Here is a 111,330-nt window from a genome sequence, read left to right as displayed (position 1 = left end):
ATGTTGCCTCGTTTGACGCCGATATCCCAGGCGTAGAAGGCGGCACCCACCGGCATCAACCCCAAACCAACCACCGCCAGCCACTGGCCGGGGCCATCGGGCAGCACCGTCTTTTCCAGCAGAAGATGGCAGATGAGGGACAGGGCTGCCGTGGCGGCGCAGAACCAGGTGACGATCGAGGTCGGCACCGCCGGAAAGCGCCGCGACAGCAGCGAATAGGACGACCACAGTAGCGCACAGACGGCCGCCATCGCATAGCCGAAGGTGTAGCGAGCATCGAAGGCGAGGCCGCCACCCTTGGTGACGATCAGCACGGTCCCGGCGAGCCCGAGCAGCGCGCCGACGACGTGGTTCCAGGCCAGCTTCTCGCCCGGCATCAGCGCTGATCCCAGCACGATCAGCAGCGGCCACAGATAGGCGATCAGGCTTGCCTCCACCGCCGGCGCGTTGCGCAGCGCGGTGAAATAGAAGAAATGGTAGCCGAACAGTCCGGCAATGCCGATCACCCAGACCTGGCGTGGGATCTTCAGGCTTTTATCGGTCGCCGGCATGAACAGCCGGGCAACCAGCCCGACCGCGGTGCCGATGGTGAAGGTGATGGCCGAGAGCAAGAATGGCGGCACGGCGCCCGACGCATCGGTGAGCAACGCCAGCAGCGCCCACATGGCGACCGCCGAGAAACCGATCAGTGTTGCGCGCCCCATGCCCGTCTCCGGCGACGCGCCCCATTCTATTCGGGTGGGCGCGTCTATTCAGTTGCTTCGAACCGCCCCGCGCTGACAGTCAAGGTGCCGATCTGCGTCCCGACCGTGGCGTGGATCGGCGCATATATGCCGGTTTGGCCGAGCGGTGCAAACGTCACCATCATCTGGCTCTTCTTCTTCAGGTAATTCAGCGCCTTGCGGCCCTTGCGGTAGCCTGCCACCGGCTCGAAGCTCATCTTGCAGGTAACGGTGTCGCCCTTGTAGCCCTTGACCGAGATCGATCCTTTCGAGGCGTAGGTCAGCGTCAGGTCGGCGCGCATCTCGCCGTCATAGAATTTCACCTTGCGCCCACAGACCTGGTCGAGGCTGTCGGCATGGATGACGGTAGCCGCCATCGGATCGAGCACCGATGCCAGATCGTTGCTGCCCAGCGGTATCCAGTTTTTGGGATTGCGCTTTTTCGGTTCGGGAATGACCTGGGTGGCGGTCACCGCGCCATTGGCAAAGCGGATATCGACCATGGAAGCCTTCTTGCCGGACTTATAATCCGCGCGAAATACCTGTGGCTGTATCTGCTTGCCCAGGATCTTGCCCTTTGACGAGATCGTGCCGCTCGTGTCGTCGAACAAGGTGGCGAGACCCGCGCTGGAGACGGTGCCGTCTATGGAATAGTTACCGCCTTCGTAGTGGCTGGAAAATGTCGCCTTGGCCACGGAAAGGCCGAGGAACGACACCGTGTATTCGCCCTTGAAGGACTGTGCGGTGGCTGCGGGCGCGGCAGCAAGGGTTGATGTCGGCAAGGCGGCGACAAGTATGGCGACAATGGCATGTGACGGGCGAAGCATGGCGGGCTCGGTCCTTGATTTTTTTTAACCGGAGGCGGGCGACTCCGGCTTGAGATGTCCCTGTCCGACCGCTTATAGGCTGAATTCCGGCCTTTATGTGAAACGCTCGTCACAGTCGTGGGTAAGCCGGAGCTTGACGCATTGGCGAAATGCAACTATGGAACGCCAACTTTTCCATAAGGCCGCCTGACTGAAACCGCGCGCCACCCGGCGCGGGCGAACAAGGTTTGGCAGGCTAGACAGAACTGAAGGTTAGAACCATGTCCCGCACCTGCGAACTCACTGCCAAGGCAGTCCAGACCGGCAACAATGTGAGCCACGCCAACAACAAGACCAAGCGCCGCTTCCTGCCGAACCTCGTCAATGTGACGCTGATTTCGGAAGCGCTGAACCAGAATGTGCGCCTGCGCATTTCGGCCAACGCGCTGCGTTCGGTCGAGCATCGCGGCGGCCTCGACGCCTTCCTAGCCAAGGCCGACGCCAAGGAATTGTCGCAGCGCGCGCGCCTGTTGAAGAAGCAGATCGCCAAGAAGCTGGCTGACCAGCCCGCCGCTTAACGATATCAAGGCGGGGGACGACCGCCCTGAGCATCGGAGCAATCCGATGCTCAAAACATTAAAGGCAGCAGCATCGGAGCAATCCGATGCTCAAAACTTGCAAGGCAGCGCGATCCGGATTTCGGCTAGCGCCTGGCTGGTTCCATTACCCAGAATAAAAAAATGACTTCCTTCTCGCGATATCTGCCCTTTGTGGCCGCCATGGCGCTTGTCGTCGTGGCATCGAACATCCTCGTGCAGTTCCCGATGCAGGGCCAGGCCGGCGGTCTGTCGCTGGGCGACATCTTGACCTGGGGCGCCTTCACCTATCCCTTCTCCTTCCTGGTCACCGACCTTGCCAACCGCCGCTACGGGCCGACCGTGGCGCGCCGCATCGTCCTTGTCGGCTTCATGACCGCTGTGGTCTGCTCGATCCTCGTCCCGCCCTTCCTGTTTCGCCACGGCCTGATCGAGTTCGAGACATCAGCCGACCGGCTGGTGCGCATCGCCGCAGCTTCCGGCGCGGCTTTCCTTTGCGCGCAATTGCTCGACGTCACCGTGTTCAACCGGTTGCGCCGGCAGAGCTGGTGGCGCGCGCCGATCGTCGGCACGCTGGTCGGCTCGGTGCTCGACACCCTGGTATTCTTCAGCATCGCCTTTTCGGCCGCCTTCGCTTTTGCCGGCCCGAACGACAGCTTTGCGCTGGAGACGGCGCCGCTGATGGGCGTGCTGCCGGTCGAGACCATGCGCTGGGTCTCCTGGGCGCTGGGCGACCTCTCGGTGAAGCTGATCATCGCTGTTGTGGCCCTGATCCCCTACCGGCTGCTCGCCGCCCACTGGAGCCAGCCGACCGTGGCTGTCTAGGCCGTGATCCCTTGGGTCCAGCTCGGCTCGGCCAAAACGCCTGACGGCGGACAGGAACTGCGCCTCAAGCAGCGCGGCAGCGAATTCTCGATCATGCTCGGCACCAATGAGCTGATGAACAGCCGCCTCAGCGGCTCCGAAGAAGCGCTGGCCAAGCTCTCCTGTGAAAAGATCGGCGGCCGCGCCCAACCGAAAATCCTGATCGGCGGCCTCGGCATGGGTTTTACGCTGCGCGCTGCGCTTGCCCAATTGGGCGCCGACGCAGGCATCACGGTTGCCGAGCTTGTCCCCGCCGTCATCGCCTGGGCGCGCGGCCCCATGGAGGCGGTCTTCGCCGGCTGTCTCGACGATCCCCGTGTGACGGTTCGCGAAGCCGACGTCGGGCACATCATAAGATCCGACAAGGCAGCCTGGGACGCCATCCTGCTCGATGTCGACAATGGCCCCGAAGGCATCGTCTACAGGGGCAACGACGCCCTCTATGGCGCTGCCGGCCTCGGCGCGGCGCGTGCAGCGCTCAGGCCCGGGGGCGTGCTGGCTGTTTGGTCGCAAGGCCCCGATGCCGGCTTCACACTTAGGCTCAAGCAGGCGGGCTTTGTCGTGGACGAGGTGAAGACGCGCGCCAATGGCAAGCGCGGCGCGCGCCACGTCATCTGGATCGCCACCAAGCCTTAGGGCTCTCAATCCTGGTGCAGGATGAATTCCAGATAGAGGTTGCGCTGCAGGATCGAGTGGTTGTCGTCCGAGATCAGCGACACCATCAGCGCTCCGTCATCGCGGGTCCAGACGTCGAGTCCTTCCATATTGTCGATCTGGTAGCCCATGTCGGCTTCCATCAGCACCGGCCCGTCGGCAACCGCGCCCTTCTCGACGCTTTCGCCATAGATGCACCTTAGCCGCATCCTGACACCGCCGGCCATCGAGAAACTGCGCTCCAAAAGCAGCAGGTCGCCATCCGGCAGGAAGGCGCCGTCAGTGATGTCGAAATCACCGTTGCGCTTGACCGTGAAGACGCCCTTGTGCGGCCCTTCGATGATGGCGGCATAGATGTTGCCAGCCTTGTCCAAGCTCTTTTCCGAGACCACGACGAGGCCGCCCTCGTGCTGGCCGCTAGGATTGGCGTGGGTGACCGTCTCGAAACCGCGGTTCTGTCGCAGTTCGCGGGCTGGAATCAGAAAGTTCAGTTGCTTGAAAGGCGCCGTCATGTTGCTGGGGTCGATCTTGAACTGGGCGACGCGGTGATCGCGCTCGAAGCCGACGGTGGCGATGCCGTCCTTGACTGCAAGGCCCTCGGCATCGACTTCCCATTTCCTGTCGATCGGCCGGCCCTTCTCATCGACCATCTGCTGCATGCGGAAATTCTGGATGCCGGACGGCCGCTTGTCGGCATCATGGGTGATCGAGCCGAAGAACCAGAAGCCCGTATCGGCGACGCCGATGAAATCGCTACCGGGTTTGACGAACCGAAATGCCGACAGCGCGCCGAAATCGCGCGTCGTCGAGTTCATCTCAAGACCGCCGACGAATTCCAGCGGCCCAAACTGCTTGTCGGCGCTGCCGATATGGAAGGTGGTGATCGGCCGCGCCGAGACTTCGACCGGCTCGACCGCGCTTGGGCCGGCGGCGATGGCCGGCGCAAACGCCATGCCGGACAAGGCAGTGACCGCGAAGAGCATCTGCCGAAACCCGCCGCACAAAAAAATCATCCGGCGCGCCGGTAGCCGCCGCGGCGTGTATCGCGCACGTTTTCCTCGGCGAACAGCGAGGCCAGCTGCTCGGTCATGGCGCCGGCCAGTTCCTCGGCATCGACGATGGTGACGGCGCGCCTGTAATAGCGGGTGACGTCGTGGCCGATGCCGATGGCCAGAAGCTCGACCGGCGAGCGCGTCTCGATCAGCTCGATGACGGCGCGCAGGTGGCGCTCGAGATAGTTGCCAGGATTGACCGACAGCGTCGAATCGTCAACCGGCGCGCCGTCCGAGATCATCATCAGGATCTTGCGCTGTTCGGGCCGGGCGATCAGCCGGTTGTGCGCCCATAACAACGCCTCGCCGTCGATGTTTTCCTTGAGCAGGCCCTCGCGCATCATCAGGCCGAGATTGCGCCGGGCGCGGCGCCACGGATGATCGGCGGATTTGTAGATGATGTGGCGCAGATCGTTGAGCCGGCCGGGGTTCGGCGGCTTGCCGTCCTTCAGCCATTTCTCGCGCGCCTGTCCGCCCTTCCACGCCCGCGTGGTGAAGCCGAGGATCTCGACCGAGACGCCGCAGCGCTCCAGCGTGCGCGCCAGAATGTCGGCACAGGTGGCGGCAACCGTGATCGGCCGGCCGCGCATCGAGCCCGAATTGTCGAGCACCAGCGTCACCACCGTGTCGCGGAATTTGGTGTCGCGCTCCTGCTTGAACGACAAGGGCTGCATCGGATCGATGACGACACGAACCAGGCGTGCCGGATCGAGATAACCCTCTTCGAGGTCGAAATCCCAGGAACGGTTCTGCTGCGCCATCAGGCGGCGCTGCAGCCGGTTGGCGAGCCGGCCGACGACGCCGGAGAGATTGGCCAACTGCTTGTCGAGGAAGGCGCGCAGCCGGTCGAGTTCTTCCTCCTCGCACAGCTCTTCCGCACCGACCGTCTCGTCGAAGGCGGTGGTGAAAACCTTGTAGTCGATCTCTTTCGGCAGATTGGTGAAGGGGTTGTCGTTGCGGCGGGCTTCGCCCGGCGTTTCGGCGTCCGCATCGTCATCGTCGGAAAGATCGTCGGCGGTGGCGTCGGACGCCTCCGTCTCGGACGACTGTTCGTCGTCGGCCGAGGCCTCGGCATCCTCGGACTGCGACTGCTCGGAGCCGGAATCCTCTTCGCCGCCCTCCTCGCTCTGCTCCTCGCCTTGCGGCTGGTTGTCGTCATTGTCCTCGGAGTCTTCGGTCTCCTGATCGTCGCCGAGTTCCTCGGCCATCTCCATGGACGCCAGCATCTCACGCACGACGCGGGCGAAGGCCTGCTGGTCGCCGAGCTTGGCCGACAGTCCGTCGAGATCGGCCTTGGCCTTCTCCTCGACCCAGGGTCGCCAGAGGTCGACCAGACGCTCGCCGCTCTTCGGGATCGGCCGCCCGGTCAGCTTCTCGCGCACCATCAGCGCCAGCGCTTCCTCGATCGGCGCGTCGGCCTTGTCCTTGACGTCGACAAGGTTGGCCTTGGCGTATTTGTCCTCCAGCATCGAGCCGATATTGTCGGCGACGCCTTGCATGGCGCGGCTGCCGATCGCCTCGACGCGGGCCTGTTCCACGGCGTCATAGATCGAGCGCGCCAGCTTGCCTTCCGGCGCCAGTTTGGTGTGGATGCGCTGATCGTGGCAGGCGCGCTTCAGCGCCATGGAATCGCCCAGGCCACGAGTAATCGCGATGTCTGTCTTGGACGCTTTCTTCGGCAGTTCGGGCAGTCGGGCGCGGCTGCCGGCGAGCGCCGGGCGGTCCTTGGCGAAACCGACTTCGAGCTCCTTGTCGCCGGCGATGGCGCGCATGCAGACGGTGACGGCACGCTTGAAGCTGTCGGCTTCAGACCCCGTCTTCGACTTGTTGCGCGTGTTGTCGCCCGGACCCGCCATCGAGGCTCAGCTTACCCCAGCACCACGTTGGCGGCGCTCTCGGGCAAATCCTCGCCGAAGGCGCGCTGGTAGAACTCGGCCACCACCGAACGCTCCAGCTCGTCGCACTTGTTGAGGAAGGTCAGCCGGAACGCCATGCCGATATTGCCGAAGATCTCGGCATTTTCGGCCCAGGTGATGACGGTACGCGGGCTCATCACGGTCGACAGATCGCCATTGATGAAGGCCGAGCGCGTCATGTCGGCGACGCGCACCATCTTGTTGACGATGTCCTTGCCCTTGCCGTCGCGATAGTGCTTGGCCTTGGCCAGCACGATGTTCACCTCATTGTCGTGCGGCAGGTAGTTCAGCGTGGTGACGATCGACCAGCGATCCATCTGCGCCTGGTTGATCTGCTGCGTGCCGTGATAGAGGCCGGTGGTGTCGCCGAGGCCGACCGTGTTGGCGGTCGAAAACAGCCGGAACGCCGGATGCGGGCGGATGACCCGGCTCTGGTCGAGCAGCGTCAGGCGGCCCGACGATTCCAGCACGCGCTGGATGACGAACATCACGTCCGGACGGCCGGCATCGTACTCGTCAAAGCAGAGCGCGACATTGTGCTGGTAGGCCCAGGGCAGGATGCCGTCGCGGAATTCGGTGATCTGCAGGCCATCCTTGACGACGATGGCGTCCTTGCCGACGAGGTCGATACGGCTGACATGGCTGTCGAGGTTGACGCGCACGCAGGGCCAGTTAAGGCGGGCGGCGACCTGTTCGATGTGCGTCGATTTGCCGGTGCCGTGATAGCCAGACACCATGACGCGGCGGTTGTAGGCAAAGCCGGCAAGGATCGCCAGCGTCGTCGCCTTGTCGAACAGATAATCCGGATCGATGTCCGGCACATGTTCCGAGGTTACCGAATAGGCCGGCACCACCATCTTGGACTCGAAGCCGAATTTGTCTTTCACCGACACCGTCGTGTCGGGCAAATTGGCGATGTCGCGATCGACCTTGTTCATCTCTATCCAAGTCTCCACGGGCGAAATGCCTGATTTCGCCGGCAATCGATTTTGTCCGGGGGCGGTCTTAGAGCCTTTTCCACCCTTATGAAAGTTGGAAAACGACACGAACCGTTAGGTTGCTCAGCACAAACCCGCCTGCTTGAGCACGCGATAGGCCTGCAGCACATCGCGGAACCGGTCTTCCGAACCTCTATCGCCGCCATTCGCATCCGGATGGTGGCGCTTCACAAGTTCCTTATAGCGCGCCTTGATGTCCTTGCCAGTCGCCTTTGTATCAAGGCCAAGCGTTTCCAGTGCCTTGGCCTCAAGCGGCTTGGCCTTGCGTTCGCGCGCCTCGCGCGGGTCCTTCGGCCCTTTGAACAGATCGAAGGGATCGCGCATGCGGTTGTAATAGCCGGCGCGACCGGAACGCTGCTGGGCGAAATCGGGCGAGGAGCGCGTCGAGGCGCCGGCGACGCCCATCTTCCATGTCGGCCGGTGGCCGGTCATCGCTTCCTTCTGGAAGCGGGCGATCTCGGTGTCCGGCACGCCGGAGAAGTAGTTGAAACCCTTGTTGTATTCGCGCACATGATCGAAGCAGAACTGAAAATACTCGCCTTCCTTCATGCGTCCGACCGGCGCCCGGTGAGTACCGGCCTCCTTGCAGCCGTCCCACTGGCAGATCGGCGAGTGCGACTTCAGCTCCGCATCCTTGTCGGGACGGACCCGAATTTTCTCGAAATATTTGGGGTACGGTTTCATCTCACCCATTTATGGGCTGTTCGCACGTGCGAAACAAGAATTGACATTTTCGCGATCATCGCCCTAACCGCTGAATCGCGGCATAAAGCAGGGCGAATGGCGATTTTTGAGGCGGCCCGGCGGGATCGATCCCGATTTCCCGATCACGCCTTGCAGATATGGTGAAGGGAGATGGCGATGTCCATACAGGCGACGATGGAAGACAAGCTGAACAAGGCGTTTTCGCCGGAGCGGCTGGCGATCGTCAATGAAAGCCATCTCCATGCCGGTCATCACCACCACGGCTCCGACCATCACGGTGCCTATGACGGCACTGGCGAGACGCATTTTCGCGTCCGCATCGTCTCATCCGTCTTTGCCGGCATGAGCCGCATCGACCGCCACCGCGCCGTCAACGAATTGCTAGCAGCGGAGTTGCAAGGCGGCGTCCATGCGCTGGCAATCGAACCGGCTGCACCCGGCGAAAAGACCCGCTGGTAAGTCTCTTCCGCCTCAGATCACCGCTTCGATGAGAAACGGTCCCGGACGCGACAGCGCACTGTCGAGCAGCGCGTCGAACCGTTCGCACGTGTCGGCGCGGGCCGCCTCGACGCCCATGCCTTTGGCCAGCGCAACCCAGTCCAGCGCAGGATGGTCGAGATCGAGCATGCGCTTGGCGTTCTCGCCGATTTCATTGACCCCGACATTCTTCATTTCGCCATGCAGGATGGCGTAGGTCCGGTTGGAAAAGATGATGGTCAGCACGTCAAGCTTTTCCCTGGCCTGGGTCCACAGTCCCTGCACCGTGTACATACCGCTGCCGTCGGCTTCGAGATTGATCACCTTGCGGTCCGGGCAGGCGATCGCCGCGCCGGTAGCCATGGGAATGCCGCCGCCGATCGATCCGCCCGTACCCATCATGTAGTCGTGCGGCGCCGCAAAGGCGGATAGCGTGAAGAACCGTCTCGCCGAGGTGACCGCTTCGTCGCAGACGATGGCATTGGCCGGAAGTTTGCGCGCCACCGACAGCGCGATGGCATCGCCCGTCAGGCTGCCGCTCAGCGTCGGTTCGTCTGGAAAGGCGGTTGCGGCGGCGAATTGCTGCGTCGGCTTGATGCCGAGCTCGTCGGCCAGCGCCTCCAGCGCCGCTTTCAGATCCTGGCCATGCGCCGCCAGCGAAAGCACCTTGCAATCGTCCCGAACCAGCCGCCCGGGCTTGCCGGGATAAGCGAAGAAGGCAACCGGCTCCTTGGCGCCGACCAGCACCAGCAAATCGATATCCCGGAGCGTGGCCGTCGCCGCATCTACCGGATAGGGAATGCGGGTCGGGGCGAACCGCCCGCGGCCGCGCTGCATGCGGGCGATCAGAACCTCACTGAACAGCCTGACATCGCTTCCCGATGAGATTCTGCCTGCGATTTCAAGTCCATCGGCGCGCGCCGCCTGCCCACGCACCATCATGCCGACACGGCCCGGCGCGGCGCGGATTGCTTCGGCGATCGTGCGCACAACAGCCATGTCGACGGCGGGCGGCGGCTCCAGCTCCACCTTGCCAGGTGAAATCGCAGCAACTTCGCCCCAGGCGGCATCCGCAGGCAGGATCAAGGTCGTGACGCCAGGCGGCGTGAGTGAGGCGCGGAAAGCCGCCTCTGCGGCCGGCACAATATCGGCCGGCCCCTTGACGCGGCCAACCCAGTTCGACATCGGCGACGCCAGGCCTTCTATGTCGCTGGTCAGCGGGGCATCGAGCGGCAGATGGTAAGAAGCATGGTCGCCGACAATGTTGATCATCGGGCTGCGCGCACGCCTTGCGTTGTGCATGTTGGCCAAACCGTTGGCGAGACCCGGTCCGGTATGCAGCAACGTTGCTGCCGGGCGGTCGGTCATGCGCGCATAGCCGTCGGCGGCGCCGGTCACCACGCCCTCGAACAGGCCGAGCACGCAACGCATCTGAGGTTTGCGGTCCAGTGCGGCAACGAAATGCATTTCGGATGTGCCAGGATTGGCGAAGCAGACCGTGACGTCATTGGCCAGGAGCACGTCGCACAGCAGATCGGCGCCATTCATGATTTTCTTTCCCAATCGACAATTCAGGAACAATTGCACCTGTAGGCGCCGGGTCGGCAATGTCCCGCCGGGGCTTTTGGTCTGATCCAGGACGCCTCGCGGGGATCCGGCGATCAACCGACGGTCCATTCAGGAAGGCCAGCATCGCGGCGGTCAACGCGTCGCCGTCCTCGCCGAAGTCGTGATTGATCGACATATGCGTGTAGGCGTTGCCGTCGAACAGCGTCACTTCAGTGCCGATGGCGCGCAGGCGTTTGGCAAAGCCTTCGATTGGTCGTCGCGGCCTTCGGCGCGCGAATAGGCGATGAAGGTCGGCGGATGCTTGTGTCCATCGAGATAGCTGGCCGGCGACAACGCCGCCCATCAGCGCCGCAGCACCGGGCAACCCGCCATTCCAGCCACTCCGAATGTTTCCTCCCAAGCCTTCTACCCGGATTGCAGCCACTCTCCTTCATGTGAAGGGAACCAACAATGCTTTCCGACAGTTGAAGGTGATGAGGCGATTGGAATCCAGATCGGCTCCGAGGGCAGAACATCATGCGTGCAACCCAATCCGACGTCTTCGATCTTTTTTCGGAAATTTATGCCAATGCGGCGGACGAAGAGGTCAGCATCCAACAGTATCTTCTTGCCTGTCGGGAAGACAAATCGATGTACGCTTCGGCGCCCGAAAGGATGGTCGACGCAATCGGCGAACCAAAACTGGTTGACACCAGCAAAGACGAGCGCCTCGGCCGCATTTTCGCGAATCGGACCCTCAAGATCTACCCTCATTTTTCTGACTTCTATGGAATGGAGGATACGATCGAGCGCATAGCTGGATATTTCCGCTATGCCTCGCAGGGGCTCGAAGAACGCAAGCAGATCCTCTATCTCCTCGGCCCGGTCGGCGGCGGCAAATCCTCTCTGGCCGAGCGCCTGAAGAAACTGATGGAGCAGCGCCCGATCTACACGCTGAAGGTCGGCAACCAGATCAGCCCGGTTTTCGAGTCGCCGCTTGGGCTGTTCCATCCCGATCACATGGGTGATCTGCTAGAGGATAAATACGGCATAGCCCGGCGCCGGCTGAACGGATTGATTTCGCCATGGGCGGCCAAGCGCCTCGACGAATTGTCTGGCGACATTTCCAAATTCAGCGTCGTCAAGCTGATGCCTTCGCGGCTGCGCCAGATCGGCATTGCCAAGACCGAACCTGGCGATGAGAACAATCAGGATGTCTCGGCCCTGGTCGGCAAGGTCGACATCAGGCAATTGGAAAATTTTAGCCAGTCCGACCCCGATGCCTATTCCTATAGCGGTGGCCTGAACCGAACCACGCAAGGTCTGCTTGAATTCGTCGAGATGTTCAAGGCACCCATCAAGGTTCTGCATCCGCTGCTGACCGCGACACAGGAAGGCAGCTACAACGGCACTGAAAATTTCGGCGCCTTTCCCTACCAGGGGATCATCGTCGCCCATTCCAACGAGTCGGAATGGCAACAGTTCAAGAGCAACAAGAACAACGAGGCGTTTCTCGATCGCATCCTGGTGGTCAAGGTACCCTATTGCCTGCGGATCACCGAAGAGAGGCAGATCTATGAGAAATTGCTGCGTGAGAGCGAGTTGGCCGCCAGCCCCTGTGCCCCTGAAGTTTTGGACATCCTCAGCCGCTTTGCAGTTTCGACGCGCTTGGCCGAGCACGACAACTCGCCGCTCTACACCAAGATGCGCGCCTATGACGGCGAAAATCTGAAGGAAGTCGATCCCAGGGCAAAGTCGGTCCAAGAATATCGCGACGCCGCCGGCGTCGATGAAGGCATGACGGGCGTCAGCACGCGCTTTGCCTTTAAGATCCTTTCGCAGACATTCAACTTCGATAATGAGGAGGTGGCCGCCGATCCTGTGCATCTGATGTACATTCTGGAGGAGGCGATCAAGCGGGAGCAGTTCCCGAAGGAAACGGAAGCGGCCTATCTTGAATTCATCAAGTCGGAGCTTGCGGCGCGCTACGCCGAGTTCATCGGCCACGAAATCCAGAAGGCCTATCTGGAGTCCTATAGCGAATACGGCCAGAACCTCTTCGACCGCTACATCGCCTATGCGGATGCCTGGATTGAGGACCAGGACTACAAGGACCCCGACACCGGCCAGATCCTCAACCGGGAGATCCTGGACAACGAACTTTCGCAGGTCGAGAAACCGGCAGGCATCGCCAATCCCAAGGACTTCCGTAACGAGGTGGTGAAGTTCACTCTGCGCGCTCGCGCAAGAAACCACGGCCGCAACCCGTCATGGACCAGCTATGAAAAACTGCGCGAGGTCATCGAGAAGCGGATGTTCGGACAGGTCGAGGACCTCTTGCCGGTGATCAGCTTCGGCTCCAAGCAAGACAGCGTTACGGAAAAGCGCCACAACGAATTCGTGCAGCGCATGATCGAGCGTGGCTACACAGAACGGCAGGTACGCCGGCTGGTGGACTGGTACATGCGGGTGAACAAGGCGGGTTGACAGAGCCGGATGGTTCCATGCCGATCTTCATCGACCGTCGCCTGAACCCCAAGGACAAGAGCCTTGGCAATCGACAGCGCTTCCTCAGGCGTGCTCGCGAGGAGTTGAAGCGGAGCATTCGCGATCAAATCCGCACTGGCAGGATCGCCGACGTGGATACCGAGCACGCCGTGCCCATGCCTGAAAGGAAAACGGCCGAGCCGAGCTTCAACGATGACAGGGCCAGCGGACGGCGCCGACACATCCTTCCGGGCAACAGGCATTTTTCCCCTGGAGACCTGCTCCCGAAGCCGCATGGGGGCGGCGCGGCGTCGTCGCCAGGAAACACGGCGTCGGAAGACGATTTTCGTTTCGTGCTGTCACGCGAGGAGGTGCTCGAACTCTTTTTTGAGGATCTCGAACTGCCCGACCTGGTTAAGCTCAATCTCAAGGAAATCCTTGCCTTCAAGCCGCGCCGGGCCGGCTTCGCGGCAACCGGTTCCCCGACCAACATCAATGCCGGCCGCACCATGCGCAACAGCCTAGGCCGGCGCATTGCGCTGAGGCGCCCCACGCAGCAGGAACTGGAGGCGATCCTCCGGGAAATCGTCACGCTTGAGTCGGCCCCGGCCGGCGCGGCGGTGCGCCAGCGCATCGCGGAATTACGCGACGAGCTTGACCGGCTGGAGCGACGGCGCAGGCGAATTGCCTTTGTCGATCCGGTCGATATCCGATTCAACCGCTTCGACGCCCGGCCGGTGCCGAATGCCAATGCCGTCATGTTCTGCCTTATGGACGTGTCCGGATCGATGGGCCAACGCGAAAAGGACTTGGCCAAACGCTTCTTCGTGCTGCTGCACCTGTTCTTGAAACGGCGCTACGAACGCACGGAGATCGTCTTCATCCGCCATACCCATGAGGCGCACGAAGTGGATGAGGACACGTTCTTCTACAACACGCAGAGCGGCGGTACGATCGTCTCCACCGCGCTCGACGAAATGCACCGCATTATCGACCAGCGCTATCCTGCCAGCGAGTGGAACATTTACGCCGCGCAGGCCTCTGACGGGGACAATTTCACCACCGATTCCGAGCGATGCATAGAGCTCATGAACGGCAAGCTCATGCGCCTGTGCCAGTATTTCGCCTATGTCGAGATCATCGACGAACGCGAGAGCCACATATTCGGTGCTACCGAAAACGGGACGTCGCTTTGGCGCGCCTACAGTACGATCGAGCTGAAATGGCCCAACTTCCAGATGAGCCGCATCGCTGCTCCCGCGGATATTTACCCGGTCTTCCACCGGCTCTTCGCCAGGCAGCCGGCGGCCATCAAGAGCGCTTGAGAGAGAGATGGTCAGGCGAGCCAACGAAACGAATTTGTTGTTTTCCGGTTCTGACTGGAATTTCGAGAAATTATCGCGGGCTTTTGAAGAGATCGAGGCGATCGCGGTCGACGAGTTGCATCTCGATACTTACCCGGTCCAGATGGAGATAATCTCCTCCCAGCAGATGCTCGACGCCTACTCATCTATCGGCATGCCACTGATGTATCGGCATTGGTCGTTCGGCAAACATTTCCTTCACCAGGAGCTTCTTTACCGTAAGGGTGGTCGGGGGCTGGCCTATGAACTGGTCATCAACTCCAATCCCTGCATCGTCTACCTCATGGAGGAAAACACCATGGCGTTGCAGGCCCTTGTGACGGCCCACGCGGCGCTTGGCCACAATCATTTCTTCAAGAACAATCATCTGTTTCAGCAATGGACCGACGCCGGGGCAATCCTGGGTTATCTGGACTTCGCCAAGGGCTACATCGCCCGGTGCGAGGAGCGGCACGGCCTTGCAGCAGTGGAGGCCATTCTCGATTCCGCCCATGCGCTGATGGAACAAGGGGTGTTCCGCTACCACCGGCCGCCAAAGCTCTCGTCGGAGCGACAGCGCGAAGGGCTTCGCGAGCGCCTCGAATACGAAGAGCGCTCCTACAACGATCTGTGGCGCACGCTGCCGCCGTCGCAGAACAAAAACAAGTCCGGCAATGAGGATCAAGGGATGGCGGAGCGCAAGAGATCGCTCAACCTGCCCGAGGAAAACCTCCTGTATTTCCTCGAGAAGAACAGCCTGATCCTGGAACCCTGGCAGCGCGAGATCATCAGGATCGTCCGCGTCATCGCGCAATATTTCTACCCGCAGCGACAGACTCAAGTGATGAATGAAGGGTGCGCCACCTTCGTGCATTATACGCTCATGAACATGCTATTCGATCGTGGCCGGATCGGCGAAGGTGCCATGCTCGAAATCCTGCGCAACCATTCGAACGTGATCTTCCAGCCGGCCTTTGACGATCCCCGGTTTTCAGGCATCAATCCCTATGCCCTCGGCCTCGACATGATGCAGGACATACAGCGCATTTCGACCGAGCCGACGGCGGAGGACCGCGACTGGTTCCCGGACATTGCAGGACATGGCAACTGGCGCGAGGTCCTGCTTGAGGCCTGGGCCAACCACCGCGACGAATCCTTTATCCGCCAGTACCTCAGCCCGAGCTTGATCCGAAAATGGCGGTTCTTCGTGCTTGGCGATGGAGCCGACAAACCGCATTTCGAAGTCGCGTCGATCCACAACGAACGTGGCTATCACAAGATACGCGCCCAGCTAGCCCACAGTTACGACCTTGGAGCGAATCGGCCGGACATCCAGGTGATTGATGTCGACCTGCTCGGCGACCGGCAGTTGCGGCTGCAACACAGGGTAAAGGATGGTGTTGTGCTCGAAGGGGCCAGCCGTGACGCGACGCTGCGCCATGTCCGCAGCCTCTGGGGCTACGAGGTCAGCCTGGTCGCAGTTGACGCTCAAACCGGTGCGACCATCCACGAACGGTCTACGAGCCAGATCGCGGCATAAGCTCGGCAAAGAGCGTCATGTGGCGGGCCTGCTCGGTACCTTTAAGATTCGCCCGCCGGCCTGATCCTGATTCTGGCGATCCGGTTTTTGTCGCGCTTCATCACCACGAAGCGCTTGCCGTGGAAGGTGAAAGCCTGCTTTTCCTCGGGGATCGACTGCGTCTCGTGGATGACCAGGCCGGCAATGGTGGTCGCTTCCTCGTCAGGCAGGTTCCAGTCGAGCGCCCGGTTGAGATCGCGGATCGGCACGGTGCCGTCGACGACCACGGAACCGTCCGCCTCCTGCTTGACGCCCTGAATGTCGGCATCGTGCTCGTCGGCGATCTCGCCAACGATCTCCTCGATAATGTCCTCCAGCGTCACCAGCCCTTCGACCTCGCCATATTCGTCGACGACGATAGCGAAATGCGCCTTGGCACGCAGGAAGGCGTTGAGCTGTTCCTGCAGCGTGGTGGTGTCGGGCACGAACCAAGGCTTCGACGCGATCTTCATCACGTCGATCCGGGAAAAGTCGTTGCCGACCTCGTTCAGCGCTCGCAGCAGGTCCTTGGCGTGCAGCACGCCGACAATGTTGTCGAGAGAGCCTTTCCACAACGGCATGCGGGTGTGCGGGCTCTGCAGGATCTCGCGCACCACGGCTTCCGGCCCATTGTCGGCATTGACCGAGCGCATATTGGTGCGGTGGACCATGATGTCGGAGACTTCGAGCTCGGCGAGATCGAACAGCCCGCCGACACGGTCGCGGTCCTCACGCACCATCTGGCCGTCGCGGCGGAAATCGTCGACCGCGCCGCGCAACTCGTCCTGGGTCGAGCGCTGCGGCTCGATGCGCGACAACTCATAGCCGAACATGGCAAGCAGGCGCGTGCGCACGGCCAGGACAAGCAGGATGAGGATGGCAAGGACGGCGACGACGGTCCAGCCGGGCTCGTTGATCATCGCGGCCGGCTTTCCTGGCCCGGGTGGTTTTCGCTGAGGAACGAAAGCACTTCCGACGCCGGTACATCCTTGGCAATAAAAGCCTGGCCAACGCCGCGCGTCAGGATGAAGGTCAGCGCGCCGCGCGACACTTTCTTGTCCTGGGTGATGAAGCCAAGAAGCGCCTCGGCATCGGGCAACTCACCAGGGATGTCGGCCATCCGCCAGGGTAGACCGACGGCGCGAAGATGCGCCTCGACCCGCGCCGCGTCGTCCGGGCTGGCCAGATTGAGCCTTGCGGAAAAGCGGTGCGCCAGCGCCATGCCGATGGCGACGCCTTCGCCATGGACGAGGCGGGCGCCGTCATACTGTGTGGCGCCTTCCAGCGCATGGCCGAATGTGTGGCCAAGATTGAGCAGTGCGCGGTCGCCGGTTTCGAACTCGTCGCGGGCGACGACATCGGCCTTGGCGCGGCACGCCTCGGCAATGGCCTCGGTCCGCTCCGGTCCGCCAGCGAACACCTTTTCCCAGTTCGCTTCCAGCCAGGCGAAAAACGCCGGTCGGTCGATCAACCCGTATTTGGCAAGCTCGGCATAGCCGGCGCGAAATTCGCGGATCGGCAGCGTGTCGAGCACTTCGGTGTCGGCCAGCACCAGTTTCGGCTGGTGGAAGACACCGACCAGATTCTTGCCGCGCGGACTGTTGATGCCGGTTTTCCCGCCGACCGAGGAATCGACCTGCGCCAGCAGCGAGGTTGGAATCTGGACGAAATTCATGCCGCGGCGCACGATGCCGGCGGCAAAGCCGGTGAGGTCGCCGATGACGCCACCGCCGAGCGCAATGACGACATCGCCGCGCTCCAGCTTGGCGGCGAGCACGCCGTCGACCACCTCTTCGAGATGGGCAAAGCTCTTGGTCTTTTCGCCGGCCGGCAAAGTGATGACGGCAGGCTGGATGCCGCCTGTTTCCAGACCGGCCTTCAGCGCGTCGAGATGTGCCGCCGCGACATTGTCGTCGGTGACCACCGCCGCTCTCGTGCCGGGCAGGCGGCGCGAAATCTCGGCGCCGGCGCGCGCCAAAAGGCCGGGGCCGATCAGGATGTCATAGGCACGCTCGCCAAGGCCGACCTCGACAGTGACCGGTTCGCTCACAGCCGCACCTCGCCCGGCGCAGTCGGAGCCGGAATGCCGAAATGCCCGCACAGCGCGTCGACAACCTCGGTCGCAATGACCTCCTTGCGGTCGTCGCGTGTCGGCACCGTGATGTTGGACGTGGCATAGACCGGGTAGCGCTCGCCCATCAGCCGCTCGAGCACGGCGCGCGGATCGGCGCTTTTGAGCAACGGCCGGTTCTGCTTCTTGGACACGCGTTCCATCAACAGGTCGATCTCGGCCTTCAGCCACACCGACACGCCATGCCCGGCGATCGCTTCCCGCGTCTGCGCATTCATGAACGCGCCGCCGCCGGTCGACAGCACCTGCGGCCCACTCTCCAGCACGCGCAGGATGACGCGCTGCTCCAATGCCCGGAATTCGGTCTCGCCATAACGTTCGAACAGTTCCGGCACCGTCATGCGCGACACGGTTTCGATCTCCTGGTCGCTGTCGACGAAGGGCAGCGACAGCATCGTCGCCACCTTGCGGCCGATCGCCGTCTTGCCGGCGCCCATCAGGCCGACAAAGACGATCGAGCGGCTGCCCAGCCTGTCGAGCAGCGCGGCATGGCTATCGCCGGGAGGATTTGCTGGTAACGCGTTCATGAGACCATGCTGTTTCTAAGCCGTCTTTGCCGGCGTATCGACATCAAAAGCCCGTTTGCGTCAAGCATAGCGCCTTTCGCACGCAGAGCCCTTCGTCCTTGAATTGACGGAATTAGCGTCCCATAAGGACACGGGCTTGGAATCGCAGAGCAAGAAGACGGGCGAAGATTGATGCCGACACTGTTCCGCTTTGTCGTGACGATGATGATTCTTGCCGGCATTGCCTATGGTACGATGGTGGCGCTGGCGATGTTCGTCGAGCCGAAAAAAGCCGAAATCACCGTGCGCATCCCACCGGAAAAGCTGAACCCCAAGAAAAACTGACCCAAACTGACCCCTGGAACATGAACAGCGCGGCTCGCATCGAAGCCTTTCTCGAGATGATGAGCGCCGAACGCGGTGCCGCTGCAAACACGCTGTCTTCCTACCGCCGTGATCTCGAAGACGCTTCGCAGCAGATTGCCGGCGGGCTTGCCGCTGCCGCCGCAGCCGACATCCGCGCCTATCTCGACGATATCGCGGCGCGCGGCTTTGCGTCGACGTCGCAGGCGCGCAAACTGTCGGCGATCCGCCAGTTCTTCAAGTTTCTCTACGCCGAGGGCTTGCGCGGCGACGACCCGACCGGCACGCTGGACAGTCCGAAAAAGGGCCGGCCGCTGCCCAAGACGATGAGCGAGGCCGATACCGGTCGGCTGCTCGACCGTGCGGCGCTTGAGACAGGCGATGGCGTCAATGGCGACCGGGTGGCGGCACTGCGCCTGCACGCTTTGGTCGAGGTGCTCTATGCCACCGGCCTGCGCGTCTCCGAACTTGTTGGCCTGCCGGTGACCGTCGCCCAGCGCGACGACCGCTTCTTCATGGTGCGCGGCAAGGGCGACAAGGAGCGCATGGTGCCGCTGTCGGCCAAGGCCCGCATGGCGATGCGGGCATGGCTCACGGCCCGGGCGTCGGTGCCGGCTTTCGCCGACAGCCCGTTTCTGTTCCCGGCCGCCGGCGACAGCGGCTTTCTCTCCCGGCAGGTCTTTGCCCGCGACCTCAAAGGCCTTGCCGCGCGGGCCGGCATATCGGCGGCCAAAATTTCGCCGCATGTGCTGCGCCATGCTTTTGCCAGCCATCTCCTGCAGAACGGCGCCGATCTCAGGGCAGTGCAGCAGCTGCTCGGCCACGCCGATATCTCGACCACGCAGATTTACACGCACGTGCTGGAAGAGCGGTTGGTGCGGCTGGTCAACGATCATCATCCGCTTGCCGACTAGGCCTCATATCGCTATGTGAGGGCAACGTGCCCGCGCGGAGCCTACATCTGCGCGATGTTTGCCTTCCGACGCATCGGTCCGCTCAAGAATGTACAATTACCTCGATTTCGAAAAGCCGGTGCAGGACCTTGAACTCAAGATCCTCGAGCTGAAGAAGCTTGCCGAGAATGGCGAGGCGGTCGACGTCGGCGACGAAATCAGCCGGCTCGAGAAGCGCGTGCGCGACGCGCTGCGCGACATCTACAAGGCGCTGACGCCGTGGCAGAAGGTGCAGGTCGCGCGCCACACCGACAGGCCGCATTGCCTCGACTACATCAAGGGTCTGTTCAGCGATTTCACGCCGCTCGCCGGCGACCGCAATTTCGGCGAGGACCAGGCGATCATCGGCGGCTTCGCCCGCTTCCGCGGCGAACCGGTGGCCGTCATCGGTCAGGAAAAGGGCTCCGACACGGCGAGCCGGCTCAAGCACAATTTCGGCTCGGTGCGCCCTGAAGGCTACCGCAAGGCCGTGCGGCTGATGGAACTTGCCGACCGTTTCCAGATCCCACTTCTGACGCTGGTTGACACCGCCGGCGCCTACCCCGGCGTTGGCGCCGAGGAACGCGGCCAGGCTGAAGCCATCGCCCGCTCAACCTCGGCCTGCCTCGGCCTCAAAGTGCCATCGATTTCGGTTGTAATCGGCGAAGGCGGTTCGGGCGGCGCCATTGCGATCGCCACCGCCAACCGCGTCTACATGCTGGAACACGCCATCTATTCGGTGATCTCGCCGGAAGGCGCTGCCTCGATCCTGTGGCGCGACACCACGCGCTCGAAAGATGCGGCGACCAACATGAAGATCACCGCCCAGGACCTTCTGGAAATGAAGATCATCGACGCCATCATTGCCGAGCCGCTCGGCGGCGCCCAGCGCGCGCCCGAAACGGTGATCGCCGCCACCGGCGACCTCATCGCCAAGACGATGAAGGATTTTGCCGGCGCCAACACCGATTTTCGCGAACAGCGCCGCGAAAAATATCTGGCGATGGGCCGCAGCCTCTGATTTTTGCCGGCAGCGCACCGCAATGTGGCGTCAAGGAGCAATTTCGCCACAAAAATGCCGCCGCATTCGGCTCAATAAAAAATCCGTGACACCGAGCGAATTGCCGTGGGGGGCGCCTTCCGATGCTTGCGGTAAGGAATTTTCAAGGTTAACGGGCTTAGGGTCCGTCGGTGTTCAGCATGCAGGCCCGGGCGCTATCCGGCCGTGACGCGAGAAAAAGACATAGCCGTATCCATGTTTACCAAGCTTGCCCGCACTGGACTTCTGATCGCCGCGCTTGGCGTTGCCGGCTGCAACGATTCCTCGATGAAGAATTTTGCGCCGGAAGCCAGCAAGCCGCTGCCGGACAAGATCCTGGCCGACATGAAGGCCAAGGGCATGATCCGCACCTCGTCGGTGATGGCCCGCATCTTCAAGGAAGAAGGCAAGCTCGAAATCTGGAAGGCCAAGACCACCGGCCGCTACGAGATGGTCGCCAGCTACGACATCTGCAAATGGTCGGGCAAGCTCGGCCCAAAATACACCGAGGGCGACCGCCAGGCGCCGGAAGGTTTCTATACGGTCCGCCCGTCGCAGATGAATCCGCGCTCGAACTATCATCTGTCCTTCAACATCGGCTATCCCAACGCCTATGACCGTGCCAATGGCCGCACCGGCGCCAATCTGATGGTGCACGGCGCCTGCTCGTCGTCGGGCTGTTATTCGATGACCGATCCGCAGATCGAGCAGATCTACGCTTTTGGTCGCGATGCCTTCCAGGGCGGCCAGACCGAGTTCCAGATCCAGGCCTTCCCGTTCCGCATGACCGCCGCCAACATGGCGCGCTACCGCAACGACCCGAACTATGAGTTCTGGAAGATGCTGAAGGTCGGTTACGACAATTTCGAGATCACCAAGGTGCCACCGAAGGTCGATGTCTGCGACAAGCGCTATGTCTTCAACCAGGTGGCCCCCGAGGGCACGACATTCGATCCGACCGGCGCCTGCCCGGCGACCACGCAGCCGGATTCGCTGAAGAGCGCACTCAACGCCTATCAAAGCAGCTATGACGCGGCCTTCACCGGCGCGGTCAAAGCCAGCGTGCCGGCGCCCAAGCCGACCATTGCCGGCATCAAGGAAGCCGCCATCGTTTCCGAATGGTCGAAGCGCCGCGCCCGGGGCGAGCGCGTGCCGATCGAACCGCCGTCGCTGAATTCCGACGGCACGCTGACCGAGACGGCGCGCATGGGCCGCATCGATTCGCCCGCCGGCCGCAAGATGGCGGCGCTGGACGCAGAGAAGGAAGCCAAGCGCAAGGCCGAGGAACAGCGGGTTGCTGCCATCGAGGCTGCGAAAGCCGCCAAGGCCCAGGCACTGGCTGAAAAGCAAGCCGCAAAGGCCCAAGCGCTGGCCGAAAAGGAAGCAGCCAAGCAGGCCCCCCAGCAGCCGGTCGCCACTGCGAGCGTCGAGGCGGTGCCTGCAGAACCGCCGGCGGACGAAAGCCGGATGTCGAAGATCAAGAACAAGCTGCTAGGCATGTTCGGCGGCTGAGGTTTTTCGCCTTGCCGATGCATGTCGCCCAAAAGTGCGCAGCGGTTTTGGGACAAAGACATGCATGAAGACAAACAAACAAATCACACCGCGATCTATGACCTCAAGGGCCTGAACTGCCCCCTGCCCGTTCTCAAGGCGAAAAAACGCTTGGCGGCAATGCAGCCGGGCAGCCGGCTTTGGCTGGAGACCACCGACCCGCTGGCGGTCATCGACATCCCCGCCTTTTGCGCCGACGCTGGCCACCAGCTTGTTGAAACATCAGCCGTCAGCGGCGGCCACCGCTTCCTGGTCGAACGCGGCGCATAGCGAGCCTGACAATCAGCCCCCGGCTATCGCCAGCGGATTGCTCTCCAACGCCGCGCGATCCGGCGTGTCGATCGACGGCCGGTTGGTGAAGGCGGAAAACAGCCGGCGCACATAATCTTCCGGCATATCGAGCGTGATCAGCACCAGCCTGGTGCCGCGTTGGCCGTCCGGCCAGGCCAGCAGCCGCGCCGGCGGATGCAGGATCTTCTGCACCCCGTGGACGACAAGCGGCCGCGACGGGTCCTCCGCAAGCTCGATGACGCCCTTCATCCGCAAAAGCTTGTCGCCATGCGCAGAACGCAGCAGGTCGAGGAACATCTCGATCGCCGAAAACGGCACCGGGCCGTCATGGACCAGCGAGTAGGAGCGCACGCGGGAATCGTGGCGGTGGTGGTGCTCATGCTCGCCGTGGTCATGATCATGATGATGGTGGTGCTCATGGGCGGCTTCTTCGCCGAGCCAGCGCCGGACATCGGCGGATTTGGTCGCCGGATTGTAGAGGCCGCAATCGAACAGCGCCGTGACGCCGGTTCGGCCGTCGCCGGCGTCCAGCACCACGGCGCCTGGATTGAGCTGATGGAGTCGCGTTCGCAAAGCATCGACGTCGCCGGGATCGCTGGCCAGATCGACCTTGGTCAGCACGATGCGATCGGCGACCGCCACCTGCTTGACCGCCTCGACATGGCCGTCGAGCGTCGCATTGCCGTTGACCGCGTCGACCAGCGTGATGACGCCATCAAGTCGGAAGGCCTGCACAAGGGCGGGATGCGCCATGATCGACTGCAGCACCGGCGCCGGATCGGCGAGCCCGGTGGTTTCGACAACGACGCGGGCAAGGCGGGCGATACGGCCGGTCTGCAGCCGGTCGACGAGGTCAGCCAGCGTATCGACCAGTTCGCCGCGCACCGTGCAGCACAGACAGCCGTCGGACAACTGGATGATGCCGTCCGAGGCCTGCTCGACCAGCAGGTGGTCGATCGCCACCTCACCGAATTCGTTGATGATGACGGCCGTGTCGACCAGTGCCGGATCTTTGAGCAGCCGGTTGAGCAATGTCGTCTTGCCGGCGCCGAGGAAGCCGGTGACCACCGTGACGGGTATCGGAAAGCCAACCATCGCCTAGTTCGCGGCTTTGACCAGCTGGTCGCCCTGCACCGCGGTTGCCTGACCCACCACGGCCGGTTCGGCGCCCTTTGGCGCCGGAATGTCTGGCCGCCAGCTCGGCAGCGGCACATCGGCGTATTCCTGGCCGCCCTGGTCGCGCATCGCCTTCGGCGCCGGCCCGGTGGCGCCGCCGAGGCCGACTGCAACCAGCGTCGGCACGTGGTCGAGCTTTTCCTGATAGGGCGATTTCGGCACGTCGGCGCCCTTCGCGGCCACCGGCGGAGCCGCCTCGGACTGCTCGTGCGGCGCCTTCTTCCTGCAGATCTCATCATGCATGTCGTTGGGTGACATTGTATCGCCATAGGAAGGCATGGCCGCGACCGTGAGCCAGTTCGGGTCGGGCATGGCAAAGCCCTGGTCAAGCAGCCTGGCGGCGGTCTCGGCACGGCTGATCGCCGATTTTTCGCCGAGCACGACCGCGACCAGCGTGCGGCCATTGCGTGTCGCCGAGCCGATCATGTTGAAGCCCGAGGGACAGACGAACCCGGTTTTCATGCCGTCGGCGCCTGGATAGCGCCCGATCAAGAGATTGTAGTTGGAGATCGCCTTCTTGCCGACGGCAAGGCCTTCGATCGAGAACCAGGGGGCGTATTGCGGGAATTCCTTGCGGATCGCCATCACCAGCAGGGCAAGATCGCGCGCCGTCGTGTACTGCTCCGGCGAAAACAGGCCGTTCGGATTGACGAAATGCGTTCCGGTCATGCCAAGCCGCGCCGCCTCCGCATTCATGCGAACGGCGAATCCGGCCTGCGAGCCGCCTATGTTTTCGCCGATGGCCATGGCGATATCGTTGGCCGATTTGACCAGCATCATCTTCAACGCATTGTCGAGCCGCATCACCGAGCCCGGCTTGAAGCCCATCTTGCTCGGCGGTTCGCCCGCCGAATGCTTGGTCACCTTGATCGGTGAATCGAGCTGGACCTCGCCGGCGGCAATCGCCCGGAAGGTGACATAGGCGGTCATCAGCTTGCTCAGCGAAGCGGGATACCAGCGCTTGAAGGCGTCCTGGTGCTGCAGAACCTTGCCGCTGTTGAGGTCGAACAGGATCACCGGATTGGCCAAAGCTGGCCCAGCCAGCATAGGTAGCGCCAAGCCGCCCGTTAGCAGTAATTTGAGGATATGGCTGTGCCGCATCATGGAATCCGAAATCGCCTCTTGCCGTAGTCGCCCCTGGCTCCGTAAGATTTCGTTACGCGATGGCCAGCATGACCTGATCCGGCCCTCAATTTCCGGATCACATTGTCTGGGGTGCTATTTACCCTATGTGACGCCAAGATGGCAAAGTGCCAAGATGGCAACAAGCATGGCAATCACAATTGCAATCAAGCAGGCCAGATCGTCTGCTCCAACAGCGAGATGGAACCATTATGCCGATTCTCAACCGCGCCGCCGAGATGCAGGATGAAGTTGCCGGCTGGCGACGCCATCTGCACCAGACGCCAGAACTGAATTTCGATGTCTTCAAGACCGCCGCCTTCGTCACCGAGAAGCTGAAGGAATTCGGCTGCGACGACGTGGTGACGGGCCTCGGCAAGACCGGCGTGGTCGGCATCATCCATGGCCGCAAGGGGCAAGGCGCGACCATCGGCTTGCGCGCCGACATGGACGCGCTGCCGATCAACGAGATCACCGGCAAGCCCTATGCCTCGACCGTTCCCGGCAAAATGCACGCCTGTGGCCATGACGGCCATACGGCGATGCTTTTGGGCGCCGCCAAATATCTGACCGAAACGCGCAATTTCGCCGGTTCGGTCGCGGTTATCTTCCAGCCGGCCGAAGAGGGCGGCGGCGGCGGCAACGAGATGGTCAAGGACGGCATGATGGAGCGTTTCGACATTTCGCGCGTCTTTGGCATGCACAACATGCCGGGCCTGCCGGTGGGCCAGTTCGCCATCCGGCCGGGTCCCATCATGGCGGCGACCGCCGAGTTCACCATCACGGTCAAGGGCCGCGGCGGCCATGCGGCGATGCCGCACGGCACGATCGACCCGATCGTCATCACCAGCCAGCTGGTCGGCGCCCTGCAGACGGTCGCTTCGCGCAGCACCGATCCGGTCGAGGCCGTGGTGGTTTCGGTGACGAAATTCCACGCCGGCGACGCCTACAACGTCATTCCCGAGACCGCCGAGATTGCCGGCACGGTGCGCACACTGAAGAAAGAGATCGCCAAGAAATCGGAAGAGCGCATCCGCACCATCTGCGAAGGAATAGCCACCGCCTTCGGCGCGACGATCACTGTCGACTATGACGCCAACTATCCCGTGACCTTCAATCATCCGGAAGAAACGGTCTTTGCCGGCGATGTCGCGGCAAATGTCGCCGGCGACACCCAGGTCCACCGCGCCATCCAGCCGGTGATGGGCGGCGAAGACTTCTCCTACATGCTGGAAGCCCGACCTGGCGCCTTCATCTTCATCGGCAATGGCGAGACCGCCGGCCTCCATCATCCGGCCTACGACTTCAACGACGAAGTCATACCGCACGGCATGAGCTACTGGGTGAAACTGGCCGAAACGGCGCTGGCAGCCTGACCTGCCCCGACGAAAGGCCGGCCGATTAGCCTTCGGCCGGCCTCTTCATTGCCTTCGGCGAGCCTCTTGGCGAAACGATCGGAAGCGGCTATGTGTCGGGCCGCGTGGTCCCGTAGCTCAGTAGGATAGAGCGGCAGATTCCTAATCTGTAGGTCACAGGTTCGATTCCTGTCGGGATCACCACTCAACGAAACCAATCAGTTCTGGTGATCATGTCGCTTCCATGTTGCAAGCGGCTACCGTTGATTTCCAAGGGTTTCCTGCGAAACTCGGCCATTCCACGCGACATGTGGTGCGACATCAGAAGAGTAGTATGTCAGCGCCGCCGAACTGGCCGCAGCAGAGAGCGTCGTTTTTCAGTGATCTCAACCTATCCTATCATCGATATTGAAGCCGAGGCTGAGATCCCGGAGAGCCTAGGCACGAAAGAGAAATTCTGGGTAGCCCACGGCGAGAAACTGTGCCTTGTGAAATTTGGACGCCCGGATACCGGCGAGGATTGGGCGGAAAAGGTGGTTTGCGAACTCGCAACGCTCTTGGGACTATCCCATGCGCACTACGATTTGGCGACATTTGAAGGCAGACGATGCGTCATCACACCATCCCTCGTAGAGGAAGGCGGTCGTCTAATCCTAGGGAACGAACTGATCAACCAATCCACAAAAAGCGGAGATGGAACCCGAGAATACCTGCAGCGCGAGCACACTGTCGGGCGCGTGCTTGCTGCGCTCGCCGTTAGTCTCCGGCCCTTTTTTCGCACCGCATGGCACAATTTCATTGGCTATCTGCTTCTTGATGCTTGGACAGGCAACACTGATCGCCATCACGAAAATTGGGGTGTTATTCGATCTAGCGATGGAACAGTTCGTCTCGCACCGACATTCGATCATGCCTCCAGCCTGGGCAGGGAGTTATCGGACAAAGAGAGAGGAAGGCGTCTTGCGACCAACGACACCCGATACACGGTCGAAGCTTTCGCAAACCGAGCTCGCTCCGCCTTATTCGCTGAGGTGACGGATCGACGACCGTTGAGCACGATTGATGCGTTCGCGCTGACTGCTAGAGCAAATCGGAGCAGTCGCAACTATTGGCTTAAAAAGCTCGAATCCATTTCTGAAGCCTCCGTCACCGAGATTCTCGACATGGTGCCATCGCTTGTCATAAGTGATGCTCAAAAAGTGTTCGGCCTTCGCCTATTGTCAGCTAACAAGCGTAGACTGCTCGAACTGCGGGAGCGTGCCGGTGAGTGACGTTTTCTTCATCAATTGGCAGGACCCGGTCACTCGGCGATGGTATCCGGTGGCTAAGCTTCAACGAGCTTACGGGCAGTACATTTTTGCCTACACATTCGGAGCGTTGCACTCCCCTAACTTTTCGCCGTTCGCGGGGCTGACCGACCGAAACGCGGTCTATATCTCGAGTGAGCTTTTCCCGATTTTTGCGAACCGTGTGATGAACGAGCGAAGGCCCGAATTTGGCCAATACGCGCGTTGGTCCGGAATTCATGTTGATCAGAGTGCTGACCCACTGTTGCTCATGGCACGGATGGGAGGAGAACGAGCCACAGACACGCTTGAGGTTCATCCCGTCCCGGAGTTGAGTCCCAAAGGACACTACGAAACTGTCTTTTTTTGTCATGGTATGCGGCACGTGCTTGAGCAAGCTCAAGCTCGCACGCTCGCGCTTCGCCCTGGCGAACATTTGTTCCCAATGCTCGACATGCAAAATCCGTTCGATCCTAATGCTATCGCACTCAGATCGAGCGACCCGGCCGCCATGATTGGCTACTGTCCCCGCTATCTCGTTGGTGATCTGAAGAAGCTCGCCGCTGCGACTCAGAACTCCGTAAGACTCTCGGTTCGGCAGGTGAATGCAGATGCACCGGTTCAATTTAGACTTTTGTGCGAGCTAGTGAGCTGGTGGCCGCCAGGCTTTACGCCATGCGACGACGAGGAACATCGAACCATCGCACGCTTCCAGATCGAAGATCTGGACCCCGACCTCCATAAGCGCCTTCGCAATTTCTAGGCTTTGACCGTAGCTCGGCCGAAACGACAATCACGGGTACACTGAAGGGGCGTCTGATCGGAATGGATTTTGATTGGCAAAGCATCAACGCTTCAGGTTCGTTTGCCGAGCGCGACTACGTGACGAACAAGCTTTCGACGTGGATGCCCATTCTTGAACCGCTGCGGGACACGCCCCTTTCGGTTCTGGAAATTGGCTCCATGGAAGGTCGCTCTGCGCTTTTCTTTGCCAGCTATTTGCGAAAGCCGTCATCACCTGCGTCGATCCTTTCCACAAACGGGAGAAAAGGTTCGACAACAATCTGAAGCGCTTCGCCGATCGGGTCACGAAGGTTCGGGACTTCTCGCTGCCCGCGCTGATCAGGCTGCGCCAGGTAGGAGCGGAATTCGACTTGGTTTATATCGATGGTTGCCACCAGCGCGAAAGCGTCTTGATGGACAGCGTCCTGGCATGGGGATGCTCGAGTTTGGCGGCATGCTCATTTGGGACGACTACACCGACTACAAGGACGACAAGGCAAATTGGGAGCGTCCCACGTCCGCCGTCGATGGCTACCTGGTTGCCTACAGCCAGGAGTTTCAAGAGATATCGCGCACCAAACAACTCATAGTAAGGAAGACCGCCGATACACCGCGCTGCCCGGTAAAGGGGAAAGATCGGCTCACGCCGCCTCAGGAACTTTGTGCAATCCTTCCGGGGCTGGCTTTGAGGGCCACACGCCCGAAACCAACCACTCCAGCCACGTTCAGTCCGTGAGGCGCCCACGAAACAACGTGGTGCCGTCGGTCAGCTGCGACCTGGAGATATCCCGGAATCCAGCCTCGGTCATCCACGCGCGATACTGACCTTCTGTGTACGATTCGCCTGCGCGATAGAGGTTCAGGAAGGTGAGATTGAGAAAGACACCCTCAGGCGGGCCGAGGCGGTCGTCATCGACGACACCCCACCCCGCAATTGCGATCTCGCCTCCTTGGGTGAGGCAACGCGCCGCGTTCAGGATCGAACTCCGCGCCTGGTCCGGCGGCAGGACCTGGACGACGGCCTTCAGGATTGCCAAGTCATGCCGGCCGGTCGATGGCGCGACCGTTATGTCGCCTTCTTCGACAACCACATCGCCGGCACCGTATTCCGACAGGATCGCTGGTGCGACCGCCGCGACCGTCGGGAGTTCCATCAAAGTCGCCGCAATATGCGGCCATCGCTCGCGAAGACCGACCAGAATGGTCCCGGCGCCGCCGCCGATGTCGATCACCGAACTGACCGCCGAGAAGTCCAGTTCACGGGCGAGATTTCGGCCGAAAATCACCCCTCCCGGTGCGAGCATGCGGCTGAAGGCCGCTGCGGATTCTGGCCCCGCTTCGGAAAAGTCGTGCAGCGCGGCCGGCCGGTTCTGCCGCAGCGACTCTGCGGTCAAAAGGTCGGCTCCCCAGAGTTCGCGCAGCAGCACATGATCGCCGCCGCGATAGGTCGGCTTGGACGCGTCAAGAAACTCCGACGCTTCGGCTCCGTTGCGAAACTGACCATCCTCGACCTCGAGGAGACCGATGCTGGCGAGCGCGTAGAGGAGCCGCGACAGACGAGCGGGCTCGACTTTGAGCGCTGCCCCAAGGCTGTCGGCAGTCGCAGCATCGCCGCCGAGCCAGGTGAAGATGCCAAGGTCCAGCCCGGCACGAAGCGCCAAGGCGGGGGGCACCCCTGCGATCAGCTTGTCGATCCGATCGGAATCCACCATGTCATATCCCGTTGTGCGATCCAGGATCGACTTTGAACAGCTCGGCCAACCTCGTCAAATCAGTTCGCCAGCGCGCCGCTCTCCGCGTCGAGCAGGTTCAGCTTGGCGGTATCGGGTTCGACGTAAAGGGTATCTCCGGGGCCAGCGCTGATCCTACCAGCGCCCGCGACCGTTGTGCGCCGGCCCGGCATACCTCAAAAATCCGGCTGTGATAATGGCTGGTCGCGCCTTCGGACGCTACGCAGGCAAGGCCAGCAGCGCCAGTCCGGCCAGCGCCGAGCCGGCCAATGTCGGCAGCATGCCGATCCTCAGTTTCAGCATCGCGACCATAGCGGCTGCCGCCAGCAGCGCGGCACGCCAATCCAGCGACGACAGCACCGGCACCTCCATGCCCAGGCCAACGCGGTGCACCGCGCCGAAGACGACATGCAGTGCGAACCACAGCGCAAGGTTCATCACCACGCCGACGACAGCCGCCGTGATCGCACTCAGCGCCGCCGACAGTGCCTTGTTGCCGCGCAGCGCCTCGATGTAGGGGGCACCGAGAAAGATCCAGAAGAAGCACGGCACGAACGTCACCCAGAGCGTCAGCAATGCGCCGAGCGATCCGGCCACAAGCGGTCCCATCGCACCGGCGTGACGATAGGCGGCGACGAAGCCGACGAATTGCAGCACCAGGATCAATGGTCCCGGCGTCGTCTCGGCCAGGCCAAGCCCATCGACCATTTCACCCGGCGCCAGCCAGCCGAACGAGGTCACCGCTGCCTGCGCGACATAGGAGAGTGCGGCGTAGGCGCCGCCGAATGTGACCACCGCCATCAGGCTGAAGAAGCCGCCAAGCTGTGCCCAAACACTGGCAGGGCCGGTCAGCGCCAGGATCAGTACGACCGGCCCGAGCCAGATCGGCAGCCAGATCGCGATGGTGCGCGGCGCGTGCCATTTCGTCGGCTTGGTGTGAGCGAGTTCGCCGCGTTCGAACATGACGTCGACGGCGCCCCTGACATCGGGCAAATTGTCCTTGCCACGTGCGGCTCCGGAAAAACGCGCCGGTGCCAAGCGGTTGCCGATCCAGCCGGTCAGCCCTGCAACCAGGATGATCAGCGGAAACGGCAGCCTTATGACATAAATGGCAAGGAACGCGGCCACCGCGATCGCCATCACCACCCGGTTCTTGAGCGCCCGTTTGCCGATGCGGAGGACCGCCTCGACGACGACGGCCAGCACCGCCGCCTTGATGCCGAAAAACAGCGCCTCGATGACGGGCGCATCATTGTAAAGCACGTAGAAGATGCTGAGGCCCAGCATGACAAACGCACCGGGCAGCACGAACAGGATGCCGGCAACGAGGCCGCCGGCGGTCCGGTGCAGCAGCCAGCCGATATAGATGGCGAGCTGCTGTGCCTCGGGGCCTGGCAGAAGCATGCAGTAGTTGAGCGCATGCAGGAACCGCTGCTCGCCGATCCAGCGGCGATCCTCGACCAATTCCTTGTGCATCAGCGCGATCTGTCCGGCCGGCCCGCCGAAGGAGAGCAGGCCGATCCTTGCCCACAGTTTCGCGGCTTGGCGGTAGGTCGGGACCATCGGAGCCTCGGTAGCCTGTGCATCGTCGTCCGCGGCGAGGGCGCTCATGGCGCTTTGCCCGCGCTGGGCCAATTGTGGGTTTCGTCAGTGGCATCGCGGCACCATCTGAAGAACGCATCGTAGAGCAGCATGCCGGCATCAAGCTGTTCGAGATCGTCGCGGAACATGCGCGACAGCCCGAGCGATGCAGCGAGGAACCCGGCCGCCTGCGGTACGAGATCGAGGCGCGCCGTATCGGCTGCACGCACGATCAGCGCAAGGCGATCGAGCGCTTCGGACCGCAACCCGAACTCTTCGATCATCGTGTCGAAGGTGCAGCGCTCGCCGCGATGGCTCCAGAACACGTCGTCGATGTCGAAGGCAACCGCCCCAAACCGATCGGCGGCCGCCAGCACTTCAGACGGCTCGACAAACAGGAACACCGCCGAGGGATCGACGAAGCGGCGGATCAGCCAGGGACAGGCAATGCGGTCGACCTTGGGGCGGGCACGCGTCACCCAGACCGTGCGGCCCTTGTCGTCGCGGGGCGGTATCTTGTCGGCCTTGACCAGAAGTCCCTTGGCCGCCTGCCACGCCTCGAAGCCGCCTTCAAGGGATTCGGCAGCAATGCCCTCATGGCGCAGCCATGCGGCAACGCCTTGCGAGAGCTTCAGCCCCTTCTGGCAGATGACGACAGCATGAGCCCCCGTGAACTCGGCCGCCCAGCTCGAAACAGACTTGAAGTCGCGCCGGCACGAGGCCGGAAGCAGCCGCGGATCGGCGTCGTAGTCTTCGTCGATGCGGACATCGACAAGAACAGGCGCGTCGGACAGACCGACAAGGCGGGAAAGCTGCGCTACGGTGATTGCGGTTGTTGACGGCATGGCGTCCACCTCCAGAGTGAGAGTTTGGACGCGATCATTGGGCTGACGCCTCACGGGGTCGTCGCGAAGGAACCCCTTGCCACAATGCTGGATTGATCCTTCGTCTTTGTCAAGGAAAGAGCGGCGCCGGGGGACCGCGCCTACTGCGCCGTCCAGCCGCCATCCATCGGCAAAGTCGTGCCGGTAATCTGCCTGGCCGAGTCCGAGCACAGAAACAGCGTCAGCGCGGCGAGCTCCTCGACGGTTACGAATTGCTTCGTCGGCTGTGCCGCCAGGAGCACGTCGCGCTTGACCTGTTCCTCGGTCATGCCGCGCGCCTTCATCGTGTCGGGGATCTGCTTTTCGACCAGTGACGTCCAGACATAGCCGGGCGCGATGGCGTTGACGGTGATGCCGTCCTGCGCGACTTCCAGCGCTACCGTCTTGGTCAGACCCGCTATGCCGTGCTTGGCCGAGACGTAAGCCGACTTGAACGGCGAGGCGACCAGTGCGTGCGCCGACGCGGTATTGATGATGCGGCCCCATTTGCGCGCCTTCATGCCGGGCACCACCGCCTTGATCGCGTAAAAGGCGGCCAGCAGATTGATGCGGATGATGGCTTCCCACTTGTCATCGGGAAACTCCTCGATTGGCGCGACATGCTGTATCCCGGCATTGTTGACCAGAATGTCGAGGCTGCCCAAGGCCTGCTCTGCTTCGTGCACCATGGCGGTCACCGCTGCGCCGTCCATCATGTTGGCGCCGGAGTAGCGGCACCGGACGCCGAAATCCTTCTCGATGCCGGCGCGCTCCTGTTCGATCGCCGCGGCTTCGCCAAGGCCGTTGATCGTGACGTTGGCGCCCTCGGCGGCAAGGGCGCGCGCAATGGCCACACCAATGCCGCTGGTCGATCCGGTGACGAGCGCATTCTTCGAAGACAGGGAACCCATGGAGATCTCGCGACTGTTGTGAGGACTACAAAGGCACATAGTTTGTGCGCCGCAACATGACAATGCCATAACCATATGTCGGCGCCATCACAGCCCTAAAACGCGCTTTGCCGGCCTCGCCGAGCGCCGTCTCAAGGCTGACACGGCAGTGTTATGGTGCGGCGCAACATAGTCGGCCGCGCATTCGCGCAGTCATTCCTGAACCATCAATCCAACGAATCAGGGGGCTGTAGCTTGAAATCGCCGATGTCGTGATGCGTGCCTATGCCATGCCGCTCACCAACCGTCCTTTCCGCCCGGCCCGTATCGCTTCTTCGACCCGACGCCTTGAGCTATCCCGCAATCTCCAGCAGGGCCGATACCAGCAAGCGGCGTTCGTCGGCGGAAAGCACGTCGGAATCGAAGAGGTTCATGCTGCGCAGCCCTTCGATGGCCAGAAAGCAGACCAGCAGCGTCTTCAGGTCCGGCGTCTCGCTCTTCAGCCGCTGCAGCAGCTGCGACTTGAAGGCTTTTATCGGCGTCAGGAAATCCGGATCCTCGGCGATCGCCGAGAATATCCACGAAGCCGTCGGCTTCGGCTCCTCGCAATCATCCGCCGAGAGCCGGATATAGGTGGCGAGCAGGTTCTCACCGCTGGCGCCGGCGACACGGCCCGATTCCAGCGCCAGCTCGAACGCGCGCAGGTAATTCTCCACCAGGCCCTGCATCAGTTTGGCCTTGGTCGGAAAGTTATATAACAGGCCGCCTTTTGACACGCCGGCGCGGCTGGCGACGGCGTCAAGCGACAGGCTGCCGGGACCGGCCTCACGTGCGACATCGGCGGCGGCGGCGAGTATCTTGTCGCGCGAATTTGCCCTTTGGGTCTTCATCGATCCCTTCCCCCGCACCAGCCTAGGCGGAATTGACAAGACCGTCCAGACGGTACAGTAAGTTCGCCGTCATTTGTAATCGGGACCTGGCGTCGATAAGTGTCCCGCTATTCGGCTATTTTGCCGGAAACCGGCCGAGGGGACAGTTCGTGAAGCGCTTCATCTCTATCACCGCAATTCTGCTTCTGCTCGCTCTGGTGTGCGTCGGCGTTGTCGGCTTCAACCTGTTCCGCGACAACGCTATCAAACAGTATTTCGCCACCATGAAGCCGCCGGCGACGACCGTATCGACGGTTGTCGTCAAGCCTTCCGACTGGACGCCGGGCGTCGAGGCGATCGGCACGGTACGCGCCGTGCGCGGTGTCGACCTTACCGTCGAGACCAGCGGCATCGTCAAGGACATCCTTTTCCACGCCAACCAGAAGGTGCCTGTCGATTCGGTCCTGCTGCAGCTCGACGATGCCGTCGAACGCGCGGATCTCGTCGCGGCCAAGGCGCAGTCCGTGTCCGACAAGACGGCGCTCGAACGCGCGCTGGAACTGCAGCGGCGCGGCGTCGGAACGGATGCCACGCTCGACACCGCTCAAGCCGCTGCATCGGCCTCCGCCGCGCAGGTCAACAAGCTGCAGGCCGTGCTTGATCAGAAGCAGCTGACGGCGCCTTTCGCCGGCACCGTGGGCATCCCCAAGATCGACCTCGGCCAATATCTCTCGCCCGGCAACGCAGTGGTGACCTTGCAGGATCTGGACACCATGCGGGTCGATTTCTCGGTACCCGAACAGCAGCTGCCGCTGCTCAAGATAGGCCAGGCCGTGCGGCTCGGCCTCGGCGGCACCGGCGGCGGCGCCGACATGCCGTTTGCCGGCTCCATTCGCGGCATCGATCCCAAGATCGACGCTTCAAGCCGCCTGGTGTCCGTGCGCGGCGAGGTCGCCAACCCCGACGGCAAGCTGACGCCCGGCCAGTTCGTCCAGGTTCGCGTCGAGCTGCCGCAGGAGAAAAACATTCTGTCCTTGCCGCAGACGGCATTGACGTCGAGCCTCTATGGCGACTTCGTCTTCGTCGTCGTTCCGGCGAAGCCGGCGGAAGGCGCCCCAGCCGCGAAACCCGAGGAAAAGCCTGCTGCAGGGGCCGACGCGGCAAAGCCGGCGGCAGATGCAAAGCCGGCCGGCGCGAAACCGGCTGCCGAAGACGCCGCGGCGAAGCCCGCGGACAAGCCGGCTGTCGACCCCGCGAAGCCCGCGGCAGAACCGGAAAAGCCGGCGCTCGTGCTGTCGCAGGTGTTCGTGAAGCCCGGCCGCCGCAACGACGGCATGGTCGAGATCATCGAGGGCATCAAGGCCGGGGACGAGGTCGTCACCGCCGGTCAGAACCGTCTCTTCAACGGCATGTCCGTCGCTGTCGACAACACCATTGATCCCAGCAAGTCGGCTAACCAGCAGGCTCAGCAATGAACTTTTCCGACATCTTCATTCGCCGGCCGGTCCTCTCCACCGTCCTCGCCTGCATGATCCTGCTCCTCGGGTTCCAGGGCATCTTCAACCTGTCGATCCGGCAGTATCCCAAGGTTGACGAGACGGCGATCACCATCACCACCGCCTATCCCGGCGCCAGCGCCGACCTGATCCAGGGCTTCATCTCCGCCCCGATCGCGCGGGCCGTCGCCTCGACCGAGAACATCGACTACGTCACCTCGTCCAGCCGGCCGTCTTCGAGCACTGTGGTCGTCCAGATGAAGCTCGGCTCCAATCCGGATGTCGCGCTGACCGAGGTCCTGTCGAAAGTGCAGGGCGTACGCGGCACCTTGCCGGATGCATCCAAGGACCCGGTCATCGTCAAGGGCACCGGCCAAGAGTTCGCGATGATGTACATCTCGATGCAGAATCCGAACATGAGCAAGGAGCAGCTCACCGAATATATCGAGCGTGTCGTGCGGCCCCGCATGTCGACGGTCGAAGGTGTCGCCGACGTGCAGATCTTCGGCGCCGAGGAATATTCGATGCGGGTCTGGATCGACCCGGTCAAGCTTGCTGCGCGTGGCGTCACCGCCGCCGAAGTGCTGGCGGCGATCAACAACTCCAACTTCCTGTCGGCGCCCGGCAACACCGAGAACGAATATGTCGTCTCCTCGATCACGGTTCGCTCGACGCTGCAGACGCCTGAGGCCTTTGCCGAGCTTCCGCTGCGCTCGACGGACGGCCAGGTGGTGCGCTTGCGCGACGTGGCGCGAGTCGAGCTTGCCGCCGAGAGCACCGACACGAGGGTGAGCTTCAATGGCAAGCCCGGCACCTTCCTCGCCATCTTCCCGACGCCGGCCGCCAACCCGCTGACAACGGCGGAGGCGATCCACAAGATCGTGCCTTTGATTCAAGAGACGCTGCCGAAAGGCATGACCATCGAAATCGTTTACGATTCCACCGAACAGATCAGCGCCTCGATCGATGAAGTGTTCAAGACCATCGCCGAAGCCGTCGCCATCGTCGTCGTGGTCATCCTGTTGTTCCTCGGCTCATTCCGCTCGGTGATGATGCCGATCGTGACCATCCCGCTGTCGCTGGTCGGCGTCTGCTTCCTTTTGTTTGCGGTCGGCTATTCGATCAACCTTCTGTCGCTGCTGGCCATGGTGCTGGCCATCGGCCTTGTCGTCGACGACGCTATCGTGGTGGTGGAGAACATTCATCGCCACATGGAGGAGGACCACATGTCGCCGATGCAGGCGGCCTTCAACGGCATGCGCGAGATTTTCTCCGCCATCGTGGCCATGACCATCACGCTCGCCGCCGTGTTCGCGCCGCTGGCCTTCACCGGCGGCCTGACCGGCGCGCTGTTCCGCGAGTTCGCGGTGACGCTCGCCGGTTCGGTGGTGCTGTCCGGCCTCATAGCCGTCACCATCACGCCGATGATGGCGGCGCGTCTGCTCAAGGCGGGATCGCACAGTCGCTTCCAGCGCGTCGTCGACGGAACCTTCAGCCGTGTCGAGCATGTCTATGAGCGGGCGGTAACCGCCTCCTTGAGAAATCGACCGGTGACGCTGCTGATGGTCGTGGCGCTGGTTGCGCTCACCGGCTTCATGTTCACCAAGACCTCGAGCGAACTGGCGCCGGAAGAGGACCAGGGCTTCCTGTTGTCGATCGTGACGGCACCGCGCTACGCGACCTCGGACTACACCGAGACCTACGTCAACCAGATCCTCGGCCTGGTGAAGGACATTCCCGAAACCAGGGCGCAATTCTCCGCCGTTGCCTTTGGCGGCGCCACCAACGGCGCCTTTGTCGGCTTCGCCTTCAAGGATTGGGCCGAGCGCCAGCGCAACTCAAAGGAGCTTCAAGCCGATATCCAGGGACGCCTCGGCAAGGTGGCCGGCGTCGAGGCCTTCGTCTTCGCGCCGCCGACGCTGCCGGGCTCCGGCGGCGGCCTGCCGATCTCCATGGTGGTGCGCTCGACCGGTGGTTCCGCCGAGGTCTACGAGGCGGCCGAGCAGATTAAGAACAAGGCGCAGGCCTCCGGCCGCTTCATCGTCGTGCAAAACTCGATGTCCTTTGACGCTCCGCAGGTGACGGTGACCATCGACCGCGACCGCGCGGCGGCTCTCAACCTGCCGATCGCCGACATCGGCCAGACGCTGACGCTGCTGGTCGGCGGCGCCGAAGTGGCTCAGTTCGACCGCGACTCCAACAGCTACGACATCATCCCGCAGGTGCCGAAGGAATTCCGCGACAATCCCGAGAAGCTCGGCGAATATTTCGTGCGTAGCGTGACCGGCGAAATGGTGCCGCTTTCAGCGGTGGTGAAGATTTCGACCAACGCCGCGCCGGCCGCGATCGAGCAGTTCAACCAGCTGAACTCGGCGACGATATCAGCGCTGCCGCTTCCCGGCGTCACCACGGGCGACGGGCTGCAGACCCTGGAGAACCTTGCCAAGGAGAGCCTGCCCGATACCTTCTTCATCGATTATTCCGGCCAGTCCCGGCAGGAGAAGGAGCAGGGCAACACGATCCTTATCGCGTTCGCAGCCGCCGTAATCGTCATCTATCTGGTGCTGGCGGCGCAGTTCGAAAGCTTCCGCGACCCGCTGATCATCATGATGGCGGTGCCACTGTCGATCTTTGGCGCCATCGTGCCGCTCAATCTGGGGCTTGGAACGCTCAATATCTACACGCAGGTCGGCCTGATCACACTGATAGGTCTGATCACCAAGCATGGCATTCTTCTGGTCGAGTTCGCCAACCAGCAGCGCGAGCTGCATGGCATGAGGCGGCGCGATGCGATCGTCGCCTCGGCCAAGGTGCGCTTGCGGCCGATCCTGATGACGACAGCGGCGATGGCGCTCGGCGTCGTGCCGCTGATCGTGTCCAGTGGTGCTGGTGCGGCGGCGCGCTATTCGATGGGCCTCGTGATCTTCACCGGCATCCTGGTCGGAACCATGTTCACCCTGTTCGTGGTGCCGATGTTCTACACCTTCATCGCCAGCAAGGACCTGCCGCACCACGCCGAAAAGCCAGACCCGAAGCTGATGCCGGTGCACGCGGACTGAGCTGCGAACGGCGTTAGCGAACAAACGAAAAGAGGCCGGAAATTTCCGGCCTCTTTTTTGACTGGATTGATTTACCGCGAAGCTCTGATGGAGCTTCAGGCGGGAACTTGCGGTGCGGCATGACCTGGCCGGCTGCGCTGCACCATCGCTCCAAACGCAGTCTGCTACTTGACGATGACGATGCTGGTGTTGGTCGGGCCGAAGGTTTCGACCAACTGGTAGAAGTCGGCGGCATTGTCGGGATGCAGCCGCACGCAGCCATGCGACGCCGGCCGTCCCAGCCGCTTGATGGCGTTGGTCGCATGCACGGCGTAGCCGCCGCTGAAGAAGACCGAGTGCGGCATCGGCGCGTTGTCGTATTTCTTCGAATGCCACATCTCGTGCATGCGGGTCGGCTTGAACGAGCCGGTCGGCGTGACATGCGCACTGTCGCCGGTCGAGACCTTCCAGGCGAAAGTCGGCCGGCCATCGACCAGCACTTCCATGGTCTGCTGCGACAGCGAAACACGCGCGACGATCTGGTTTGCCGCGGCATGGGCGGTGCTATTGGCAGCGCCAAGCAGAAGCGCGGCGCCGGCAGCGGCGGCGGCGACGTTGATGAGTTTGGCGGAAATGGCTTTGTACATGATGGCTCCCTTTGCCGGTCCTGCCGGCGTCAATTCGGTGGCCGCCTTATCCCTGCGCCATGTTTCAGACTGACTTCGCTGAGGCTCGTTTGTGTTTCGAATCTGTTTCCTCTGGTTAACAAGCAAGGTGGACAAGGAGCGTGCTCCCGTCTTCGCTGCGCACTCCCGATCACCCACCGCCCCCCAAACGAAAGTGCTGATGTCCTCATATGAAAGAAGATTGGCTTCGCTCGAAACCGACTTGCAACAAAGCGCGGCCTGGGCGGCATGATCTGGTTACAGGCTCGCGGCACAGTCATCCCAACGAGAACAGCCGGCGCCAACGAAAAATGAGCATCAAATCGACAACCCTGTCCTGGCTCTTCAGGATAAGCATCGCCGCATTTGTCGTCGGCGGCATCGGCACAGTAGCCGGCACCCCGATGACGAAACTGGCGGTGATGAATTCGGGTGAGATTTCGACGCTGCATGCCGCGCTGTTCATAGCCTTGGTCTGGATTGTCTCCAGTCTGCGCATCAACCGTCTCAGGGCCCTCTGGCGGGTCGGCCTCGGGTTGAAGTGGATGCGCGGCCCCTCCGGCAACTTGCTGCCGAGAGGACCGAAGGCCCGCGTCGCAACGGGGGGCTCCGTGGGCGACGCGGGCACTTCGGGTTTATCCTGAAGCACCCGCGGTTCTGATTTTTGGGGACACCGATGAAGACGAAATCTGCAGCCTCCGTGCTTTCGGTACTGCTCTATGCACAAGGCCTGCTCGGCTTTGCCGGTCTCGCCACGGTTCTCCTGAAGGACCGCGCGCATGCCGCCAGCGAAATCGTAGTCGCCAGCGAATTGCCGTCGGGACCATCGCTTCTGGTGGTGCGCTGACGCCTATGCATGGCGCCCGAGATTGCGCAGCTTTTTTGGGCGAGCCGAGGAACAATCCAGCCTCCCGACCCTCAGTCGGCGCGCTGCGTCGGCGGGTCGAACCGGTAGCCTGCGCCGCGTATAGTTGTGATGGTTTCGGTGTCGAGCTTGCGGCGCAGCCGCACGATGCGCGAATCGATCGAGCGGTCGAAGGCATCGGCATTTTCGGCGGGCGCCGCCGCAATGATGTCGTCGCGCGTCAGCACCTTGCGCGGGCTGGCCAGAAACAGCCTGAGCAGCGCCACCTGGCCCGGCGACAGCTGTTCTTCCGTACCCGAACGGTGCATGACGATGGCCGACCGCAAATCGACGGTGGCATTTTCCAGCACGATCAGTTCCTGGGCGGACCTGCCGCGCCGCGTCAGCAGGCCGCCGATGCGCGCGGCAAGCTCCCTGACATTGAGCGGACTTTCGACGACATCTGCGGCGCCAAGCTCGAGCGCCAGCACCTTGTCGACCAGATCGGCCGGCCGGCAGATCAGGATGAAATCCGGCCCCGCCTTCCCGTCCGCGCTCTGGCCGCCGCCATAACGCCTGAGCAGGTCCCGCCCTTCCGCCTGGCTGAGGCTGTCGCCGACGATGACGATATCGATGCCTCCGGCCGAAAGCAGGGATTCAGCTTCCCAGGGCTGCCGCGCCTCGCGCACGTCATGGCCGCGCCGGTCGAGATGATCGGCAAGATCGCCGGCCACCACATCGGCGACGGAAACCAGCGCGATGACGGATCGTGCAGCCATGTTTTTCTTCCCGTTCCCCCGCAACCGGATATGAGTGCTGGACATCATGTTTATACCCAATCTACTTTCCGCTGAAAGCGGGAGCGAGGCCATAGTGCGGGCACGGATTGTCATCGTCGAGGACGAGCCCGATCTCCGGGACGCGGTCGCCGAGTATCTCGGCGCCAACGGCTACGATGTGACCCAGGCCGGAAGCGCGGCCGAGGCGCGCGCCTTGCTGGAGACGGAATCGTTTCATTTGGCCATTCTCGACATCGCCATGCCGGGCGAGGACGGACTGTCGCTCGGCCGCTGGCTGCGCTCGAAAATACCGGTCGGCATCATCTATGCCACGGCTGCCGGCACCGCACTCGACCGCATTGTCGGGCTGGAGCTTGGCGCCGACGACTACATCGTCAAGCCCTACGAGTTGCGTGAGGTGCTGGCTCGTGTGCGCAGCGTGCTGCGCCGCGTTCCGCAGCCGAGCCCGCCCCAGGCGGCGAAGACACAAGCCGATGGCGGCCGCCGCCTGACCTTCGGCCCGTTCCAGGCCGACCTCGACGGCAGGCTTGTCACCGGCGCCAACGGCGCCGTCATCGACATGGCCAAGAGCGAGTTCGATGTGCTGGAGGTTTTCCTGACCCGCGCCAACCGGCTGTTGACGCGATCGGCGATCTCCGAGGCGATTGGTTTTGTCGAGGATCCTGAATCGTCGCGCGCCGTCGACATTCGCATCATGCGGCTGCGCAAGAAGATCGAAACCGATCCGGCCAATCCGAAATTTTTGCGCACAGTGCGCGGCGAAGGCTATATCTTCTCGCTGCCGACCGGTGACGGGCACTAGAGCAATTACAGGAAAAGTGTACGCGGTTTTTCCGCCCGGAATGGCGTAAAAACAAAGAGATAGAGCGCTTCTCCGTTTCCGTGAAACGGTGAAACGCTCTAGCAATTCCAGGAACAGTACGTAGCGATTTTCCGTTCGGGATTGCATTGAAACATGGAGCGTTTCACCTTTTTCGTGAAATGCTCCATAGCTGCCTAATCCGACGGCCCTTTACTGATGGCTGACATGACCGCTGAACCAGCACCACGCATGGACCCGCAAGGCGCTCGCCAGAGCGCCGCGATGACGGCTGTGCGAGTCGTCCGCCGGTTGCGCGATGCCGGCGACTGGCAGCGCGAGATGGAAACCATCCTCGAAACGCTCTGCAGCGCCATGAATTGCCAGCGCGGCATCCTGTTCAGGCTGCGCGAATTACCCGGCCAGGGCTTCGCCCAATCGGTCGCCGCCTACTGGATCGATCCTCGCTTCGGCGGCGAACTGGCTTCGCCGACGGTGATCATGCAGTCGATCGTCGATACCGATCCGCTGCTGGAGCGGATTGGAGAGGACGAGCGGCAAGGCAAGATCTTCGCCGGCCATACGCGCGATCTCGACGGGTTCCTCAGGGCCGATTTCGAAAAGCAGCACATCAAGTCGTTCCTGTCGGTATCGGTGTTCGCGCACGGTCATCTGTGGGGCACGTTCGCGGTCAACGACTGCCTAAACGAGCGCGAATGGACCGAAGAGGAAGAGGCGACGATGCACATCATCGCGCTCGCCATCGGCGACGCCATCGAGCACTCGCCGTCCGACGCCCATGCCAGCGAAGTCATCCGCCGCACCATGCTGCAGGCGTCGCTCGACGCCATCATCGTCATCGACGAGACCGGCTCGATCATCGAATTCAATCCGGCCGCCGAAAAGATGTTCGGCTATCAGCGCAGCGACATCCTCGGCAAGGACCTGCTCGATACCGTGGTGCCGGAATATTACCGCAAGGGCTATGTCTCGGGCGCCGAATACATGTCTGGCCGCGGCGCGCCGATGGTTGGCCAGCGGCTTGAGACCGTGACACAGAATGCGGCCGGCGAGGTGTTTCCCATCGAATTGACGGCGACCGAGATGCGGGTGGCCGACCGTCAGCTCATCTTCGGTTCGATCCGCGATCTGCGCGATAAGCTGCGCGCCGAAGAAGAGATCAACCGCCAGCGCGAAAAACTGCACCAGAACGAGAAGATGGCGGCGATGGGTTCGCTGCTGGCCGGTGTTTCGCACGAGCTCAACAATCCGCTCGCCGTGGTCGTTGCTCAGTCGACGCTGCTGCATGAATTCGCCACCGACCCGCAGACCAAGGTTCGCGCCGAGAAAGTGCGCGCCGCTGCCGAGCGCTGCGGCCGCATCGTCAAAAGCTTCCTGTCGATGGTGCGCCTGCATCCGGCGGCGCAGGCCGAGACCGATCTCAACCAGGTGATCCGCGCGGCACTCGAAGTGACCGCCTATGGCGCACGCTCGAGCGGCATCATCATCGACACCGATTTCGCGCCCGGCCCGCTGCTGGCGATGGCCGATGCCGACCACGTCACGCAGGTGGCCGCCAATTTCCTGATCAACAGCCAACACGCTCTGGCCGGTATCGGCGGCGACCGCCTGATCAAGGTGCGGACATTCCGCAGCGATCGCGGCAACCCCGGGTTTTCGGTCGAGGACAACGGACCGGGCATTCCCGAGGCGATCCGCAGCCGCATCTTCGAATCCTATTTCACCACCAAGCCGGTCGGCGTCGGCACCGGCATCGGCCTGTCGATCTCGAAATCGATCGTCGAGCGCCACAACGGCAATATCTGGTTCGAGGAGGTGCTGCCGCGCGGCGCGCGCTTCGTCGTCCAGCTGCCGGTAATCACCGGCGGCGCGGCAGCAGCCGGCGACAGCCCGGCTCGTTCCAGCGGCTTGCGCTATGCGCTGATCATCGACGACGAACCCGACGTCGCCGGCTCCCTCTCCGACATCCTGGAACTGATGGGTATCAAGTCGCGGGTTGTGCCGGCCTGGACGTCGGCGGCGGCGACCTTGACCGGCCACATGCCGCCAGACATCGTCTTTTCCGACTTGCGCATGCCCGGCACCAGCGGCATTGCCATCTACCGCGAATTGCTCGCCGACAACCTGGCGCTGGCCAAACGCTTCGTGCTGGTCACCGGCGACCTGATCGGCGCCAAGGCCGAGATCGAAGCCTTGCCGGCGCCGCAGCGCCCGCAAATCCTGGAAAAGCCGTTCTCGACGCTGGACGTCCGCGGCGTACTCTCGGCAATAGCCGACCAGGTCGCCGCCGCCGGCTAAGTTTTCGAAGCACCCACGTAGGGTCTATCGAGATTCGGGTCAGGCCGAGTCGAGAATGGTGGTTCCCGAGAACCGGAGCGGAGCGTACTTGAAGTACGCGAGCACCGGAAGCGCAGGGAACCTCCATGCGCAGGCCGGCCTCACCCGAATCTCGATAGACCCTAAAAAAGAGGCTCCCGACCGAGGGAAGCGGCGGGAGCCAAGAACGAGCGCGGGAGGAAGCGCTCGGGAGGTTCAGAAAACGTTGGGTGTCGTGGTCAGCGGCGCTGCGTTGGCGATCATGCGGACGGCACGCGCCTTGTGCACGCCGGACTGGGCGGCGATGACGCGCAGGCACTCCGCGCTCTCGGCGCCCCAGGCCTGGCCCTGGCAGGCAAAATCGATTTCCGGCTCCGGCAGCCGGGCGGTCTTGATGGTGGTCAGCGCGCCCTGGACGACATTGGCCGGCGGGTTGAGCGAAGCGAAGGCCGGACCGGAAGCCGGTGTCAGGAACATGACGGCCAGAGCGCAGGCGCCCAGCATGGAGAACATCGCAACCGGATGGTCGCTGGCGCGCTGACGCAGTGCCGGTTTGGCGCGCCGTTCGTTGCTGGTGATCTCGATTTTCGTATGCATTGCTGCTCCCCTTCGTTTTCTTATGAAACGAACCTAAGCGCGCCTGGTAACGGGCGAATGATGCGCTTGGCTTGCCCGCGTAACAGGTTTGAAACAAGAAATTCGGGCATATCCGGACAGATCCGGTCATGTGCCGACGGCAAGATGCATTTGCGAAGCTGTTTCATGCGCGCAATCAAATGTTGACGACAGGCGGGCCGCGAACGCACCAAGCCCGCTTCCTGTCGGCCGCACTATGAACAAGCTCACACTGCGGATCGAATTTGCGGACGCCAGGTATTTTTCGTCTCGGAGCGGGCCGTGTTTGCAAGCTCGGCACGGCCAAATCCGCATGCCGGACAGCTATTTCACGACCCCGGTTAACGCCCGGATATTCCGGGATTTTCTGGCTTTCAGCCGGCCCTGTTGTGCCGACTTGAAAAGTTGAGATTTCTACAAGCCATTGCATTTCAACGCAAAATATGGTTTTATTGAATGAGTATTCAATAAAAGAAGAGCTTTTTTATGAACCCGCATCTCCGTGACGTGGCGATCCCCAATGATTGGGACCGGCGGGGTCTGCCGGGCTGGAGTTATCACTCCGACGCGCTTCTCGAACTTGAGAAGGAATACGTCTTCCGCAACCATTGGCAGATCGCCGGCCATGTCTGCGACGTGCCGAATGCCGGCGACTATCTGACTATGGACGTGGTCGGCGAGCGGGCGCTCATCGTGCGCGGCAAGGACGGCGTCTTGCGCGCCTTCAACAACATGTGCCGGCATCGCGGCAGCCGCGTCGTCGCCGACAGCCAGGGCACCTGCAAGAACGCGCTAGTCTGCCCGTTCCATGGCTGGGTCTACAATCTCGACGGCACGCTGCGCGGCGCCGCCCGGCCGCGCTCCTTCCCCGAGCTCGACAAGACCGAATTCGGCCTGATGCCGCTCGACCTTGAGATATGGATGGGCTTCATCTTTGTCCGCTTTCGCAAGGGGGGCCCGCAGCCTTCGGTGGCCGAACTGTTGAAGCCGATCGAGGCCGAGATGGCCCACTACAATGCGGCCGAGATGGTGCCGTCCTGGGGCATCTGGACACAGAAAACGCCGGTCAACTGGAAGTCGGTGCGCGACGTCGACAATGAAGGCTACCACGTCGCCATGGCGCATCCGGCGCTGCAGGATCTCTACGGCTCGACCTATTTCGATGAGCCGTTCATCAACGGCGTGTCGCGCTCGTTTGCCACCTACAATCCGCATGCCGGCCGGCGCTGGAGCGTGCGCGAATACATCAAGCTCACGCCCGATGCCTCACACCTGCCGGAGCATCTGCGCAGGGCCTGGATCTATTACGGCATCTTCCCCAACAACGCGCTGTCGATCATGCCGGAATCGGTGCAGTTCTATCAGGAGTTCCCGCTGTCGACCGGCGAGACGCTGCTGCGCGGCGCCATCTACCGCTACCCCGACGAGACCCGGGAACAGGCGGCCGCCCGCTATCTCGCCTACCGCATCGACCGCGATACCATGAACGAGGACGTGCAGCTTTCCGTCTGGTCAAACGAGTCCATGATCTCGGAGGCCTTCGAGGGTTTTTATCTCTCCGACCTCGAATACGGTGTGCGCACCCACCACGACCATCTGCGCAAGCAGATCCCGGTGCTGGGCCTGGAGACGGCGCCGGAGGAGAAGGACATGTGGAACCTCAATGAGGCTATGCGCTCGCAGGTGTAGGGGCGGAACTGCCAGTCACCCCTGCCACACGCCCTCTTTGCGCAGATCGTCCATGGTCCGCGAAATGCCTTCGCGCAGGATCGCCACCATGTCGTCGATCTGCTCTCGCGTGATGATCAGCGGCGGCGACATCACGCACATGTTGATCAGCGGCCGGACCAGGAGGCCGAGTTCGTGGCAATGCGCGTCGATGCGCTTGCCGACATCCTTGTCGAGCTGCAGCGGATCCTTGCTTTCGCGGTCGGCTACGCACTCGACGCAGCCCATCAGGCCCATGCCGCGGACTTCGCCAACCAGCGGCAGTTCCTCCAGCGTCTTCAACTGCGCCTGGAAATAGGGCGCGACATCGCGCGTGTGGGCCAGCACGCTGTCTTCCAGGATATCGAGGTTCTTCAGCGCCACCGCGCAGCCGATGGGATGACTGGTATAGGTCAGGCCATGGCCGAACATCGCATCGGGATGGTTGGAACGGCGCATTTCCTGAAGCAGCCGCTCCGAGATGATGACGCCGCCAAGCGGGAAATAGCCTGATGTAACGCCCTTGGCGAAGGTGATCATGTCGGGGTCGATGCCGAAGCCATAGCCGGAGGCAAAGACATGGCCGAGCCGCCCGAAGCCGGTCACCACCTCATCGGAGATATAGAGGATATCGTTGTCCCTGCAGATTTCGCGAATGCGCTTGAGATAGCCATCCGGCGGCACGACGACGCCGCCGGATGCCTGCACCGGTTCGCCGACGAAAGCACCGATCTTCTCTGCGCCGACGCGGGCGACCGCATCGCGAAACTGATCGACCAGGAAATCGCAGAAGGCGGCGATGTCAATGCCTTTCGGCCGCCGGAACGGGTCTGGCGAGGACAGTTTGACGACCAGATCGTCGGCGCCGTCCATCCAGTCGCGGTCGCGCGGCCGGCCGTTGAGCGAGGCCGACAGATAGGTCGAGCCGTGATAGGCGCCGCCGCGGCTGAGGATCAGCTTCTTTTCCGGCCGCCCGCGCACATTGTTGTAGAACTGCATGAAGCGCAGTGCCGTCTCGACAGCCGACGATCCGCCGGTGGTGAAGAAGGTATGGCTGAGATCGCCCGGCGCATGATCGGCGAGGCGCTTGGCGAGCTCGGCCGACGGCGCATTCATCGTATACCAGGGCGTGTTGTAGGACAGCATCATCGCCTGGTCGTACATCACCCTGGCCAGCTCCTCGCGGCGGTGGCCGACATTGATGCACCACATGCCGGCCGGCCCGTCGATCAGTCGCTTGCCTGTTACATCGGTGATGTAGATGCCATCGCCCTCGCCAATCAGCGCACGCGCTTCATTGCCGACCGAGCCGGCATAAGGCCAGGGCTGGATGAGATGGCGCTTGGCCAGCTCGACCGCATCGCCACCGTCAGCTATTTCCATCGCTCTTAGGTCTCTTGCAGCCGCCATCATTGCCTCGCATCGTCTGAGCGTAATTTCACCGGACAGAAAGCGAAGCGCCAAGGGCAGGAAAGCCGGCATTCTTCACTTCATTTTGAATGTCCGTTCAATCAATATTACAGAAATAGCGCTTGATTTCAATGCACGGATGCGCTCATGATGAAAGAAAGCCGGCAAGCTTGGAGCGCGCAACCAGCAAAGCGCGCTCCGCAAAAATTGGGAACAGGCAGCCGGCCCGGTGAATGGGAGCATCATGGCGGAACAGTTCGAGCCAGCAACCGAGATCACGCCCGGGTCGCTGCAATGACGGTAGCTGCCGAAGGGGTGCCCACGCGACGCATGACGCGAGCAAGGCGAAACGCCCTTCTGCAGTCCGAATCCGTCCAGGGCCTTGCCCTGATCAGCCCGACCTTGGTCTACGCTTTGATCCTGCTGCTGGTGCCGATCCTGGTGGTCTTCGCCCACTCCTTCTGGACGCAGAACTACCTCACCATCGACCATACATTCACGCTGGAGAATTATCGCATCGCGCTGACCGAGCCGATCTACCGCGATCTTCTGTGGCGCTCGCTCTACATTTCCCTGACGGTGAGCTTTTTCACCGTCATCCTCGCCTATCCGATCGCCTATTTCATCTCGTTCCATGGCGGTCGCCACAAGAGCCTGTGGCTGTTCCTGATTACCATCCCGTTCTGGACCAGCTATCTCCTGCGCGTGATGTCATGGAAAGTCATCCTCGGCTATAATGGCGTGCTGAATTCCGGCCTGATGGGCCTCGGCATCATCGACGAACCATCGACCGCGCTACTCTACAATTCCAGCGCCGTCATCATCACGCTCACACACGCCTGGGCGGCCTTCGCCATCCTGCCGATCTTCGTTTCGCTCGAGAAGGTCGACCGCACCTTGGTCGAGGCTGCCACCGATCTCGGCGACGGCCCGCTGCGCTCCTTCCTGCGCGTGACGCTGCCGCTGTCGGCGCCGGGCGTCATCTCGGCCGCTCTCATCGTCATGATCCCCACCGTCGGCGACTACGTCACCCCAAGGCTGGTCGGCGGCAAGGATGGCGTGATGATCGCCAATGCCATCGAGTCGCAGTTCCATAAGGCCTCCAACTGGCCACTCGGCGCGGCACTGTCCGTGACCACCATGCTGGTCGTGACGCTGATGGCGGGCGCCACCGTGCTCATCATCCGCGCGCTGCAGAGGCTGGCGCGATGACAGCGAGGCGGCGCCTTTTTCCCGGCGGCTGGCTGTCCGCCTACGCCTTCCTCTACGTCGCCTTTCTCTATCTGCCGGTGATCTTCCTGCCGATCTTCTCGATCAACACCGCGCCGACGCCAAAATTTCCTCTCACCGGCTATACGCTGAAATGGTACCAAGACCTGCCGAAGACGCCAGCGCTGCTTGACGCCGCCTGGAACAGCCTGATCGTCGGTATCTCGGCATCGGTGCTGTCGACGCTGCTCGGCATCCTCGCCGCCCGCTCGATCACCCGCTACCGCTATCCCGGCCGCCGCACAATCAATGGCCTGATCATGGCGCCGCTGGTGCTGCCGGAAATCATCCTCGCCATCTCCATGCTGCTGGTCATGCTGCAGTTAGGCCTGAGCCTGTCGCTGTTCACCGTCGTGCTCGGCCATGTCCTGATCTGCATTCCCTATTCGATGACGGTGCTGACCGCCGGTTTCGAGGGCTTCGACCGCAGCCTCGAAGAAGCCTCCGCCGATCTCGGCGAGAGTGCCTTCGGCACCTTCCGGCGGGTGACGCTGCCGATGGTGGCGCCGGCGATCATTTCCAGCCTCCTGGTCTGCTTCACCATCTCGCTCGACGAGTTCGTCATCGCTTTCTTCCTCACCGGCACCGAGACGACGCTGCCGATCTATATCTGGGGCCAGTTGCGCTTTGCCGCCAAGCTGCCGGGTGTGTTGGCGCTGGGCACGCTGCTGCTGGTTGCCTCTTTCGTTTTGATGACCGTTGCCGAGATCCTGCGCCGCCATGCGGCCAGACGCACCCAGAGCGAGGGAGGCCTCTATGCCTGAGCAGTCCCGGGCCGAACGGCCTCAGGATGAGCCATCCAAGCAAGATAAGTCCGAGCGGGCCCAATCTGATCGACCCCAAACCGACCGAGCAATGATCGAAATCCGCAGCGTTACCCGCAGCTATGGGGCGTTCAAGGCGCTCGACGACGCCTCGCTGACCATCAAGGAGGGCGAGTTCTTTTCGCTGCTCGGCCCTTCCGGCTGCGGCAAGACCACGCTGCTGCGCATGATTGCCGGTTTCGACAACCCGACCAGCGGCTCGATCTCGGTCGGCGGCCAGTCGATGGAAGGCATCCCCGCAAACCGCCGGCCGACCAACATGGTATTCCAGAGCTACGCCATCTTCCCGCATCTCAATGTCGAGCAGAATGTCGCCTATGGGCTGAAGCGGCTCAGGCTGGGCGGACCGGAAGAAAAGCGCCGCGTCGAGGAAGCGCTGGCGCAGGTGTCGCTCACCGGCCTCGGCAAACGCCTCGCCACCGAGCTTTCCGGCGGCCAGCGCCAGCGCGTGGCGCTCGCCCGCGCCTTGGTGATGCGGCCCAAGGTGCTGCTGCTCGACGAGCCGCTGTCGGCTCTCGACAAGAAATTGCGCGAGCAGATGCAGGTCGAACTGCGCCGCCTGCAGCAGGCGGTCGGCATCACCTTCGTGCTGGTCACCCATGACCAGTATGAGGCGCTCGCTATGTCCGACCGCATCGCCGTAATGTTCGGCGGCAAGATCGCCCAGGTCGCCTCGCCCAAGGAAATCTACCAGCGGCCGGTCAACCGCCAAGTCGCCGATTTCCTCGGCGGCATGAATTTCGTAAAAGCGCAGATCGTCGAGGAGAGCAGCGCCTCGCTGGTCGTCGACACGCTGGGCTTCGGCCGGGTCAGGACCGACAAGCCGAAGGCCTTCGTGCGCAATGGCGGCGGCGCCACTCTGGGCATCAGGCCGGAGCGATTGCGCGTGCTGTGGGACAATGCGACGGCGAAATTCGAAGTGGCCGGCAAGGTGGTCGAACGCCACTATTTTGGCGAGATCACCCACCTGATCGTCGAGATACCCGGATTGGAAAAGCCACTGTCGGTCACCGAGACCAACGACTTCGGCGCCGACGATATCCCCGTCGGCACTTCGATCCGCCTCGGCTACGATCCCGAGGCCCTGGTGGCGATGGCGGACTGAGCATGATCCCGAAAAGTGGGAACCGGTTTTCGGAATAAGATCATGCTCCACTAACTAAGAATTTTAAGTTCCGTCGCGATCTGTTTGGCTGCGATCCGCCCCATCACGATGGCGCCTTCGACATAGCCCGGGAATGACGGCGACAGTTCCGACGAGGCGAAATGAACCGGGGCAGCGCCGGCACGGATCGTGCGCTCGGCATCCCGTGCCGTCACATCGACAATAAGGTCGCTGTAGGCGCCGCCGCTCCAGCGGTCATCGATCCAGTCGCGCTGGCTGAAATCGATAATATCGGCCGCCTCCGGGCCAAGGGCATCAACGAGCCTTGCCGTGACCTCCGCACGCAGCGCCGCGTCCGCGAGCGGACGCCAACGCAACGCCAGTGGTCCGCCGACGAAGACGACCAGCGCGGCATGTTGCGCATCCTTGCTGGCGTCACAGGCGAACAGGCCCGGCAGGTCGCGCCACATCACCATGCCGCACAGGTCGCGCTCGCGCCAGAACGGCGTGGGATAGCGCACCAGGATCTTGATCATCACACCGCTTTCCCAGACGCCGAGCGCCTTTGCGAGAGCCGGCGGCAGAGCGGGCGCGAAATCCAGCTTCGCGGCCGTCGCCGGCGGCAGCGCGACCAGCACTTTTCGCGCTTCGATGGAGCTGCCTGCCGAGACGGCACGAACCCCTTGCGGGCCGTGCTCGATGCGCGTAACCGGCTCGTTCAGCCAAACCCTGTCGCCGAGATCTCCGGCCATATCCTCGGCCAGCGACTGCATGGTTTCGAGCAGCGAATATTGCAGCTCAGGCACCTCGTTGGTGATGCGCCGGTCATTGTCGATGAGGTACCACAGCGGCACCTTGTCCATCGCCAGGCACCACAGGCCTTCGATCATCGAGCGGAAAGCCGTCTTGGCGTCAGTGGGATCATGCTGGCGTTCGAGCCAGGCGGCAGCGCTCATGCCGGCGATCGAGGGATCGTCCGGCTCGATCGCATTCATCCGCTCGCGGATTGCCATCGCGCCATGATAGGTCCGTTCGGCCTCTTCGACCGACAGCGATGGATGGGTGATGAAATCGCCATTCACATAAGTTTCGACGAAGGCCTTGCCACGGGACGCGGCCAGCGCCGTCACCTCCGGCATGTCTTCGCAGAAAAACTGGCCGCCGCTGTCGATGCGCTCGCCAAGCCCGTTGCGAATAGCCTCGACCCTGCCGCCGACGCGGTCGCGTGCTTCGAGCAGCACGACATTGATGCCGGCCTTTCTCAGCTCAAGCGCAGCCGACAGGCCGGTGAAACCGGCGCCGACGATAACGACATCGGTTCTTTCAGTCCTGTCGCTCAATAGCCGGCCTTGATCTTCTCGAATTCCGTGACCATGCGCTGCTTGAGCTCAGGCGGCACCGGCTGCTGGAACAGCGTCTTGTCCAAGAACTTGTCGAGATTGTCGAAGCCACGGTCGCTCAGCACCTGATGGTCGATCGCGGCCATCCCGGCGCTGTTGCCGTGGCCGTAGCCGAAGGTCTTGACCAAGTAATCGGACACGGCATGCGCGTTGACCGCACTGAGGAAATCATAGGCCTGATCGAGCTTGCCCGGCGCATCCTTCATCAGCACATAGCCGCACACCCAGGTGGATATGCCTTCCCTGGTGTCGCGGTTCATGGCGATCGGCATGCCTTGGCCCTTGAGCGTCACGAAGGTCTCATTCCAGCCCCAGACGAGGTCGACCTCATTGCCGGTAAAGGCCTGGTTGAGGTCGGTGTCGTCGGTCCGAAAAGCGGATGTTCTTGTGGACGTCACGCAGGAAGGCGGACGCCTCCTGGAACTGCGCGTCGGTCATCTTGGTCCAGTCCTTGAGGCCGATGACCAGGCTGGCCAGCGCATAGGCGTCATCGACATTGTCGCCGATGGTGACGCGGCCCTTGAATTTGGAATCGGCGAAAATCTTCAGCGACTGCGCTTCCTCCGCCGTGACCTTGTCGGTGCGGTAGAGCAGCGAAGTGTTGCCCCAGTCGAACGGCATGAACCAGGCCTTGCCGTCGGCGGTGACGGCGAGATCCTTCATCGCCATGATGCCGGGATTGAGATCCTTCCAGCCGGCGATCCGGGAGGTGTCGAGCGGTTGCAGAATGCCGGCCGCGCGCCACTTGGTCACGCTTTGCGAGCAGGGGTGGGCGATGTCGGCCTTGAAGCCGGCGCGCATCTTCTGGAACGCTTCCTCCTCGTCGCCGAAGAAAGCAAAGGTCGGCTCGGCGCCGTATTTGGCGGTGTAGTCGGGGTGCAGCAACGGATCTTCATAGCCTGACCAGTCGAACACGACGAGGTCGCCGCCGCCTTCGGCATAAGCAAGCACGGCGCCGGCGCCGACTGTAAGAGCAGCGGCAAGGGCGAGGCGGCGAAGCATGGAATTCATGGCGCGAAACTCCTCATCGCGAAAAGCGGCCGGGCGACGTTACGGAATTTCAGCGGCCTTGGCGAGACCGTCTGCCCGGCGCACTGACAGGCAGACGGAGGAGGCCGGACAGAGCTTTAGTAGCCTGCCTTGATCTTCTCGAATTCGGCGATCATCTTGAGCTTGAGCGACGACGGCACGGGCGATTGGAACAGGGTCTTGTCGACGAATTTCTGCACGTCGTCATAGCCCTTTTCTTTCAGGATCGCCGGGTCGACGCCGGCCATGCCCTTGGCGTTGGCCTGGCCATAACCCCAGTCCTTGACCAGCACCTTGGCGGTCTCGGGATCGTTGATCGCATTGAGGTAGTCATAGGCCTTGTCGACATTGCCGGGTGCGTCCTTGAACAGCACGTAGCCGCAGACCCAGGTCGAGATGCCTTCGTCCGTATCCTTCTTGGACTTGATCGGCACACCGGCAGCGACGGATTGTACCGTGGCATCGTTCCATGCCCAGGCGAGATCGACCTCGCCGCCGCTCAGCAACTGGACGACGTCCGTGGTGTCGGTCCAGTAGGAGCGGACATTCTTGTGCACTTGGCGCAGGAAATCGGACGCCTGCTTGAACTGGTCGTCCGTCATCTTGGTCCAGTCCTTGAGCCCGATGGCAAGGCTGGCCAGCGCATAGGCGTCGTCGACATTGTCGCCGATCGAGACCCGCCCCTTGAACTTGGGATCGGCGAAGGCCTTCAGCGACTGCACATCCTTCGCGTCGATCTTGTCGGAGTTGTAGGTGAGCTGGGTGTTGCCCCAGTCCCACGGCATGAACCAGGCCTTGCCGTCCGAAGTGGTGGCCAGATCCTTCATCGCCATGATGCCGGGATTGAGATCCTTCCAGCCGGTGATCTTCGAGGTGTCGAGCGGCTGCAGCAGCCCCGCCTCGCGCCACTTTGTCACGCTCTGCGAGCAGGGATGACCAAGATCGGCCTTGAAGCCGGAGCGCACTTTCTCGAAGGCTTCGTCCTCGTCGCCGAAGAAGGCGAAGGTCGGCGAGTCGCCGTTCTTCTCGACATATCTGGGGTGGAAGCTCGGGTCCTCATAGCCCGACCAGTCGAACACGATCAGGTCCTTGTCGGCGGCGACCGCAAGCGCAGCGGCCGAAGCCGCCAGCGTCGCCGTCAGCGCCAATGTCAGTGTCAGGCGTCGGGTTATTCTTTTCATGCTGTTCCATCCTCTTTGTTTTTGATTGTTCGCTCCGGCTTGGATCCGCCGGTTGTTGTCAACGTCCGCTGTCTGGCGGGTAGTGCTTCGGAAAGGCGGCCGACAGGAATTCGTTTGCCGCCTGCAGCGCGCTCTCACGGGTGACGTCCTCGGTCCCCATCATCAGCCGCAGCCACAAGCCCTCCAGCATGGCGCTGAGCGCCAGCGCCATGACCTGCGGCTCATAGGCATAACCACCGCCCTGCTTGAGCGTGGCACAGAGGTCGATGAAGATCTTCTGGTAGGCCGCGTCGCGCGCGCCGCACAGCGCCTGGTAGGTCGGCCGCGACTTGGCCTCGCCCCAGAACGCGCACCACGCCGCGAGCTTGCGCTTGTTGCAGATCGAACGGTCGAAATCGGCGGCGACCAGCGCCCGCAGCTGCCGGGCTGGATCCTCGCCGGCCTTGGTCAGCGCGACGCGCCAATGCGCCGCATATTCGTCGGCCATATAGGCAAGCGTGGCGACGAGCAGCTTCTCCTTGCTCTCGAAATGGAAGTTGACGATGCCGCGCGACAGGCCGGCGCCGTCAGCGACATCGGCCATCGTCGTTTCCGAATAACCGCGCTTGGCCAGCGAATCGATGGTCGCTTCGATCAGCTGCTGTTGCCTGACCTCCTTCGACGCCTTGCGGCCGCGTTTTTCCGGTTCGGTTTTTCCAGACGTGTCGGAGGATCGCTCTTCGCGCGCTGCAGCTTTCATCGGTGCCGTCATGCTCCACATTGCCGGCTATCCCACCACAGCCGGCTTCCACCCGCGAAGATGAGTGGGACGGTGCTCGCCACTGTCAAGCACCTTCTGCATGGCTTCCCAGGTCTTGATGTTCTTGTCGACATAGGCCGCTCCGACCGCGACTGCCGCCGTCTCGTAGAGCGGGCCTTTCAGCCTTTCCAGTTCGCCGCGCGCGACCTTGCGATACCAAGAATTGCGGTCTCTGACGGCGACATCGGCAAAGCCGGCGCTGCGCATCGCTTGCGCATAGCGTGCCGGCGAGGCCATGGCGAAGGACAGGCCTTCGGCCGCGACATAGGCCTTCATCTCAGATGACGGCTCGCCGTCATGGCCGATCAGCCAGTCGGAGGCGGCAAAGACGCCGTCCGGCTTCAGCACACGGAAGATTTCGGCAAACAGCGCGTCCTTGTCGGGCACGTGCACCAGCGCATCCTTGGAGAAGACGACATCGAACGAAGCGTCGGCAAAAGGCAGCGGCCCCGGCGGCGCCTGGACGAAGCTGGCGCGGTCTGAAAGCCCTCGTACAGCGGCACGCTTTCTGGCCGCCTCGATCACCGGCCGCTCGATATCGAAGCCGGTGGCATGAGCGGCACCGTGGCGCTCCACCAGATGCAGCGCGATGCCGCCGGAGCCGCAGCCGATGTCGAGGATCGTCTTGCCCCTGAGCGACAGCCCTTCGACCACCCGGTCGACCTCGTCTGGTCCGCCGGGCGACAGATAACCCTCGCCCCACAGCGCCTCGAGGAAGCGGATCGCGGCGTCGTCATATTCCGGCTCGCCATCTGCCGTTTCGATCATCAGACCTTAAGTCCCGTCAGCCGAATTGCGAGGTTCGAATGCCGGCAAAGCGTAGCGTATTAACAGGAAAACGCAATATCATTTGTTGAACATTCATTCAGAATGGCTGGACAGAATAGCCGCTGCCGTGCCAAATTCCGCGCATTCGGCGACAAATCACGCGAAAATGAAGGGTCGAGCACCATGAAGGCTGGGCGCGAATGAAAGCTTGGGATGCGATCGTCATCGGCGGCGGACACAACGGCCTGGTCAACGCCTGCTATTTGCAACGCGCCGGGCTCGACGTGCTGGTGGTGGAAAAGAACGACTGGGTCGGCGGCGCCGCCACCAGCCGCGAGCTGACGCCGGGCTTCCTCTACTCCAACTGCTCCTATGTCTGCTCGCTGTTTCGCCCCGAGATCATGCGCGACCTCGAACTGCCGCGTTTCGGCTTGCAGGTTATTTCCTATGAAGGCGGCGCCGTGTTCACCCGCGACGGCGACTACCTCGCCAACTACCGTGACCACGATGCGCACCGGCGCGAATTCGCCCGCTTCTCCAGGCGCGACGCGGAGGCCTATGACCGCTATTCGCGCGACGTGACGCGGCAGTGCCGTTTCATCCAGCCGCTGCTGATGCGCACCGCACCGGACCCGGCCAGTCTCAAGCCGCGCGACCTCGGAGAGCTTCTCTATCTCGGCAAGAAGTTCGTCGGCCTGTCATCAGAAGAAATGGCGCTGACGCTGCGCTTCTGGACCATGTCGATCTCGGAATTCCTCGACGAATATTTTGAGACCGATGTCATCAAGGCGAACTTCGCTTTGTCCGGCATTATCGGTACCGCGCTCGGGCCGATGTCGCCCGGCACAGCCTACGTGCTGCTGCACCATTATATGGGTGAGGTCGACGGCTCGGTCGGCGCCTGGGGCTATGCGCGCGGCGGCATGGGCGCCGTCACCAAGGCGCTCGCCGCTTCATTCAAGGCGTCCGGCGGCGCTATCCGCACCGGCGCCGAGGTCGACCATGTGCTGGTGAGCCGAGGCAAGGCCAAGGGCGTGGTGCTGGCCGGCGGCGAGGAGGTCTACGGCAAGCTCGTCGTCTCCAACGCCGACGTCAAACGCACATTCCTGAAACTGGTCGAGGAGAAGGAACTGCCCGACATTTTCCTGCGGCGGGTCAGGAACTTCAAGATCCGCGGCTCCTCCGGCAAGGTCAACATCGCGCTGGATTCTCTGCCGGAATTCCCGGCACTGCCGAAGGATTCACCCGTTTATCGCGGCGACATGCATTTCACCGATTCCATGGAGCGCATGGAGCGCGCCTATGACGACTGGAAGGCCGGTCGCTGGTCGGCCGACCCATTCCTCGACATGGTCATCCCAACGACGCTCGACCCGACCATGGCGCCGCCGGGCAAGCATTTCATGAGCTGCTTCGTGCAGTACGCACCGCCCAAGGTGAACGGCCGCGACTGGACCGATGCCGACCGCGACGGTTTCGCCGAAAGCGTAGTTGCGCAGATCGCCGAATACTCGCCAGGCTTCCGCGACCGCATCGTCCATATGGAGGTGCGCACGCCGCGCGAGATCGAAGCCGAGGTCGGCCTCACCGAAGGCAACATTTTCCAGGGCGAGCTGACCTTCGACCAGTTGCTGTTCAACCGGCCGGTGCCGGGCTACGCACAATACCGCTCGCCGGTCGGCGGGCTCTATATGTGCGGCTCCTCGACACATCCCGGCGGCGGCGTCATGGGCGCACCCGGCCGCAATGCGGCAGCCGAGATCCTGCGCGACCTCGCCAAATCGACCTCCCATATGAGCCCGGCCCATGACGTCATTTGATGCCATCATCATAGGCGGCGGCCATAACGGCCTTGTCGCTGCCGCCACTCTGGCGAAAGCCGGCCGCAAGGTGCTGGTGCTGGAAGCGGCCGGCGATGTCGGCGGCGCGGCGCGCACCGAAGAGTTTGCGCCAGGTTTTCGGGTCTCCTCGATCGCGCATGTGCTGAACCGCCTGCACCCCGACGTGGTGAAGACATTGGAGCTGGAGAAACACGGGCTGCAGGTCACCCGCGCAGACTTCATTCCGTCGGTCGCCTTGGCGAGGGACGGCCCGCCGCTTGTCCTGCATGGCGCCTATGGCGAAGTGCTGACCGGCTCCACTCCGTCCGAGCAGTCCGCCTGGAAGGAATTGCGCGCGCAACTCATGCGCTATGCCGGCATCCTGAAACCGTTCCTGTCGCGGCGCCCGCCCGATCTCGGTGGCATGTCGCTGCTTGAAACCGCAGCGCTCGGCCAGACGGCCGTGGCGCTGAAAAAGCTCGGCAAGGAAGACATGCGCGATTTCCTGCGGGTGCTCCTGTTGAACGTCGCCGACCTGCTCGACGAACAGCTTGCCGATCTCAGGCTGAAGGGCCTGCTTGCCTTCGACGCCACGCTTGGCAGCCACCTCGGCCCGCGTTCGCCGACCTCGCTGCTTGGCCTCTATTACCGGCTGGCCGGCGAGACTGACGGTGCGGCCGGGGCACAGATGCTGCCGAAAGGTGGTATGGGTGCGGTCGTTGCCGCCATTCGCGCGGCGGCGGAGAAAGCCGGCGTCACCATCCGCACGGCAGCGCCCGTGGCCAGAATAGTCGTCGAGAAAGGGCGCGCCCTCGGCGTGACCCTCGACGGCGGCGAGGTGCTGCACGCCAGAACGATCGTCTCCGCCATCAACCCGGCGACGACCATGCTCGATCTCGTCGGCCCGCGCGAGATCGACACGGGTTTCGTGCGCAAGGTAAAGAACATCCGCATGAGGGGCGACGCGGCGAAGCTCCATCTGGCGCTCGAACGGCAACCGCAATTTTCCGGCGTCGGCGCCGATAATCACAAGGGCCGTCTGGTCATCGCGCCCTCGGCCGACCATGTCGAGCGCGCCTTCAACCCGTCAAAATATGGCGAGTTCTCAGCCGAACCGGTGATGGAGATCACACTGCCGTCGCTCTCCGACCCGTCGCTCGCGCCAAGCGGCGCCTGCGTGCTGTCGGCGATCGTGCAATACGCGCCTTATGCGCTGAAAGAGGGTTGGGATGCCGGCAAGCCGAAATTCCTCAAGGCTGTTATGGCGCAGCTCGAAGCGTACGCCCCCGGTATCGGCAAGTCCGTGCTGCATGCCGAGCTTTTGACGCCAGCCGATATCGAAGCCAATTGCCGCATGCCGGGCGGCCATTGGCACCACGGCGAATTGCAGGCCGACCAGATGTTGATGTCGCGGCCCGTCTCCGGCTGGTCGGGCTACGACACGCCGATCGAGGGGCTGTTCCTGGCCGGCGCCGGTTCGCATCCGGGCGGCGGCGTTTCGGGTGCTCCCGGTTTGAATGCGGCGCGGCGCATCATCGCGATGAAGGGATGATCGGATGTTTCAGCCAGTCAACGCCGCACTTTACGGCGAAGGAATGCCGTCATGACGAGTCCGATCAACAACGCCGCCCGCACCACAGCGCAGTCGCATTTCCGCACACTGCGTCTCGGCACGCCGTTCCAGCCGCGCATCGATGCGCTGGCCAAAACTCAGGACTGGTACAATTGGGCCGGCTATCGCGCGCCGCGTTCGCTGTGGGACGAGGAACTCGAATATTTCGCCATCCGCAGCCAGGCGGCTTTGTTCGACATCTCGCCGATGACCAAATACCGCATCGAGGGGCCGGATGCCGAAGCCTTCCTCGATCGCGTCACGCTGCGCGATGTCACCAAGCTGAAACCGGGCCGCGTCCACTACACCGCATGGTGCGACGACGAAGGTTTTGTCCTCGATGACGGCACGCTGTTCCGGCTGTCGCCGACCCGCTTCCGCCTGTGTTCGCAGGAGCGGCACCTGCCCTGGCTGCTCGACAGCGCCATCGGTTTCGAAGTGACCGTCGAAGAAGAGACTGAAAGCGTCGCTGGTCTCGCTCTGCAAGGCCCAACCTCCTTCGCCGTGCTGCGCGAGGCCGGCTTTGCCGGCGTTGAAAAACTCAAAGTGTTCGATCTCGCCGAGTTCCCGCACGATGGCGGCACTATCACCATCTCGCGCACCGGCTTCACCGGCGATCTCGGCTACGAACTGTTCGTGCCGGCCGAAAAAGCGCTCAGCCTCTGGGACCGCCTGATGACGGCAGGCGAACTGCGCGGCATCCGCGCCATCGGCTACGCCGCCCTCAACCGCGCCCGGCTGGAAGCCGGCCTCATCGTCGCCAATGCCGACTTCACCACCGCCGAGCATGCCATTCGCGCCGACCGTCTGCGCATGCCGGACTAGATCGGTCTCGGCTTTATGGTCGATTTGGGAAAAGGCCATTTCAATGGCCGCCGCGCCATGCTCGAAGCGCGCGCCAAACGCAAGCTGCGCCATGTGCTGGTCGGGCTGGAGATCGAAGGCAACATCCCGGCCGAACACGCCATCGTCTACCACAAGAAGCATCAGGAGGTCGGGCTGGTCAGCGCCGCCATGTGGTCGCCGATGGCCAAGCGCAATATCGCCATCGCCTCGCTGACGCGTCCCTATGGTGATAGGATGGTCGAAGACCTCTGGGTCGAGATCTACGCAATGCGCGAGTTGCAGTACCAGAAGCTGATGAAGCGGGCCAAGGTGGTGGCCCGTCCTTTCATCAAGCTCGACCGCCGCACCGCCAATCCGCCAGCGGATTTCTGATCATGGCCGACGAACCGGATGATGAGACGGAAGCCGCCGAACAGTGGCAGCTGGTCAACACGCCGCTCGGCGAAAAATGGTCGGGTCGTACCCGCTATGCCGCCGCCATGTACTTCTACAAGCGCGGTGAAATGAGCGCCGAGACGCTCGAAGTCTACCGCATCTGCGCGCGGCTGGACTGGGAGAACCCGCTGCCGATGATCAGGGATCGCGGCGGCCAGGATTGGCTGAAGCGCATGGGCGCTTAAGCCTCAGCCTATGGTTCTTTCGAGAACGTTCAGCCAGTTGAGATAGGCGATCTTCTCGATCAGCGCGCGTCCGAAGCCGCGCGCGGCCAGCGCATCTACCAGCTTTGGCAGACCGGCAACGTCGCCGATGACCGCCGGGATCATGGCGCCGTCGAAATCGGAGCCGAGACCGACGCCGTCCTCGCCCAGCGCCTGCAGCAGCGAGTCGACATGGCGCACCATGATGTCGAGGCTGGTGTCCGAGTTCATCCGTCCGTCTTCACGCAGGAAGCCGGTTGCGAAGTTGAGCCCGACCATGCCGCCGGTCTCGCGGATAGCGCCGAGCTGCCAGTCCGTCAGGTTGCGCGAATGGGTGCACAGCGCATGCACGTTCGAATGGGTGGCGACCAGCGGCGCATCGCTGAGTGCGGCGACATCGCGAAAGCCCTTTTCGTTGAGATGCGACAGGTCGACCATGATCTTGAGCTGATTGCAGGCCTTGATCAGCGCCTTGCCGGCATCGGTCAGCCCCGGTCCGGTATCGGGCGACGACGGAAAGCGGAACGGGACGCCGTGGCCGAAGGCGTTGGGTCGGCTCCAGACAATGCCGAGCGAGCGCAGGCCGGCTTCGTAGAGCACGTCGAGCAAGGTAAGTTCGGGATCGATCGCCTCGACGCCTTCGATGTGAAACACCGCCGCGATGGAACCTTTCGCCATCGCCTCGCGAATGTCACCGGCACTGCGGCAGACGGTCAGAGCCCCCGCTCGCTCCAGCCGAAACAGGATCGAGGCCATGCCGATGGTGGAATTGAGCGCATCAGCGCGCGGCAGTTCCGGCGGCAACGGCTCATTGTCGCTCGGCGCCGGCGGCACCGCAGAGCGTTTGCTCTTCTCGACCGGCGGTGGAAAGATCGCGAACATGCCGCCGGCAAAGCCGCCCTTCTTGGCGCGCGGCAGATCTATATGACCGCCCTGCGTCCCCTCGATGAACAGCTTTTCGACGTCTGTGTCTTTCGACTGGTACAGTCGCAGCAGCGTGTCGTTGTGGCCGTCGAAGACGGGGACGAGATCGGGTTCGGTCATCAGGAAGCCATTCGGTCAATTGGCAGGAGCGGACGAACCGCGGCGAACTGTGTACTTAGGCAAGAAGGCCGAACTGCGCAAATGCCAGAGAGGCGTTCGCTCTTGTGGCTGAGCGACTCCGACCACCTGCCGGGTCCCCGCTGCTTCGCAGCGTCCCGGCGTTCGCCGGCCTTTCATCGTGCCACCGGCACGATGAATTCGCCTTCGGCGACCGGCAACTCACCCCACAAGGGGAGAAGGGAAAAAGGTCTATTGCTTCAGCACATCCGCCCATTCCGGATGGCGGCGGAACTGGGCGTTGGCGAAGGGGCAGAGCGGGATGATCTTCTTGCCCACTGCCCGCGCGTCCTCGACGGCGCGTGTGACGAGCCGAAGGCCGGCGCCCTGGCCGCGAAACACGTCCGGCACTTCGGTGTGATCGATGATGATCTGGTGCTCGCCGACCTTGGTGAAGGTCATCTCCGCCTCGGCGTCGCCGGGCCCGCGCAGGACATAACGTCCCTTCGAGCCGCGGTCCTCGAGTTCGATCTCAGGCAATTCGTCAGGCATCGCTTGCTCCTTCAACCGGCGCATCGGCAAAAAGCCGCCTCGCCGCTTCGATCTCGTTTGGCCGAATTTCGTGGCCGCCATCGTGCCACTCCACTGTGACATCGGCGCCATCGGCACGCAAATAGGCTTCCAGCCGCGACGTCAGGTTGGGCGGGCAGATCGGGTCGCGCTTGCCGGCGGTGACCAGGATGCGGCGTCCGGCAAGGCTGCCCTGCACCTGCGGTTCGAACGGGATCAGCGGGTGCATCAGCACCGCCGCATCGAACAGCTCGGGCGCGGCGAACATTACGGACGCCAGGATGTTGGCGCCGTTGGAATAGCCGAGACCCAAGACCGAAGATGGCCTTGCCGCTGCCACCTGCGCCTTGATGAAACCGGCCATCTTGCCGGTCGCCCGCGCGAGGTCGTCCATGTCGTAGACGCCCTCGCCGGTGCGGCGGAAGAAACGCGCCGCACCATGCTCGGAAACATCGCCGCGCGGCGATACGATCGTCGCCTGTGGCGCGAGGTCGCGCCCGAGCGACAGCAGCTGGCTCTCGTCCGCGCCGGTGCCGTGAAAGACGAAGAGCAGGGGGCCGCCGAGCGAACCCGGCAGCGCCTTATGGATGTAAGCTTCCTTGCTCATCGTCTCAGCCCTCCAGCTTCTGCAGATGCTCTTCAAGATAGGGCCGCAGATGCTGGTGCTGCGTCGGCAGCTTCAGCGCCTCGCCGAGATGGGCAGTGTCCTCGTCGCGGTCGAAACCCGGCTCATTGGTCGCAACTTCGAACAGCACGCCGCCCGGCGTGCGGAAGTAGATCGCCCAGAAATAGTCGCGGTCGATCACCGGCGTCACGCCATAACCCGTATCGATCAGCGCCTTGCGCACTTCGAGCTGCTGGGCGCGGTTCTCCACCGCGAAGGCGACATGGTGGACCGAGCCGGCGCCGAGATTGGCAAAGCCCGCGGTAGGCAGCGATTCGATGTCGACGACATCAGCGCCGTTGCCGTTCTTGACCGCCAGCCGGCTGACATTGCCGGACTTGTCCACTTGCTCATAGCCCATGAACTTCAACAGCTCTTCCGTGGCGCCACCATCCTTCAATCTGAGCGAGACCGAGTGGAAGCCGCGTATCGCCTCATCAGCGGGAATGCCGCCTTTCAACCACGGCGCGCGGCTGTCCGCTTTGTCTTCGACCAGCGCGAAACCGTCGCCGTCGGGACCGGCGAAGGCCAGCCGCTTCTCGCCGAACGTCTCTTCGCGGGAGACACCCGCAACGCCTTCATCGGCGAAGCGCTTTTCCCAATAGCCGAGCGTGCCGGCCGGCACCGAATAGGCCGTGGTACCGACCTCGCCGACGCCGTGGCGGCCCCTGGCAATGTCCGGGAACGGAAAATAGGTCATCACCGAGCCGGGCGTACCGTGCTCGTCACCATAATAGAGGTGATAGACATCTGGCGCGTCGAAGTTGACCGTCTTCTTGACCCGGCGCAGGCCGAGCTTGTGCGTGAAGAAATCATTGTTCTGCCGCGCATCGCCGGCCATCGACGTGACGTGATGCAGGCCCTTGATCTGGTCGAGCATTGTCTTGCTCCTTCCCTTGGGTTTGCGGCCGTTGCCGCTGTCCACGCCTATATGAGGGGCCGCCCGGCAATGGCAAAGGCGGCAAACTCAGAATGGACTGTATCCCAATAGTGAACAGCAGGAAATTTTCGTTCACCATTTAGGCAGGGCTGACAGGCTTGCGCTGCCGCCAAATTCCGGTTCATTGAACGTCTTCCCGACGTGACAGGATAGAGCATTGGCCGCGAAAAGCAGACGCCCAAACATCCTATTGATCTCCTGCGACCAATGGCGGGGCGATTGCCTGTCGGCTGCCGGCCATCCCGTGGTGAAGACGCCGAATGCCGATGCGCTCGCCGCCGAAGGCGTCCTTTTCAAGCGGCATTACGGCGGCGCGGCGCCCTGCTCGCCGGCCCGCGCGTGCCTCTACACCGGCCTTTACCAGATGAACAATCGCGTCTGCCGCAACGGCACGCCGCTCGACGCCCGCTACGGCAACATGGCGCTTTCGGCCCGCGCCCTCGGCTATGATCCGACTTTGTTCGGCTACACCGACGTCTCGCCCGATCCGCGCACGATGGCGCCGGGCGATCCCCGGCTGAAAAGCTATGAGGGCGTGCTGCCCGGCTTCAGCGTGCGCCAGTTCCTGCCTGAGCATCAGAAACCATGGCTGTCATGGCTGAAGGCACGTGGCGTCGACACCAGCGCGGGCTCTCCCGGCATTCACCGTCCCGTGGGCGGGGAAGCGGGCGACGCCGTGACCAACGCGCCGCCTGTCTATTCCAGGGACGAGACGCCGACCGCTTTTCTTGCCGGCGAATTCATTCGCTGGCTGGACGAACAGGATTCGCCATGGTTCGCGCATGTCTCCTTCATCAGCCCGCATCCGCCCTTTGTCGTACCGCAGCCCTACAACACTCTGTATGATCCGGCGGACGGACCGCCCTTCCGCCATGTCGAGACTTGGCAGGCCGAGGCGCAAAGGCATCCCTATCTGGCTTACGACCTTGGTCGCCAGAAGCGGAGAAGCTTCCGCCCCGGCACCGACGGCCACGTCCGCGACTGGGGCGGCGACAACATCCGGGCCATCCGCGCGATCTATTACGGCATGATCTCGGAGGTCGACGCGCAGCTTGGCCGCATCTGGCAAGCGATCAAGACGGCGAATGCATGGGATGACACCATCATCGTGCTGACTTCGGACCACGCCGAGATGATGGGCGACCATTTCATGCTGGGCAAAGGCGGCTTCTTCGACGGCAGCTATCACATCCCATTGATCGTGCGCGACCCACGACGCGGCAATGCAGCCGGCTCGATCGTCAACCACTTCACCGAGGCAGTCGACATCTTTCCGACTTTGCTCGATCTGCTTGACGCCGACGCCCAGCTGCATCTCGACGGCCGCTCGCTAAAACCGTTCCTGCAAGATGAACCGCCTAAGGATTGGCGCGACGCGGCGCATTGGGAGTTCGACTTCCGCTCGATTGCCAGCGGTGAGGCCGAACGGCATTTCGGCATCGGCTCGCGCCAGTGCAACCTCGCCGTCATCCGTACGGAAAAATTCAAATACGTGCATTTCGGCGGCGGCCTGCCGCCGCTGCTCTTCGACATGGAGAAGGATCCGGGCGAACTGGCCAACGTTGCCGCCGACCCGGCCTATCTCAGCGTGCGGCTTGAATTTGCCAAGCGGCTGCTTGCCTGGCGCGCCGAGCATCTCGACCAGTCGCTGGCGCTTGCAGAGCTGACGGACGAGGGGGTGGTGGGTAGGGCAGTAGGCGGTAGGCAGTAGGCGGTAGGCAGTAGGCAGTAGGCAGTAGAATGTTCCTGGCGGCCTGGTGCTTGATCGCCTAGTTTTCGCCTACTGCCTAATCCCTACCGCCTATTCCCTTACTGTACCATCATCCGCTGCTGGTCGCGCTTCTCGGCATAGCTGCCCTTGTCATAGGCGGCCTGCGCCTGCAGCTGCTCCTTGGTGAAGTTGGTGTAGAGATATTTGTTGCCGTCCTTGTCGGTCATGAACTTGAGCTTGTCCATGCCGACCGCGACCTCCTTGGCGCCGATGCCTAGAAAGCCGCCGACATCGATGATGACGGCATCCGGCTTGCTGTCGGGCGTGAGCACGACGTCGCCGATCTCGCCGACCTTGGCGTCGTTGGCGCCATAGACGGTGGTGCCCTTCAGGTCGTCGCCTCTGATGTTACCGACCGGCATTTCGGTCAATGTCGACTTGTCGATCGCTGCCGTTTGCGTCGGATCGGTAGCCTTTGTCGCGGCCGGAGCTTCCGCGGTCTTGTCCGCTGGCTGAGCATTGTCAGCCGGTGCAACGGCCGTCGGGGCGGCCGGAGCAGTCGGCTGCGTCGCGTCGGAGGTTGTCGTCACGGGCGCCGGATCATAGGGCTTGCGGTCGAAATCAGGCTGCGCCTGCAGTTCCTCCTTGGTCGTCTGCGCCACCAGCCAGCGATCGCCGTTCTTTTCGGCCCACCGCGCCTTGGCGAAATCATAGGTGACGTTCTTTTCACCCATGCCGAGGAAGCCGCCGACGCCGATCACCAGCGACTGCGCCTTGCCATCCTTGGTCAGCACGATGTCGTTGACGTCGCCGATATTCTGGGCATCGTCGCCAGTGCCATTGTAGACATTCTCGCCGATGATGTTGGTTGCGAGATTGCCGTCAGCGCGTTTCACCGCGGGTTCTGACGGCGCGGCGTTGAGATCAACCGGCTTCTGCGGGTCGTTCTGCGCCGTGGAAGCAGGCGCCGAGGCCGGATCGTAGGGCTTACGGTCGAAGTCGGGCAGCGCCGTCAACGCTTCTTTCGTCGTCTCGGCGACGAGCCAGCGGTCACCATTCCTCTCGACCCATTGCAACTTGCCGTAGTCGAAGGCGACGTTCTTGCTGCCTATGCCGAGGAAGCCGCCAACGCCGATAATGGCGGATTTCGCCTGGCCGTTTTCATCGAGGACGACGTCGCTGACGTCACCGATCTTCTGCGCATCGTCGCCAGTGCCATTGTAGACGGACTCGCCGATGATATTGGTCATCAGCGCGCCGTCGGCCTGTTGCGGCGCCGGCGCGATGGTAGCAGGGGCTTCAGCCGGCGCTGGGGTCGTCGCCGGGGCCGTCGTTGACTGCGCAAACGCACCGGTAGCGATCAGCGTTGCGAGTGCGGTCGTCGCGAACAGTGTGCGGATCATGATTAATTCTCCTCTTGCGTGATCTCGTGCGCGCCGCAATCGGCAAACCACTTGCCGGGAGACCGAAGGCGGCGCCTCCAATGGCATCACAACGTTGTGACAAGGCGCTTGTTCCGAAAAAACGGGAGCATCGAAACACCCCGGGCAAGTCCGTGGAATCGCCGGACTTTCCACCCGGCCGATGGAACCTTTCCCAAGCTTGCCCGTTTCAGCCTGCGGCTGGCATTCCGGCCACTAAAAAAGAACACGGAGCGGGGCATGCGATTTGCAGCGGTGCTGAACCGGGACGGCGGCACCTTGCGGACCACCGATCTTTCCGCGCTAACCGACCGCATGCGCCAGACGCTTGAGACGGCTGGTCACTCCATCGATATCGACATCGTCGCCGGCAAGGAGATTGTCGCGGCGCTCGACAAGGTCGCCGCGCGACGCGACATCGACGTCGTGCTGGCCGGTGGCGGCGACGGCACCATTTCGGCCGCCGCGGGGCGGCTGATGAATGGCAAGAAGGCGCTGGCCGTCCTGCCTGCAGGAACCATGAACCTGTTCGCCCGCGGCCTTGGAATTCCGCAGACCATCGATGGCGCGCTGAAGTCCTTTGCCGACGGCGAGATCATGGCGGTCGATATCGCGAGCGCGAATGGCCGGCCGTTCGTGCATCAGTTCTCGATCGGCCTGCACGCCAGGATGGTGAAGCTGCGCGACAATATGGAATTCGCCTCGCGCCTGGGAAAGATTCGCGCCTCGGCCAAGGCCGCTTGGACGACGATCAACAATCCTCCAGCCATGAAGGTGACATTGACGGTCGGCGAAGCCGAAATCGTGACCCGCATCAGCGGCATCGGCATTTCCAACAATCTGTTTGGCGAAGGCCATCTGCCTTATGCCGACAATCCTGCCGGCGGCGTGCTCGGCATCTATGTAACCGTGGCGCGGCAGCGTGGCGAGCTGGTCAGGGCGCTCTTCGACATGGCTCGAGGCAGGTGGCGCGACAGCGACCATGTCGAAACTCATCAGGCCGACAAGGCAATCGTGAAAATCCATACAGGGAGCAAGAAATTCGGCGCCGTCATCGACGGCGAACTGGTCAAGCTGGAGCGTGAAACGACAATCCAGACCCACCCTGGCGCGCTGAACGTCCTGGTTCCGGCGCAAGCCGCCCAGGCAAAGGCCGCCTGATGCGATTACGAATGACGAGGAAAACCCTAGCCGCCCGACTGCCCCTCGCCGGCTGGCGCACTCTGGTCGGCCGGCGCGGTCTGGCCGGTGGGCTGCCCCTGGCTTTCAGGGGTATCTGGATCGATCTTTTGGCCATAAATCTCGGCCGCTCCCCAAGCAATGAAAGCCAGGAGCAACGCGGCGACCAGTATGCGCAAGCCGTGCCAACCCCAGCGCCCCTGACGGGCTTTGTTTTCAGGGGCGATCTTGGTCATCGGCGGCGTTCCTATCGTGCAACCGGCATGGTGGATAAAACCATCGCTGGCGAAACATGGTGGGGTAACGATTGCTTGCTACAAAAGTTCCGGCGCGCGACGGCCGCGCAAGGTGCGCGCCACCGAGGGTGGGGCCTGCAAGCGAGGGGGCTTGGTGGATAGCAAGGTGACGAAGCAGGCTGGTTTGCCGGTTGAGGTCCGCCGCGCCGTGGCGGCGCCGGAGCGGCTTGCCGTACTGCACGGGCTTGACGCGATCGACACCGACTCCGATGCCGACTTCGATCGCATCACCGGCCTTGCCGCCGCCGTGATGCGGGCGCCGATCGCGCTCGTCACGCTGCTCGACACCGAACGACAGTGGTTCAAATCCTGTGTCGGCTTCAACGAGACCGAAACCGCGACCGACATATCGTTCTGCGCCCATACCATTGCCGCCGGCGACGAGCCGATGGTGGTGCCGGATGCCAGCATCGACCCTCGCTTCTCCCGCAACCCGCTGGTCACCGGCGAACACCATGTCCGCTTTTATGTCGGCGCGCCGATGGTGGTCGCCGGCGCGCGCGTCGGCACGCTGTGCGTACTCGACCGGGAGCCGCATGAATTTCCGTCCGCTGCCGCGCTCGATCATTTGAAATCGCTGGCCAGCCTCGCCGCCAGCCTGTTTACCCTCAAGGACGCCACCCGCAGCGGCGCCATTGCCACGGCTGCTTTGGCGCAGGAGGAAAAGCGCCGAGCCATAGCGCTCGATGCCGCCTCGCTCGCCAGTTGGGCCTGGGATATCCGCACCGACATGATCGAATGCGACGTGCGTTTGTCGGAGCTGTTCAACCTGCCGCGTTCGAACCGGCTGCGGGCGCGCGACATTCTGGCCGCCATCGACCCGCGCGACGTCTACCAGACCGAGACGCGCTTTCGCGATGCCCTGACCGGCAGCGACGACTATTTCGGCGAATACCGGGTCAAAGGCTTCGATCCGCCGCGCTGGATAGTCACCCGCGGCCGCGTCATCGAGCGCGACGGCGAAGGCAAGCCGACGCTGATCTTTGGCGTCAACTACGACATCTCGGAACGCAAGCTCGGCGAGGACCGGCAAAGGCTGCTGCTGCGCGAGCTCAACCATCGGGTCAAGAACACGCTGGCGACGGTGCAGGCGCTGGCGACGCAGACCGTTCGCCACGCTCGCCGCCCAAGCGAATTCCTGGAAGCCTTCGGCGCCAGGCTGCAGGCGCTGGGCGCTGCTCATAACCTGCTGTCGGATCGCGAATGGCGCGGCATCGGTATTCGCGAACTGATGCAGATCGAGGTCAAGCCGTTCGATTCGGCAGAACGGCCGCGCATCGTGATCTCCGGTCCGGATCTGCTGCTTTCGCCCGACCAGGCGGTGGGGCTCGGTTTGATCATGCACGAACTGGCCAGCAACGCGCTGCAATACGGATCGCTGTCGGTTGGCTCGGGGAAGGTCGATGTCGACTGGAAGGCGGCGGGCAAGAAAGGCGCGCGCCGCCTTGTGCTGACCTGGAGCGAAAGCGGTGGGCCGAAAGTCGACCCGCCGGAACGCCAGGGCTTCGGCTCTATCCTGATCCGCCGCAGCCTCGCCAAGGTTTTGTCGAGCGAAGTGACCCACGAATTCCGCAGCGAAGGCGTGTTCGCCGAAATATCGATGCCGCTTGAAGATCTGTCGGCTTAAAGCAATTTCAGAAGTGCGAAGCGGTTTTCCCGGGAACAGCGTATCAGCGCGACGCGCTTTAGTCGGCTTCGCTGTCTGGATCGCCCGGATCCGGTTTGACGTTCTCGCGGTAGATGGCATAGGCCGCGAGCGCGATCATCGGGCCGAGAATGACGCCCTTCCCGCCTTTCCCCTTGAGCAAGGCCGGCAGCACGGCAAGCGCCGCGGTGATACCGAGCGCCTTCAGGTCGGCATTGCGCCTTCGCGCACGTCGGCGTGCACGCGTTCCAGCCGCAAGTTGATGAATGAGCACGATAAGCCCGGCCAGTACCAGGAAACCAGCGGCGAAGCCAAGACAGGCGGCCATCGAGCCATAACGGTCAGCCGCCCAGATGTAGGCCGCCCCCAGGAGAAACCCGAGGCCGCACAGGGCAGCCACGGCGGCGAGCCCGTAGACGATTGCCGCCGTGCGCGCGCGGCGCATGGCGGCAATGGCTTCACCCGAGGCCAACGCCGAGATAAGCGGTGCCAGCATGCCCATCTCTGTCGAAACTAGCGCCGGGCAAGAAGCGCAAACAGGAAGCCGACGCCGGCCGCGATCGCCAGTGAAGTGACCGGCTTCTCGCGCACATTGGCCGTGATCTGGGCCTCAAGATCCTTGGCGTTGCCACGCAGGGTGTCGAAGACGGCTTCACCCTGCGCGCGCAACTGGTCGACGCCTTCGGCAGCAGCGCGCCGCGCCGTGCCGTAACCATGTTCGCCGGTCTTGGCCAATTGCTTGGTCAACTTTTCGATATCCGCCTTCAACTGCCGAATGTCGGCTTCGAGGTCGGCGTTCGTCTGACTTTCGTTGGCGGTTTTTCCTGCGGCAGTTGCCATTCTAAACTCCTTGCGTTTGCTTGGCTTCAAACGCCCGACACACGTCATGGTTCCGAAATCGGAGACCGTATCCATGAAAGGGTGTTTGCAAGTGCGAGTCCAGCCCCAGTTGGAGGCCTGCCTGTCAGATCAGCGGCCGACGGCCTTCACTTAGGCCCTCCCAACGCGCGAGATCCTTCAGCCCCTCCCTGTCTATCACTTCGCAACCGCCGTCGCGCCAGGCGATCAGCTTGCGATCGATGAGCTTGCGGATCGTCTTGTTGGTGTGGACCAGCGACAGGCCGAGCGTATCGGCGACATGCTGCTGGGTAATCGGGATTTGCACCGGCGCTTTGCCGTTGAGCCCGACTATCGCCGCGCGGCTGGCGATGAAGGCAATGAGATAGGCGGTGCGCTCGACCGCCGTGCGCCGACCGACGCTGAGCAGGTTCTCGTCCAGCATGCGCTCCTCGCGCGACGCCAGCCAGGTAATGTCGTAAGCAAGGCCCGGATGGTTGCGGTAGAGCTCGTGCAGGTTTTCACGCTCGAAGACGCACAACAGCATGGGCGACAGCGCCTCGACCGAGTGCTGCATTTCGCCCATCAGGCTGCCCTGCAGCCCGATAAGATCGCCGGGCATGGAGTAGTTCAGGATCTGGCGCCTGCCGTCCGACAATAGTTTGTAGCGGAAGGCCCAGCCCGAAAGCACGGTGTAGAGATGAGCACTTTGGCTGCCTTCGACCAGCACTGTGGCGCCCTTGTCGACGGCCAGTTCGCCCTTCTTGAACATGCTGACATAGGCAAGCTCCTGCTTCTCGAATTCCCGGAACACCGGCAATGGCCGAAGCGGGCAGATCTCGCATGGGTACTGACGGCTGGAAAACGAACGACCATTCTGGCCAGACATTTCGATCCCTCTTTCGAAAGTCTCTTGCCAGAGACTGAGTGCTACGCCTTTGCAAGGCCGCGGTTCCGCTGCCGATGGCATGTCTTTTTTAAATGACAGGATGGCAAATAGCGATCATGACTCGCTACACTCCACTGAGGCGAATTCGAAGCTCGCTTGTGGAGTAGAGCCGGTGGGCGAACTTTTCGGATTAAGGCCTGACCGATCCCCCAAGGTCCGCGATGCGGTTGACTGGAGTCACTGTACCCGATGCTGCAAGAATTGAGGAGAGATTGCCAAGTGCCGCCATTGCTTGAGGGATTGCGAATTCTTGTCTTGGAGGATGAATTCCTGATCGCCATGGATGTCGAGCAGCTTTGCCGCGACCATGGCGCGAACGACGTAGTGATTGCCCGCGCTCTGGCCGAGATCGATGAGCAGAAGGTCGTTGGCGAGTTCGACGCCGCTATCGTGGACCTCATGCTGGGCGGAACGTCCACACTCGATTTCGCCGCGCGGCTGCGCCAATTGGGCCTGCCGTTTGTCTTTGCCTCCGGCTATTCGGACCCGGATGAGATCAAAGTGTCTTTTCCCGGCATCCGCCTGGTCACCAAGCCTTATTCGGGGACCGATCTCGTCGAGGCTCTGGCGGCGGCCTGCGGACGCGCGCCAGTCTGAGATATCTTCGATGCGTATGTGTAGAGAGCCCGGGCCCGAGACGGGCCTCCGCTGTCAGGCAGCGTTTGAACCCGTCACCTGGGACGAGATTGCGTCCGGCCCGTATTCGTCTTCACCGGAGATTTTCAGGATCTCCTGCAACCGCGTGCGGGCCCGGCTGACCCGGCTTTTGATCGTTCCGACCGCACAGCCGCAGATTTCGGCGGCCTCTTCATAGGAAAAGCCTGAAGCGCCGATGAGGATGATGGCTTCGCGCTGGTCCTCGGGGAGTTGCTCGAGCGCGCCGCGGAAATCCTTGAGGTCAAGCTGGCCGTGCTGAGCCGGATGAACGGCAAGCCTGGCCGTCATGATGCCGTCGCTGTCCTGCACCTCGCGGCCGCGCTTGCGCATCTGGGAATAGAACTCGTTGCGCAGGATGGTGAACAGCCATGCCTTGAGATTGGTGCCGGGCTGAAAGCTCTCATGCTTGTCCCAAGCCTTGACCAGCGTCTCCTGCACCAGATCGTCGGCCTTGTCGGCATTCTGCGTCAGCGACACGGCAAAGGCCCGCAGGCTCGGGATCGAGCCGAGCAGGTCGGTCTTGAACCCTTGTGAGACAGCTGCCATGCCTCAGTCCTTCTTCTGTGCAGGTTCGGCCTTTTCCAGTTGGCTGAGCAACTGGGCAAAGCGATCCGGCACATTGTCCGAGACCAGCTCGTCATAATATTGTTTGAGTTTGCGGCCGATTTCCGAATTCGCCCCGAGCGGGTCGCCGGAATTGGCCCGGCGCCTGTCAGCGGCGCCAGCCAGCGTTTCTTTATTCATGTCCTTCATTTCGCCCTTAAATCCAGCGCCCCGAGCCGCCCCATTACACAACGCGAAGCGGCCCCCTCGTCTGGTTGCCCATCGCACCACAAACGTCGCCCGTGCAGTTTCGTTCCACAAGTCTCGGAACTTTTTCGCAAAACCCGCGTTTGGGTGTTGGGGCTTGCAATCAGCTTGACCTGCAATCTATGCAATCACGTCATCTGAGGGAGACGTCTACCATGAGCCTTTCCGCAACCATCGCTCCGCACCTGCCGTTCCTGCGCCGCTTTTCACGCGCCGTATCCGGATCGCAGGAGAGTGGCGATGCGCTGGTCGCCGCGATGCTCGAAGCCATCATCGCCGACGTCGACATCTTCCCCCAAGCGTCAAGCGACCGCATCGCGCTCTACAAGGTATTCGCCAAACTGTTCACCTCCATTGCCATCCGCGTTCCGCAGGAGCAGGCGCAATCGGCATGGGAGCAGCGCGCCGCCGCCAATCTGAACGCCATTGCGCCACGGCCACGCCAGGCTTTCCTGCTGGTCGCGGTCGAAGGCTTCGGTGAAGACGAGGCAGCTGAAATTCTCGATGTCGACGCCAAGGAATTCTCCGAACTGCTTGCCCAGGCGAGCAACGAGATCTCTCGCCAGGTGGCGACCGATGTGCTGATCATCGAGGACGAGCCGCTGATCGCCATGGACATCGAGGAAATGGTCGAGAGCCTCGGCCACCACGTGGTCGGAACCGCGCGCACCCATACCGAGGCGGTGGCGATGTTCGGCAAGACAAGGCCGAAGATGGTGCTGGCCGACATTCAGCTTGCCGATGGCAGCTCGGGTATCGATGCGGTCAACGAAATCCTGTCGTCGACTTCGGTGCCGGTAATCTTCATCACCGCCTTCCCCGAACGTCTGCTGACCGGCGAGCGGCCTGAACCGGCCTTCCTCGTCACCAAGCCGTTCAATCCCGACATGGTCAAGGCGCTGATCAGCCAAGCGCTGTTCTTCGACCGGCAGGCCAAGGCCGCCGCGTGAAGTAGGGCCTTCAATCTCCAACTTTTCGCCGCCTCGCAGCGTTGGCGGCACTGGCGATCGCCTAACCCGGCGATCGGCGGCTGCCCGTCGCGCCGTATGGCGCTCCCGCGCGCGAATCAATTCGCGTCCGGGCCTCTTCCAAAGACCTTCTTTTTCGGCAAATGGTGGAACAAACAGCAATCACTCACGTTCTTGATCCAGTATTGGAAGGAGACAGATCATGCTCTACTGGGCGCTCGTATTTCTCGTCGTGGCGATCATCGCCGGCGCGCTTGGTTTCGGCGGCATCGCCGGTACCTCGGCCGGTATCGCGCAAATATTGTTCTTCATCTTTCTCGCCTTCCTCGTCATCTCGCTTCTGGCCGGCCTGTTCAGACGGGCATCGTAGGAGCGGGCGAAGAACACTGGAAGCCGCACCCCTCAAACGGTTTCCAGCCACCGCCGGGCAATGTCCTCCAACGGGACATCGTCCGGCGGACCTTTTCTGGGGACCTACTCAGGAACTGAGTCCAAGTGAATCGTTCGGTCCTGATCAGGTGGACAGGTGATTGATGCGTTCCATTGGCGGAGGCGAGAGCGGACAGGGCGACGAGGTGATCGCACTGCACCCGGCTGAAAGCGGAATGCAGCTTGGCCGGGCCTTGCTTCACGCTCTGCACAATGCCGGCATTTCCGTCCTCTATCAGGATCGTGAATTGAAGACTGTATGGGCCCGCAACATGCGTGCGCCGTGGGTTTCCGACACAGCCGACAGCAACGGCGCGTTGCCACCGGCGCAAGCTGAGCAAATCGCCGCCGCCAAAAGCAATGTGATCGCTTCCGGCAATCCGGAACGCCTTGAACTGAGTGTTCCCACCGGTGATGGCATGCGCTGGTTCCAGGTATGGGTCGATGCCGATCGGGGCCATCGCGGCGACGTGCAGGGCGTCGTCACCACGATGGTGGAAACCACCGAGCAGAAACGCCGCGAACAGACGCTGAAGACGCTGTTGCGCGAAGTCAGCCACCGCTCCAAGAACCTGTTGGCCATCATCCAGAGTATTGCCACCCAGACCGGCCGCTATTCCGAGACACCCGACGATTTCCTGAAGCGCTTTCGCGGCCGCCTGCAGTCACTGGCTTCCTCCCAGGATCTGGTAACGTCGTCGAACTGGCGGGGTGCAGCACTTCGCGAGCTTATCCGCGGCCAGGTCGTTCGCTACGGCGCCGATCCCGCGCAGAGCCTGCGCTTCAATGGCGTCAACCCCTACCTCAATCCCAACGCGGCCATTCATATTGGACTGGCAATGCACGAACTCGCCGTCAATTCATTCAGCTACGGCGCCCTGGCGCGGCCGGACGGCTTTGTCGAGGTAACCGCCGATCTGTCGAACGTCGCAGAGGCCGCAGACAAGCCTGCTTTGTCGCTGACCTGGGTCGAGGCCATTGTCGCCAATGATAACAGGCGCACCGAGAAACGCTTCGGCAGCGTTGCCCTCGAACGTGTCGTGCCGGCATCGCTGAACGGCACGGCGACGCTGGAGATCACCAGTGACCGCCTCGAATATCGCCTCGTCGTTCCGCACGGCAATTTCGAAACCGAATGAGCGGCGGGATTCCTTAACCGGCTGTTCACCATAAAATCCGATGCTGTGGTTCCCAGAGATTGCTGGATCTTGACCGATTCAACCGATGTTTCGGCCGCAGCCTGCAACGCGAGTATGGGAGGAATGATCATGACGGTTGCCGATATAAACAGGCTGGAGCAGGCCGCCCGGGTGTCGATGAGCGGCTTTCAGGATCCTGACGCTTCAGCCTCGCCTTTGCAGCACGCCTGGCGTCCCTTGCTTCGCGTCGCCGCTGTCGCGCTCGTCGCCGCTGTTGTGCTGATCGTGGCGTCGCAATTGGTCTGAGCCAGATGCTCAGGTTCACGCTGCTCCCAAGCAGCCTGGCTCAGAAACTGTCCAGCTCGTAGCCGACCAATTATTAACGCCCCTTTCGGCACAGGAACTTTGACGGCTGTGGACCGTTCTTATGGCGAGAGGACGTGTCGCCGTGGAACACATCGCCGCTTTGCTTTTGGTAATTGGCTGTTCGAACAACATGACCGAATGCCGTGAACTGCCGGTGCCGGTCAGTGTTTTCGAAACCGCCGAAGCATGCACGGCAGAACGTCCATTCGCTGCCGGAGACGTGCAGGGTCAGGCCGAGCACGTCGTTGCCAAATGTCTTACGGTCGACCCCGCGCTGGAAGATGATTACGACCAGATCGTCTGGAACGTGCGCCCGGACGGCACCCTCGACGCGTCTTTGCAGATTTCCAGTGTCGTGGTCGCGTCGAACGACACGCGCCGCGAAAAAGACTCTCTTAGCCAACAATAAGATCGAGCGGGCAAAGGCTGCTGTTTCGTGCTAAATAGCGGCTGGAGCTTACTAAAGTGAGGACAAAAGTGAGGAGAGATTCTATGCGGAAATTGATTATTGCCATGGTTGCGGTGGTCGCCGTCAGCGGCTGCAGCACGACCGAGCAGGATGTCGGTGTCGGCGCCGGTGTCGGTGCTTTGGCCGGCGGACTGATCGGCGGCGGCAAGGGTGCGCTGATCGGCGCAGCCGTTGGCGCCGGTTCCGGCCTGCTGGTGCGCAACCTGCGCAACGGCTATTGCCAGTATCGCGACAATCGCGGCCGGCTCTACACCGCTCGCTGCTGATCCGCTTCAAAAGCGTCAGACAATCGCGACGGAGACCGGTCAGCCGGTCTCCGTTTGTTTGACTGCATCAGGCTGCGGGATCCTGATTTCCACCGTAAGCCCATCGGCGCGAAAATCTCGGGCAATCGTGCCGCGCAATTCGCGCGTGACATTGAGGTCGATCAGCTTGGTGCCGAAGCCGGTCTTCGCCGGCGCTTCGAGTTCCTTCTGCCCGGCCTCGCGCCAGTTCAGAACCAGCATCCGCTCGGACCCGCGCCCCTCGAACGACCAGTCGACCTTCAGCGCACCCACGGAATTGCCGGCCTCGCCATACTTCAGCGCATTCGTCGCCAGTTCGTGAAAGGTCAGGCCAAGCGCCTGCGTCGTCCTCTCGTCGAGCAGCACCTGAGGCCCTGACAATATCCCTTCCGGAAGCTCCTTGCCGAACACCTGGCCGAGCTCGATGCGCAGCAGGTCGCCAAGATCGGCCTTCTGCCAGCGCGAACGCGTCAGCATATCCTGGGAAGCCGCCATTGCCTGCAGGCGGGCTGAGAAGGAAGTTGAGAACTCCTTCACGTCGGTTGCTTGCGCTGCCGTCTGGCGCGCAATCGCCAGCACCCGCGTGATCGAATTCTTGATCCGATGCTTCATCTCCTGCAGCATCAAATCCTTTTCGAGCAGGCTTTTTTCCGTCGTTTCATGCAGCAGCGACTTGGCGTCGTAGGCGCGCTCCTGGTAGCGGGCCACCAACGCGATGGCGCCGGCCAGAAGCAGGCCGAACAGCCCGAGCATGACCGGAATGGCGCGCGAGGACGGTTGCGAAAATGCACTTGTCGGCCGAAACAGCACCGTCCACGGCCGACCGGCGACGATGATCTTGCGCGTCACCAACAGCCTGTCGCCAAAGCTCGCAACCGGCGGCGTTTCCGACTGGAACAGAAGATTGTCGGCGTCGGCCGTGCCGTCATAGACCGCGGTGTTGACCGGCAGCAAAGGCGTGCGGCTGAGCGCGGTCTGGAACAGGTCGCGGGCGCGGAAGGCCGCGTAGAGAAGGCCTGATGTCGATGATCTGGACGCATTGATACCATCCGGCGCGGTTTCGACATTGAGCCTGACGAAGACCAGGAAACCGGTAAAGGTCTGCGCCGCGCCAGTGTCCTGGCCGAGCTGGACCAGACCGCTTGCGTGCTGTGCGTCATCGGCCATCGCTTTTTCGATCGCCTCGCGCCGCACCGGCTCGGTGAACATGTCGTAGCCGATGGTGGATTCGTTGGCAGGGTCGAGCGGCTCGAACAGCACGACGGGCGTGCGCCATGGCTGTGTCGTGTCCGGATAGACCGTGTGGGCGGCGCCGCGGTCGCGCAACATGTCGCGCTCGACCGCCGCTTCGTCACCGGTCTTGGCCAGCCTGAGATAGCCGATGCCGCGCAGGCCGGCGAAATTGTTATCGACATCGAGGGCGCTGAAGAAGGCCTTGAATTCGCTACCTGAAATCTCGCCATTGCGGGCGTCGAACAGCGCCTGCGTCGAGCGCAGCAGTGACAGATGCAGATCGATACGGCTTTCGATGCGGTTGAGCGCGTCGTCGGCCGTCGCCTCGAACTTGATGCGCGCCGCTTCCTGGGTCGCGAAATAGGCGAAGCCCGCCATCGTCAGGCTGATCAGTGCAACGGCAATGAAGGCAAGGATCGGGAAAAACTTCTTCAACGCAGGCCCATGGACGGTTCGGGACCTTTATGGGCAAGTCGCCGCGGCAAGACAATGGCGCGGCCAAGCCATAATGACAGCTGGCATATCATGCATATTTAGCCGGCTTATCGATCTCGAGCATCAGTGAACATGACAGCTGACGATAGCGTGGTCTCAGGCCGCGATCTTCAGCGCACCCGGACCGGGAATGGCGCCGGGCGGGCACTTTCCCAGGATGATCATGCCGAGCACTTCGTCCTGCGTCACATCGGTGGTGAGCGCGGTGCCGACGACCTGGCCGTTCTTCATTACGCAGACCCGGTCGGCAAGCTCGAACACGTCGTGAATGTCGTGGCTGATCAGGAAAATGCCGATGCCGTCGGCCTTGAGCTGCTTTACCAGTTCGCCGACCTGCGCCGTCTCCTGCGGCCCAAGCGCGGCCGTCGGTTCGTCCATGATCAGGATGCGGGCGTTGAACAGGATGGCGCGTGCGATCGCCACCGACTGGCGCTGGCCGCCCGATAGCTTGATCACGGGCTCCTTGAAGCGCTGGAAGCGCGGATTGAGCCGGCCCATCACCTTGCGCGCCTCGGCCTCCATGGCGACATCGTCGAGTGTCCCCCACGCGGTCATCAGTTCGCGGCCGAGGAAGAGGTTGGCGGCAGCGTCGACATTGTCGGCCAGCGCAAGCGTCTGGTAGATCGTTTCGATGCCGTATTTCTTGGCGTCGCGCGGATTGGAGATCGAGGCCTCCTGGCCGTTGACCAAGATCTGGCCGGCATCGCGCTTGTAGGCGCCCGACAGGATCTTGATCAGCGTCGACTTACCGGCGCCGTTGTGGCCAAGCAGCGCCACCACTTCGCCCGGGAAAAGATCGATGGACGCATCGTCGACGGCGCGAATGCCACCGAACGCGATCGAGATGTTGCGCATGTCGATCAGTGGCGTACCGGTGGGAGCAGTTTTTTCCATAATCGTTCCTCCCTAGACGCGCTTGCGGTAGACGGTGTCGAGCCAGACGGCGATGACCAGGACAGCGCCAACGACAATGCTCTGCAGCGGCGAGTCGATGCCGAGCAGCACCATGCCGGATTGCAGCGACTGCATCAGTAGCGCGCCGAGCATGGCGCCCATCACCGTTCCGGCGCCGCCCGCGAGCGACGTGCCGCCGATGACAGCGGCCGCGATCACCAAAAGCTCGTCCAGTGTGCCCAGCGCATTGGTTGACGCATTGAGACGGGCCGACGAGATCGCCGCGCTGATTGCAGCCAGCACACCCATGATCATGAACACCTTCATGGTCACCCAGCGCGTGTTGATGCCGGCGAGTTCCGCTGCCTCCGGATTGCCCCCGATGGCGAAGACATAGCGGCCGAAACGCGTGCGCTTGGTGATGAACGTCATGATGATGCCGACAATCACCGCCATTAGCACCGGTATGGCGATGCCATGCGCGATGAACAGCCCGCCTTCGGGAACGGTGATGCCGTTCTGCTGTGCGTACTGGCGCACGATGCCGATCGGCCATGGATAGGAATTGGCGATCCACACGGCGCCGAGGATGGCCGCGCAAGTGACCACGCCAAGCAAGGTCTCGGCCCAGACGGGGCGCAGTGGAAAGCTGAAGCGCTTGCGCTGTGAGCGACCGTTGAGCAGCGCGAAGGCGACCGCCGCGCAGGCGACGATGCCGACGATCCAGCTGGCAGCGGCGCCAATCGAGCCGCGTGGTCCGCCGCCCATCAGCTGGAAGGTGGCGTCGAGTGGCGCGACCGTGCGCCCGCTGGTGATGAGCCATGCCATGCCACGCCAGACCAGCAGGCCACCAAGCGTCACGATGAAGGCCGGAACCTGCATATAGGCGATGATGAAGCCCTGGAACGCGCCGATCAGCAGACCAAGCACCACGCCGGCGGCAAGCGCGACGACCCAGAGCCAGGGGTTTCCAAGCTGGAAGCCGATGACGCGAATCAGGAATTCGGCCTGTGCCACGCCCATGATCATGCCGATCACGCCTTCGACGGAGCCCACCGAAAGGTCGATGTTGCGCATGACGATGACCAGTACCATGCCGGTCGCCATGATCGCGACCGAGGACGTCTGCACCGACAGGTTCCAAAGATTGCGCGGCGTCAGGAAAAGCCCACCCGACAGGATATGTATGCCGACCCAGATGACCAGCAGCGCGCCGACCATGCCGAGCATGCGCGTGTCGAGCTCGGTCGCTTTCAGGAACCGGGCGACCGCGCCGAGTTCAGACGCTCGTGCCGTATCGGCCTGCGGATTTGAGGTCGTGTCGGTCATGATGTCCTCCAGCGGCTTGCCGTCTGGCGCGGATGCCGGACCACAGCCTAGAAGTTTGCCGCCGATGGCGGAAACACACAATTCTCGTAGAGAAAACGCCGCGGCTTGACAGCCGCGGCGCCTCATTTATTCAAGTCGTCGAGATCAGTTGCAAGCCGCGACGCTGCCGGCGGCGACGCCTGTGCAGACTTCGTCCTTCTTGATCCAGCCGGCGTCGATGACGACGTTGAGGTTGTCCTTGGTGATCGCGACGGGGGTCAGGAACAGCGACTTGACGGTGTTGCCGCCAGGCGTGGTGAAGTCCTTGGCGCCGGCAATGTCGCCCGTCTTCTTGCCATCGGCAAGCTGCGAGGCGATCTCGGCGGCGTTCTTGCCGAGTTCGCGCGCGTCTTTCCACACCGACACCGTCTGCGTGCCGAGCGCGATGCGGTTCAGGGCGGCATGGTCGCCGTCCTGGCCCGAGACCGGAACCGTTCCGGCAAGGCCCTGCGCCGTCAGCGCGGCGACAACGCCGCCGGCGGTGCCGTCATTGGCCGCAACCACGGCATCGACCTTGTTGTCATTGGCGGTCAGGAACTGTTCCATGTTCTTCTGGGCGTTGGCCGGCAGCCAGCCATCGGTATAGGCCTCGCCGACATTCTTGATCTTGCCCGAGTCGATGGCTTCCTTGAGCACTTCCATCGAGCCCGAGAACAGGAAATCGGCATTCGGATCCGAGCCCGAGCCCTTGATGAAGACATAGTTGCCTTCGGGCTTCGCCTTGAACACTTCGCGGGCCTGCATGCGGCCGACTTCCTTGTTGTCGAAGGTCAGGTAGAAGACGTCCTTGTTCTCGATCAGGCGATCATAGCCGACGACCGGAATGCCTTCGTCCAGCGCCTTCTGCACCGCCGGGCCGATGGCCGAGGCGTCCTGCGCCAAGATGATCAGCGAGTTGGCGCCCTGCGAGATCAGGCTTTCGACGTCGGTCAGCTGCTTGCCGGGATTGGACTGCGCGTCGGCCGAAATGTACTTGTCGCCGGCAGCCTCGATCGCCGTTTTCATCGCCGCCTCGTCGGTCTTCCAGCGCTCTTCCTGGAAGTTCGACCACGACACGCCGATGACCTTGTCCTTCGCCTGCGCGACCGACATCAGCGCCAGCGACATGGCGACACCCGCCAGCATGGCGGCTGCAAATCTGTTCATCATAATCCTCCCTGCGCCGCGTGCGGCGCGACAAAACTGGCCCGAGGGCCGGCACACAGAGGCCCTATTTTTTCGAGCCTCGAAAAAATACTGGTTCAATGATAAGGCGCTGTCAACATCGATTCTGATGGATTCTGATGGCCTTGCCGAATTTTTTCGAGGTCCGCAATAAACAATGACAGGGCTGCCGGCGTCTGCCAATATTTGGCTGGTGCCGTCGAACGCCTTCACTATCATGAGGCGCGAGGAGGCCGGGAGGAAACAAATGTCGGTTGGAATCCGCCACGACGATCTGCGCCGTCGCAACCGTGCCATGGTGATTTCGGCCGTGCGCCGGGCCGGCCAGCCGTCGCGGACCGAGATTGCGGCGACCACCGGCCTCAGCCACTCGACCATATCGGCAATCTCGTCTGATCTGATTCAAGAAGGCGTCCTGATTGAAGGCAAACCTGGCGAGACAGGCGCACTGAAACGCGGCCGGCCGCAGGTCGGCCTTGGCCTCAACCCGGAAGCGGCGGCGGTGATGACCGTCGTGCTGTCGCTCAATTTCCTGTCCGTCACCGTCATCGACTATGCCGGCCACGTCGTCGCCGAGGAACAGCGCCGGCTGGACACGCTGACCAAGCCGCGCGACGAGCTGATTGGCGAATGCGTAGCAATCGTCCGGCGGCGGCTTGAGGATCCCGACCTCGATGTCCAGAGCATCGCCCGCATTGCCATGGGCATCCAGGGCATCACCGATTCGCAGGCGCGCGCCATGCTGTGGTCGCCAATCACGCCACTGACCGACATTGCCTTCGCCGACATGTTGGAAGTGGAATTCGGCATTCCGGCCACCATGGAGAACGACTGCAATATGATGGCGGTGGCGCTGCAATGGCGCCAGCCCGAGCGCTACCGCGACAACTTTATCGCCATCCTCTTGTCGCACGGCATCGGCATGGGACTGGTGCTGAAAGGCGAACTGTTCACCGGCACCCATTCCTCGGGCGGCGAGTTCGGCCACATGATCCACCGTCCGGGCGGCGCGCTCTGCCGCTGCGGGCGGCGCGGCTGCGTCGAGGCCTATGCCGGAAACTACGCCATCTGGCGCAGCGCCAAAATGATGGGCGAGGATGCCGAGCCGGTCGATATCGGCGACGCTGATATGCGCGCACTCGCCGCGCGCGCCCGCGAAACCGATGGCCCGGAGCGCGAAGCCTATCGCAGGGCCGGTGAGGCGCTCGGCTTCGGCCTCGGCAGCCTGTTTGCTCTGATCGATCCGGCACCCGTCGCCATGGTCGGCGTCAGCGCCGCCGCCTTCGACCTGATCGAACCGGCATTGCGCGAAGCGATCGCCCAGACCGCCGGCGGCCAGCACTCGAAATCGATCTCCTTCGACACCGAGCCCAACGAGCTGCCGCTGATCCGCGAAGGCTGCGCCATGCGCGCGCTCGGCTTCGTCGACCAGGAGATTTTCGCGCCGGGCATTCAGGCGAAATCCGGCAAGCATGTCGCCTGAATGGCCGGCAACGGCGCGACGCGCAGCATCCTAGTCTTCCCTAATAGCGTAGCCGGCGCCGCGAATGGTACGGATGACATCCGGCATGCGGCCGTTGTTGACGGCCTTGCGCAGCCGCCCGACATGCACGTCGACGGTTCGCTCGTCTATATAGATCGTCTCGCCCCAGACATTGTCGAGCAGTTGGCTGCGCGAGAACACGCGGCCGGGATGGCGCATCATGAATTCGAGCAGCCGGAACTCGGTCGGTCCGAGCCTGATCTCGCTCTTCTTGCGGTAGACCCGGTGCGATTCTCGATCGAGCACGATGTCGCCGACCTTGAGCACGCTCGACAGCACTTCCGGCTTGGCGCGGCGCAGCAGCGCTTTCACGCGCGCCATGAACTCCGGCGTCGAGAATGGCTTGACCAGATAGTCGTCGGCACCGGTGGACAGGCCGCGCACGCGGTCGCTTTCCTCACCGCGCGCGGTCAGCATGATGATCGGCAGCCGCTCGGTTTCGGGCCGCACTCTAAGCCGCCGGCAGAGCTCGATGCCGGAAACAGCCGGCACCATCCAGTCGAGCACCAGGAGATCGGGCACGTTTTCCTGCAGGCGGATCTCGGCCTCGTCGCCGCGTGTCACCACCTCGACCTGATAGCCTTCGGATTCGAGGTTGTAGCGGAGGAGCACGCCTAGTGGCTCCTCGTCCTCCACGACCATGATGCGTGGCGCGATCATAGGCAGTTCACCCTCATCAGGCCGGCGTGGCCATCGCCGTCTCGTCCTGCTTCGGACGATTGGCGGGCAATTGCTGGCCGGTCAGCACATAATACGCATTTTCGGCGATGTTGGTGACATGATCGCCGATGCGCTCAAGATTCTTGGCGCAGAACAAGAGATGCGTGCAGGCGGTGATGTTGCGAGGGTCTTCCATCATGTAGGTCAAGAGCTCACGAAACACGGACGTGTATTTGACGTCGATGCGCTCGTCGTCATTCCTGAGTTTTGCAAGAGCTGCCGCATCGGTGGCGGCATATTCCTCGACGACGCCTTGCACCTGGATCAGCACCAGTTGCGCCATGGCATCGATGGAGTGCGAGAGGTCGCGCGGCGTGACGCTCAAGCCCACGGTGCCGACGCGTTTGGCGATGTTCTTGGCGAGATCGCCGATGCGCTCGAGGTCGCCGGCCATGCGGATCGAGCCGACCACGGCGCGCAGATCGTTGGCCATCGGCTGGCGCTTGGCGATCAGCGTGATGGCGCGGTCGTCCAGTTCGCGCTGGCGCGCATCCATGATGGCGTCGTCGGAAACGACACGCTGTGCCAGCGCATTGTCCGAATTGAGCAGCGCCCTGGTCGAGCCGCTGACCATCGAGCCTGCCAGATCGCCCATGTCGCGGATCAGCTTGCTGATCTGCCCGAGCTCTTCATCGAAGGAGGCGACGGTATGCTCACCCATGATCTTGGTCCTCGTGCCTGAAATTCACCCGCCGGAAGGTTCAGCCGAAGCGGCCGGTAATGTAATCTTGGGTGCGCTTGTCGTCGGGGTTGGTGAACATCTTGTCGGTTGCGCCCTCCTCGACGAGATAGCCGAGATGGAACATCGCCGTGCGCTGCGACACGCGCGCCGCCTGCTGCATCGAATGGGTGACGATGACGATCGTGTAGTTCTGGCGCAGTTCGTCGATCAGCTCCTCGACACGGGCGGTGGCGATCGGATCAAGCGCCGAGCAGGGCTCATCCATCAGGATCACTTCCGGCGACACGGCGATGGCGCGCGCGATGCACAGGCGCTGCTGCTGGCCGCCGGACAGGCCGGTGCCGGGCTCCTGCAGGCGGTCCTTGACCTCGTTCCAGATCGCCGCCTTCTTCAGGCTCTGCTCGACGATCTGGTCCATGTCGGACTTGCGCTTGGCCAGCCCATGGATGCGCGGGCCGTAGGCGACGTTCTCGTAGATCGACTTCGGGAACGGATTGGGTTTCTGGAACACCATGCCGACGCGTGCGCGCAGTTCGACGACATCGATGTTCTTGTCGTAGATGTCGTCTTCATCGAGCGTGATCTTGCCGGTCACCCGCGCCGAATCGATGGTGTCGTTCATGCGGTTGAGGCAGCGCAGGAAGGTCGACTTGCCGCAGCCGGACGGGCCGATCAGCGCCGTCACCTGGTTCTGGCGGACGTCGAGATTGACGTCGAACAACGCCTGCTTCTCGCCGTAGAAGACGCCGACCTTGTCGCCGCGCATCTTGATGACTTCGTTCGACTTGGCGTTCATTTTGTCGCCCACTGCATTCTCAAGGGACTGTTCGGTCATGATGTTCATACCAAATTGCCTTTTTTCTACCAGCGCCGCTCAAAGCGGCGCCGGAGCACGATCGCGGTGATGTTCATGGCCATGAGGAAGACGAGCAGGATGATGATGGCGCCGGACATGCGCTCGACAAAAGCGCGCTCAGCCTCGTTTGCCCACATATAGATCTGAACCGGCAGCGCGGTCGCCGGATCGAAAGGCGTCGTCGGATAATCGGCGACGAAAGCGACCATGCCGATCAAGAGCAGCGGTGCTGTCTCGCCGAGCGCACGCGCCAGGCCGATGATGGTGCCGGTAAGGATTCCTGGGGCGGCAAGCGGCAGGATGTGATGGAACACCATCTGCATCTTGGAGGCGCCGAGACCTAGGGCCGCCGAGCGGATCGACGGCGGCACTGCGGCGAGGGCGGCGCGCGTGGCGATGATTATGGTCGGCAATGTCATCAAGGTCAGCACCAGGCCGCCGACGAAGGAAGCCGAGCGCGGCATGCCGAGGAAGTTGATGAACACGGCAAGGCCAAGCAGACCGAAGACGATCGACGGCACCGCCGCGAGATTGTTGATGTTGACTTCGATCAGGTCCGTAAAGCGGTTCTTCTTGGCGAACTCCTCCAGATAGATGGAGGCGGCGACGCCGATCGGCAGCGCCAGCAACAGCACGATCACCATCATGTAGAACGAGCCGATGATCGCTACGCCCATGCCCGACGTTTCGGGCCGGCTGGAGGCGCCATAGGTGAACAGGCCGGTGTTGAAATGCTCGGCCATCACACCGTCGGCTTTAAGCTTGTTCATCCAGTCGATCTGCTGGTTGGACACCTTGCGGCGCGCTTCATCGACGCCGAGGTCGATCTGGCCCTTGAAGGCCGAGTCGAGGTTCGCGGCAGCCAGGATGTCGACGTCACGCGTCCTGCCGATCACCGACGGATCGGCGGAGACGATGTCGCGCAGCTGGACGCGGGCGCCTTCCGACAGGAAGCCCTTGAGCTTCAGCATCATCGGCTTGTTGGCCGGATCGATGCCGAGCTTGGCCACCAGCGCGTTTTCGGCGAGCTTGGGATAGTTCGCCTTGATCAGCACGGTAGGGTCGGTGGCGCGCTTGCCGGAGGGATCGATCACCTTCTCGTCGAAGGTGACCGGCAGCGTCACCGTCGTCTGCCAGAAGGCGGTGTAGCCTTTCGAGACGATGGTGATCAACATGATGGCCAGGAACGCCAGGCCCACCGAGATCGCAATCACGCCATAGATGCGGAACCGGCGTTCGGCGGCATAGCGCGCCTTCAGCCCGATGTCGCGGCGCGGACGCGCGACGGCACCCGCCATCGTGTCCAGGGGGATGTCGGTCATTCGTACTGCTCCCGGTACTTGCGCACGATGTAGAGGGCGACGATGTTCATCACCAGCGTCAGCGCGAACAGCGTCAGGCCGAGCGCGAAGGCGACCAGCGTCTGCGGCGAGTTGAACTCGAGATCGCCGGTCAGCTGGTTGACAATCTTGACGGTGATGGTCGTCATCGCCTCGAACGGATTGGCCGTCAGATTGGCGGCGACGCCCGCCGCCAGCACGACGATCATCGTCTCGCCGATGGCGCGCGACGCCGTCAACAGGATGGCGCCGACGATGCCGGGCAGTGCCGCCGGCAGGATCACCCGCTTGATCGTCTCGGAGCGCGTGGCGCCGAGGCCGAGCGAGCCGTCACGCATTGCGCGCGGCACCGCGGTGATGATGTCGTCGGACAAAGAGGACACGACCGGGATCAGCATGACGCCCATCACCAGACCGGCGGTGAAGATGCTCTGGCCCTGGATGAAGGGCGAGCCGCCGGTGAGTGCCGCCGACAGGTCGCGCAAGAACGGTCCGAGCGTGACAACGGCGAAGATGCCGTAGACGATGGTCGGAATGCCGGCCAGCAGTTCCAACGCCGGCTTGACCACCGAGCGCACACCGCGCGAGGCATATTCGGACATGTAGACCGCCGACATCAGCCCGACCGGCACTGCCACCAGAAGGGCGACGGCGGCGATGTAGAGCGTGCCGGCAAGAAGCGGGATCAGGCCGAACTGACCCTGGCTGCCGCCGGAACCGGCGGCGGCGAAACGCGGATCCCACACCGTGCCGAAGAAGAAGCTCATCGGCGACACGCTCTCGAAGAAGGTGATGGTCTGGAACAGCATCGACAGCACGATGCCGACCGTGGTCAGGATGGCGATGGTCGAGGCCGCAAGCAGCCCCCACAGCATCAGCTTCTCGACGTTGTTGCGCGCCCTGGCGCGCGGCGCGATCTGCCTCAGCGCATAGAAGGCGCCGGCGACCGACAGCGCGAAGGTCAGCACGGCGCTGAACAGGCCGAGCCGGTCCTGGACCTGGTTCGCCTCGACCGCGATCGGGATCATATAGTCCTGGGTGTCGCTGGCCAGTGCCACGCCCTTGGCGGCGAGCAGCGGCTGCAATTCGGCGAAAGTAGCGGGAAGTGCGGTATCGCCATCGAGCCGGCGCAGGCCCTTGGCCAGGCTCTTCACCAGGCTGGCGTCGAGCGCTTCGCTGGCCACCTTTGTGTCGGCGGTGCGCTCGGGCAAAGCGGCATGGATATGCCGGTCGAGATAGAAGGAAGAGCCGATATCCCAGACGGCGAGCAAAAGGACGGCAGGCAGGACCGCGAGCAGAAAGGCCCACCAGCCATGATAATGCGCGCGCGAATGCGGCTTGACCTTGCCGGTATCCTGCGCCGCGGCGCGCTGGCGGCCGACCACAAAAGCGACCACGCCTATGGCGATGACTATGGCGAGTACGAGCAAGGACGACATAACCCACCCCAGGGAAAATTCAGATCGCCGCAGCCGTTGCGGCAAGCGGCGAAGTCAGGGCGCGGAGTTCATCCGCGCCCTGATCCGTCCGTTGATTACATTGTCTTTCCGGCGGCGAAGGCGTCGCGCTGGCCCTGACGTTCGGCGTCGGGAGCGGAAACCAGGCCGTACTGGGCGAGCGGGCTTTCCGGGCCGATCATCTGGTCATCAAGGAAGAACTCGACATATTCCTTGAGGCCGGGAACGACGCCCAGATGCGCCTTCTTGACGTAGAAGAACAACGGCCGCGACACGGGGTACGTGCCATCGGCGATGGTCTGCGTCGAAGGCACGATGCCTTCCACGGTAGCGACCTTCAGCTTGTCGGCATTGTTCTCGTAGAAGGCGAGGCCGAACACGCCAACGCCGGTCTTGTTGGAGTCGATGCGGGCCAGCGTCTCGGTGTAGTCGCCGTCAATGTCGACAGCCTTGCCGTCTTTGCGGATGGCGATGCAGGTCTTGCCGATTTCCTTGTCGTCGGCGATGCCGGCAGCCTTCAAAGCGGCCTTGTCGCAGCCGGCGTCGAGCAGCTTGGTCTCGAACACTTCACGGGTGCCGTGCTTCTCACCCGGGATATAGGCGGCGATATCCCAGTCGGGCAGCTTCGGATTGACCTGGTTCCACTTGGTGTTCGGGTTGTCGACCAGCTTGCCGTCGACGACCAGCTTGGCGGCGAGCGCCTTGTAGATGTCGGCGGGAACCAGCGCCCAGTCCGGACCCTTGATGTCGGTGGCAAAGACGATGCCGTCATAGCCGATGCGGACTTCCTGGACGTCCTTGACGCCGGCGTCGGCGCAGGACTTCAGCTCGTCCTTCTTGATCGGGCGCGAGGAGTTGGCGATGTCGATCGTGTCTTCGCCGACGCCCTTGCAGAACTCCTTGATACCGGCGCCACTGCCGCCGGACTCGACCACCGGGGTCTTGAAGCTGGTGAAGGTTTCGCCGAACTGCTCGGCGACGATCTTGGCGTAAGGCAGCACGGTCGACGAACCGGCGACCTGGATCTGGTCACGCGCAGCGGCGACACCGGACGATGCGGCGAACGCTACCGCCACGGCCGATGCCGTAACGAGGAATTTCTTCATGTGGCCTGCTCCTGTTCGGAAGATGGTCTCTCGGCGCCCTCATCAGAACCGGCGCCCGCTGAGGCCAATAGCCTTCGATTATTACAGTCGCATGACAGTTTCGTGTCAGCCCGGCAACGTCGCACAGACGTCTTGTGGGCCGCACCCTTTAAGCCGGTTTGTGGGAATGGAAGTTGCCGCTGGAATCAGACGCTTGCGCGATTCGTGCTGGCATCAAGTCCCGGCACATCGCAGGCCGCGATGCCGAGAAAGAAAAACCGGACGGGAGCGCGTTGCCCGTGGCCAGAGCGAATCTTGGCCGAGCCATCGCCAAAAACAGGTCCGTTGGGGTAGATTCGACGCTGTTTCTTGTCGGCGGTCGCTTGCTCCCGCCCGTAACTGAATGAGCGGTTTCGTTGCGACCATTGTCCTGACTGGGCGCCAGCTTTGATATGGTGCGATCGCACCATAGCCTTGGCTGTTGCGGCGCGGCCGAATCCCGGCGGCGCCGCAGGTTGCTATCCAGCGTCTCGTTGGGCTTCGCCTGATATGCCGACCCAGCGCTCGACCTTTTCGAGCAGCGCCCTGGGGCTGATCGGCTTGGGCAAATAGTCATCCATGCCGGCTTCCAGGCAGCGCTCGCGGTCGCCCTTCAAGGCATGCGCGGTGACGCCGACGATCGGGATATGCATACCCGTATGTTCTTCAAGCCGGCGAATTGCGGCGGTGGCCTCGAGCCCGTTCATCTCCGGCATCGAGACGTCCATCAGGATCATGCGCGGATTAAGCCGGCCGAAGGCATCGAGCGCCTTGCGCCCGTTGCCGACGATTTCGAAACTGTAGCCGGTTTCGCCGATTATCTGGGTGAACACCATCTGGTTTACTTCATTGTCCTCCGCAACGAGGATGTCGAGCCGGCGTTCATCCCCGGCGGCCCGGGCGCGGGCACGAACCGGCGGCGGTTGCAGTAGGGCCCGTTCCGAGGCAGCGAGCGGCGGCTTTGCCGGCGACGGTTCGTTCCTGCCGCCGCCGGAACCGCTGCTTGCCGCCGGCAGCACACGGCCGCCCGTGATATTGTGATGGTGGCGCTGGATGGTGGCGACCAGCGTTTCCAGAAGCACCGAGGAGCGCGCCGGCTTGATCAGCTGGGCGTCGATGCCGAGATCGCGATAGCTGGTGTTGCCGAGCGACTGGTCGACCGAAGTCAGCATGATGATCGGCGTGTCGGCCAGCCCTGCGGTGCTGCGCACGACCCGCGCCATTTCGGCGCCGCTCATCCCCGGCATCTGATAATCGAGCACGACGCAATCGACCGGCACGCCATAGGCAGCCGCGGCAACCAGCACCTTGAGCCCTTCGGGTCCGCTTTCGGCGGCGCAGGAATCGAAGGTCCATGACGCCATCTGCTCGCTCAGGATCGATCGGTTGACGGCATTGTCGTCGACGATCAGCACCCGTGAGCCGGTCACGTCGACCGGCATGATCCGCCGTCCGGTCTGTTCCTCGGCCCTGGGCAATGTCACGGTGAACCAGAAGGTCGAGCCCTTGCCTTCGGCGCTCTCGACACCGATCTCGCCGCCCATCAACTCGACCAGCCGCGAGGTGATGGCGAGCCCGAGCCCTGTGCCTTCGTGGCGTCTGGTCGACGAGGTGTCGGCCTGACTGAATTTTTCGAAGACGAGCTTCAGTTTCTGCTGCGGAATGCCGATGCCGGTGTCGGTGACCGAAACGGTAAGCTTTGTCCCCGTCGGCCCCCTTTGTCCGGTCACGTCGACCAGCACGTGGCCTTCGTCGGTAAACTTCACCGCGTTGCCGACCAGATTGGTGACGATCTGCCTGACGCGACCGACATCGCCGACGAACAGGCTTTCCAGGCCCGGCTCGACGCGCACGATGAGCTCGAGGTCCTTCTCCTTGGCGCGCGTCGATATCAGCGTCGCCACATCCTCGATCGCTTCGGGCAGGTTGAAGGGCGCAGGGTCGAGCACCAGCTGTCCGGCATCGATCTTGGAGAAGTCCAGTATGTCGTTGATGATGGTCAAGAGCGCGTTACCCGACTTGACGATGATATCGGTGAACGTCTTCTGCTTGGGATCGAGGTCGGATTTGGCCAGCAACTCGGCCATGCCGAGTACGCCGTTCATCGGCGTGCGGATCTCGTGGCTCATATTGGCCAGGAATTCCGACTTGGCGCGGTCGGCCAGCACGGCGCGCTGGCGCGCCTCGCGCAGTTCGGCCTCGCGCAGCTTCAGTTCGGTGATGTCGGTGGTCGACCCAATCAGATAGAGCGAACCGTCGGACGCGATCATCGCGCCCTTGCGGGCGAACTGGTGGCGCACGCTGCCGTCGGCAAGCGTCACCGTTTCCTCGATCTCCTGTGTATCGCCTGTGCGCAGCACGGCGAGATCGCTGTTGACGAAGGCTTCGCCGTCTTCGCCGAAAATCTCGATGTCCGTCTTGCCGATCGCGTCTTCCCTGCGGAGGCCGGTGAGGTCGCACCAGCCCTTGTTGACGTAGAACTGCCTGAGGTCGGAGCGCTTGGCGTAGATCGACACCGGCACGTTGTCGATGAGATTGCGGAACACCTCGTTCTCGCGCATGCTCTCTTCCAGCGCCTGCTCGCGCGCCTTGACGTCGGTGATGTCGGTGCTGGAGCCGACAAGGTGCACCGACCCATCGAGCGCCACCAGCCGGCTCTTGCGCGTCATCAATTGCCGCACCGTGCCGTCGCGATGGGTAACGGGCTCCTCGATCTCGCGGCCGCGGCCGGTGACGACGACCTCGGTGTCGTCATGGGTGTAGGTTTCGGCGTCGTCGATGCCGAAAAGCTGGAGATCGGTCCGGCCGATGACTTCCTCCTTGGGGATGCCGGTCAGCGCGCACCAGGCCTTGTTGACGAATTCCATGCTCAGATCCTGCGCCTTGATGAAGGCGGCGACCGGCAGTTCGTCCATGACGTGGCGGAACAGGTCGATCTGGCGCATGCTTTCCTGCAGCGCCTTTTCGCGGCTCTTGATCTCCGAGATGTCGACGCGCACGCCGATGAAGGTGCCGTCCTCGGTGCGCATATCGTAGACCTGATACCAGCGGCCGTCCGCATTGAGGCGCTCATAGGACGAGTTGGGCAGGCGATAGCGGGCGAGGATGGCATTGAGCCAGACATCGGGGTCGCCTTCATAGAGCCTATCGATTTCTCGATCGCCGCTCGATCGGAAATAGCCGACCGAATGTCCGAGTTCCAGGGCCTCGCGGAAGCTGCGGCCGGGCTGCCATGCCGGTTTCAGCTCCGGCAGCGTGTCCTGCAGCTTGCGGTTTGCAAAGACGAACTTGTCGTCGCGGTCATAGATGATGACGGCCGCCGGCAGCGACTCCAGCACCGTGGTGAGGTTCTTGCGGGCGTCCTCGGCTTCGGTCTCGCGGCGCTTCATGTCGGAGATGTCGAACAGGAAACCGGCGACATAGTTGCGGCCGCTGGGCATGCCGACGCGGTTCTTGCGCACGATGCGCGAGCGGCTGGCGCCCTCGGCGTCGAAAGTCTCCTCGACCTCGTAGGGCGTGCCGGTCGCCAGCACGGCGCGTTCGCTGTCTTCGAATTGCGCGGCGTCCTTTTGCTTGAGGAAGTCGCCGCCGGGCCTGCCCAGCATCGCTTGCGGGCTCTGTCCGAACAGTGCCGAAAACGCCTCATTGACGAAGACGAAACGCAGATTGTCGTCCTTGACGAAGATCGGGTCCTTGACGCCGTTGATCACCGCCTCGGCCAGCCGCGATTTCTCCAGCGCTTGGGCGAGTTCAGCCTCGCGATCCTTCATGTTGGTGACGTCGACATAGGAGATCAGCCTTTTGCCGCCGGCGAGCGGCGCCAGCGAGGCAATCAGCGTACGGCCGTCATTGCGTGGCAGTTGCCTGGAGCCAACCAGGCCGGCCGAGATTTCTGCTTCGCGCTCGGCGATGTGGCCCTGCCATTCGGCATCGTCAGCACCGTAAGGGTCCATATCGCGGCTGGCCTGCATCAGTTCGCGGAAGCCGCAGCCGATGCCGGCGCGTCGGGGATCGATTTCCCAGAAATCATAGAAGGCGCGGTTGATCACCTCCGCGCGCATCTCCGCATCGAGGACGAGCACGCCGATCGGCATCTGGTCGACCATCGTGCGAAGATTGGCGAAGGTCTCCGTAATTTTGGCGTTGGCACTCTCGATCTCGGCGTCGCGACGCTTGAGCTCGGAGACGTCGTAGTAGGTCAACAGCCGCTTGCCGCCGGACAACGCCGTCACGGAGAACATCATCGTCCTGCCATTGGCATGGAGAAATTCGCGTGGCGCAACCGAGCCGGCGCTGATCTCCTCGATGCGGGTGGCTAGGTAGTGCTGCCACTGCTGTTCATCGAGATCGCCGTAGATGCCGTTGCGGCGGTTGAGTTCCATCAACAGGCTGAACGGCGCGCCGACCGTGACGGCGCCGTCGGGAATCCTGGAGAGCTCGCGATAGGCCTTGTTGACGATGAGCGTGTCGAACTTCGCGTCAAGCACCACGACGCCCATATGCATGGCATCCATTGTCCGCTCGAGATCGGCGAGGTGCTGCGTAGCCTCGCCGGCCGGCGGATCGCTCTCGTCCTGCCGCAGTTCGTCCAGCGCACCGGCCAGTGCCGTGACGTTGCGGCCGATGCCGCGATAGCCGATGAATTCGCCTTCGCCGTCGAACCGCGGGGAACCGGTGATCGAAACCCAGCGGCAGCCGGGACGGCCGCCCTTCAACTCATAAACAAAGTCGCGAAACGGCCGATGCGCCTGCAGATCCTCCAGATGCGCGGCGGCGTGTCGATTGCCGTGCACCATCTGCTTGAGGAAATCGAAGCGGAAACGGCCAAGAATGCTGGCGGGATCGATGCCGGTGGCGGCCTGGTAGTTCTCCGAAAGCCAGGAAAAGCGCAGTTCGGCGTCGGTCTCCCAGACCCAGTCGGCGCCGGCCCCGACCAGTTCGCGCAGCGCTTCGGGCGAACCCCCGACGGACGTATCCTCGCCGTTCACCACCCCTTTTCGGGAACCGCGTCCGCCGCGTGTTCCAACAGTCCCGTCAGCCATCCCGTTCCCACCCCGAAAGCCAAGGCCGAACCCCCTCAGCGGTTCGCCGGCGGAATGTGCCCGAGAAGCATTAATGATCCGCTAACCATAACCAATCCAGACTGCGGCCAGAGCCACATTGCCCTGCGGTATTCCGCCGGTTGTCGGCGGAACCCCGGCCGGGCTATAAGTCGGCGGGGGTGTTGCTGATGACCGGTTGGATCGTGCCTTGTTTCCTGTGCCTGGCGCTGCTTGCGGGCAGCGGCTGCGCACGCAGCTATGACGGCACGGTGGTGATCCCGAAGCCGCTCGATATCAGGCGGGTCTGGGATCGCGATCCGTCGCAGACTGAGGCCAGCCGGAAGCAGGCGGCAGCCGGTGTGTTTCCGACGCCGCCGCCGCAGGAGCCCTACCGGCCCGCGGCACGCAGGCACACAACACAAATAGCTGCGCCAAGGCGGCACGTCAGGTCCAGCCCGCCCAGCATGGCTTCCGAACCGGCCAATCCGCTCACCTGCAAGAATGTCAGCGAACCCGGCAAACGCTACAGGATGGTTTGCGAATAGCTGGTACTAGAGCAATTCCAGGAAAAGTGTGAAACGGTTTTCCGTCCGGAATTGCGTAAAACAAAGACATAGAGCGGTTCGCCGTTTCGGTGAAACGCTCTAGGCGCAGGTTACTCCGCCGGGAAGAAAGCCGGCCCGACCACCCTGACCGGCCGCGAGCCGGCCAATGGCTCGACCGATTGTCGCTGGGCGGCGCCCCTGGCCTCTGCAGCGTCTGCGCCAGGCTGGGGAAGTTGCGCCACGGTGCCAAGATCCGGCTTCGCTGACGGCAAAGGAATGATCGCGTTGGCCATATTGGCTGGCGTCACCGTGCGCGCTCTCAGCTCGGCAACGCGCCGGTGATAGCGCTTGAGGTCGCAGGCCCTGAAGTTCGCATCATCGCAATATTTGAAGGCCGTCGGCAGGTCCTTGTAGGATGTGCGCGTATCGAGCGCGACCATCTCTTCGGTTTCAAGGCTTGGGTCACTGAGCATGTACAGGTCGACGCCGGCATCGTCGCAGACGTAGCGGCACTGATCGACCATCTCCTTGACATCGCCGCCTTGCACGAACTGCGATTTCGGCGCCGGGAAGAAATAGCCGTCGGAGAGACGAACGCAAAACAGCATCGAATTGCTGCCGATCATGGCGCCAGCCGGACGCTGTCTTTGTTGCCCGGCGGCGGGCCTGCAGCCGAGCGCGACGAGCCTGGCCTGCAGTCCGGACGCATCCCGGCGCGAAATCGCGGCGCCGGCGATCTGGCGTTGCACCTGTGTGCGGCTTTTGGCGAGGTCGGCGCAAGCATTGAAGAAGCCCCCCACCGCACTTTGCGCCGTGCACCGGCGTTGCCTCTCCAGCCCCTGGATCGCCGCAAGCTGGCGACGTAGCTGCGCAAGCTCGGAGCTGATCCCGCCGCTGCGGCCGGACGGTGCCAGCTGGCTCCTGAGCGCGGCGCATGGATCGGCAAGGGAAGCCGAAATGCCGAGGACGCTTGCCGCTACCGACACCAGTGCAAAGGTCACGACAAGCCACAAACGCATCATCGGCGACACCTGGTTCCTTGTACCCCTGTGGAGCCGATCGCCGCTCCAGCCGATTGAGCCTCAATGCGGGAGGTAAGTCTAATTCAAGAGACGCCAGCAACCGCCAGGTATTTTATGCCGAGTGTATTATGCCGGTTCCTGTAAATTCGCTATTACACTTTTGTTTCAAGATTGAGACGAGGCCAGGCTCGGGCGAGCCCGGGCCGCCGCAATCATCGATCCCGCGTTATCGGCCCTTGCGGATGAAACCTTTCTCCGGTGTCTCGCGTTGTGTCGGGCAAAGGAGACCGAAGATGTCTATTCACTTCACTGTCTCTGGCCTGACCAGGAACCTGTTCCACTCGCTGGGGCTGGACCATGAGCGGGCGCCGAGAGCGCTCGATCCCGAACAGAGCCTGTTGCTGGAATGCTATCTGGCCGGACAGATTCCGGAATCCGCCTGGGCCGACTACGTCTTCGAGACGCCGGAACTGCAGCGGCATGTCGATATCAGACGCCCGCACAACTGATCAGAGCAACTTCAGGAAAAGTGTGAGCCGTTTTTCCGGGAAAAGCGCGTAGCGCTTTCCCTTGGGAATTGCGTCAAGACAACGAGAGAGCGGGTCGCAGTTTCTGTGAAACGGTGAAACGCTCGCCCGCTCGCCTACTGCTTGGGCGAAGCGAATTGCACGGTGAAGACATTGCCCGCGACGCCTTGCGCCAGCGTCGGCGAAAAGCTCAACGGCAAGCACCTTTGCAGGGCAGTGGTTGCGGCGTCGACGAACGACTTCCTGGTATCCGCATCGCCATCGACCTTGATCGCCGTCGGCCGCGGCGGACCGATCAGCGTGCCGTCGCGCTTGAAGCTGAAGTTCAAGGTGACGCTGGCATTTCCAACACCCGCCGGCGGCGTCCAGCACGCCTGGATGGCATCGCCGACCTCCGCCATCGTGTCGAGCGGCGCGGCATTGCACGGGTAGCCTCCGACCAACACAACACCGGCAATCGCAAACACTCTCGCTACGCCCTTCATCGCAAAGCTCCTCGTGTGTCGTCCGCCGACCATGATGGTAGGGTCGAAGCAGACGATGGCAATATGCCTGATGTCAGACTTTACGGCATGAGACGGGCCTGATGGCGCATCGGCGAAAAGCAAAAGGCCGGCATTGCGCCGACCTTTCCCTTCACCCTTGCGCCAGTACATCCGTGGTCACGTGGTGCCTTCAATAGACAGCGTTTTGGTTAACGAATCCTTAGTTTTGCGCGCTGGCCTGCGACTTCACATAGGCGATGTAGCCGCGCACGTCGCCGGCCGGCTCGGCATAGGCCTGGCCGAGTTTCTTCTCCATCGCCGCGACATACTCCTTGGCCCATTTGGGCAGCGCATAGTCGATGACGGCCAGGAACTCCAGCGTCGATGCCAGGCGTATGTCGGCGATCGACGGGTGCTTGCCGCCGATGAACGGCTTGCCGTCCCTGAAGAAGGAGTGAAACACCTCCAGCGGCTCGGCAATTGCCGCCATGGCGGCCTTCTGCGCCTCGGACTTCTTCTCCGGATGGACGTCGCTATGGCCGACCTCGCCGGCATAGTGCGGGAAACCCAGCGCCGGATAGGTGGCGCGCGCCACATACGGGTAGAGCGTGCCGATCAGGTAGAACATGGCGCTGTCGACCATCGCCCGCTTGGCCGGCGCCTTGGGATAGAATTTCTCCAGCCCGTGCTTGTTGGCGAGATACTGCATGATGGCACAGCTCTCCCACAGCACGCCGCGCGGCAGCCCCTTGTCCTCGATCATCGGCGTCAGATGCGCCGGATTGCGCGCCATATATTCCGGCGACCGCGTGTGGCCCCAGGCGTCGGTCTCGGCGGCGTCGAACCCGGCCGCACGGGCAAACACCCGGACGGTCATGTTGTTGACGCTCGGCTTCAGCATCGAGAGCTTCAGCGCAGGTTTTTTCGCCGCCTTGGCCTTCGGCCCCGACATCTTAGTAGCCGGCTTTGTCGCGGCTTTCGCGGCCGGCTTCGCGGCTGCCTTCGGCGCGGCCTTTACGGCCGCCTTTGCCGCCGGCTTCGCTGCCGCTTTTGCTGCTGGCTTGGCCGCTGGTTTGCCAGCGCTCTTAACTGTCTTTGCCATTATGGTCCTCCCCTTTTGCTGGCCGTCAGTATGGATTCTTCGGCGTCCGGTCGTCCGACAAGGTCGCGCGCGACCACTCGACCAGCGTCTGGATCGCGTCGGCAAGGTGCACTTCGGCGATGTTGTAGTCGCCGCGCGCAACGCGCAGCTTGTGCGCCTGCATCAGCACGTCGGCGTGGGTGAAGCCGGCCGGCGGATCGAAGCGATACGACGCTAGCTCGATCAACAGGCCGAGCGGATCCTCGAAATAGATCGAATCCATGAAGCCGCGATCCTTGACACCGCTGTGCTTGATGGCGCGCTCGTCGAGCCGGGCGACCGCCTGCAGGAAGGTCACGCGCGACACCGAGAACGCAATATGATGGACGCAGCCCGGTTCGGTGGGCGTGCGCCGCTTGACCGGCGTGCGGCTCTCGTCGGTGAAGACGGTGATCAGCCTGCCGTCGCCGGGATCGAAATAAAGATGGCTTTCGCTTGGCTTGTCGAGGTTGGGCTGCTCGAAAATGAACGGCATGCCGAGCACGCCCTCCCAGAAATCGATCGAGGTCCGGCGGCCGGCGCCGACGAGCGTGATGTGATGGACGCCCTGCGACTGCAGTTTCTGCATCGGTCTCCTCCTCGCCGGCCCTCGCCTATGTTCCCCGGCGTCTTGCGCGCCGCAACGCCCTTTGGCGAGGCTTCGTACATGATGCTAGTGCAATTGGCCGCGCCGCGCCAGAAGCTCGCGGAAACTGCCGGCGCTGGATGGTGAACGGGGCTTGAGTTGCATGACCTGAGGCTATGCAACGGCTCTGAGCTCGGCTTCCGCCAGCGTGCCCAGGCCCGCGCATTCGGCACATGCCATCGTCTGCCCGGGACAGCCGGCCCGATGCGTACCTTGCGGGCAGCAATGCCCTTTCGACTCACGCCATTTCAAGCAATCGAAAACCTGCCCGCTGCCGAGACAGCGCGGGCATATCATTTTTGCCGAACTCATACTTGCTATGCCCAACCAAATCCGCGTTGCCGCAGATGCTATCCCCGCACCGCAAGTAACAGAGATTGCTACGCTTTCAAGCGTCGCGGCCTGACTTAAATTGGGTGTATCTGTGACGCGGATTTGCCGGGTTTTCACTGATGCCGCCGGCCCTCGCTGTCGCACGCGATCCGCGCGGCTGCTGCCCGAAATTTTCGATGATGCGGAAGGAAAGTCGTTGCTTGGTACGCCCAAGGGGAATCGAACCCCTGTTCCCGCCGTGAGAGGGCGGTGTCCTGACCGCTAGACGATGGGCGCGTTCAAGAACCGGCGATATAGGCTGACGGTTTGGAAAAAGCAACTGGGCTTCGAACGGCCGGACCGCTTCTGTGCAATCTCGGTTTGCGGACCTATCGTTTCGGCTCGATCAGATCCCACAGATTGCCGTAGAGATCGGCGAAAACCGCCACGGTACCGTAGGGCTCATGGCGTGGCGTTTCGTGGAAGTCGACGCCGTTTTCCAGCATGGTCGCATGGTCACTGTCAAAATCATCGGTTTCGAGAAACAAAACCACGCGGCCTCCGGTCTGGTCGCCGACGCGGCTCTTCTGCACATCGTCCAACGCTTCCGCCAGAAGCAGCCGGGGCCCTTGCCCCACCGCCGGCGTTACCGTCACCCAGCGCTTGCCGTCGCCGAGCTCGATGTCGTCGCAGAGGACAAAGCCAAGCTTGCCGACATACCAGGCGATCGCCTCGTCATAGTCGGCGACGACGAGCGTGATGGTTGCGATGCGGCGATGGTCGGCAAACCCGGTCATTGTTTCGGCCCGGCTATTTGTTGCGGATGGCGAAGCGGCCGATGATACGGCGCTCGGCGATGTCGTAGACGAAGATGGTGCGGCTGCCGTCGCTGAGCTCGGCGTCGATCGAAATGCGATTGCCCGACAGAGCCTGGCTGATCACCTTGGCTCCGACCGGGAGCACTATGTCGGCCGCGAGCGGCTCGCCGGGCGGAACTGGAATGTCGTTGGCGAGCGGCGGGTTCGCGGGCGGCGCTTTGCGCGATTTGTAGACAATGGCCGCGATCACCACCATAAGGGCCAGCAAAAGCAGGCCGAGATTGATGGCCATGAAACGGATGAGCCTGCCGCGCACCTTTTCGATCTCGGGATCGAGCGGCTTTTCTTCTTCATCGGCAGCGGGCCGGGCCATGGCAGAACTTCCGGAACTTTTTCGATGAGCGCTCATAACGAAGAGACCCGACAATTCATAGAGGCCGGCACCGATGCTGCCGGCCAGCGCCTCGACCAGTGGCTGGCGGGCGCCCTCGGGCCTGACATGTCGCGCAGCCGCGTGCAGATGCTGATCAAGCAGGGCGCGGTGTCCATCGACGGCAAGCCGGTCGACGAGACCAAGCGCAAGATGAGTGCTGGCGAGCGCGTATCGGTCGTCATGCCCGAGCCGGAACCGGCCGAACCGCAGGGCGAGGCCATCGCGCTCGACGTGCTTTATGAGGACGACGAGTTGATCGTCATCAACAAGCCGGCTGGCCTCGTCGTCCATCCCGGCGCCGGCAACTGGACCGGCACGCTGGTCAACGCCCTGATCCACCATTGCGGCGACAGTCTTTCGGGCATTGGCGGCGTCAGGCGGCCGGGCATCGTCCATCGCCTCGACAAGGAAACCAGCGGCGTCATGGTGGTGGCCAAGACCGACCGCGCCCACAAGGCGCTGTCGGAGGCCTTTGCCGACCACGGCCGCACCGGCGACCTCGAACGTGCCTATCTGGCGCTGGTCTGGGGAATCCCGTCGCGGCCGGCCGGAACGGTCGATGCGCCGCTTGGCCGTGCCGCCGACCGCGTGCGCCGCGCCGTCGTGCCGGAAGGCCGTGACGATGCCCGCCACGCCGTGACCCATTTCACCGTCAAGGAGCGTTTCGGCGAGGGCCAGCAGGCGTTCGCCACCGCCAGCCTGGTCGAATGCCGGCTGGAAACCGGCCGCACCCACCAGATCCGCGTCCACATGGCCCATATCGGCCATCCCGTCATCGGCGACCCCGATTACGGCCAGGCCTTCCGCACCAAGGCCAACCGGCTGCCCGAGCCGCTGAAGGGTCAGGTCAAGGCATTTTCCAGGCAAGCTTTGCATGCCTGGCTCCTTGCATTTCGGCACCCGGCTACCCATTTACCGATGAGGTTCGAGGCGCCGATACCGGGGGACATGGAGGAACTCGTCGGCGGCTTCCGCGGCTCTGAGCCAGCCAGCTAAAACCTGAGCGGCATTGTTCACTTCAGCGTGACACACTGTTTCGTGTTGAACAAATGCCTGTCTTTTCTGGTTTTGTTCCTATATAACTCAGTTGTCGCGGGCGAGCCTTTTGGTGCTCGCGTCACATGCCCGCCGCGTTTCGGGGGCATCACTCCAATAGAGAGGGGGCGCAATCATGGCCCAGTCACTACCCAGTATTGTTTCCGGCGAAGGCGGCCTCAGCCGCTACCTGGAAGAAATCCGCCGCTTTCCCATGCTTCAGCCGCAGGAAGAGTACATGCTCGCCAAGCGCTACGCCGAGCATGAAGACACCAGCGCTGCGCACAAGCTCGTCACCAGCCACCTTCGGCTCGTTGCCAAGATCGCCATGGGCTATCGCGGCTACGGCCTGCCGATCGGCGAAGTGATCTCGGAAGGCAATGTCGGCCTGATGCAGGCCGTCAAGAAATTCGAACCCGAGCGTGGCTTCCGCCTCGCGACCTACGCCATGTGGTGGATCAAGGCCTCGATCCAGGAGTACATCCTGCGCTCGTGGAGCCTGGTCAAGATGGGCACGACCGCCAATCAGAAGCGCCTGTTCTTCAACCTGCGCAAGGTGAAGGGCAAGATCCAGGCGCTGGACGATGGCGACCTCAAGCCCGACCAGATCACCGAGATCGCCACCAGGCTGAACGTGTCGGAAGCCGAAGTCGTGTCGATGAACCGCCGCCTATCGGGCGACGCGTCGCTGAACGCGCCGATCCGCGCCAGCGAGGGTGAATCCGGCGAATGGCAGGACTGGCTGGTCGATGACCACGAAAGCCAGGAAGACATGCTGATCGAGCAGGACGAGCTGGAAAACCGCCGCGGCATGCTGTCGGGCGCTCTGGCCGTGCTCAACGATCGTGAGCGGCGCATCTTCGAGGCCCGCCGCCTCGCCGAGGAGCCGCTGACGCTGGAAGAGCTGTCGTCCGAGTTCGACATCAGCCGCGAGCGCGTGCGCCAGATCGAGGTGCGCGCCTTCGAGAAGGTGCAGGACGCGGTCAAGGCCGCCGCCAAGCGCCAGATGCAGGCGCTGCGCACGATCGAGGCGCAGCCGGCGGCGTAAAGCTGGGTTCGGCTAAGGAACAGAAGGCGGCGTCGGGAAACCGGCGCCGCCTTTTTTTATGTCTTACGCTTACGCTGGCGATTGGCGAAAGCATTCTTGACATCCAATCTCCCCCTTGCGGGGGAGATGTCCGGCAGGACAGAGGGGGTGTGAAGGATCGCCAACTTCGGTTTTGGCTACCCTATCGGAATTGACGGCACAGCTACCCGACTGACAGGTCAGCGGGACAGCACCCCCCTCTGCCCTGCCGGGCATCTCCCCCGCAAGGGGGAGATCGGCAGCTTCGCCAACTGCCCTCTCAAAGCCCATCCAGCGGAAACTTGAGATACCTTCGGCCGTTGGCCTCCGGTTCCGGCAGCCGTCCACCATTCATGTTGACCTGCAGCGCATGCAGGATCAACCGCGGCATCGGCAGTATCTTGTCGCGCGCTTCGCGCAAGGCGACGAACTCGGCTTCGCTGCGCGCCGCAACGAGGTGGATATTCTTTGCCCTCTGCTCGGCGACCGTGCTCTCCCAGCACGGCTCGCGCCCGCCGGCCTGATAGTCGTGGCCGACAAACACCCGCGTTTCGTCCGGCAGCGCCAGAACGCCCTCAATCGAATGCCACAGCCGCGCGGCACTGCCGCCGGGAAAATCCGTCCTTGCCGAGCCGCTGTCGGGCATGAACAGCGTGTCGTGGACGAAGGCTGCGTCGCCAATGACATAGGTGATCGAGGCGAGCGTGTGGCCGGGCGAGAACAGCACCTTGACCGGCAGGTTGCCGATCATGAACGTTTCGCCTTCCCCAAACAGCCGGTCCCACTGCGAACCGTCTGCGGGGAAATCCGGCCAGTTGTAGATCGCCTTCCACAGCGCCTGGACTTCGACGATCCTGTCGCCGATCGCCGTCGGCGCGCCGGTCTTTTCCCGGAGATAGTGCGCCGCCGAGAAATGATCGGCATGCGGATGGGTGTCCAGGATCCACTCGAGCTCCAGCCCGTTTTCGCGGATAAAATCCAGCAAGGCGTCGGCATTCTTCGTCGCCGTCGCGCCGGATTTTTCGTCGAAGTCGAGGATCGGGTCGATGACGGCGCAGCGTCTCGTCACCGGGTCGGTGACGACATACTGGATGGCGCCGGTCGGCTTGTCGTAGAAGCCGGCGACCTCAGGTTTGGCCGAAGCGATGTCCAATGTCCGGCCCCCCTGCCCCTTGCCCGACAGGAACCGTTTTCTCCGTCGGGTTGAACAACAGCATGGTCATCTGGCAAAGCGCGCCGGTCAAGCACGCCTTGCCAGAAATAGGACTGAAGCCCGAAATAGCTCCGACGGAGAAAACCTAGGCTGACGGCTGCTTGGTCTTCCTGAGATAGGGCAGGATCGTCTCGAAAGCGCCAAAACGCTTGACCGCATCTTCGTTCGAAACCGCGGCGGTGATGATCACATCCTCGCCCTGCTTCCAGTTGGCCGGCGTCGCCACCTGGTGCTTGGCGGTCAGCTGCATGGAATCGACCGCGCGCAGGATCTCGTCGAAGTTGCGGCCCGTCGTCATCGGGTAGGTCAGCACCAGCTTGATCTTCTTGTCCGGCCCGATGACATAGACCGAGCGCACCGTGGCGTTGTCGGCCGGCGTGCGGCCTTCCGACGTCTCGCCGGCGCCCGCCGGCAGCATGTCATAAAGCTTGGCCACCTTGAGGTCCTTGTCGCCGATCAGCGGGTAATTCACCGTCTGGCCGGTCGCCGTCTTGATGTCGGCCTGCCACTTGTCGTGGCTCGCAACGGGATCGACGGAAATGCCGATGACCTTGACGTTGCGCTTCTTGAACTCGCCTTCGAGCCCCGCCATCGTGCCCAGCTCGGTGGTGCAGACCGGGGTGAAATTCTTCGGATGGCTGAACAGGATCGCCCAGCCGTCGCCGATCCAGTCATGAAACTTGATCGGCCCTTGCGTGGTCTCGGCGGTGAAGTCAGGCGCGATGTCGTTGATACGAAGGCTCATGGCATTATTTCCCCAGCAACAGATTTCGTCAGGAGCGGCCGTGGACGGCGTCAACGCTCCGGCATTCCCGCATCTTAGCGCAAAAATCGCGGCTGCAGGACAATAGGAAACTATTATTGGCGACGGAACGAGCACTTTCGTTCTACGGACCGACGTTGGGCCGACAATCTTTCGTTTGTGCGGGGAAGGCTCAGGCCTTGTTGACCGCCAGCGACGTGGCCAGGTCTTCCATGCGCTGGGCGAGCGCGCCGAGCGCGCTGGTCAGCACGGTGTCGTTCTTGTCGGCCTTGGTCAGCGCTTCGTCGCGCGTCTTGCGCAGCGTCTGCACTTCGGTCTCCATGCCCTTGACCCGCTTCTGCAGCTCCGAAAGCTCGTCCATCACCATGATGCCAGCCATCACCGTCAGCCGCTGGTCGCCGATCTCGCCGAACGAATCCTTCAGATGCGAGACATAACGGTCGAACCGCTCGGCGAGGTCGATCAGGTGCTCTTCCTGACCCTCGTCGCAAGCCATGCGATACTGCTTGCCGTCGATGGAAACCGTGACCTGTGCCATGGCCTGCAGCTCCTACCTGTCCAGCACCGCGCGGATGGTTTCCATGGCGGTCACCAAGCGGCGCGACACTTCCTTGTTGGCATCTTCCAGCCGTTCGGCGCGGGCTTCGGAATTGTCGAGTTCCTGCGCCAGCCGTGAACGGTCGGCGTTCATGCGCTGCACCTCAGCCTCGGCTTCGGAATAGTCGCGCTCGTGCTCGAGCTTGGCCGCGACGGCGTTTTCCAGCCCCTCGATGGCCTTGCCCAGCCTGTGGATGACTTCCTTGAGTGTGGTTTCGCCGGTCATGGCCTTCGTCCTGTGCCCTGCCCATCACCGAATCGCTTCGCGTTCAGAACGCGTTAACAAGGAAACATTAGGCACCGGGTGAAGGCAAGGTCAACAAAGCTCTCGCGACTGTCCCCCGCTAACGCTAATGTAGGTCGCCCCATAAGGTCTCAAAGCCTTCACAAGACCGGCAAATGTGCAGCCGATTTGTTGACTAAAAGCCCGTGGCTGCTATGTGTCGCGCACTCTTTCCTGGGCTCTGCCAAGCCCACAAATCCCCACCCCGGAGGTACCATGACGTCGCGTGAACAACATGACCGGATGGCCAATGCGATCCGTTTTCTCTCCATGGACGCCGTCGAGAAGTCCCAGTCCGGCCATCCCGGCCTGCCCATGGGCTGCGCCGACATCGCCACAGTGCTGTTCACCCGCTTTCTGAAATATGATCCGAAGAACCCCCATTGGCCGGACCGAGACCGCTTCATCCTGTCGGCCGGCCATGGTTCTATGCTGCTCTACTCGCTGCTGCATCTGACCGGTTACGAGGACATGACCCTCGACCAGATCAAGCATTTCCGCCAGCTGGGTTCCAAGACTGCCGGCCATCCCGAATACGGCCATGCCACCGGCATCGAGACGACGACCGGCCCGCTCGGCCAGGGTCTCGCCAATTCGGTCGGCTTCGCGCTCGGCGAGCGCATCATGAACGCCGCCTTCGGCAACGACCTCGTCGACCACTACACCTATGTGCTGGCCGGCGACGGCTGCCTGATGGAAGGTGTTTCCCAGGAAGCCATCGCGCTGGCCGGCCACCTCAAGCTCAACAAGCTGATCGTCTTCTGGGACAACAACAACATCTCGATCGACGGTCCGGTTTCGCTTGCAGACAACACCGACCAGGTCGCCCGCTTCCAGGCCTCGGGCTGGAACGCCAGCCACATTGACGGCACCGACCCCGAGGCGATCGCCTACGCCATCGAAGCCGCCCGCCATTCCGACAAGCCGACGATGATCGCCTGCAAGACGACCATCGGCTTCGGCGCCCCGACCAAGGCCGGCACCAACAAGGCGCACGGTTCGCCGCTCGGCGCCGACGAGATCGCAGGCGCGCGGAAATTCTTCAACTGGGACTCGCCGCCCTTCGAAATTCCGGCCGACATTCTCGACGCCTGGCGCACCGCCGGCGAGGCCGGCGTCAAGCCGCGCACCGACTGGGAAGGCCGCCTGGCCAAGGCCAAGCCTGAGTTGAAGGCCGAGTTCGAGCGCCGCCTCGCCGGCAAGCTGCCGTCGAATTTCGATGCCGTCATTGCCGACTACAAGAAGAAGCTGTCGGCCGACAAGCCGAAGGTCGCCACCCGCAAATCGTCGGAAATGGCGCTGGAAGTCATCAATGGCGCGGTGCCGGAAACCATCGGCGGCTCTGCCGACCTGACGGGCTCCAACAACACCAAGACCAGCCAGACCAAGAACATCACGCCGGACGATTACGGCCAGCGCTATGTCCACTACGGCATCCGCGAGCATGGCATGGCGGCCGCCCTCAACGGCCTGACGCTGCATGGCGGCCTCATCGCCTATGGTGGCACCTTCATGTGCTTCTCCGACTATGCCCGTCCGTCGATGCGGCTGGCGTCGCTGATGGGGATCCGCTCGATCTTCGTCATGACCCATGATTCGATCGGTCTGGGCGAAGACGGCCCGACCCACCAGCCGGTCGAGCACCTGGCGGCGCTCCGCGCCATCCCCAACCACAATGTCTTCCGCCCGGCCGACGCGGTGGAAACCGCCGAATGCTGGCAGATTGCCATTGAATCGGAAAAGACCCCGTCCACCCTGGCGCTGACTCGCCAGAACCTGCCGACGGTGCGCACCGAGCACTCGGCCAGGAACCTCAGCAGCCAGGGCGCCTATGAACTGGCCGCGGCGAGCGGCGAAGCGGCGGTGACGATCTTCGCCACCGGCTCCGAGGTCGAGATCGCGCTCGGCGCCCGTGATTTGCTTGAAAAGCATGGGCACCCGACCCGCGTCGTCTCGGTGCCTTGCTTCGAACTGTTCGACCAGCAGAGCGACGCCTACCGCAAGGAGACGATCGGCAACGCGCCGATCAAGATGGCGATCGAGGCCGGCATCCGCCAGGGCTGGGATCACCTGATCGGCTCCGACGGCATCTTCATCGGCATGACCGGCTTCGGCGCTTCCGGCACCATCGAGCAGCTCTACCCGCATTTCGGCATCACCGCCGAAGCCGCGGCCAAGGCGGCGGAAGCCCGCCTGCACGGCAAGTAAGATCAGGGTCAGTCCCGCGCACCTCCAAGGCGGATTCGCGGGGCTGGACCAACCTAATCGATTTAAATTCGGCCTTCTGCGGCTGGATTCTTGTGCCATCCGCCGCTATGAAGCTGCGGACCCATCTGCCGCCTCCAGCTCCCAGGGAGAGTAAAATGACCGTCAGAGTTGCCATCAACGGATTTGGCCGCATCGGCCGCAACATCCTGCGCGCCATCCATGAATCCGGCCGCAAGGACATCGACGTCGTCGCCGTCAACGACCTCGGCCCGGTCGAGACCAACGCGCATCTGCTGCGCTATGACAGCGTGCACGGCCGCTTCCCGCACGAAGTGTCGGTCTCGGGCGACCAGATCACCGTCGGCAAGGAGACCTTCAAGGTCACCGCGATCAAGGACCCGGCGCAGCTGCCGTGGAAGGAGCTCGGCATCGACATCGCGCTCGAATGCACCGGCATCTTCACCGCCCGAGACAAGGCTGCCGCGCATTTGACCGCCGGCGCCAAGCGCGTCGTCGTCTCCGCGCCTGCCGAAGGTGCTGACCTCACCGTCGTCTACGGCATCAACCACGACAAGCTGACCAAGGACCACATCGTCATTTCGAATGCGTCCTGCACCACCAACTGCCTGGCGCCGCTGGCCGCAGTGCTGCACGAGACCGTCGGCATCGAAAAGGGCATGATGACGACGATCCACTCCTACACCGGCGACCAGCCGACGCTGGACACCATGCACAAGGATCTCTACCGCGGCCGCGCGGCTGCCCTGTCGCAGATCCCGACCTCGACCGGTGCGGCCAAGGCGATCGGCCTGGTGCTGCCCGACCTCAAGGGCAAGCTCGACGGCATCTCGATCCGCGTGCCGACCCCCAACGTCTCGGTTGTCGACTTCAAGTTCATCGCCAAGCGCGCCACCACCGTGCAGGAGATCAACGAAGCGGTGATCGCCGCCTCCAACGGCAAGTTGAAGGGCATTCTCGGCGTCACCCATCACCCGAATGTGTCGATCGACTTCAACCACGATCCGCGCTCGTCGATCCTGGCGCTCGACCAGACCAAGGTCATGGACGGCAACTTCGTTTCGGTGCTGTCCTGGTACGACAATGAGTGGGGCTTCTCCAACCGCATGGCCGACACCTCGGTCGCCTTTGGCAAGACCATCGCCTGATCTGAAGGCATCGTCTCGCAGCTTCGAACGCCCGGCTGTGCCCGGGCGTTTTTCGTCAGCGCGCCGGGCAAGGCGCGCCGAGCCGCCAAACGCCGGAAAATCAGCGGCATAAGGCAAAAAGCCATCCTTGCGCCTTGCACCGGCCATTCCTTCGCCCCACTCTCCCGTGAATCGGGAGAAAGAGGAATTCGAGGGGCAAATCACGGATGGAGCATGCGATCTATCTCGTCACGCTGGTCGGCACAGCGCTAGTCGTCGCCGCAGCGTTCTCGAGCCTGATCGCCTTCCGCTTCGGCGCCCCGTTGCTGCTGCTCTTCCTCTGCATCGGCCTCGCCAGCGGCGTCGATGGTCTCGGCATCGAATTCGACAATGCGCGCGTGGCATATTTTGCCGGCTCACTGGCGCTGGCGGTCATCCTGTTCGATTCCGGTTTCGGCACGCCGCTCAACGCGCTGCGCCAGGCGGCCGGACCGGCGCTGTCGCTGGCGACCTTCGGCGTAATCCTGACCACTGGCCTGTTCGGCGCCGCCGCCTATTACCTGCTCGACCTCAGCTGGCTGGAATCCTTCCTGCTTGGAGCTGCCGTCGCCTCGACCGACGCGGCTGCGGTGTTCTTCCTGCTGCGCGCCGGCGAGATCAATCTGCGCGAGCGCGTGCGCGCGACACTGGAAGTCGAATCCGGCACCAACGACCCGATCGCCATCTTCCTGACCATCACGCTGGTCGAGATCATCGCTGCCCACGCCAATCCCGAGACCCATGTGCTGGTCACCGACCTGATCCTCGGCTTCCTGCTCAATATGGGGCTCGGCGCCGTCGTCGGCGTGCTTGGCGGGCTCGGCATCGTGCGCCTCGTCGACCGGCTCAACCTCGACCATGGCTTGCTGCCGATCTTCGTGCTGACCCTGTCGCTGATGGTGTTCGCCGCCGCCGGCGCCATTGGCGGCTCGGGCTTCCTGGCGGTCTATCTCGCCGGGCTGATTGCCGGCAACTCCGACATCCGCGCCGTCACCATCCTGAAGCGCTTCCAGGACGGCATGTCGTGGCTGGCACAGATCATCATGTTCCTGATCCTCGGCCTGTTCGCGACGCCCTCGCAGTTTCCGGCGATCATGGTGCCGGCGGTGCTGCTCGGCCTGTTCCTGATGTTTGTCGCGCGCCCGGTCGCCGTCTGGCTCTGCCTTATCCCGTTCCGCCTGCCACGTCCCGAGATCGCCTTCGTCTCCTGGGTCGGCCTGCGCGGCGCCGTGTCCATCCTGCTTGCCATCACCCCGCTGCTCGGCGGACTGGAGAACGGCCGCACCATCTTCAACGTCGCCTTCATCATCGTTCTGGTATCGCTGGTGGTGCAGGGCTGGTCGGTCGGTCCGCTGGCGCGCCGGCTCGGCCTGATCGTGCCGGCGAGACTCGGGCCGCTCGACAAGGTCGAACTCGAACTGCCGGGCTCCGCCCACCACGAACTGCTCGCCTACCGCGTCGCGCCCGGCAGCCCGGTGGCGCGCGGCGAGCGCATCCCGCGCTGGGCACGGCCCTCGCTGGTGCTGCGCGACGGCCGCTCGATGCGTTTCCAGGACATGGGCCGGCTCGCGGCCGGCGACCAGG

General features: G+C 62.7%; 106 protein-coding genes, 2 tRNA genes and 3 pseudogenes (2 of these 111 running past the window's edge). 51 read left to right on the top strand and 60 right to left on the bottom strand.

Features of this window, described 5'->3' with window-relative positions:
* Together yddG and NKJ57_RS16340 are read right to left on the bottom strand one after the other, a co-directional pair.
* Positions 1–704: the 5' portion of an aromatic amino acid exporter YddG gene (gene yddG / locus NKJ57_RS16345; RefSeq protein ID WP_352511826.1), read on the bottom strand. Its footprint begins 184 nt before the window's first position; the window shows 704 of its 888 coding nt (coding positions 1–704); its start codon is at positions 702–704; its stop codon lies beyond the left edge, outside the window.
* A 44-nt stretch (positions 705–748) separates the two neighbouring features.
* Positions 749–1,549 carry a DUF3108 domain-containing protein gene (locus NKJ57_RS16340; RefSeq protein WP_352511827.1) on the bottom strand — a complete coding sequence of 267 codons (801 nt, stop codon included), beginning with the start codon at positions 1,547–1,549 and terminating at the stop codon, positions 749–751.
* Between the two features lie 260 nt (positions 1,550–1,809).
* Here NKJ57_RS16340 and rpmB point away from each other — a divergent pair, with 260 nt between their 5' ends.
* From rpmB to NKJ57_RS16325, 3 genes are all read left to right on the top strand, one after another.
* Positions 1,810–2,106, top strand: a complete 297-nt coding sequence (gene rpmB / locus NKJ57_RS16335) for a 50S ribosomal protein L28 (protein ID WP_023670682.1) — start codon at positions 1,810–1,812, stop codon at positions 2,104–2,106.
* Positions 2,107–2,268: 162 nt separating this feature from the next.
* On the top strand, positions 2,269–2,949 hold the full coding sequence (locus NKJ57_RS16330) for a queuosine precursor transporter (protein WP_352511829.1): 681 nt from the start codon (positions 2,269–2,271) through the stop codon (positions 2,947–2,949).
* A 3-nt stretch (positions 2,950–2,952) separates the two neighbouring features.
* On the top strand, positions 2,953–3,624 hold the full coding sequence (locus tag NKJ57_RS16325; protein ID WP_023714983.1) for a polyamine aminopropyltransferase: 672 nt from the start codon (positions 2,953–2,955) through the stop codon (positions 3,622–3,624).
* 5 nt (positions 3,625–3,629) lie between these two features.
* On the opposite strand, the gene NKJ57_RS16320 is transcribed toward NKJ57_RS16325, so the two are convergent.
* The 4 genes from NKJ57_RS16320 to NKJ57_RS16305 all read right to left on the bottom strand — a co-directional run bounded on the left by NKJ57_RS16320 (position 3,630) and on the right by NKJ57_RS16305 (position 8,301).
* Positions 3,630–4,655: an esterase-like activity of phytase family protein gene (locus NKJ57_RS16320; protein ID WP_352511830.1), complete on the bottom strand. Its 1,026-nt coding sequence runs from the start codon at positions 4,653–4,655 to the stop codon at positions 3,630–3,632.
* Positions 4,652–6,550 carry a cobaltochelatase subunit CobT gene (gene cobT, locus NKJ57_RS16315; protein ID WP_023694051.1) on the bottom strand — a complete coding sequence of 633 codons (1,899 nt, stop codon included), beginning with the start codon at positions 6,548–6,550 and terminating at the stop codon, positions 4,652–4,654. Before cobT ends, NKJ57_RS16320 begins: the two co-directional genes overlap by 4 nt.
* Positions 6,551–6,561: 11 nt before the next feature.
* Positions 6,562–7,548, bottom strand: coding sequence for a cobaltochelatase subunit CobS (gene cobS / locus NKJ57_RS16310; RefSeq protein WP_023670677.1), 987 nt, complete (start codon positions 7,546–7,548; stop codon positions 6,562–6,564).
* Between the two features lie 123 nt (positions 7,549–7,671).
* Complete coding sequence (locus NKJ57_RS16305) at positions 7,672–8,301, bottom strand: J domain-containing protein (RefSeq protein WP_032887126.1); 630 nt, start codon at positions 8,299–8,301, stop codon at positions 7,672–7,674.
* A gap of 168 nt (positions 8,302–8,469) precedes the next feature.
* Here NKJ57_RS16305 and NKJ57_RS16300 point away from each other — a divergent pair, with 168 nt between their 5' ends.
* Positions 8,470–8,772: a BolA family protein gene (locus NKJ57_RS16300; RefSeq protein WP_023694052.1), complete on the top strand. Its 303-nt coding sequence runs from the start codon at positions 8,470–8,472 to the stop codon at positions 8,770–8,772.
* A 12-nt stretch (positions 8,773–8,784) separates the two neighbouring features.
* Here NKJ57_RS16300 and NKJ57_RS16295 read toward each other — a convergent pair whose 3' ends face one another.
* Together NKJ57_RS16295 and NKJ57_RS16290 are read right to left on the bottom strand one after the other, a co-directional pair.
* Positions 8,785–10,338 (bottom strand): acetolactate synthase large subunit, encoded by a 1,554-nt coding sequence (locus NKJ57_RS16295; RefSeq protein WP_352511831.1) that lies wholly within the window; start codon positions 10,336–10,338, stop codon positions 8,785–8,787.
* Positions 10,295–10,723: a hypothetical protein gene (locus tag NKJ57_RS16290; protein ID WP_245259876.1), complete on the bottom strand. Its 429-nt coding sequence runs from the start codon at positions 10,721–10,723 to the stop codon at positions 10,295–10,297. Before NKJ57_RS16290 ends, NKJ57_RS16295 begins: the two co-directional genes overlap by 44 nt.
* Before the next feature lie 152 nt (positions 10,724–10,875).
* Between NKJ57_RS16290 and NKJ57_RS16285 the strand changes: the two genes are divergently transcribed.
* From NKJ57_RS16285 to NKJ57_RS16275, 3 genes are read left to right on the top strand one after another with little or no spacing between them, the layout of a single operon-like run.
* Positions 10,876–12,825, top strand: coding sequence for a PrkA family serine protein kinase (locus NKJ57_RS16285; protein ID WP_023686732.1), 1,950 nt, complete (start codon positions 10,876–10,878; stop codon positions 12,823–12,825).
* Between the two features lie 17 nt (positions 12,826–12,842).
* Entirely contained in the window at positions 12,843–14,150 is a 1,308-nt protein-coding gene (locus NKJ57_RS16280; protein WP_352511833.1) for a YeaH/YhbH family protein, read from the top strand.
* 7 nt (positions 14,151–14,157) lie between these two features.
* A complete protein-coding gene (locus tag NKJ57_RS16275) occupies positions 14,158–15,708 on the top strand; it encodes a SpoVR family protein (RefSeq protein ID WP_023670670.1) in 1,551 nt (516 codons plus the stop codon).
* A 41-nt stretch (positions 15,709–15,749) separates the two neighbouring features.
* On the opposite strand, the gene NKJ57_RS16270 is transcribed toward NKJ57_RS16275, so the two are convergent.
* The 3 genes from NKJ57_RS16270 to NKJ57_RS16260 are packed head-to-tail and all read right to left on the bottom strand — an operon-like array spanning position 15,750 to position 18,384.
* Positions 15,750–16,646: an HlyC/CorC family transporter gene (locus NKJ57_RS16270; protein ID WP_352511834.1), complete on the bottom strand. Its 897-nt coding sequence runs from the start codon at positions 16,644–16,646 to the stop codon at positions 15,750–15,752.
* The gene (aroB, locus tag NKJ57_RS16265) at positions 16,643–17,776 is read right to left on the bottom strand and encodes a 3-dehydroquinate synthase (RefSeq protein WP_352511836.1); all 1,134 of its coding nucleotides are present in this window, start codon (positions 17,774–17,776) and stop codon (positions 16,643–16,645) included. Before aroB ends, NKJ57_RS16270 begins: the two co-directional genes overlap by 4 nt.
* On the bottom strand, positions 17,773–18,384 hold the full coding sequence (locus NKJ57_RS16260) for a shikimate kinase (protein WP_023670667.1): 612 nt from the start codon (positions 18,382–18,384) through the stop codon (positions 17,773–17,775). The genes aroB and NKJ57_RS16260 overlap by 4 nt, the downstream gene beginning before the upstream one ends.
* 171 nt (positions 18,385–18,555) lie before the next feature.
* On the opposite strand from NKJ57_RS16260, the gene NKJ57_RS16255 reads away from it, so the two are divergent.
* From NKJ57_RS16255 to NKJ57_RS16235, 5 genes are all read left to right on the top strand, one after another.
* Positions 18,556–18,708 (top strand): hypothetical protein, encoded by a 153-nt coding sequence (locus NKJ57_RS16255; RefSeq protein WP_023670666.1) that lies wholly within the window; start codon positions 18,556–18,558, stop codon positions 18,706–18,708.
* Between the two features lie 20 nt (positions 18,709–18,728).
* Positions 18,729–19,640, top strand: a complete 912-nt coding sequence (locus tag NKJ57_RS16250; RefSeq protein WP_286439652.1) for a site-specific tyrosine recombinase XerD — start codon at positions 18,729–18,731, stop codon at positions 19,638–19,640.
* Between the two features lie 88 nt (positions 19,641–19,728).
* A complete protein-coding gene (locus NKJ57_RS16245) occupies positions 19,729–20,679 on the top strand; it encodes an acetyl-CoA carboxylase carboxyltransferase subunit alpha (RefSeq protein ID WP_023685389.1) in 951 nt (316 codons plus the stop codon).
* Positions 20,680–20,913: 234 nt separating this feature from the next.
* Complete coding sequence (locus NKJ57_RS16240) at positions 20,914–22,209, top strand: L,D-transpeptidase family protein (protein ID WP_352498132.1); 1,296 nt, start codon at positions 20,914–20,916, stop codon at positions 22,207–22,209.
* A 60-nt stretch (positions 22,210–22,269) separates the two neighbouring features.
* Positions 22,270–22,518 (top strand): sulfurtransferase TusA family protein, encoded by a 249-nt coding sequence (locus NKJ57_RS16235; RefSeq protein WP_027050749.1) that lies wholly within the window; start codon positions 22,270–22,272, stop codon positions 22,516–22,518.
* Positions 22,519–22,530: 12 nt separating this feature from the next.
* On the opposite strand, the gene NKJ57_RS16230 is transcribed toward NKJ57_RS16235, so the two are convergent.
* Both NKJ57_RS16230 and NKJ57_RS16225 read right to left on the bottom strand, forming a co-directional pair.
* Positions 22,531–23,634, bottom strand: coding sequence for a CobW family GTP-binding protein (locus NKJ57_RS16230; RefSeq protein WP_352511838.1), 1,104 nt, complete (start codon positions 23,632–23,634; stop codon positions 22,531–22,533).
* A gap of 3 nt (positions 23,635–23,637) precedes the next feature.
* Complete coding sequence (locus NKJ57_RS16225) at positions 23,638–24,816, bottom strand: D-alanyl-D-alanine carboxypeptidase family protein (protein ID WP_352459792.1); 1,179 nt, start codon at positions 24,814–24,816, stop codon at positions 23,638–23,640.
* Positions 24,817–25,049: 233 nt separating this feature from the next.
* Here NKJ57_RS16225 and NKJ57_RS16220 point away from each other — a divergent pair, with 233 nt between their 5' ends.
* From NKJ57_RS16220 to NKJ57_RS16190, 7 genes and pseudogenes are all read left to right on the top strand, one after another.
* Positions 25,050–26,213, top strand: coding sequence for a M20 aminoacylase family protein (locus NKJ57_RS16220; RefSeq protein WP_023714991.1), 1,164 nt, complete (start codon positions 25,050–25,052; stop codon positions 26,211–26,213).
* Positions 26,214–26,319: 106 nt separating this feature from the next.
* Positions 26,320–26,396: transfer RNA gene (locus NKJ57_RS16215), tRNA-Arg, on the top strand.
* A 176-nt stretch (positions 26,397–26,572) separates the two neighbouring features.
* Entirely contained in the window at positions 26,573–27,463 is an 891-nt protein-coding gene (locus tag NKJ57_RS16210) for a HipA domain-containing protein (RefSeq protein WP_352511839.1), read from the top strand.
* Positions 27,456–28,241: an HIRAN domain-containing protein gene (locus NKJ57_RS16205; RefSeq protein WP_352511841.1), complete on the top strand. Its 786-nt coding sequence runs from the start codon at positions 27,456–27,458 to the stop codon at positions 28,239–28,241. The genes NKJ57_RS16210 and NKJ57_RS16205 overlap by 8 nt, the downstream gene beginning before the upstream one ends.
* Positions 28,242–28,303: 62 nt before the next feature.
* Positions 28,304–28,546, top strand: a complete 243-nt coding sequence (locus NKJ57_RS16200) for a hypothetical protein (protein WP_352511842.1) — start codon at positions 28,304–28,306, stop codon at positions 28,544–28,546.
* Positions 28,492–28,635: pseudogene (locus NKJ57_RS16195) on the top strand (hypothetical protein); the annotation flags it as partial. The gene NKJ57_RS16200 and the pseudogene NKJ57_RS16195, both read left to right, overlap by 55 nt.
* Positions 28,636–28,691: 56 nt before the next feature.
* Positions 28,692–28,997 carry a hypothetical protein gene (locus NKJ57_RS16190; protein WP_352511843.1) on the top strand — a complete coding sequence of 102 codons (306 nt, stop codon included), beginning with the start codon at positions 28,692–28,694 and terminating at the stop codon, positions 28,995–28,997.
* Here the strand turns inward: NKJ57_RS16190 and NKJ57_RS16185 are convergent.
* From NKJ57_RS16185 to NKJ57_RS16165, 5 genes are all read right to left on the bottom strand, one after another.
* Positions 28,987–29,973: a methyltransferase gene (locus NKJ57_RS16185; RefSeq protein ID WP_352511844.1), complete on the bottom strand. Its 987-nt coding sequence runs from the start codon at positions 29,971–29,973 to the stop codon at positions 28,987–28,989. The genes NKJ57_RS16190 and NKJ57_RS16185 overlap by 11 nt on opposite strands.
* A gap of 237 nt (positions 29,974–30,210) precedes the next feature.
* Positions 30,211–31,602: a chromate efflux transporter gene (gene chrA, locus NKJ57_RS16180; protein ID WP_352511846.1), complete on the bottom strand. Its 1,392-nt coding sequence runs from the start codon at positions 31,600–31,602 to the stop codon at positions 30,211–30,213.
* Positions 31,599–32,417 (bottom strand): chromate resistance protein ChrB domain-containing protein, encoded by an 819-nt coding sequence (locus NKJ57_RS16175; protein WP_023670055.1) that lies wholly within the window; start codon positions 32,415–32,417, stop codon positions 31,599–31,601. Before NKJ57_RS16175 ends, chrA begins: the two co-directional genes overlap by 4 nt.
* Before the next feature lie 140 nt (positions 32,418–32,557).
* Entirely contained in the window at positions 32,558–33,346 is a 789-nt protein-coding gene (locus NKJ57_RS16170; RefSeq protein ID WP_352511847.1) for a 3-hydroxybutyrate dehydrogenase, read from the bottom strand.
* Between the two features lie 332 nt (positions 33,347–33,678).
* Positions 33,679–34,215: a TetR/AcrR family transcriptional regulator gene (locus NKJ57_RS16165; RefSeq protein WP_023824982.1), complete on the bottom strand. Its 537-nt coding sequence runs from the start codon at positions 34,213–34,215 to the stop codon at positions 33,679–33,681.
* Positions 34,216–34,364: 149 nt separating this feature from the next.
* On the opposite strand from NKJ57_RS16165, the gene NKJ57_RS16160 reads away from it, so the two are divergent.
* Both NKJ57_RS16160 and NKJ57_RS16155 read left to right on the top strand, forming a co-directional pair.
* On the top strand, positions 34,365–35,669 hold the full coding sequence (locus tag NKJ57_RS16160) for an efflux RND transporter periplasmic adaptor subunit (RefSeq protein WP_023735209.1): 1,305 nt from the start codon (positions 34,365–34,367) through the stop codon (positions 35,667–35,669).
* A complete protein-coding gene (locus NKJ57_RS16155; RefSeq protein WP_023696405.1) occupies positions 35,666–38,749 on the top strand; it encodes an efflux RND transporter permease subunit in 3,084 nt (1,027 codons plus the stop codon). Before NKJ57_RS16160 ends, NKJ57_RS16155 begins: the two co-directional genes overlap by 4 nt.
* A 164-nt stretch (positions 38,750–38,913) precedes the next feature.
* On the opposite strand, the gene NKJ57_RS16150 is transcribed toward NKJ57_RS16155, so the two are convergent.
* Complete coding sequence (locus tag NKJ57_RS16150) at positions 38,914–39,375, bottom strand: L,D-transpeptidase (protein WP_023730774.1); 462 nt, start codon at positions 39,373–39,375, stop codon at positions 38,914–38,916.
* 329 nt (positions 39,376–39,704) lie between these two features.
* Between NKJ57_RS16150 and NKJ57_RS16145 the strand changes: the two genes are divergently transcribed.
* Both NKJ57_RS16145 and NKJ57_RS16140 read left to right on the top strand, forming a co-directional pair.
* Complete coding sequence (locus NKJ57_RS16145) at positions 39,705–40,037, top strand: hypothetical protein (protein WP_023670061.1); 333 nt, start codon at positions 39,705–39,707, stop codon at positions 40,035–40,037.
* 32 nt (positions 40,038–40,069) lie between these two features.
* Complete coding sequence (locus NKJ57_RS16140; RefSeq protein WP_023670062.1) at positions 40,070–40,240, top strand: hypothetical protein; 171 nt, start codon at positions 40,070–40,072, stop codon at positions 40,238–40,240.
* Between the two features lie 71 nt (positions 40,241–40,311).
* Here NKJ57_RS16140 and NKJ57_RS16135 read toward each other — a convergent pair whose 3' ends face one another.
* Positions 40,312–41,016, bottom strand: a complete 705-nt coding sequence (locus NKJ57_RS16135; RefSeq protein ID WP_023670063.1) for a response regulator transcription factor — start codon at positions 41,014–41,016, stop codon at positions 40,312–40,314.
* 94 nt (positions 41,017–41,110) lie between these two features.
* On the opposite strand from NKJ57_RS16135, the gene NKJ57_RS16130 reads away from it, so the two are divergent.
* Together NKJ57_RS16130 and NKJ57_RS16125 are read left to right on the top strand one after the other, a co-directional pair.
* On the top strand, positions 41,111–41,839 hold the full coding sequence (locus tag NKJ57_RS16130; RefSeq protein WP_023670064.1) for a response regulator: 729 nt from the start codon (positions 41,111–41,113) through the stop codon (positions 41,837–41,839).
* Positions 41,840–42,064: 225 nt separating this feature from the next.
* On the top strand, positions 42,065–44,155 hold the full coding sequence (locus NKJ57_RS16125; RefSeq protein WP_352511850.1) for a PAS domain S-box protein: 2,091 nt from the start codon (positions 42,065–42,067) through the stop codon (positions 44,153–44,155).
* Positions 44,156–44,389: 234 nt separating this feature from the next.
* Here the strand turns inward: NKJ57_RS16125 and NKJ57_RS16120 are convergent, their stop codons facing one another.
* Positions 44,390–44,770: a hypothetical protein gene (locus tag NKJ57_RS16120; RefSeq protein WP_023701367.1), complete on the bottom strand. Its 381-nt coding sequence runs from the start codon at positions 44,768–44,770 to the stop codon at positions 44,390–44,392.
* Positions 44,771–45,274: 504 nt separating this feature from the next.
* On the opposite strand from NKJ57_RS16120, the gene NKJ57_RS16115 reads away from it, so the two are divergent.
* Positions 45,275–46,477 (top strand): aromatic ring-hydroxylating oxygenase subunit alpha, encoded by a 1,203-nt coding sequence (locus tag NKJ57_RS16115; protein ID WP_023711686.1) that lies wholly within the window; start codon positions 45,275–45,277, stop codon positions 46,475–46,477.
* A gap of 15 nt (positions 46,478–46,492) precedes the next feature.
* Here NKJ57_RS16115 and NKJ57_RS16110 read toward each other — a convergent pair whose 3' ends face one another.
* The gene (locus NKJ57_RS16110; RefSeq protein WP_352511853.1) at positions 46,493–47,905 is read right to left on the bottom strand and encodes an aminotransferase; all 1,413 of its coding nucleotides are present in this window, start codon (positions 47,903–47,905) and stop codon (positions 46,493–46,495) included.
* 294 nt (positions 47,906–48,199) lie between these two features.
* Here NKJ57_RS16110 and NKJ57_RS16105 point away from each other — a divergent pair, with 294 nt between their 5' ends.
* From NKJ57_RS16105 to NKJ57_RS16095, 3 genes are all read left to right on the top strand, one after another.
* Positions 48,200–49,117 carry an ABC transporter permease gene (locus tag NKJ57_RS16105; protein WP_023701363.1) on the top strand — a complete coding sequence of 306 codons (918 nt, stop codon included), beginning with the start codon at positions 48,200–48,202 and terminating at the stop codon, positions 49,115–49,117.
* The gene (locus NKJ57_RS16100; protein WP_352511854.1) at positions 49,114–49,938 is read left to right on the top strand and encodes an ABC transporter permease; all 825 of its coding nucleotides are present in this window, start codon (positions 49,114–49,116) and stop codon (positions 49,936–49,938) included. The genes NKJ57_RS16105 and NKJ57_RS16100 overlap by 4 nt, the downstream gene beginning before the upstream one ends.
* Before the next feature lie 91 nt (positions 49,939–50,029).
* Complete coding sequence (locus tag NKJ57_RS16095) at positions 50,030–51,103, top strand: ABC transporter ATP-binding protein (RefSeq protein ID WP_352511856.1); 1,074 nt, start codon at positions 50,030–50,032, stop codon at positions 51,101–51,103.
* 50 nt (positions 51,104–51,153) lie between these two features.
* On the opposite strand, the gene NKJ57_RS16090 is transcribed toward NKJ57_RS16095, so the two are convergent.
* The 5 genes and pseudogenes from NKJ57_RS16090 to NKJ57_RS16070 all read right to left on the bottom strand — a co-directional run bounded on the left by NKJ57_RS16090 (position 51,154) and on the right by NKJ57_RS16070 (position 56,280).
* Entirely contained in the window at positions 51,154–52,443 is a 1,290-nt protein-coding gene (locus NKJ57_RS16090; protein WP_352511858.1) for a flavin monoamine oxidase family protein, read from the bottom strand.
* Positions 52,440–53,514 (bottom strand): annotated as a pseudogene (locus tag NKJ57_RS16085) (extracellular solute-binding protein). Before NKJ57_RS16085 ends, NKJ57_RS16090 begins: the two are co-directional and overlap by 4 nt.
* Before the next feature lie 116 nt (positions 53,515–53,630).
* Complete coding sequence (locus NKJ57_RS16080) at positions 53,631–54,713, bottom strand: ABC transporter substrate-binding protein (protein WP_352511860.1); 1,083 nt, start codon at positions 54,711–54,713, stop codon at positions 53,631–53,633.
* Between the two features lie 58 nt (positions 54,714–54,771).
* Entirely contained in the window at positions 54,772–55,452 is a 681-nt protein-coding gene (betI, locus tag NKJ57_RS16075) for a transcriptional regulator BetI (RefSeq protein ID WP_023670076.1), read from the bottom strand.
* A 27-nt stretch (positions 55,453–55,479) separates the two neighbouring features.
* Complete coding sequence (locus tag NKJ57_RS16070) at positions 55,480–56,280, bottom strand: class I SAM-dependent methyltransferase (RefSeq protein WP_352511861.1); 801 nt, start codon at positions 56,278–56,280, stop codon at positions 55,480–55,482.
* Positions 56,281–56,480: 200 nt separating this feature from the next.
* On the opposite strand from NKJ57_RS16070, the gene NKJ57_RS16065 reads away from it, so the two are divergent.
* The 4 genes and pseudogenes from NKJ57_RS16065 to NKJ57_RS16050 all read left to right on the top strand — a co-directional run bounded on the left by NKJ57_RS16065 (position 56,481) and on the right by NKJ57_RS16050 (position 61,178).
* Positions 56,481–58,100 (top strand): phytoene desaturase family protein, encoded by a 1,620-nt coding sequence (locus NKJ57_RS16065; protein WP_023670078.1) that lies wholly within the window; start codon positions 56,481–56,483, stop codon positions 58,098–58,100.
* Positions 58,087–59,652 carry a phytoene desaturase family protein gene (locus NKJ57_RS16060; protein ID WP_023751671.1) on the top strand — a complete coding sequence of 522 codons (1,566 nt, stop codon included), beginning with the start codon at positions 58,087–58,089 and terminating at the stop codon, positions 59,650–59,652. The genes NKJ57_RS16065 and NKJ57_RS16060 overlap by 14 nt, the downstream gene beginning before the upstream one ends.
* A gap of 51 nt (positions 59,653–59,703) precedes the next feature.
* Positions 59,704–60,930, top strand: a pseudogene (locus NKJ57_RS16055) (aminomethyl transferase family protein).
* Between the two features lie 2 nt (positions 60,931–60,932).
* Positions 60,933–61,178, top strand: a complete 246-nt coding sequence (locus tag NKJ57_RS16050) for a hypothetical protein (protein WP_023690115.1) — start codon at positions 60,933–60,935, stop codon at positions 61,176–61,178.
* A 3-nt stretch (positions 61,179–61,181) separates the two neighbouring features.
* Here the strand turns inward: NKJ57_RS16050 and NKJ57_RS16045 are convergent, their stop codons facing one another.
* From NKJ57_RS16045 to NKJ57_RS16030, 4 genes are all read right to left on the bottom strand, one after another.
* Positions 61,182–62,240: a dipeptidase gene (locus tag NKJ57_RS16045; RefSeq protein ID WP_352511864.1), complete on the bottom strand. Its 1,059-nt coding sequence runs from the start codon at positions 62,238–62,240 to the stop codon at positions 61,182–61,184.
* Between the two features lie 249 nt (positions 62,241–62,489).
* Entirely contained in the window at positions 62,490–62,789 is a 300-nt protein-coding gene (locus tag NKJ57_RS16040; RefSeq protein WP_023751669.1) for a GNAT family N-acetyltransferase, read from the bottom strand.
* On the bottom strand, positions 62,782–63,414 hold the full coding sequence (locus NKJ57_RS16035) for an alpha/beta hydrolase (RefSeq protein ID WP_023751668.1): 633 nt from the start codon (positions 63,412–63,414) through the stop codon (positions 62,782–62,784). Before NKJ57_RS16035 ends, NKJ57_RS16040 begins: the two co-directional genes overlap by 8 nt.
* A 4-nt stretch (positions 63,415–63,418) precedes the next feature.
* Positions 63,419–64,351: a VOC family protein gene (locus NKJ57_RS16030; RefSeq protein WP_023816424.1), complete on the bottom strand. Its 933-nt coding sequence runs from the start codon at positions 64,349–64,351 to the stop codon at positions 63,419–63,421.
* A 217-nt stretch (positions 64,352–64,568) separates the two neighbouring features.
* On the opposite strand from NKJ57_RS16030, the gene NKJ57_RS16025 reads away from it, so the two are divergent.
* Positions 64,569–66,122 (top strand): alkaline phosphatase family protein, encoded by a 1,554-nt coding sequence (locus NKJ57_RS16025; protein ID WP_352511866.1) that lies wholly within the window; start codon positions 64,569–64,571, stop codon positions 66,120–66,122.
* Positions 66,123–66,220: 98 nt separating this feature from the next.
* Here NKJ57_RS16025 and NKJ57_RS16020 read toward each other — a convergent pair whose 3' ends face one another.
* Entirely contained in the window at positions 66,221–67,525 is a 1,305-nt protein-coding gene (locus tag NKJ57_RS16020) for a PRC-barrel domain-containing protein (protein ID WP_352511868.1), read from the bottom strand.
* Between the two features lie 258 nt (positions 67,526–67,783).
* Here NKJ57_RS16020 and NKJ57_RS16015 point away from each other — a divergent pair, with 258 nt between their 5' ends.
* A complete protein-coding gene (locus NKJ57_RS16015) occupies positions 67,784–68,704 on the top strand; it encodes a diacylglycerol/lipid kinase family protein (protein WP_352511869.1) in 921 nt (306 codons plus the stop codon).
* Positions 68,705–68,730: 26 nt separating this feature from the next.
* Here NKJ57_RS16015 and NKJ57_RS16010 read toward each other — a convergent pair whose 3' ends face one another.
* Positions 68,731–68,958, bottom strand: coding sequence for a hypothetical protein (locus NKJ57_RS16010; RefSeq protein ID WP_023693688.1), 228 nt, complete (start codon positions 68,956–68,958; stop codon positions 68,731–68,733).
* Between the two features lie 166 nt (positions 68,959–69,124).
* Between NKJ57_RS16010 and NKJ57_RS16005 the strand changes: the two genes are divergently transcribed.
* Positions 69,125–70,645 (top strand): sensor histidine kinase, encoded by a 1,521-nt coding sequence (locus NKJ57_RS16005; RefSeq protein ID WP_502902044.1) that lies wholly within the window; start codon positions 69,125–69,127, stop codon positions 70,643–70,645.
* A 58-nt stretch (positions 70,646–70,703) separates the two neighbouring features.
* On the opposite strand, the gene NKJ57_RS16000 is transcribed toward NKJ57_RS16005, so the two are convergent.
* The 3 genes from NKJ57_RS16000 to NKJ57_RS15990 form a co-directional block, all read right to left on the bottom strand.
* Positions 70,704–71,165, bottom strand: a complete 462-nt coding sequence (locus tag NKJ57_RS16000; RefSeq protein ID WP_023683962.1) for a hypothetical protein — start codon at positions 71,163–71,165, stop codon at positions 70,704–70,706.
* Between the two features lie 11 nt (positions 71,166–71,176).
* Positions 71,177–71,503, bottom strand: a complete 327-nt coding sequence (locus NKJ57_RS15995; protein WP_352511872.1) for an ElaB/YgaM/YqjD family protein — start codon at positions 71,501–71,503, stop codon at positions 71,177–71,179.
* A gap of 124 nt (positions 71,504–71,627) precedes the next feature.
* Positions 71,628–72,389: a Crp/Fnr family transcriptional regulator gene (locus NKJ57_RS15990; RefSeq protein ID WP_352511873.1), complete on the bottom strand. Its 762-nt coding sequence runs from the start codon at positions 72,387–72,389 to the stop codon at positions 71,628–71,630.
* 339 nt (positions 72,390–72,728) lie between these two features.
* On the opposite strand from NKJ57_RS15990, the gene NKJ57_RS15985 reads away from it, so the two are divergent.
* Positions 72,729–73,046 (top strand): response regulator, encoded by a 318-nt coding sequence (locus NKJ57_RS15985; protein WP_352573728.1) that lies wholly within the window; start codon positions 72,729–72,731, stop codon positions 73,044–73,046.
* Positions 73,047–73,100: 54 nt separating this feature from the next.
* On the opposite strand, the gene NKJ57_RS15980 is transcribed toward NKJ57_RS15985, so the two are convergent.
* Together NKJ57_RS15980 and NKJ57_RS15975 are read right to left on the bottom strand one after the other, a co-directional pair.
* Positions 73,101–73,652 carry a sigma-70 family RNA polymerase sigma factor gene (locus NKJ57_RS15980; protein ID WP_023670095.1) on the bottom strand — a complete coding sequence of 184 codons (552 nt, stop codon included), beginning with the start codon at positions 73,650–73,652 and terminating at the stop codon, positions 73,101–73,103.
* A gap of 3 nt (positions 73,653–73,655) precedes the next feature.
* The gene (locus tag NKJ57_RS15975; RefSeq protein ID WP_023670096.1) at positions 73,656–73,859 is read right to left on the bottom strand and encodes a NepR family anti-sigma factor; all 204 of its coding nucleotides are present in this window, start codon (positions 73,857–73,859) and stop codon (positions 73,656–73,658) included.
* A gap of 212 nt (positions 73,860–74,071) precedes the next feature.
* Here NKJ57_RS15975 and NKJ57_RS15970 point away from each other — a divergent pair, with 212 nt between their 5' ends.
* The 6 genes from NKJ57_RS15970 to NKJ57_RS15945 all read left to right on the top strand — a co-directional run bounded on the left by NKJ57_RS15970 (position 74,072) and on the right by NKJ57_RS15945 (position 77,553).
* Positions 74,072–74,866, top strand: coding sequence for a response regulator (locus NKJ57_RS15970; RefSeq protein WP_023670097.1), 795 nt, complete (start codon positions 74,072–74,074; stop codon positions 74,864–74,866).
* Positions 74,867–75,086: 220 nt separating this feature from the next.
* The gene (locus tag NKJ57_RS15965; RefSeq protein WP_023670098.1) at positions 75,087–75,254 is read left to right on the top strand and encodes a DUF1328 domain-containing protein; all 168 of its coding nucleotides are present in this window, start codon (positions 75,087–75,089) and stop codon (positions 75,252–75,254) included.
* A gap of 163 nt (positions 75,255–75,417) precedes the next feature.
* Positions 75,418–76,452 carry a sensor histidine kinase gene (locus NKJ57_RS15960; protein WP_023670099.1) on the top strand — a complete coding sequence of 345 codons (1,035 nt, stop codon included), beginning with the start codon at positions 75,418–75,420 and terminating at the stop codon, positions 76,450–76,452.
* A 129-nt stretch (positions 76,453–76,581) separates the two neighbouring features.
* Entirely contained in the window at positions 76,582–76,758 is a 177-nt protein-coding gene (locus NKJ57_RS15955) for a hypothetical protein (protein WP_352511876.1), read from the top strand.
* 142 nt (positions 76,759–76,900) lie between these two features.
* On the top strand, positions 76,901–77,227 hold the full coding sequence (locus NKJ57_RS15950) for a hypothetical protein (RefSeq protein ID WP_352511877.1): 327 nt from the start codon (positions 76,901–76,903) through the stop codon (positions 77,225–77,227).
* A gap of 83 nt (positions 77,228–77,310) precedes the next feature.
* Positions 77,311–77,553, top strand: a complete 243-nt coding sequence (locus NKJ57_RS15945) for a YMGG-like glycine zipper-containing protein (protein ID WP_023670102.1) — start codon at positions 77,311–77,313, stop codon at positions 77,551–77,553.
* A 39-nt stretch (positions 77,554–77,592) separates the two neighbouring features.
* Here NKJ57_RS15945 and NKJ57_RS15940 read toward each other — a convergent pair whose 3' ends face one another.
* The 4 genes from NKJ57_RS15940 to xylF all read right to left on the bottom strand — a co-directional run bounded on the left by NKJ57_RS15940 (position 77,593) and on the right by xylF (position 82,707).
* The gene (locus tag NKJ57_RS15940; RefSeq protein WP_352511878.1) at positions 77,593–79,239 is read right to left on the bottom strand and encodes a CHASE domain-containing protein; all 1,647 of its coding nucleotides are present in this window, start codon (positions 79,237–79,239) and stop codon (positions 77,593–77,595) included.
* Positions 79,240–79,395: 156 nt separating this feature from the next.
* Complete coding sequence (locus NKJ57_RS15935; RefSeq protein ID WP_023683966.1) at positions 79,396–80,193, bottom strand: ATP-binding cassette domain-containing protein; 798 nt, start codon at positions 80,191–80,193, stop codon at positions 79,396–79,398.
* A gap of 12 nt (positions 80,194–80,205) precedes the next feature.
* Positions 80,206–81,522: a sugar ABC transporter permease gene (locus NKJ57_RS15930; protein WP_023683967.1), complete on the bottom strand. Its 1,317-nt coding sequence runs from the start codon at positions 81,520–81,522 to the stop codon at positions 80,206–80,208.
* Between the two features lie 144 nt (positions 81,523–81,666).
* The gene (gene xylF / locus NKJ57_RS15925; RefSeq protein ID WP_023683968.1) at positions 81,667–82,707 is read right to left on the bottom strand and encodes a D-xylose ABC transporter substrate-binding protein; all 1,041 of its coding nucleotides are present in this window, start codon (positions 82,705–82,707) and stop codon (positions 81,667–81,669) included.
* A 265-nt stretch (positions 82,708–82,972) separates the two neighbouring features.
* Between xylF and NKJ57_RS15920 the strand changes: the two genes are divergently transcribed.
* Positions 82,973–84,208, top strand: a complete 1,236-nt coding sequence (locus NKJ57_RS15920; protein ID WP_023706295.1) for an ROK family protein — start codon at positions 82,973–82,975, stop codon at positions 84,206–84,208.
* 30 nt (positions 84,209–84,238) lie between these two features.
* Here the strand turns inward: NKJ57_RS15920 and phoB are convergent, their stop codons facing one another.
* The 7 genes from phoB to NKJ57_RS15885 all read right to left on the bottom strand — a co-directional run bounded on the left by phoB (position 84,239) and on the right by NKJ57_RS15885 (position 95,489).
* Complete coding sequence (phoB, locus tag NKJ57_RS15915; protein ID WP_023822590.1) at positions 84,239–84,928, bottom strand: phosphate regulon transcriptional regulator PhoB; 690 nt, start codon at positions 84,926–84,928, stop codon at positions 84,239–84,241.
* Between the two features lie 16 nt (positions 84,929–84,944).
* Positions 84,945–85,649 carry a phosphate signaling complex protein PhoU gene (phoU, locus tag NKJ57_RS15910; RefSeq protein WP_023670109.1) on the bottom strand — a complete coding sequence of 235 codons (705 nt, stop codon included), beginning with the start codon at positions 85,647–85,649 and terminating at the stop codon, positions 84,945–84,947.
* A gap of 40 nt (positions 85,650–85,689) precedes the next feature.
* Positions 85,690–86,514, bottom strand: a complete 825-nt coding sequence (pstB, locus tag NKJ57_RS15905) for a phosphate ABC transporter ATP-binding protein PstB (protein ID WP_023670110.1) — start codon at positions 86,512–86,514, stop codon at positions 85,690–85,692.
* Between the two features lie 17 nt (positions 86,515–86,531).
* Positions 86,532–87,848: a phosphate ABC transporter permease PstA gene (gene pstA / locus NKJ57_RS15900; RefSeq protein ID WP_023683971.1), complete on the bottom strand. Its 1,317-nt coding sequence runs from the start codon at positions 87,846–87,848 to the stop codon at positions 86,532–86,534.
* Positions 87,845–89,305 (bottom strand): phosphate ABC transporter permease subunit PstC, encoded by a 1,461-nt coding sequence (pstC, locus tag NKJ57_RS15895; protein WP_023806534.1) that lies wholly within the window; start codon positions 89,303–89,305, stop codon positions 87,845–87,847. Before pstC ends, pstA begins: the two co-directional genes overlap by 4 nt.
* A gap of 95 nt (positions 89,306–89,400) precedes the next feature.
* Positions 89,401–90,429 (bottom strand): substrate-binding domain-containing protein, encoded by a 1,029-nt coding sequence (locus NKJ57_RS15890; RefSeq protein WP_023806533.1) that lies wholly within the window; start codon positions 90,427–90,429, stop codon positions 89,401–89,403.
* Between the two features lie 497 nt (positions 90,430–90,926).
* Positions 90,927–95,489 (bottom strand): PAS domain-containing hybrid sensor histidine kinase/response regulator, encoded by a 4,563-nt coding sequence (locus tag NKJ57_RS15885; RefSeq protein WP_502904796.1) that lies wholly within the window; start codon positions 95,487–95,489, stop codon positions 90,927–90,929.
* Positions 95,490–95,677: 188 nt separating this feature from the next.
* Between NKJ57_RS15885 and NKJ57_RS15880 the strand changes: the two genes are divergently transcribed.
* Entirely contained in the window at positions 95,678–96,034 is a 357-nt protein-coding gene (locus tag NKJ57_RS15880; RefSeq protein ID WP_352511884.1) for a hypothetical protein, read from the top strand.
* Positions 96,035–96,144: 110 nt separating this feature from the next.
* On the opposite strand, the gene NKJ57_RS15875 is transcribed toward NKJ57_RS15880, so the two are convergent.
* A complete protein-coding gene (locus tag NKJ57_RS15875) occupies positions 96,145–97,056 on the bottom strand; it encodes a DUF2865 domain-containing protein (RefSeq protein ID WP_352511886.1) in 912 nt (303 codons plus the stop codon).
* Positions 97,057–97,349: 293 nt separating this feature from the next.
* Here NKJ57_RS15875 and NKJ57_RS15870 point away from each other — a divergent pair, with 293 nt between their 5' ends.
* Positions 97,350–97,565 carry a hypothetical protein gene (locus NKJ57_RS15870; RefSeq protein WP_023690098.1) on the top strand — a complete coding sequence of 72 codons (216 nt, stop codon included), beginning with the start codon at positions 97,350–97,352 and terminating at the stop codon, positions 97,563–97,565.
* A gap of 134 nt (positions 97,566–97,699) precedes the next feature.
* Here the strand turns inward: NKJ57_RS15870 and tolA are convergent, their stop codons facing one another.
* The 6 genes from tolA to NKJ57_RS15840 form a co-directional block, all read right to left on the bottom strand.
* The gene (gene tolA, locus NKJ57_RS15865) at positions 97,700–98,068 is read right to left on the bottom strand and encodes a cell envelope integrity protein TolA (protein WP_352511887.1); all 369 of its coding nucleotides are present in this window, start codon (positions 98,066–98,068) and stop codon (positions 97,700–97,702) included.
* Positions 98,069–98,288: 220 nt separating this feature from the next.
* On the bottom strand, positions 98,289–99,170 hold the full coding sequence (locus NKJ57_RS15860; RefSeq protein WP_023683975.1) for a glutathione S-transferase family protein: 882 nt from the start codon (positions 99,168–99,170) through the stop codon (positions 98,289–98,291).
* Positions 99,171–99,195: 25 nt separating this feature from the next.
* Positions 99,196–99,777: a VOC family protein gene (locus NKJ57_RS15855; protein ID WP_352511890.1), complete on the bottom strand. Its 582-nt coding sequence runs from the start codon at positions 99,775–99,777 to the stop codon at positions 99,196–99,198.
* Between the two features lie 591 nt (positions 99,778–100,368).
* Positions 100,369–100,443: transfer RNA gene (locus NKJ57_RS15850), tRNA-Glu, on the bottom strand.
* A 92-nt stretch (positions 100,444–100,535) separates the two neighbouring features.
* Positions 100,536–100,943: a VOC family protein gene (locus NKJ57_RS15845; RefSeq protein ID WP_352511892.1), complete on the bottom strand. Its 408-nt coding sequence runs from the start codon at positions 100,941–100,943 to the stop codon at positions 100,536–100,538.
* Between the two features lie 13 nt (positions 100,944–100,956).
* The gene (locus NKJ57_RS15840; RefSeq protein WP_352511894.1) at positions 100,957–101,337 is read right to left on the bottom strand and encodes a fimbrial protein; all 381 of its coding nucleotides are present in this window, start codon (positions 101,335–101,337) and stop codon (positions 100,957–100,959) included.
* 24 nt (positions 101,338–101,361) lie between these two features.
* On the opposite strand from NKJ57_RS15840, the gene NKJ57_RS15835 reads away from it, so the two are divergent.
* Both NKJ57_RS15835 and rpoH read left to right on the top strand, forming a co-directional pair.
* The gene (locus NKJ57_RS15835; RefSeq protein ID WP_352511896.1) at positions 101,362–102,393 is read left to right on the top strand and encodes an RluA family pseudouridine synthase; all 1,032 of its coding nucleotides are present in this window, start codon (positions 101,362–101,364) and stop codon (positions 102,391–102,393) included.
* 175 nt (positions 102,394–102,568) lie between these two features.
* A complete protein-coding gene (gene rpoH / locus NKJ57_RS15830; protein ID WP_023670124.1) occupies positions 102,569–103,480 on the top strand; it encodes an RNA polymerase sigma factor RpoH in 912 nt (303 codons plus the stop codon).
* Between the two features lie 298 nt (positions 103,481–103,778).
* Here rpoH and NKJ57_RS15825 read toward each other — a convergent pair whose 3' ends face one another.
* From NKJ57_RS15825 to NKJ57_RS15810, 4 genes are all read right to left on the bottom strand, one after another.
* Positions 103,779–104,651 (bottom strand): MBL fold metallo-hydrolase, encoded by an 873-nt coding sequence (locus NKJ57_RS15825; protein ID WP_352511898.1) that lies wholly within the window; start codon positions 104,649–104,651, stop codon positions 103,779–103,781.
* Between the two features lie 145 nt (positions 104,652–104,796).
* Positions 104,797–105,456, bottom strand: coding sequence for a peroxiredoxin (locus NKJ57_RS15820; RefSeq protein WP_023670126.1), 660 nt, complete (start codon positions 105,454–105,456; stop codon positions 104,797–104,799).
* Positions 105,457–105,646: 190 nt separating this feature from the next.
* The gene (locus NKJ57_RS15815; RefSeq protein WP_023670127.1) at positions 105,647–106,012 is read right to left on the bottom strand and encodes a cell division protein ZapA; all 366 of its coding nucleotides are present in this window, start codon (positions 106,010–106,012) and stop codon (positions 105,647–105,649) included.
* 12 nt (positions 106,013–106,024) lie between these two features.
* The gene (locus NKJ57_RS15810; RefSeq protein ID WP_023670128.1) at positions 106,025–106,297 is read right to left on the bottom strand and encodes a DUF4164 domain-containing protein; all 273 of its coding nucleotides are present in this window, start codon (positions 106,295–106,297) and stop codon (positions 106,025–106,027) included.
* Positions 106,298–106,570: 273 nt separating this feature from the next.
* Between NKJ57_RS15810 and tkt the strand changes: the two genes are divergently transcribed.
* The 3 genes from tkt to NKJ57_RS15795 form a co-directional block, all read left to right on the top strand.
* Complete coding sequence (gene tkt, locus NKJ57_RS15805) at positions 106,571–108,562, top strand: transketolase (protein WP_352511899.1); 1,992 nt, start codon at positions 106,571–106,573, stop codon at positions 108,560–108,562.
* A 155-nt stretch (positions 108,563–108,717) separates the two neighbouring features.
* Complete coding sequence (gene gap, locus NKJ57_RS15800; RefSeq protein WP_023683984.1) at positions 108,718–109,728, top strand: type I glyceraldehyde-3-phosphate dehydrogenase; 1,011 nt, start codon at positions 108,718–108,720, stop codon at positions 109,726–109,728.
* 206 nt (positions 109,729–109,934) lie between these two features.
* Positions 109,935–111,330, top strand: the 5' portion of a protein-coding gene (locus NKJ57_RS15795; protein ID WP_023670131.1) for a potassium/proton antiporter. Its footprint extends 491 nt past the window's final position; the window shows 1,396 of its 1,887 coding nt (coding positions 1–1,396); the start codon lies at positions 109,935–109,937; the stop codon falls past the right edge of the window.

Origin of the sequence: Mesorhizobium sp. M0077 (assembly GCF_040322955.1) — a bacterium.
Lineage (GTDB): Bacteria > Pseudomonadota > Alphaproteobacteria > Rhizobiales > Rhizobiaceae > Mesorhizobium.
Note: the sequence above shows the minus strand (reverse complement) of the source record. Positions and strands in the feature narration are given on the sequence as shown.

Bases quoted from the DNA above. Each gene is read 5' to 3' on its own strand.
- NKJ57_RS16340 (WP_352511827.1), bottom strand. From the start codon at position 1,549: ATGCTTCGCCCGTCACATGCCATTGTCGCCATACTTGTCGCCGCCTTG.
- rpmB (WP_023670682.1), top strand. From the start codon at position 1,810: ATGTCCCGCACCTGCGAACTCACTGCCAAGGCAGTCCAGACCGGCAAC.
- NKJ57_RS16330 (WP_352511829.1), top strand. From the start codon at position 2,269: ATGACTTCCTTCTCGCGATATCTGCCCTTTGTGGCCGCCATGGCGCTT.
- NKJ57_RS16320 (WP_352511830.1), bottom strand. From the start codon at position 4,655: ATGATTTTTTTGTGCGGCGGGTTTCGGCAGATGCTCTTCGCGGTCACT.
- cobT (WP_023694051.1), bottom strand. From the start codon at position 6,550: ATGGCGGGTCCGGGCGACAACACGCGCAACAAGTCGAAGACGGGGTCT.
- cobS (WP_023670677.1), bottom strand. From the start codon at position 7,548: ATGAACAAGGTCGATCGCGACATCGCCAATTTGCCCGACACGACGGTG.
- NKJ57_RS16305 (WP_032887126.1), bottom strand. From the start codon at position 8,301: ATGGGTGAGATGAAACCGTACCCCAAATATTTCGAGAAAATTCGGGTC.
- NKJ57_RS16300 (WP_023694052.1), top strand. From the start codon at position 8,470: ATGTCCATACAGGCGACGATGGAAGACAAGCTGAACAAGGCGTTTTCG.
- NKJ57_RS16295 (WP_352511831.1), bottom strand. From the start codon at position 10,338: ATGAATGGCGCCGATCTGCTGTGCGACGTGCTCCTGGCCAATGACGTC.
- NKJ57_RS16285 (WP_023686732.1), top strand. From the start codon at position 10,876: ATGCGTGCAACCCAATCCGACGTCTTCGATCTTTTTTCGGAAATTTAT.
- NKJ57_RS16280 (WP_352511833.1), top strand. From the start codon at position 12,843: ATGCCGATCTTCATCGACCGTCGCCTGAACCCCAAGGACAAGAGCCTT.
- NKJ57_RS16275 (WP_023670670.1), top strand. From the start codon at position 14,158: ATGGTCAGGCGAGCCAACGAAACGAATTTGTTGTTTTCCGGTTCTGAC.
- NKJ57_RS16270 (WP_352511834.1), bottom strand. From the start codon at position 16,646: ATGATCAACGAGCCCGGCTGGACCGTCGTCGCCGTCCTTGCCATCCTC.
- NKJ57_RS16260 (WP_023670667.1), bottom strand. From the start codon at position 18,384: ATGAACGCGTTACCAGCAAATCCTCCCGGCGATAGCCATGCCGCGCTG.
- NKJ57_RS16255 (WP_023670666.1), top strand. From the start codon at position 18,556: ATGCCGACACTGTTCCGCTTTGTCGTGACGATGATGATTCTTGCCGGC.
- NKJ57_RS16250 (WP_286439652.1), top strand. From the start codon at position 18,729: ATGAACAGCGCGGCTCGCATCGAAGCCTTTCTCGAGATGATGAGCGCC.
- NKJ57_RS16245 (WP_023685389.1), top strand. From the start codon at position 19,729: ATGTACAATTACCTCGATTTCGAAAAGCCGGTGCAGGACCTTGAACTC.
- NKJ57_RS16240 (WP_352498132.1), top strand. From the start codon at position 20,914: ATGTTTACCAAGCTTGCCCGCACTGGACTTCTGATCGCCGCGCTTGGC.
- NKJ57_RS16235 (WP_027050749.1), top strand. From the start codon at position 22,270: ATGCATGAAGACAAACAAACAAATCACACCGCGATCTATGACCTCAAG.
- NKJ57_RS16230 (WP_352511838.1), bottom strand. From the start codon at position 23,634: ATGGTTGGCTTTCCGATACCCGTCACGGTGGTCACCGGCTTCCTCGGC.
- NKJ57_RS16225 (WP_352459792.1), bottom strand. From the start codon at position 24,816: ATGCGGCACAGCCATATCCTCAAATTACTGCTAACGGGCGGCTTGGCG.
- NKJ57_RS16220 (WP_023714991.1), top strand. From the start codon at position 25,050: ATGCCGATTCTCAACCGCGCCGCCGAGATGCAGGATGAAGTTGCCGGC.
- NKJ57_RS16200 (WP_352511842.1), top strand. From the start codon at position 28,304: ATGGATTTTGATTGGCAAAGCATCAACGCTTCAGGTTCGTTTGCCGAG.
- NKJ57_RS16190 (WP_352511843.1), top strand. From the start codon at position 28,692: ATGGGGATGCTCGAGTTTGGCGGCATGCTCATTTGGGACGACTACACC.
- NKJ57_RS16185 (WP_352511844.1), bottom strand. From the start codon at position 29,973: ATGGTGGATTCCGATCGGATCGACAAGCTGATCGCAGGGGTGCCCCCC.
- chrA (WP_352511846.1), bottom strand. From the start codon at position 31,602: ATGAGCGCCCTCGCCGCGGACGACGATGCACAGGCTACCGAGGCTCCG.
- NKJ57_RS16175 (WP_023670055.1), bottom strand. From the start codon at position 32,417: ATGCCGTCAACAACCGCAATCACCGTAGCGCAGCTTTCCCGCCTTGTC.
- NKJ57_RS16170 (WP_352511847.1), bottom strand. From the start codon at position 33,346: ATGGGTTCCCTGTCTTCGAAGAATGCGCTCGTCACCGGATCGACCAGC.
- NKJ57_RS16165 (WP_023824982.1), bottom strand. From the start codon at position 34,215: ATGAAGACCCAAAGGGCAAATTCGCGCGACAAGATACTCGCCGCCGCC.
- NKJ57_RS16155 (WP_023696405.1), top strand. From the start codon at position 35,666: ATGAACTTTTCCGACATCTTCATTCGCCGGCCGGTCCTCTCCACCGTC.
- NKJ57_RS16150 (WP_023730774.1), bottom strand. From the start codon at position 39,375: ATGTACAAAGCCATTTCCGCCAAACTCATCAACGTCGCCGCCGCCGCT.
- NKJ57_RS16145 (WP_023670061.1), top strand. From the start codon at position 39,705: ATGAGCATCAAATCGACAACCCTGTCCTGGCTCTTCAGGATAAGCATC.
- NKJ57_RS16140 (WP_023670062.1), top strand. From the start codon at position 40,070: ATGAAGACGAAATCTGCAGCCTCCGTGCTTTCGGTACTGCTCTATGCA.
- NKJ57_RS16135 (WP_023670063.1), bottom strand. From the start codon at position 41,016: ATGGCTGCACGATCCGTCATCGCGCTGGTTTCCGTCGCCGATGTGGTG.
- NKJ57_RS16125 (WP_352511850.1), top strand. From the start codon at position 42,065: ATGACCGCTGAACCAGCACCACGCATGGACCCGCAAGGCGCTCGCCAG.
- NKJ57_RS16120 (WP_023701367.1), bottom strand. From the start codon at position 44,770: ATGCATACGAAAATCGAGATCACCAGCAACGAACGGCGCGCCAAACCG.
- NKJ57_RS16115 (WP_023711686.1), top strand. From the start codon at position 45,275: ATGAACCCGCATCTCCGTGACGTGGCGATCCCCAATGATTGGGACCGG.
- NKJ57_RS16110 (WP_352511853.1), bottom strand. From the start codon at position 47,905: ATGGCGGCTGCAAGAGACCTAAGAGCGATGGAAATAGCTGACGGTGGC.
- NKJ57_RS16105 (WP_023701363.1), top strand. From the start codon at position 48,200: ATGACGGTAGCTGCCGAAGGGGTGCCCACGCGACGCATGACGCGAGCA.
- NKJ57_RS16100 (WP_352511854.1), top strand. From the start codon at position 49,114: ATGACAGCGAGGCGGCGCCTTTTTCCCGGCGGCTGGCTGTCCGCCTAC.
- NKJ57_RS16095 (WP_352511856.1), top strand. From the start codon at position 50,030: ATGATCGAAATCCGCAGCGTTACCCGCAGCTATGGGGCGTTCAAGGCG.
- NKJ57_RS16080 (WP_352511860.1), bottom strand. From the start codon at position 54,713: ATGAAAAGAATAACCCGACGCCTGACACTGACATTGGCGCTGACGGCG.
- betI (WP_023670076.1), bottom strand. From the start codon at position 55,452: ATGAAAGCTGCAGCGCGCGAAGAGCGATCCTCCGACACGTCTGGAAAA.
- NKJ57_RS16070 (WP_352511861.1), bottom strand. From the start codon at position 56,280: ATGATCGAAACGGCAGATGGCGAGCCGGAATATGACGACGCCGCGATC.
- NKJ57_RS16065 (WP_023670078.1), top strand. From the start codon at position 56,481: ATGAAAGCTTGGGATGCGATCGTCATCGGCGGCGGACACAACGGCCTG.
- NKJ57_RS16060 (WP_023751671.1), top strand. From the start codon at position 58,087: ATGACGTCATTTGATGCCATCATCATAGGCGGCGGCCATAACGGCCTT.
- NKJ57_RS16050 (WP_023690115.1), top strand. From the start codon at position 60,933: ATGGCCGACGAACCGGATGATGAGACGGAAGCCGCCGAACAGTGGCAG.
- NKJ57_RS16045 (WP_352511864.1), bottom strand. From the start codon at position 62,240: ATGACCGAACCCGATCTCGTCCCCGTCTTCGACGGCCACAACGACACG.
- NKJ57_RS16040 (WP_023751669.1), bottom strand. From the start codon at position 62,789: ATGCCTGACGAATTGCCTGAGATCGAACTCGAGGACCGCGGCTCGAAG.
- NKJ57_RS16035 (WP_023751668.1), bottom strand. From the start codon at position 63,414: ATGAGCAAGGAAGCTTACATCCATAAGGCGCTGCCGGGTTCGCTCGGC.
- NKJ57_RS16030 (WP_023816424.1), bottom strand. From the start codon at position 64,351: ATGCTCGACCAGATCAAGGGCCTGCATCACGTCACGTCGATGGCCGGC.
- NKJ57_RS16020 (WP_352511868.1), bottom strand. From the start codon at position 67,525: ATGATCCGCACACTGTTCGCGACGACCGCACTCGCAACGCTGATCGCT.
- NKJ57_RS16015 (WP_352511869.1), top strand. From the start codon at position 67,784: ATGCGATTTGCAGCGGTGCTGAACCGGGACGGCGGCACCTTGCGGACC.
- NKJ57_RS16010 (WP_023693688.1), bottom strand. From the start codon at position 68,958: ATGACCAAGATCGCCCCTGAAAACAAAGCCCGTCAGGGGCGCTGGGGT.
- NKJ57_RS16000 (WP_023683962.1), bottom strand. From the start codon at position 71,165: ATGGGCATGCTGGCACCGCTTATCTCGGCGTTGGCCTCGGGTGAAGCC.
- NKJ57_RS15995 (WP_352511872.1), bottom strand. From the start codon at position 71,503: ATGGCAACTGCCGCAGGAAAAACCGCCAACGAAAGTCAGACGAACGCC.
- NKJ57_RS15990 (WP_352511873.1), bottom strand. From the start codon at position 72,389: ATGTCTGGCCAGAATGGTCGTTCGTTTTCCAGCCGTCAGTACCCATGC.
- NKJ57_RS15985 (WP_352573728.1), top strand. From the start codon at position 72,729: ATGGATGTCGAGCAGCTTTGCCGCGACCATGGCGCGAACGACGTAGTG.
- NKJ57_RS15980 (WP_023670095.1), bottom strand. From the start codon at position 73,652: ATGGCAGCTGTCTCACAAGGGTTCAAGACCGACCTGCTCGGCTCGATC.
- NKJ57_RS15975 (WP_023670096.1), bottom strand. From the start codon at position 73,859: ATGAAGGACATGAATAAAGAAACGCTGGCTGGCGCCGCTGACAGGCGC.
- NKJ57_RS15970 (WP_023670097.1), top strand. From the start codon at position 74,072: ATGAGCCTTTCCGCAACCATCGCTCCGCACCTGCCGTTCCTGCGCCGC.
- NKJ57_RS15965 (WP_023670098.1), top strand. From the start codon at position 75,087: ATGCTCTACTGGGCGCTCGTATTTCTCGTCGTGGCGATCATCGCCGGC.
- NKJ57_RS15960 (WP_023670099.1), top strand. From the start codon at position 75,418: ATGCGTTCCATTGGCGGAGGCGAGAGCGGACAGGGCGACGAGGTGATC.
- NKJ57_RS15955 (WP_352511876.1), top strand. From the start codon at position 76,582: ATGACGGTTGCCGATATAAACAGGCTGGAGCAGGCCGCCCGGGTGTCG.
- NKJ57_RS15945 (WP_023670102.1), top strand. From the start codon at position 77,311: ATGCGGAAATTGATTATTGCCATGGTTGCGGTGGTCGCCGTCAGCGGC.
- NKJ57_RS15935 (WP_023683966.1), bottom strand. From the start codon at position 80,193: ATGGAAAAAACTGCTCCCACCGGTACGCCACTGATCGACATGCGCAAC.
- NKJ57_RS15930 (WP_023683967.1), bottom strand. From the start codon at position 81,522: ATGACCGACACGACCTCAAATCCGCAGGCCGATACGGCACGAGCGTCT.
- xylF (WP_023683968.1), bottom strand. From the start codon at position 82,707: ATGAACAGATTTGCAGCCGCCATGCTGGCGGGTGTCGCCATGTCGCTG.
- NKJ57_RS15920 (WP_023706295.1), top strand. From the start codon at position 82,973: ATGTCGGTTGGAATCCGCCACGACGATCTGCGCCGTCGCAACCGTGCC.
- phoB (WP_023822590.1), bottom strand. From the start codon at position 84,928: ATGATCGCGCCACGCATCATGGTCGTGGAGGACGAGGAGCCACTAGGC.
- phoU (WP_023670109.1), bottom strand. From the start codon at position 85,649: ATGGGTGAGCATACCGTCGCCTCCTTCGATGAAGAGCTCGGGCAGATC.
- pstB (WP_023670110.1), bottom strand. From the start codon at position 86,514: ATGAACATCATGACCGAACAGTCCCTTGAGAATGCAGTGGGCGACAAA.
- pstA (WP_023683971.1), bottom strand. From the start codon at position 87,848: ATGACCGACATCCCCCTGGACACGATGGCGGGTGCCGTCGCGCGTCCG.
- pstC (WP_023806534.1), bottom strand. From the start codon at position 89,305: ATGTCGTCCTTGCTCGTACTCGCCATAGTCATCGCCATAGGCGTGGTC.
- NKJ57_RS15890 (WP_023806533.1), bottom strand. From the start codon at position 90,429: ATGAAGAAATTCCTCGTTACGGCATCGGCCGTGGCGGTAGCGTTCGCC.
- NKJ57_RS15885 (WP_502904796.1), bottom strand. From the start codon at position 95,489: ATGGCTGACGGGACTGTTGGAACACGCGGCGGACGCGGTTCCCGAAAA.
- NKJ57_RS15880 (WP_352511884.1), top strand. From the start codon at position 95,678: ATGACCGGTTGGATCGTGCCTTGTTTCCTGTGCCTGGCGCTGCTTGCG.
- NKJ57_RS15875 (WP_352511886.1), bottom strand. From the start codon at position 97,056: ATGATGCGTTTGTGGCTTGTCGTGACCTTTGCACTGGTGTCGGTAGCG.
- NKJ57_RS15870 (WP_023690098.1), top strand. From the start codon at position 97,350: ATGTCTATTCACTTCACTGTCTCTGGCCTGACCAGGAACCTGTTCCAC.
- tolA (WP_352511887.1), bottom strand. From the start codon at position 98,068: ATGAAGGGCGTAGCGAGAGTGTTTGCGATTGCCGGTGTTGTGTTGGTC.
- NKJ57_RS15860 (WP_023683975.1), bottom strand. From the start codon at position 99,170: ATGGCAAAGACAGTTAAGAGCGCTGGCAAACCAGCGGCCAAGCCAGCA.
- NKJ57_RS15855 (WP_352511890.1), bottom strand. From the start codon at position 99,777: ATGCAGAAACTGCAGTCGCAGGGCGTCCATCACATCACGCTCGTCGGC.
- NKJ57_RS15845 (WP_352511892.1), bottom strand. From the start codon at position 100,943: ATGACCGGGTTTGCCGACCATCGCCGCATCGCAACCATCACGCTCGTC.
- NKJ57_RS15840 (WP_352511894.1), bottom strand. From the start codon at position 101,337: ATGGCCCGGCCCGCTGCCGATGAAGAAGAAAAGCCGCTCGATCCCGAG.
- NKJ57_RS15835 (WP_352511896.1), top strand. From the start codon at position 101,362: ATGAGCGCTCATAACGAAGAGACCCGACAATTCATAGAGGCCGGCACC.
- rpoH (WP_023670124.1), top strand. From the start codon at position 102,569: ATGGCCCAGTCACTACCCAGTATTGTTTCCGGCGAAGGCGGCCTCAGC.
- NKJ57_RS15820 (WP_023670126.1), bottom strand. From the start codon at position 105,456: ATGAGCCTTCGTATCAACGACATCGCGCCTGACTTCACCGCCGAGACC.
- NKJ57_RS15815 (WP_023670127.1), bottom strand. From the start codon at position 106,012: ATGGCACAGGTCACGGTTTCCATCGACGGCAAGCAGTATCGCATGGCT.
- NKJ57_RS15810 (WP_023670128.1), bottom strand. From the start codon at position 106,297: ATGACCGGCGAAACCACACTCAAGGAAGTCATCCACAGGCTGGGCAAG.
- tkt (WP_352511899.1), top strand. From the start codon at position 106,571: ATGACGTCGCGTGAACAACATGACCGGATGGCCAATGCGATCCGTTTT.
- gap (WP_023683984.1), top strand. From the start codon at position 108,718: ATGACCGTCAGAGTTGCCATCAACGGATTTGGCCGCATCGGCCGCAAC.